The sequence below is a fragment of the Flavobacterium sp. 40-81 genome (genome assembly GCF_001898245.1).
GTDB lineage: Bacteria > Bacteroidota > Bacteroidia > Flavobacteriales > Flavobacteriaceae > Flavobacterium > Flavobacterium inviolabile.
In genome coordinates, this window is record NZ_MKTM01000010.1 from 57672 (window position 1) to 164007 (window position 106336).

At 40.7% G+C, this 106336-nt stretch carries 90 protein-coding genes and 2 tRNA genes (1 of these 92 running past the window's edge); 38 read left to right on the top strand and 54 right to left on the bottom strand.

All coding sequences use genetic code 11. The annotated features are described in order from the left end of the window. Together BGO42_RS03150 and BGO42_RS03155 are read right to left on the bottom strand one after the other, a co-directional pair. Positions 1 to 185 carry the 5' portion of a hypothetical protein gene (locus BGO42_RS03150; protein ID WP_273246011.1) on the bottom strand. It extends 259 nt beyond the left edge of the window, so only the first 185 of its 444 coding nucleotides appear in the window; it begins with the start codon at positions 183 to 185; its stop codon lies off the left edge, out of view. A gap of 5 nt (positions 186 to 190) precedes the next feature. Next, positions 191 to 1876 (bottom strand): T6SS effector amidase Tae4 family protein, encoded by a 1686-nt coding sequence (locus BGO42_RS03155; RefSeq protein WP_273246010.1) that lies wholly within the window; start codon positions 1874 to 1876, stop codon positions 191 to 193. A gap of 376 nt (positions 1877 to 2252) precedes the next feature. On the opposite strand from BGO42_RS03155, the gene BGO42_RS03160 reads away from it, so the two are divergent. Then, positions 2253 to 3620 carry a PQQ-dependent sugar dehydrogenase gene (locus BGO42_RS03160; protein ID WP_273246008.1) on the top strand — a complete coding sequence of 456 codons (1368 nt, stop codon included), beginning with the start codon at positions 2253 to 2255 and terminating at the stop codon, positions 3618 to 3620. A 3-nt stretch (positions 3621 to 3623) separates the two neighbouring features. Here BGO42_RS03160 and BGO42_RS03165 read toward each other — a convergent pair whose 3' ends face one another. The 3 genes from BGO42_RS03165 to BGO42_RS03175 form a co-directional block, all read right to left on the bottom strand. Continuing rightward, positions 3624 to 4658 (bottom strand): NADP(H)-dependent aldo-keto reductase, encoded by a 1035-nt coding sequence (locus BGO42_RS03165; RefSeq protein ID WP_177731209.1) that lies wholly within the window; start codon positions 4656 to 4658, stop codon positions 3624 to 3626. A gap of 98 nt (positions 4659 to 4756) precedes the next feature. After that, on the bottom strand, positions 4757 to 5722 hold the full coding sequence (locus BGO42_RS03170) for an OmpA/MotB family protein (protein ID WP_177731207.1): 966 nt from the start codon (positions 5720 to 5722) through the stop codon (positions 4757 to 4759). A 17-nt stretch (positions 5723 to 5739) separates the two neighbouring features. After that, positions 5740 to 6501, bottom strand: coding sequence for an exodeoxyribonuclease III (locus tag BGO42_RS03175; protein WP_177731206.1), 762 nt, complete (start codon positions 6499 to 6501; stop codon positions 5740 to 5742). Between the two features lie 193 nt (positions 6502 to 6694). Between BGO42_RS03175 and BGO42_RS03180 the strand changes: the two genes are divergently transcribed. Further along, complete coding sequence (locus tag BGO42_RS03180; protein ID WP_177731204.1) at positions 6695 to 8506, top strand: GNAT family N-acyltransferase; 1812 nt, start codon at positions 6695 to 6697, stop codon at positions 8504 to 8506. 51 nt (positions 8507 to 8557) lie between these two features. Here BGO42_RS03180 and BGO42_RS03185 read toward each other — a convergent pair whose 3' ends face one another. From BGO42_RS03185 to serS, 11 genes are all read right to left on the bottom strand, one after another. Then, the gene (locus BGO42_RS03185) at positions 8558 to 9022 is read right to left on the bottom strand and encodes a DUF2752 domain-containing protein (protein WP_273246004.1); all 465 of its coding nucleotides are present in this window, start codon (positions 9020 to 9022) and stop codon (positions 8558 to 8560) included. Then, positions 8997 to 9380: a DUF4234 domain-containing protein gene (locus BGO42_RS03190; protein WP_246297033.1), complete on the bottom strand. Its 384-nt coding sequence runs from the start codon at positions 9378 to 9380 to the stop codon at positions 8997 to 8999. Before BGO42_RS03190 ends, BGO42_RS03185 begins: the two co-directional genes overlap by 26 nt. A gap of 44 nt (positions 9381 to 9424) precedes the next feature. Further along, on the bottom strand, positions 9425 to 9823 hold the full coding sequence (locus BGO42_RS03195; protein WP_177731200.1) for a VOC family protein: 399 nt from the start codon (positions 9821 to 9823) through the stop codon (positions 9425 to 9427). Then, positions 9816 to 10214, bottom strand: a complete 399-nt coding sequence (locus tag BGO42_RS03200; protein WP_177731198.1) for a hypothetical protein — start codon at positions 10212 to 10214, stop codon at positions 9816 to 9818. Before BGO42_RS03200 ends, BGO42_RS03195 begins: the two co-directional genes overlap by 8 nt. Next, a complete protein-coding gene (locus BGO42_RS03205) occupies positions 10207 to 11163 on the bottom strand; it encodes a 2-hydroxyacid dehydrogenase (RefSeq protein WP_273246002.1) in 957 nt (318 codons plus the stop codon). The genes BGO42_RS03200 and BGO42_RS03205 overlap by 8 nt, the downstream gene beginning before the upstream one ends. After that, on the bottom strand, positions 11160 to 11939 hold the full coding sequence (gene proC, locus BGO42_RS03210) for a pyrroline-5-carboxylate reductase (protein ID WP_177731194.1): 780 nt from the start codon (positions 11937 to 11939) through the stop codon (positions 11160 to 11162). Before proC ends, BGO42_RS03205 begins: the two co-directional genes overlap by 4 nt. 18 nt (positions 11940 to 11957) lie before the next feature. Continuing rightward, a complete protein-coding gene (gene mgtE, locus BGO42_RS03215) occupies positions 11958 to 13310 on the bottom strand; it encodes a magnesium transporter (RefSeq protein ID WP_177731192.1) in 1353 nt (450 codons plus the stop codon). Continuing rightward, positions 13300 to 14079 (bottom strand): 16S rRNA (adenine(1518)-N(6)/adenine(1519)-N(6))-dimethyltransferase RsmA, encoded by a 780-nt coding sequence (rsmA, locus tag BGO42_RS03220; protein WP_177731190.1) that lies wholly within the window; start codon positions 14077 to 14079, stop codon positions 13300 to 13302. The genes mgtE and rsmA overlap by 11 nt, the downstream gene beginning before the upstream one ends. A gap of 41 nt (positions 14080 to 14120) precedes the next feature. Then, entirely contained in the window at positions 14121 to 14432 is a 312-nt protein-coding gene (locus tag BGO42_RS03225) for a DUF4286 family protein (protein WP_177731188.1), read from the bottom strand. A 53-nt stretch (positions 14433 to 14485) separates the two neighbouring features. Next, entirely contained in the window at positions 14486 to 16264 is a 1779-nt protein-coding gene (locus BGO42_RS03230) for a tetratricopeptide repeat protein (RefSeq protein WP_273246000.1), read from the bottom strand. Between the two features lie 80 nt (positions 16265 to 16344). Further along, positions 16345 to 17616 carry a serine--tRNA ligase gene (gene serS, locus BGO42_RS03235; protein ID WP_273245999.1) on the bottom strand — a complete coding sequence of 424 codons (1272 nt, stop codon included), beginning with the start codon at positions 17614 to 17616 and terminating at the stop codon, positions 16345 to 16347. 174 nt (positions 17617 to 17790) lie between these two features. Between serS and BGO42_RS03240 the strand changes: the two genes are divergently transcribed. The 4 genes from BGO42_RS03240 (at position 17791) to BGO42_RS03255 (ending at position 21400) form a co-directional block, all read left to right on the top strand. Next, positions 17791 to 19704 (top strand): M1 family metallopeptidase, encoded by a 1914-nt coding sequence (locus BGO42_RS03240; protein WP_273245998.1) that lies wholly within the window; start codon positions 17791 to 17793, stop codon positions 19702 to 19704. Positions 19705 to 19781: 77 nt separating this feature from the next. Beyond that, entirely contained in the window at positions 19782 to 21107 is a 1326-nt protein-coding gene (gene rseP / locus BGO42_RS03245) for an RIP metalloprotease RseP (RefSeq protein WP_273245997.1), read from the top strand. 71 nt (positions 21108 to 21178) lie between these two features. Continuing rightward, positions 21179 to 21252: transfer RNA gene (locus BGO42_RS03250), tRNA-Asn, on the top strand. A 74-nt stretch (positions 21253 to 21326) separates the two neighbouring features. Continuing rightward, a tRNA-Asn gene (locus BGO42_RS03255) sits at positions 21327 to 21400 on the top strand. 77 nt (positions 21401 to 21477) lie between these two features. Here BGO42_RS03255 and BGO42_RS03260 read toward each other — a convergent pair. Continuing rightward, entirely contained in the window at positions 21478 to 21813 is a 336-nt protein-coding gene (locus BGO42_RS03260) for a winged helix-turn-helix transcriptional regulator (RefSeq protein ID WP_177731177.1), read from the bottom strand. A 231-nt stretch (positions 21814 to 22044) separates the two neighbouring features. On the opposite strand from BGO42_RS03260, the gene BGO42_RS03265 reads away from it, so the two are divergent. From BGO42_RS03265 to BGO42_RS03305, 9 genes are all read left to right on the top strand, one after another. After that, positions 22045 to 28755, top strand: a complete 6711-nt coding sequence (locus tag BGO42_RS03265) for a T9SS type B sorting domain-containing protein (protein ID WP_273245995.1) — start codon at positions 22045 to 22047, stop codon at positions 28753 to 28755. A 138-nt stretch (positions 28756 to 28893) separates the two neighbouring features. After that, positions 28894 to 29091, top strand: coding sequence for a hypothetical protein (locus BGO42_RS03270; protein ID WP_177731173.1), 198 nt, complete (start codon positions 28894 to 28896; stop codon positions 29089 to 29091). 36 nt (positions 29092 to 29127) lie between these two features. Continuing rightward, the gene (gene trxA, locus BGO42_RS03275; protein ID WP_177731171.1) at positions 29128 to 29427 is read left to right on the top strand and encodes a thioredoxin; all 300 of its coding nucleotides are present in this window, start codon (positions 29128 to 29130) and stop codon (positions 29425 to 29427) included. Between the two features lie 21 nt (positions 29428 to 29448). Further along, positions 29449 to 29655, top strand: coding sequence for a YgaP family membrane protein (locus BGO42_RS03280; protein ID WP_177731169.1), 207 nt, complete (start codon positions 29449 to 29451; stop codon positions 29653 to 29655). Positions 29656 to 29780: 125 nt separating this feature from the next. Further along, positions 29781 to 31082, top strand: coding sequence for an NAD-dependent succinate-semialdehyde dehydrogenase (locus BGO42_RS03285; protein ID WP_273245994.1), 1302 nt, complete (start codon positions 29781 to 29783; stop codon positions 31080 to 31082). Between the two features lie 3 nt (positions 31083 to 31085). Then, positions 31086 to 31598 (top strand): nuclear transport factor 2 family protein, encoded by a 513-nt coding sequence (locus BGO42_RS03290; protein ID WP_177731165.1) that lies wholly within the window; start codon positions 31086 to 31088, stop codon positions 31596 to 31598. A 121-nt stretch (positions 31599 to 31719) separates the two neighbouring features. Beyond that, positions 31720 to 32880, top strand: a complete 1161-nt coding sequence (gene wrbA / locus BGO42_RS03295) for an NAD(P)H:quinone oxidoreductase (RefSeq protein WP_273245992.1) — start codon at positions 31720 to 31722, stop codon at positions 32878 to 32880. 133 nt (positions 32881 to 33013) lie between these two features. Continuing rightward, positions 33014 to 33448: a hypothetical protein gene (locus tag BGO42_RS03300; protein WP_177731161.1), complete on the top strand. Its 435-nt coding sequence runs from the start codon at positions 33014 to 33016 to the stop codon at positions 33446 to 33448. Between the two features lie 17 nt (positions 33449 to 33465). After that, positions 33466 to 34032 (top strand): globin family protein, encoded by a 567-nt coding sequence (locus BGO42_RS03305; RefSeq protein ID WP_177731159.1) that lies wholly within the window; start codon positions 33466 to 33468, stop codon positions 34030 to 34032. Positions 34033 to 34080: 48 nt separating this feature from the next. On the opposite strand, the gene BGO42_RS03310 is transcribed toward BGO42_RS03305, so the two are convergent. After that, on the bottom strand, positions 34081 to 35025 hold the full coding sequence (locus BGO42_RS03310) for an L-threonine 3-dehydrogenase (protein WP_177731157.1): 945 nt from the start codon (positions 35023 to 35025) through the stop codon (positions 34081 to 34083). 179 nt (positions 35026 to 35204) lie between these two features. Between BGO42_RS03310 and BGO42_RS03315 the strand changes: the two genes are divergently transcribed. The 3 genes from BGO42_RS03315 to BGO42_RS03325 all read left to right on the top strand — a co-directional run bounded on the left by BGO42_RS03315 (position 35205) and on the right by BGO42_RS03325 (position 39849). After that, the gene (locus BGO42_RS03315) at positions 35205 to 35792 is read left to right on the top strand and encodes a hypothetical protein (protein WP_177731156.1); all 588 of its coding nucleotides are present in this window, start codon (positions 35205 to 35207) and stop codon (positions 35790 to 35792) included. Positions 35793 to 35877: 85 nt separating this feature from the next. Beyond that, the gene (gene mfd, locus BGO42_RS03320; RefSeq protein ID WP_394353042.1) at positions 35878 to 39192 is read left to right on the top strand and encodes a transcription-repair coupling factor; all 3315 of its coding nucleotides are present in this window, start codon (positions 35878 to 35880) and stop codon (positions 39190 to 39192) included. 12 nt (positions 39193 to 39204) lie between these two features. Further along, entirely contained in the window at positions 39205 to 39849 is a 645-nt protein-coding gene (locus BGO42_RS03325; protein ID WP_273245989.1) for a DsbA family oxidoreductase, read from the top strand. A gap of 79 nt (positions 39850 to 39928) precedes the next feature. Here BGO42_RS03325 and BGO42_RS03330 read toward each other — a convergent pair whose 3' ends face one another. The 10 genes from BGO42_RS03330 to uvrC all read right to left on the bottom strand — a co-directional run bounded on the left by BGO42_RS03330 (position 39929) and on the right by uvrC (position 56184). Continuing rightward, positions 39929 to 42706, bottom strand: a complete 2778-nt coding sequence (locus BGO42_RS03330) for a TonB-dependent receptor (protein WP_177731150.1) — start codon at positions 42704 to 42706, stop codon at positions 39929 to 39931. Between the two features lie 199 nt (positions 42707 to 42905). Then, positions 42906 to 44516 carry a glucose-6-phosphate isomerase gene (gene pgi / locus BGO42_RS03335; RefSeq protein ID WP_177731148.1) on the bottom strand — a complete coding sequence of 537 codons (1611 nt, stop codon included), beginning with the start codon at positions 44514 to 44516 and terminating at the stop codon, positions 42906 to 42908. Beyond that, complete coding sequence (locus BGO42_RS03340; RefSeq protein WP_177731146.1) at positions 44517 to 45746, bottom strand: M23 family metallopeptidase; 1230 nt, start codon at positions 45744 to 45746, stop codon at positions 44517 to 44519. Positions 45747 to 45772: 26 nt separating this feature from the next. After that, on the bottom strand, positions 45773 to 46699 hold the full coding sequence (locus BGO42_RS03345) for a tryptophan 2,3-dioxygenase family protein (protein WP_177731144.1): 927 nt from the start codon (positions 46697 to 46699) through the stop codon (positions 45773 to 45775). Next, positions 46699 to 47475 carry a DUF3108 domain-containing protein gene (locus BGO42_RS03350; protein ID WP_177731142.1) on the bottom strand — a complete coding sequence of 259 codons (777 nt, stop codon included), beginning with the start codon at positions 47473 to 47475 and terminating at the stop codon, positions 46699 to 46701. The genes BGO42_RS03345 and BGO42_RS03350 overlap by 1 nt, the downstream gene beginning before the upstream one ends. A 296-nt stretch (positions 47476 to 47771) precedes the next feature. After that, the gene (gene hppD / locus BGO42_RS03355) at positions 47772 to 48932 is read right to left on the bottom strand and encodes a 4-hydroxyphenylpyruvate dioxygenase (protein ID WP_177731140.1); all 1161 of its coding nucleotides are present in this window, start codon (positions 48930 to 48932) and stop codon (positions 47772 to 47774) included. Between the two features lie 82 nt (positions 48933 to 49014). Beyond that, on the bottom strand, positions 49015 to 50175 hold the full coding sequence (locus BGO42_RS03360) for a homogentisate 1,2-dioxygenase (protein WP_177731137.1): 1161 nt from the start codon (positions 50173 to 50175) through the stop codon (positions 49015 to 49017). 249 nt (positions 50176 to 50424) lie between these two features. Then, positions 50425 to 52062, bottom strand: a complete 1638-nt coding sequence (locus tag BGO42_RS03365) for an amino acid permease (RefSeq protein ID WP_273245986.1) — start codon at positions 52060 to 52062, stop codon at positions 50425 to 50427. Positions 52063 to 52175: 113 nt separating this feature from the next. Further along, on the bottom strand, positions 52176 to 54377 hold the full coding sequence (locus tag BGO42_RS03370; RefSeq protein ID WP_177731133.1) for a patatin-like phospholipase family protein: 2202 nt from the start codon (positions 54375 to 54377) through the stop codon (positions 52176 to 52178). Between the two features lies 1 nt (position 54378). After that, entirely contained in the window at positions 54379 to 56184 is a 1806-nt protein-coding gene (gene uvrC, locus BGO42_RS03375; RefSeq protein ID WP_273245985.1) for an excinuclease ABC subunit UvrC, read from the bottom strand. Between the two features lie 126 nt (positions 56185 to 56310). On the opposite strand from uvrC, the gene BGO42_RS03380 reads away from it, so the two are divergent. Together BGO42_RS03380 and BGO42_RS03385 are read left to right on the top strand one after the other, a co-directional pair. Then, positions 56311 to 57285, top strand: a complete 975-nt coding sequence (locus BGO42_RS03380) for a succinylglutamate desuccinylase/aspartoacylase family protein (RefSeq protein ID WP_273245984.1) — start codon at positions 56311 to 56313, stop codon at positions 57283 to 57285. Next, positions 57278 to 57850, top strand: coding sequence for a 5-formyltetrahydrofolate cyclo-ligase (locus BGO42_RS03385; RefSeq protein WP_273245982.1), 573 nt, complete (start codon positions 57278 to 57280; stop codon positions 57848 to 57850). The genes BGO42_RS03380 and BGO42_RS03385 overlap by 8 nt, the downstream gene beginning before the upstream one ends. A gap of 37 nt (positions 57851 to 57887) precedes the next feature. Here BGO42_RS03385 and BGO42_RS03390 read toward each other — a convergent pair whose 3' ends face one another. From BGO42_RS03390 to porZ, 6 genes are all read right to left on the bottom strand, one after another. Continuing rightward, entirely contained in the window at positions 57888 to 59090 is a 1203-nt protein-coding gene (locus BGO42_RS03390) for an Lcl C-terminal domain-containing protein (protein ID WP_273245980.1), read from the bottom strand. Positions 59091 to 59163: 73 nt separating this feature from the next. Beyond that, positions 59164 to 59757: a lipoprotein signal peptidase gene (locus BGO42_RS03395; protein ID WP_177731125.1), complete on the bottom strand. Its 594-nt coding sequence runs from the start codon at positions 59755 to 59757 to the stop codon at positions 59164 to 59166. An 84-nt stretch (positions 59758 to 59841) separates the two neighbouring features. Continuing rightward, complete coding sequence (locus BGO42_RS03400; RefSeq protein ID WP_177731123.1) at positions 59842 to 60222, bottom strand: TraR/DksA family transcriptional regulator; 381 nt, start codon at positions 60220 to 60222, stop codon at positions 59842 to 59844. Positions 60223 to 60230: 8 nt separating this feature from the next. Next, entirely contained in the window at positions 60231 to 63635 is a 3405-nt protein-coding gene (gene ileS / locus BGO42_RS03405; protein ID WP_273245976.1) for an isoleucine--tRNA ligase, read from the bottom strand. 92 nt (positions 63636 to 63727) lie between these two features. Further along, complete coding sequence (gene recO / locus BGO42_RS03410; RefSeq protein WP_273245974.1) at positions 63728 to 64441, bottom strand: DNA repair protein RecO; 714 nt, start codon at positions 64439 to 64441, stop codon at positions 63728 to 63730. A gap of 45 nt (positions 64442 to 64486) precedes the next feature. Further along, positions 64487 to 66778, bottom strand: a complete 2292-nt coding sequence (porZ, locus tag BGO42_RS03415) for a type IX secretion system anionic LPS delivery protein PorZ (RefSeq protein ID WP_273245972.1) — start codon at positions 66776 to 66778, stop codon at positions 64487 to 64489. Between the two features lie 225 nt (positions 66779 to 67003). Between porZ and BGO42_RS03420 the strand changes: the two genes are divergently transcribed. Next, on the top strand, positions 67004 to 67795 hold the full coding sequence (locus tag BGO42_RS03420; protein ID WP_177731115.1) for a THC0290_0291 family protein: 792 nt from the start codon (positions 67004 to 67006) through the stop codon (positions 67793 to 67795). Positions 67796 to 67863: 68 nt separating this feature from the next. Here BGO42_RS03420 and BGO42_RS03425 read toward each other — a convergent pair whose 3' ends face one another. Continuing rightward, positions 67864 to 69009 (bottom strand): cystathionine gamma-synthase, encoded by a 1146-nt coding sequence (locus BGO42_RS03425; protein ID WP_273245971.1) that lies wholly within the window; start codon positions 69007 to 69009, stop codon positions 67864 to 67866. Positions 69010 to 69113: 104 nt separating this feature from the next. Here BGO42_RS03425 and BGO42_RS03430 point away from each other — a divergent pair, with 104 nt between their 5' ends. Next, complete coding sequence (locus BGO42_RS03430; RefSeq protein WP_246297032.1) at positions 69114 to 69863, top strand: DUF3298 and DUF4163 domain-containing protein; 750 nt, start codon at positions 69114 to 69116, stop codon at positions 69861 to 69863. On the opposite strand, the gene BGO42_RS03435 is transcribed toward BGO42_RS03430, so the two are convergent. Further along, positions 69856 to 70311: a DinB family protein gene (locus BGO42_RS03435; protein ID WP_273245970.1), complete on the bottom strand. Its 456-nt coding sequence runs from the start codon at positions 70309 to 70311 to the stop codon at positions 69856 to 69858. The genes BGO42_RS03430 and BGO42_RS03435 overlap by 8 nt on opposite strands. A gap of 139 nt (positions 70312 to 70450) precedes the next feature. On the opposite strand from BGO42_RS03435, the gene BGO42_RS03440 reads away from it, so the two are divergent. From BGO42_RS03440 to BGO42_RS03465, 6 genes are all read left to right on the top strand, one after another. Then, on the top strand, positions 70451 to 70801 hold the full coding sequence (locus BGO42_RS03440) for an arsenate reductase family protein (RefSeq protein ID WP_177731109.1): 351 nt from the start codon (positions 70451 to 70453) through the stop codon (positions 70799 to 70801). Continuing rightward, positions 70802 to 71728: a DMT family transporter gene (locus BGO42_RS03445; RefSeq protein WP_273245968.1), complete on the top strand. Its 927-nt coding sequence runs from the start codon at positions 70802 to 70804 to the stop codon at positions 71726 to 71728. Between the two features lie 54 nt (positions 71729 to 71782). Beyond that, positions 71783 to 72643, top strand: coding sequence for a YicC/YloC family endoribonuclease (locus BGO42_RS03450; RefSeq protein ID WP_177731105.1), 861 nt, complete (start codon positions 71783 to 71785; stop codon positions 72641 to 72643). Positions 72644 to 72669: 26 nt separating this feature from the next. After that, positions 72670 to 73242 carry a guanylate kinase gene (gmk, locus tag BGO42_RS03455; protein WP_273245966.1) on the top strand — a complete coding sequence of 191 codons (573 nt, stop codon included), beginning with the start codon at positions 72670 to 72672 and terminating at the stop codon, positions 73240 to 73242. A gap of 43 nt (positions 73243 to 73285) precedes the next feature. Next, positions 73286 to 73867, top strand: a complete 582-nt coding sequence (gene nadD, locus BGO42_RS03460; protein ID WP_177731101.1) for a nicotinate (nicotinamide) nucleotide adenylyltransferase — start codon at positions 73286 to 73288, stop codon at positions 73865 to 73867. 115 nt (positions 73868 to 73982) lie between these two features. Next, positions 73983 to 75143 (top strand): iron-containing alcohol dehydrogenase, encoded by a 1161-nt coding sequence (locus BGO42_RS03465; RefSeq protein ID WP_177731099.1) that lies wholly within the window; start codon positions 73983 to 73985, stop codon positions 75141 to 75143. Positions 75144 to 75239: 96 nt separating this feature from the next. Here the strand turns inward: BGO42_RS03465 and BGO42_RS03470 are convergent, their stop codons facing one another. After that, positions 75240 to 76121, bottom strand: coding sequence for a nicotinic acid mononucleotide adenyltransferase (locus BGO42_RS03470; protein WP_177731097.1), 882 nt, complete (start codon positions 76119 to 76121; stop codon positions 75240 to 75242). A gap of 159 nt (positions 76122 to 76280) precedes the next feature. On the opposite strand from BGO42_RS03470, the gene BGO42_RS03475 reads away from it, so the two are divergent. Then, positions 76281 to 77276: an NAD(P)H-dependent glycerol-3-phosphate dehydrogenase gene (locus BGO42_RS03475; protein WP_177731095.1), complete on the top strand. Its 996-nt coding sequence runs from the start codon at positions 76281 to 76283 to the stop codon at positions 77274 to 77276. Between the two features lie 222 nt (positions 77277 to 77498). Next, positions 77499 to 78476, top strand: coding sequence for a TerC/Alx family metal homeostasis membrane protein (locus tag BGO42_RS03480; protein ID WP_273245964.1), 978 nt, complete (start codon positions 77499 to 77501; stop codon positions 78474 to 78476). Positions 78477 to 78536: 60 nt separating this feature from the next. On the opposite strand, the gene BGO42_RS03485 is transcribed toward BGO42_RS03480, so the two are convergent. From BGO42_RS03485 to BGO42_RS03505, 5 genes are all read right to left on the bottom strand, one after another. After that, a complete protein-coding gene (locus BGO42_RS03485; protein WP_273245963.1) occupies positions 78537 to 81353 on the bottom strand; it encodes a GH92 family glycosyl hydrolase in 2817 nt (938 codons plus the stop codon). A 68-nt stretch (positions 81354 to 81421) separates the two neighbouring features. Then, positions 81422 to 81829 carry a hypothetical protein gene (locus BGO42_RS03490; protein WP_273245961.1) on the bottom strand — a complete coding sequence of 136 codons (408 nt, stop codon included), beginning with the start codon at positions 81827 to 81829 and terminating at the stop codon, positions 81422 to 81424. Positions 81830 to 81926: 97 nt separating this feature from the next. Further along, positions 81927 to 82946, bottom strand: a complete 1020-nt coding sequence (pheS, locus tag BGO42_RS03495; protein WP_177736166.1) for a phenylalanine--tRNA ligase subunit alpha — start codon at positions 82944 to 82946, stop codon at positions 81927 to 81929. Positions 82947 to 83058: 112 nt separating this feature from the next. Further along, positions 83059 to 83415 carry a hypothetical protein gene (locus BGO42_RS03500; RefSeq protein WP_177731080.1) on the bottom strand — a complete coding sequence of 119 codons (357 nt, stop codon included), beginning with the start codon at positions 83413 to 83415 and terminating at the stop codon, positions 83059 to 83061. 26 nt (positions 83416 to 83441) lie between these two features. After that, the gene (locus tag BGO42_RS03505) at positions 83442 to 84224 is read right to left on the bottom strand and encodes a hypothetical protein (protein ID WP_273245959.1); all 783 of its coding nucleotides are present in this window, start codon (positions 84222 to 84224) and stop codon (positions 83442 to 83444) included. Between the two features lie 55 nt (positions 84225 to 84279). Here BGO42_RS03505 and BGO42_RS03510 point away from each other — a divergent pair, with 55 nt between their 5' ends. Next, positions 84280 to 84819 (top strand): CvpA family protein, encoded by a 540-nt coding sequence (locus BGO42_RS03510; RefSeq protein WP_273245957.1) that lies wholly within the window; start codon positions 84280 to 84282, stop codon positions 84817 to 84819. Between the two features lies 1 nt (position 84820). On the opposite strand, the gene BGO42_RS03515 is transcribed toward BGO42_RS03510, so the two are convergent. The 8 genes from BGO42_RS03515 to BGO42_RS03550 all read right to left on the bottom strand — a co-directional run bounded on the left by BGO42_RS03515 (position 84821) and on the right by BGO42_RS03550 (position 93765). Further along, positions 84821 to 85564, bottom strand: a complete 744-nt coding sequence (locus tag BGO42_RS03515) for a tetratricopeptide repeat protein (RefSeq protein ID WP_273245955.1) — start codon at positions 85562 to 85564, stop codon at positions 84821 to 84823. Between the two features lie 5 nt (positions 85565 to 85569). After that, positions 85570 to 87327 (bottom strand): BatD family protein, encoded by a 1758-nt coding sequence (locus tag BGO42_RS03520; protein ID WP_273245953.1) that lies wholly within the window; start codon positions 87325 to 87327, stop codon positions 85570 to 85572. Positions 87328 to 87382: 55 nt separating this feature from the next. Then, a complete protein-coding gene (locus BGO42_RS03525) occupies positions 87383 to 88153 on the bottom strand; it encodes a tetratricopeptide repeat protein (RefSeq protein WP_273245951.1) in 771 nt (256 codons plus the stop codon). Beyond that, positions 88153 to 89187, bottom strand: coding sequence for a VWA domain-containing protein (locus tag BGO42_RS03530; protein ID WP_177731070.1), 1035 nt, complete (start codon positions 89185 to 89187; stop codon positions 88153 to 88155). The genes BGO42_RS03525 and BGO42_RS03530 overlap by 1 nt, the downstream gene beginning before the upstream one ends. Positions 89188 to 89189: 2 nt before the next feature. Then, on the bottom strand, positions 89190 to 90191 hold the full coding sequence (locus BGO42_RS03535) for a vWA domain-containing protein (protein ID WP_177731068.1): 1002 nt from the start codon (positions 90189 to 90191) through the stop codon (positions 89190 to 89192). After that, positions 90191 to 91816, bottom strand: coding sequence for a hypothetical protein (locus BGO42_RS03540; protein WP_273245949.1), 1626 nt, complete (start codon positions 91814 to 91816; stop codon positions 90191 to 90193). Before BGO42_RS03540 ends, BGO42_RS03535 begins: the two co-directional genes overlap by 1 nt. Before the next feature lie 2 nt (positions 91817 to 91818). Further along, a complete protein-coding gene (locus BGO42_RS03545; protein WP_177731065.1) occupies positions 91819 to 92685 on the bottom strand; it encodes a DUF58 domain-containing protein in 867 nt (288 codons plus the stop codon). 75 nt (positions 92686 to 92760) lie between these two features. Next, entirely contained in the window at positions 92761 to 93765 is a 1005-nt protein-coding gene (locus tag BGO42_RS03550; RefSeq protein WP_177731063.1) for an AAA family ATPase, read from the bottom strand. 167 nt (positions 93766 to 93932) lie between these two features. On the opposite strand from BGO42_RS03550, the gene BGO42_RS03555 reads away from it, so the two are divergent. Genes BGO42_RS03555 through BGO42_RS03570 form a run of 4 tightly spaced genes read left to right on the top strand, consistent with a single transcriptional unit; the run spans position 93933 to position 97196 of the window. Further along, complete coding sequence (locus tag BGO42_RS03555; RefSeq protein WP_177736163.1) at positions 93933 to 94688, top strand: SDR family NAD(P)-dependent oxidoreductase; 756 nt, start codon at positions 93933 to 93935, stop codon at positions 94686 to 94688. 24 nt (positions 94689 to 94712) lie between these two features. After that, entirely contained in the window at positions 94713 to 95882 is a 1170-nt protein-coding gene (locus BGO42_RS03560) for an ATP-binding protein (RefSeq protein ID WP_177731061.1), read from the top strand. Continuing rightward, positions 95875 to 96603 (top strand): metallophosphoesterase family protein, encoded by a 729-nt coding sequence (locus BGO42_RS03565; protein WP_177731059.1) that lies wholly within the window; start codon positions 95875 to 95877, stop codon positions 96601 to 96603. The genes BGO42_RS03560 and BGO42_RS03565 overlap by 8 nt, the downstream gene beginning before the upstream one ends. Before the next feature lie 44 nt (positions 96604 to 96647). Next, positions 96648 to 97196: a DUF3575 domain-containing protein gene (locus BGO42_RS03570; RefSeq protein ID WP_177731057.1), complete on the top strand. Its 549-nt coding sequence runs from the start codon at positions 96648 to 96650 to the stop codon at positions 97194 to 97196. Positions 97197 to 97265: 69 nt separating this feature from the next. Here the strand turns inward: BGO42_RS03570 and amaB are convergent, their stop codons facing one another. From amaB to BGO42_RS03585, 3 genes are all read right to left on the bottom strand, one after another. Beyond that, a complete protein-coding gene (amaB, locus tag BGO42_RS03575) occupies positions 97266 to 98813 on the bottom strand; it encodes an L-piperidine-6-carboxylate dehydrogenase (RefSeq protein ID WP_273245943.1) in 1548 nt (515 codons plus the stop codon). Positions 98814 to 98944: 131 nt separating this feature from the next. Next, positions 98945 to 99484 (bottom strand): 3-hydroxyanthranilate 3,4-dioxygenase, encoded by a 540-nt coding sequence (locus BGO42_RS03580; RefSeq protein WP_177731053.1) that lies wholly within the window; start codon positions 99482 to 99484, stop codon positions 98945 to 98947. 65 nt (positions 99485 to 99549) lie between these two features. Next, a complete protein-coding gene (locus BGO42_RS03585) occupies positions 99550 to 100656 on the bottom strand; it encodes an endonuclease/exonuclease/phosphatase family protein (protein WP_177731051.1) in 1107 nt (368 codons plus the stop codon). Between the two features lie 138 nt (positions 100657 to 100794). Here BGO42_RS03585 and BGO42_RS03590 point away from each other — a divergent pair, with 138 nt between their 5' ends. The 3 genes from BGO42_RS03590 to BGO42_RS03600 are packed head-to-tail and all read left to right on the top strand — an operon-like array spanning position 100795 to position 105612. After that, positions 100795 to 103584: a TonB-dependent receptor gene (locus tag BGO42_RS03590; protein ID WP_177731049.1), complete on the top strand. Its 2790-nt coding sequence runs from the start codon at positions 100795 to 100797 to the stop codon at positions 103582 to 103584. Between the two features lie 10 nt (positions 103585 to 103594). Further along, on the top strand, positions 103595 to 104230 hold the full coding sequence (locus BGO42_RS03595) for a choice-of-anchor J domain-containing protein (protein ID WP_177731047.1): 636 nt from the start codon (positions 103595 to 103597) through the stop codon (positions 104228 to 104230). Positions 104231 to 104235: 5 nt separating this feature from the next. Beyond that, entirely contained in the window at positions 104236 to 105612 is a 1377-nt protein-coding gene (locus BGO42_RS03600; RefSeq protein WP_273245939.1) for a DUF5689 domain-containing protein, read from the top strand. 243 nt (positions 105613 to 105855) lie between these two features. On the opposite strand, the gene BGO42_RS03605 is transcribed toward BGO42_RS03600, so the two are convergent. Continuing rightward, on the bottom strand, positions 105856 to 106336 hold a 481-nt coding region (locus BGO42_RS03605), incomplete at its 5' end, for an OmpA family protein (RefSeq protein ID WP_286748671.1).

A 106336-nucleotide genomic window follows, 5' to 3' on the forward strand; every position in this document is an offset into this window, starting at 1 on the left:
TCAAAATTCTCAATATCAACAACAAAAATATTTAAGAACCCTGAAAGACTTATTTCAGAACTAAAATAATATGTGGGGTATTTTATTTCATTCACCACTATAGTATCAATCTTTTCACAATTTTTTATTTGAGCATTAAAAATACCATACCATAAGAGGCATATAACAGTCATTATTTTTCTCATATTTTTCAATCTAAAATCCATATATCTATATATTCTAATATTGCAGGAGGGACATCGTGGAAATGACAACCAAATACACAACTACTGTTATATATTAAATCAGCATGCCCTGAAGCCCACACGTGGTTGGGATCATTTGTAACCATAGAATATATTCCTTTTATCCCAGCCGTTAATTGAGGGAAATTCTGTCCGTATACACCTCCTTGTGCTGCTGTAAAATTAACATGATTTGAATTTGAAGGAGCCATTCCAAAAGTTTTTCTCATCCATTTATTTAAAGCTTTAGCATTCAAAAAATAGTATTTTCCATCAGATCCAAGAACCGTTCCTGGTTTATTATTTGTAGTAACAATATTGGGGATTATAATTCCTGAATAATTTAATGCTCTGGACACCTTAAGGGCGCAAAATCCTCTAACTACAGCAGGATACTGATTATATAATTGCAGAACTTCTCCCCCTACTAATTGTGCCAATTGAATTCCCTCTATTCGTGGATAGGCATTATCAAAAGCATTAAAACTTGGCAACTGTTGCTGTTGAAAAGTAAGATTAGGATCTTCCCAAAACTCACTATCATAATCCCCATCCTTTCCTTCATTTGGTATTAAAAACCAATTCTCAAACTGTGTCCAAGTTACATCAGGATGCAGGTTAAAATACCCAACAGCCCAAGTCACAAACTCCGACACCTGAAAATCAACGGATCCTGTTTGGGTATTAAAATTATGCTGTAAATATTGAACTATCTTTTTCCCGTTTGTTGTATTCCACCATTGATTATCCGGAACCAGCTGGCTCACTCCCTGTTTAAAATTTTTTATAAATGATGTAAATGTCATCGGTACTACCGGAGTGGTAATAACGGGTGAACCATCTCCATAAGCAACACCACCTCCCCCTACATGGCCAACACTTCCTTCAGCTCCGGTATCATTACCGTTATTCGCTCCCGGCGGATCATAAACACCGGTGTCATAGCCGGTTCCCATCCAGCCGCCCCAACCGCCATCTGAAACGCCTCCATTACCGGAATTCCCATCACCGGTACTTGTTTGTCCGCCGCTATTGAGCTGGTCGATACAATCCTTATCGATTAATTCAATAAGCTCGCTATGGGTAACCTGCCCTTGTTCGTTCCAGGCCACCGGAACCGTTATCAATGTATGGCAGGGTTTTAATTTACCTTTCCCTAAAACAGCCATATCAAAATCCGGTAAGGCCCGGATTGTCATTTTATCATTCAGGCTGCCAACAGTCCCCAGCCGCAATACCTGCTCCCGGCTTAGTTTATATGTTGTAATATAAGCATGGTAAACACCGTCTTCTTCCCTGTTTAACACCAGATTTTCCACATATAAACCGGGTACCGTTCTTACAATCGGGAAAGTATACGAATGCTGGCTTCCATTTTCAATATACGTTACGTCTTCGGTGTCAAAGGAAAAATTATGGACCGGGTCGGTTACCGTTTTTCCAAAAAAAGCAGTTTTTTTTGCATTGAGCTGCTCCAGTTTATACAATAGGGCGGGATTATTTTTCAACGATTCAAAAGGTAGTTTTTTAATCGTAAGCGGATTTCCTTTCTTTTCAAAGGTTTCCTCAAAAGTATCTTTTTCACATCCGGAAAAGACACATACAAAACACAAGGAGAAGAGTACTCCTAATTCTTTCATTTTCTGTAACATGGCGTATATTCTAAAGTTCAATAAAGCAAATTGTAATGCTACAAACCTGCTTTAAAATTATTACTTGGAGGGCATCTATTCTGTAAACATAAATAAAACACTTTTAAAAAACAAGCTTAAAACATTAAAAAACAACACTATACAACTTTTTGTTTTAAAAAACACTTTAGCTTTACCCTATAACTATTTGTTTATTTTTTGCAATAACCTAAAAAAAACAACCCCATTGATATACCGATAAAGCTCCTGAAATCCGATGAACAGCCAACAATTACCGACCATAGCATTCTAATTACAACACTCAAAATTAAACAGTTGCACAGCTTCCTAATTATTTTTTACTAAATTTACTACAACCAACTTAACAACATAACCTATGAAAAAAGCATTACTTCCCCTTATGTTACTTGTCACGGGCATCTGTTTTTCCCAAACGGTCGCTCTGGAAAGTTTCGGAACCGGATTTTCAAGCCCTGTAGAAATCACCCATGCCGGTGACACCCGTCTCTTTGTCGTAGAAAGAGGCGGTGCCATTAAAATATTAAATGCTAACGGAACCGTTAACCCAACGCCTTTCCTTAATCTTTCCGGCATTATTAGTTCCGGCGGCGAACGCGGACTGTTAGGACTTGCCTTTCACCCGAATTACAGCACGAACGGGTTTTTCTATGTGAATTATACGAACACGGCTGGCAATACGGTTATTTCCCGTTATAGCGTGAACAGCGGCAATCCCGATGTTGCCAATGCTTCGAGTGCCAGCATACTGCTGACGATTACACAGCCGTATTCCAACCACAATGGCGGTTCTGTTAAATTTGGTCCGGACGGATACCTGTATATCGGTATGGGCGATGGCGGAAGCGGTGGTGACCCGGAAAACCGCGCACAGAACATCAATGAACTATTGGGAAAAATGCTTCGCATTGACGTTAACAACGGCACGCCTTATGGCATCCCGGCGAACAATCCTTATGTGGGTATTGCAGGTGCCGACGAGATCTGGGCAATCGGTGTCCGAAATCCATGGAAATTTTCGTTTAACAGAAGCAATGGCGATTTGTGGATTGCCGATGTAGGTCAGAATAATTTTGAAGAAATCAACAAAGTAAGTTCCACTCAGGCCGGATTAAATTACGGCTGGCGCTGTTATGAAGGCAACGCCGCTTATAATGCCACCGGTTGTGCGGCACAATCCACGATGACTTTCCCGTTAGCAGTAACCACACACTCTGCCGGAAACTGCTCGATAACGGGTGGCTATGTCTATACCGGAACCACGTATCCGAACTTCCAGAACAAGTATTTTTTCACAGATTACTGCGCATCCAAAATAGGAATGGTCGACAACTCCGGAAACATCACATACTCGGCCAATTTCAGCGGAAACAGCTTTGTGACTTTTGGTGAGGATAATAACGGCGAATTGTATGTGGGCTCCATTAACAACGGAACCATCTATAAAATCAAGGACAGTTCTTTAAGCACATCCGATTTCAGCAAAACGGCTTTTACCGTTTATCCTAATCCGGCCAGAGCCGAAATAAACATCAAATCATCCGGAAGCAATTTCCCAACGGAAGTAACGGTTTTTGACATGAACGGAAAACAGGTTGCTTTCCAGAAAACACAAAACCCGGAGCTAAACACAATTAAAACATCGCATCTGGCTACAGGTTTGTATCTTTTACACATTATGGATAATAACGGCAACACTGCCACCCATAAATTGGCTATAGAGTAATTTTTACGGCGCCGGATTTGGAATTAACTCCTGAATATAGTTAATCGCTTTGATCATTTCATCCGTAAGGGTAATGCTATGCGTTTTAATATTTTCATCCAGTTGTTCCAAATTCGTCGCTCCTATAATGGTTGCTGTCACAAATTGCTGCTGCTGTACAAAAGCCAGAGCCATTTCGGTTAACGTCAGCCCAAAGGAATGCGCAACTTCCTGGTATTTTCGTACCGCATTTGTGGATTGTGCACTGGAATAACGCGAGAATCGCGGGAATAACTTAATTCGTGCATTCGGATGTTCCCCGGTTAAAAACTTCCCGGTCAGCGTTCCGAATCCCAAAGGAGAATAGGCCAACAAACCTACTTTTTCGCGATAACAGGTTTCCGACAAGCCTACTTCGAACGTCCGGTTCAGTAAGGAATACGGATTTTGTATCGTTTTAATACGCGGTAAGCCATGCTGCTTGCTTTCTTCCAGAAAACGCATTACGCCCCACGGTGTTTCGTTAGACACTCCGATATGGCGGATCTTCCCTTCTTTGATCAAAGCATCAAATGTTTCCAGAACAGCCTTAAAATTATCTTCCCAGGCATCGTCCTGAATGGTAAAACCCCGTTGTCCGAACATATTCGATTTCCGTTCCGGCCAATGCAGCTGGTACAAATCGATATAATCCGTTCGCAGCTGGGTCAGGCTTTTCTCCAAAGCCTGCCGGATATTTGCAGGAGTAAAACTCAGATCATCTCTCAGGTATTCCATGCCGCGGTTTGGACCGGCAATTTTGGTTGCAATCACTACTTTATCGCGGTTTCCGTTTTTTTGCAGCCAGCTTCCGATATAACGTTCCGTTCTTCCGGTTGTTTCCTGGCGTGCGGCTACCGGATACATTTCGGCAGTATCCAGAAAATTGATTCCCTTATCCAGGGCAAAATCCAGTTGTTCATGAGCTTCCGCTTCGGTATTCTGTTCACCAAAAGTCATGGTTCCCAGACAGATGCTACTGACTTTCACATCGGTATGGGGTAATGTCGTATATTTCATTTTGTAAAATGTATCGAAAATTATGGGTTTCAAAAGTACGCAAAAATAAAGGTTCAGTATGTAAATGCTGAACCTCTCTTTTTTATGTTTAACAATGCTTAGTTAATATCATTCAGCATTTTAGAAATTTCATCCAGTTTTGGCGTCAGAATAATTTCAATTCTACGGTTTTTCGATTTTCCTTCTGCGGTATCATTCGTCGCTATCGGAGCATATTCCCCTCTACCGGCCGCGGTCAGGTTTTTCTTGTCGATCGCTTTGTTCTCCGCCAGGATGTTCACAATTGCCGTAGCTCTTTTTGTAGACAGATCCCAGTTGTTTTCGATTTGCCCAACAGCTCCTGCAAATTTATCATTATCCGTGTGGCCTTCAATCAGCACAGTAATTTCCGGGTTGTCACCCAATACCTTACCAACAGCTACAACTGCTTTTCTTCCTTCTGTTCCTACAGCCCAGCTTCCGGTTCCGAATAACAATTTATTCTCCATTGAAACGTAAACTTTTCCGTTTTTATGCTCCACTGTTAATCCTTTTCCTTCAAATGCATTTAAGGCTTTAGAAAGGGTTTCTTTCAGTTTTTTCATACTCGCCTCTTTTTCTGCAATCATGCTTTCCAGCTCGTTAACCCTGTCCGAACGGTCTTTTAAATCGTTCTTCAGTTTTTCCAGACGGTCTCTTTCCGCTGCCAAAGCTTTTTCTTTGGCTTCCAGCTGTGCTAAAAGTTCGCGGTTTTTGTTCATATTGCTCTGTAAAGCATCATCACTGTTTTTTTCCAATGCTTTATAAGAAGACTGTAATGTGTTCAGGCTGTTTTTGGATGCCGCATAGTCGGAAGCCAGTTTGTCACGCTCTGCTTTCAGCTTGTCCAATTGCCCCTGTAAATCTTTTGACAACAGGTCCAATTGATTTTTATCCTTGCTTAAAGCCGTATTTTCATCGGATAACTGACGGTTTTCTTTCTTTAAATCTGCAAATTTCGTTTCTAAATCCGTGTATATTTTTTTAGAAACACATGAAGTTGATAAGGCTAAAGCCAAAACTCCAATAGACATTTTTTTAATCATCTTTAGTGGTATTTTGATTATTCTATTTCTAATAAAACCGGGCAGTGGTCAGAATGTTTGGCTTCCGGTAAAATAACCGCGCGCTTCATTCTTTCTTTTAAAGGTTCGCTCACCAGGTTATAGTCAATTCTCCAGCCTTTGTTATTCGCTCTTGCATTTGCCCTGTAACTCCACCAGCTGTAATGATGCGGTTCTTTGTTAAAATGACGGAAACTGTCCACAAAGCCGCTTTTCATAAAAGCATCCAGCCATGCCCGTTCTGCCGGCAGGAATCCGGAAACTTTTGCATTTCGGATAGGATCATGAATATCAATTGCCTCGTGACAAATATTATAATCGCCGCAGATAATCAAATTCGGAACCTCTTTTTTCAGTTCGTTGATATAGTTCTGAAAATCGGCCATATACATAAATTTATGATCCAGACGGTCGATGTTTGTTCCCGATGGCAGGTACAGACTCATGACCGAAACATCATCAAAGTCTACCCTAAGGTTTCTGCCTTCTTTATCCATGTGCGGAATTCCGGTTCCGAAAACAACATTATTCGGCTTTATCTTCGATAAGACCGCGACACCGCTATAGCCTTTTTTCTCCGCTGGGAACCAATAATGATACGGATACCCGGCTAATTCTATATCCAATAACGGAATCTGTTCCTGTGTGGCTTTAATTTCCTGAAGGCAAATTACATCAGGATCAGCACTTTTCAGCCAATCTAAAAACCCTTTAGTGATTGCCGCACGGATTCCGTTGACATTATAAGAGATAATTTTCATCGTTACTGTTTCATTTTCTCCAAAAATAGGTAAAAACCAATAGAATTAAAACAAGAATTATGGAAATAGAACAAATCATTCACAATCAAATACCTAATTATATTCTTCATTAAAAAAAACGTAATAATAGACCAAAGCCTTTTTGCGTTAGATGAGATTTATTATCTTTGTTTTTCGCTCAAAACGAAATTAAATGGGTTTAGTTACCGCTAAAGAAGTTGCCAAGGCAATAAACACTGATAAATACGGGTTTTTAGGAACTTTTTCAGGCTGGTTACTGATGAAGGTATTGAAAATTTCTACTCTTAACAAGATTTATAACAGAAACAAACATCTTAGTGATGTAGAATTTCTCAATGCAATTCTGGACGAATTCCAGATAAAATTTGAAATTCCCGAAGAAGATCTTAAAAGATTACCAAAAGAAGGTGCTTATATTACGATTTCCAATCATCCTTTAGGTGGGATCGATGGTATATTGCTATTGAAATTAATGCTTGAAAAAGAACCGAATTTCAAAATTATTGCCAACTTTTTATTACACCGCATCGAACCGTTAAAGCCTTATGTTATGCCGGTTAATCCTTTTGAAAATCACAAGGATGCCAAATCCAGCGTAGTAGGCATTAAAGAAACACTCAGACATTTAAGTGACGGAAAACCATTGGGTATTTTCCCGGCCGGTGAAGTTTCTACCTATAAAGACGATGAGCTTGTTGTGGACAAACCCTGGGAAGAAGGCGCATTAAAGCTTATCAAAAAAGCGAATGTTCCGGTAGTGCCTATTTATTTCCACGCAAAAAACAGCCGTTTATTTTATTTGTTATCCAAAATCAGCCCTACACTGCGTACGGCTAAATTACCATCGGAATTACTGACACAGAAAAAAAGGGTGATAAAAGTCCGTATCGGGAAACCGATCTCTGTTAACGAGCAGTGCGAATATGAAAGCATTGAGGCTTATTCCGAATTCTTACGTCGTAAAACATACATGCTTGCCAATTCTTTTGAAGCGGAAAGTAAATTACTGTCCCCTCCAAGTTTAAAATTACAGCTTCCTAAAAGCAGTCCGAAGCAAATTGCCAATCCTGCCAATAACGAAAAGATCTTACAGGAAGTAACCGAATTGCGAAAAGGCGACTACCGTCTTTTACAAAGCAAGAACTACGAAGTTTTCTTAGTGACTGCCGATAAGATTCCGAATATCCTGCACGAAGTGGGCCGTTTGAGAGAAATTACTTTTAGAGAAGTAGGAGAAGGTACCAACGAGTCTTTAGACTTAGACCAATACGACAAATATTATCACCACATGTTTTTATGGGATGATGATGCAAAACGTATTGCCGGAGCTTACCGTATGGGATTGGGTTCCGAGATTTATAAAAAATTCGGTATTAACGGGTTTTACCTGCACGAACTGTTCCGCTTCGAACCGGAATTATACGATATGATGTCTAAATCTATCGAAATGGGACGTGCTTTTATCATTAAGGAGTACCAGCAAAAACCAATGCCTTTATTCCTGTTGTGGAAAGGAATTGTACACACTACTTTACGTCACCCGGAACACAAATTCCTGATTGGCGGCGTGAGTATCAGCAACCAGTTTTCCGATTTTTCCAAATCGCTGATGATTGAGTTTATGAAGTCGCATTATTACGACCCGTATATTGCCCAGTACATCCACCCTAAGAAAGAATACAAGGTTAAACTAAAAGACGCCGACAAAGATTTTGTTTTTAACGAAACGGAAGCCGATTTGAACAAATTTGACAAGATCATTGATGAGGTAGAACCGGGAAGCCTTCGCTTACCGGTACTGATCAAAAAATACATCAAACAGAATGCACGCGTAGTAGCCTTTAATGTAGATCCGCTGTTTAACAACGCTGTAGACGGCTTAATGTACATCCGAATTGCCGACTTACCGGAAAGCACCGTTAAACCGGTTATGGAAGAGTTTCAGGCTGAACTGGAAAGAAAACTCAATGAAAAAGGAGAATAAGAAATATAATAATGATAAAAAAAGCGCCCTGAGATGATCAGGGCGCTTTTTTTATCTCCATACAGACTGCCGGAGTATATCGTCGAAAGTATTATCGAAAATAAAATAATACAGTCGGATTAAATGATACACGACCAGTATAACTCCTAAAATATAGGCTATTTTACGGCTGTAAAAAATATCCCTGAAATAGCTTTTATCGGTTATCAGCTCTATTGTTAAAACAATTACCGTCAGGATACAGAATACAAACACTAACGGCCCGAATAAATGAAAATAAAGGCTTCTGTACAAATCTCCTTCATAAATATATACCAAGGACTTCGTAATCCCACATCCGGGACACGGAAAGCCTGTGAGCATTTTAAAAGGACAAAGCGATTGTGCCGTATCCAGATGATTGTGCTCGTTTTGAAACGTAAGCAAAAAAGGAATTATCAGGGTAATTAATGCCCCGATAATTCCATATACTTTGAGTTGTTTCTTTTTATTATTTGTAAAGCTTATTGATATCACCTTGTACAATCATTGCTGCCACCATTGGAAAAATAAAACCTAACACTAATAAAAGAACCGATTGGTCTTTGTTTGGCTCACCAATTTTCTCATATACTTTTGGTAAACCTTCTTTACCTGCTATGTAGTAATAATACAAGTTAACAGGCATACAACATCCGGAAAAAATAGCAACCGGCTGCGAAATGATTTGTTTCCCGGCTACAGCATTTAAAACTTCTGCAACTTTAATATTCCAGTAGATAAGGTATAACCCGCACGTTAGAAATCCGAAAACTAAAACCATGATCGGATCGACCTTAAATTCCGGGATTTGAGGATTATTCCAATCCTCTGACATTGAACTTTTTACTTCCATTTTTTGTTTTGATTAGATTGATTATGTAGCGAATATAGTACTTTTTATAGAAAAGCATCATCATTCGGCTCCCAAAGTTCAATTTTGTTTCCTTCCGGATCCATAATCCAGCCAAATTTCCCGTATTCGTACTCCTCCATCTCACCAACAATCGTAACTCCTTCTTCCCGCAACACCTCCAGCAAGGCCACCAGATTATCCACCCTGAAATTCATCATAAACTGTTTTTCACTGGGTTTGAAATAATTAGTATCTTTTGAAAACGGCGACCATTGCGTAGAACCGTCATTGCCATCTTTGTCTTTCCACTGAAACGAACAGCCATAAGCATCGACAGGAAGTCCCAAACGATCTTTATACCATTCCTTAATTGCATCCGGGTTTTCACTCTTAAAGAAAAAACCTCCTAATCCGGTAACTCTTTTAATTTCTTTTTTATCCATGGTTCTGATTTTTAAAAAACAAGGTCACTGCCAGCAACAGCAATATTCCTTCAATAGTAAATAAAAACATATGATCTATTTCTCCCGAAATATACGTACATCCCAATCCAAAGATACTCAATCCCAAACCCAGCAGCAACATTTGTACCCTGGCCCGGAACTGCCCTTCTTTTATGGGTTTTGCCAAAAAAAGCATCCACATCCCGCTTAGCAGCATCATTACAGACGAATAAAACCAGATCATCCGCATCCCGTTCGCAGCCGGCTCCTGTATTTCTCCTTTGGCAATATGTTCCATCACCGCTTTCATTCCTAAAAACGCATGCGGAAAGAAGCTCAGACAGGTAATGACTCCAACAAGAATCACTAAATAATAGGCTATCTTATTCATGTTTATAGTGTTTAACAATCTTATCAACGATCACCTGTGCCAGTTTTTCTTTACTTTCCACCGTCCATCCGGCAATATGCGGTGTTAACAATACATTTTCCGATTCCAGTAAATACTGAAAAGCATCCGGCGTTTGCCCATCGGTAAACAGGTTTTCGAAAGATAATTTTTCATATTCCAGTACGTCTAATCCGGCTCCCAGAATTTTACCCGTTTTCATGGCGGTAACCAAATCAGCAGTAACCACACTGTTTCCTCTTGCGGTATTGATAAACCAGAACGGTTTTGAAAAGGCATCGATAAAATCAGCATTAATCATCTTATCGGTTTCCGGCGTCCAGGGCGTATGCAGACTCAGCACATCGGCTCTTTTCTGCAATTCGAGCAATGAAACCTGGCGTGCATTTCCGTCGCCTACATTATCCAGGATATCATAACACAGTACTTCCACATCAAATCCCCGTAGCTTTTTGGCAAAGGATTTTCCCATATTTCCGTAACCAATGATCCCAACCGTTTTACCGTCCAGTTCGTGGCCGCGATTCGGTTCCCGGTTCCAGTGTCCGCTCCGCACTTCCCTGTCGGCTTTGTTAAGCTTGTTAAACAAGGACAGCAGCATGCCCAAAGCATGTTCCCCAACCGCATTGCGATTTCCTTCCGGTGCCGCTATTAAATGCACCCCTTTTGCTGTTGCATAGTCACAGTCGATGCTTTCCAGTCCTGCACCTACTCTTGCAATAAACTGCAGGTTTACAGCCTTATCCAGAAAGGCTTTGTCTATTTTAAAACGGCTTCGGATCACTATACCGTTATAATCCTGAATTTTGGCTTCCACCGCTTCTTTGGAGGATTTAAAATCTTCATGATTAACAAATCCTGCCGCTTCCAGCTGTGCCCATAATATAGGGTGGTTACTATCGATATGAAGTATTTTTACGTCCTGATTCATGTCCCTTTTATATTGTCTAATGATGTTTTTATTCCTTTAATCAGTGACGAACTGAATCCCTGATGTTCCATTTCATTGAGTCCGGCGATGGTACAGCCTTTTGGCGTTGTAACCCGGTCTATAAGCTGTTCCGGGTGCACTTTTTCCTGCAATGCCATTTCGGCAGCGCCTTTCACCGTTTGCGAGGCGATTGCCAATGCTGTCTGGGCATCAAAACCGATCTCAATTCCGGCCTGCATTGCTGCCCGGATATAGCGCAGTGCATACGCCGTTCCGCAGGCTCCCAGAACCGTTGCCGCATCCATCATTTTTTCTTCAATGACCTCTACGGAACCCAACTGGGCCAAAATGTTTAAAAAGGGCTGTACGGTATTGCAATCGTCTTCCCGCAGGGTCACACAGGTTGCCGAAGCACCAAACCGGATGGCAATATTCGGCATAATACGGATGGCAACCGAAGTCGCATCCAATTGCTCCTGCAGGCTTTCCATTGAAAGTCCGCTAACCGCTGAGGCAACAATTTTCTGTTTTAAATGGGGTCGTAAGGCTGTAATGATATTGGTTACCTGAAAGGGTTTTACGGCTAAAATGACCACATCGGCGTTAGTAACCGCATCGTTATTATCGGAGGATAACTGTATGCCGCTATCTTCCAAAAAACGAATTGTTTCCAAATTTCTCCTGGTAACCACTAAGGTGTTACCTTCGGTAAATTTAGCAATGCCCAAAGCGATGGAGGTACCTAAATTACCACCACCAATCACTACAATTTTCATAAGAACAGTTTTTTATGATTAAAAGCCCAATATCAGTTTGGCTATGGAAAAGTAAATCAGGATCCCGCAAATGTCATTACTGGTGGTAATAAATGGCCCGGTAGCCAAAGCGGGGTCAATACCATAACGGTTTAAGGTCATGGGGATAAAAGTACCCAAAACGGAAGCGGTAACAATTACCGAAAGTAAAGCTACGGTTACGGTGATACCCAGCATAGGGCTTACACCTAAAAGGAAATGGCTTCCGATTAATAAAATAATGGCTAATATAAATCCGTTTAGCAGGCTAAGGCTGACTTCTTTCAGTAACCGGTTCCACAAAGAACCGCTTAAGGTGTTGTTTGCCAAACCCTGAACAATAATTGCAGAGGATTGTACTCCAACGTTTCCTGCCATTGCAGCAATCAACGGTGTGAAGAAAAACAATTCCGGATGGTTTTCCATCGCGCCGTCAAAAAGGCCTAATACCTTAACGCTGATGAATCCTCCCAATAGTGCCAGAACCAGCCATGGCAAACGCGCACGGGTTAATTCAAGGATACTGTCATCTGCCTCAACATCCTGCGAGATACCGGCAGCCAACTGGTAATCCTTATCGGCTTCTTCTTTAATAACGTCAACGATATCGTCAATGGTAATACGTCCTACCAGGCGCCCCATTTCGTCTACAACCGGAATGGCTTCCAGGTCATATTTCTGCATGATACGCGCCACTTCAACATCTTTGGTATCTACTTTTACATAGTCTACTTTTTTGATGTATACCTCGCTGATTGGCGTTTTGGTAGAAGTAGTCAGCAAGTCTTTCAGGGACAAACGGCCTTTCAGGCGTTCTTCATCGTCCACTACATAAATGGAATGCACGCGGGAAACATTCTCTGCCTGTTGCCGCATTTCTTTAACACAGGTGAGCACATTCCAGTTTTCATTCACTTTTACCAGCTCTTTCCCCATTAGTCCACCGGCAGTATCTTCGTCATAACGCAATAAGTCTACAATGTCTTTTGCGTGTTCCACGTCTTCCAGCTCGGAGATTACCTCTTCTTTTTTAGACTGTGGCAATTCGGCGATAATGTCGGCAGCATCATCGGTATTTAACTCATCCAGCTCTTCCGCAATTTCTTTTGCAGAAAGGTTTCGAAGGATTTTTTCACGGACTTCTTCGTCTAGTTCAAGAAGAATTTCGGCCGTTTTTTCACTGTCAAGGATTTTAAAAAGATAGCTTGCCTCTGCATCATCGAGTTCCTCCATGATTTCGGCAATATCAGCATAGTGAACGTCCTGGAGCAGAATTTCGAGTTCCTGTCCTTTGTTTTCACTGATTAGTTGCTCAATCTGAGCAATAAAGTCTCTGCTGATTTTAAACTCCATCGGCGGCTATTTTTTGAGTGAGTTCTATAAATTGTTCTACCGAGATTTGCTCCGGGCGGAGGTCAAAGATACTATCTTCTCTTAAATTATCCGATAGCTGAAAAACTTTTAAGCTATTTCGCAGTGTTTTTCTGCGTTGGTTAAATGCGGTTTTCACCACATTAAAAAACATTTTCTCATCACACGGCAGTTTGTAGTTTTCTTTTCTACGCATGCGCATCACTCCCGACTTCACTTTTGGCGGCGGTGTAAAAACGTTTTCCGATACTGTAAACAGGTATTCCGTATCATAAAAAGCCTGTACCAGTACGGAAAGTATACCATAGGCTTTGGTGCCTTTTTTTTCACAGATACGCTCGGCTACTTCTTTTTGAAACATCCCGGAAAATTCCGGAATCTGATCTCTCAGTTCCAGTGCGCGGAATACGATTTGTGAAGAAATATTGTACGGGAAATTACCAATAATGGCAAAAGGTTCGTCGCCAAAGACTTCTTTAATATTATATTTTAAAAAGTCTTTGGAAATAATACGGTTGCTCAGCTGCAGGTAATGCGTTTGCAGGTATTCCACCGACTCGGTATCGATCTCGATCACATAGGTTTCTATGGGTTTCTCCAAAAGATACTTCGTGAGCACGCCCATTCCGGGACCAATTTCCAATACTTTTTTATAGCCTTCCAATACCAGCGAATCTGCAATTTTTTTTGCAATATTCTCATCATTCAGAAAGTGTTGTCCCAAATGTTTTTTTGCTCTTACCTTATCCATTTTTTGGTCTTTTAAAGATTCTACCGCTGTGCTGTTTGTTATTAATGATCACTGATGAGCTGTAATTCGGTTCTGAAAGCCAGCATTTTATCCCCAAACAAAGCAAATCCTTCCGCTCTTAAACGAGGCGCATCTTCATCATAGTATTTTTGCAGGGTTTCTTTGCTGTCTGTCGTGTACTGAATGGAATAGGTAACACCGCCCATTTCTTCTTCAATCAGCACTCTTACCATACGGGCCGAAGTAAATTTCCCCGTTGCCAGAACATCGGCAATGTGCTTTTCCTGCATCCATTTCATCCAGGCATCATGTACACTTTCGTGTATATTAATCGTTACGTTGTAAATTATCATTTTTTAGGAATCTTAATTGTTATTGTATTGGGAGTAACCGGAACGCTTTGCGTTTATAAATTATTATCTCCTCTTAATTTTCTGTAGTTGTTTCGGGCATCCACATAATAGATACTGTCCTGATGGCTGAAAATCACTTTTTCATAAAGTGCTTTGGCTTTTTCAACATCCGGCAAATATTTCCGGTATATCTCTGCCGAGAAAAACAAGGCTTCATCGACATAGACACCTTCTGCATGTTTTTCTATAATTTCCTGATAGGTTTTTAAGGCCCCGGTATAGTCTTTTTTCTGTTCCAGGATCTGCCCTATTTTCAGCAGGGTTTCGTCTTCGATACTTTTCCCTTTCTGTTCGCTCAAAAGGGACTGGAATCCGCTTAAGGCTTCATTGGTTTTGTTCTGGTACAACAGGAAATCCGCTTTTGCAAATTTCTTTAAGGCAACCTGTGTACTGTCCTGAACGGTATGATCGCTGATTAACAGGAATAGCTCCAGCGCATCGTTTGCAATGAGTTGTGACGACGATGCTTTAAGGACTTTAAATTGCTGCTGTGCCCAGTCGAAGTCGCCTTTAAAGTAACTGGCTTTTGCCATTTTAAAGCTGGCTTCGTGTCCTATTTCATCATTTTTCAGGTCGTCTTCTATTTGTGCATAATAAATGATCGCCTGATTGAATTTTTCATCCAGCAGCAAAACGTCTGCCAGTTCCATTTTTACTTCCGCTTTCTGGTAATTGTTTAACGGCAAGTCCAGCGATTGGGTGAGTGTTGTTTTTGCCGCTTCAAACTGTTTCAGGTTAAAGGCGTCAAAATGTGCTTTTAAGATTTGCAGGTGCAGCGAATATGGGGATACCCCGTATTGTTTGAGTAATCCGGACAGTTTTTCCTGAATTACCGGATAGTCTTTTACCGCTGCTTTATCGATATCCATCGAAATAAGCTGATAATGTGCTTCCATCTGCAATTCCATATCCTGGGTGTTTAGCAGTATAAAATCCAGGATTTCTTTTGCCGTATCGTTTTCGCCTTCCTGAACGGCCAGTCTTGCCAGGCTGATAATATTGAACAGGTTTTCCGGGTTGCGTTTAAAGATGGCTTTTTCCTGAATAAAGGCTTTTCCGTATTCTTTTTGCTGCACAAAAAACCAGCTTAAAAACTGGTTCCAGAAAATGTCCTGTGTTTTCTGGGTTCTGATCAACAGGGCTTTTCGCAGGTTGCCATTAAAGGTTTCCTGAGTGTCTTCCATCATAAAGCGCGCCAGCTGGTTTTGCACCAAAGCCAGATTGGGCTGGTTCCGGTAGGAATAGTCCAGTAATTTTTCAATCATCAGTTCCAGATTTCCCAGTTGTCCCTGCAATAAGGCAATCTGGTAATCAAAGTTCAGGTTCGGATTTCCCGCTACGCCTAGTTCGTAGGCTTTTAAGGCTTGTTCCAATAATACTTTTTGTTCAAAAGCGCTTGCAATACCGTAAACATTATTCGGGTTCTCTTTGACAACATCCAATGCTTTCTGATAGTTTTTATTGGCTTTATCCGTATCCTTCTGCAACTGGTAATTATACCCCAATTCGACATAAAGACTCGTTTGTCTGAATTTATCGATACGGAATTTAATCAGTTCTTCTGCTTTGGGATAGTCTTTCAGCTGCTGGTAGCAGGCAATCTGTTTCTGAAAGTAGAGGTAGTTATTGGGCTGTGTTTTCAACAGGCCTTCATAGATCACAATTGCTTTATCGAACTCTCCCCTGTCAAAATAGTTTTGCGCCAGCTGTTCATTTTGCGAGAAAACAAACATCGAGCTAAGCAAAACGATATAAAGAAGAAGGTTTTTCATTCCACAACTGTCATAAAAAAACAATGTACTAATGTAGCTTTTTTTAGCTGATTAGTACATTATTAAAGTATAAGATTTTATTAATTTATGATATCAAATCCGGTGTAAGGACGTAATACTTCAGGAATTACGATTCCTTCCGGTGTTTGATAATTTTCCAGGATTCCTGCCAATACACGCGGCAACGCCAATGAACTTCCGTTTAACGTGTGTGCCAGGTGGTTTTTACCGTCTTTATCTCTGAAACGCAGTTTCAGACGGTTTGCCTGAAAAGTCTCAAAGTTAGATACCGAGCTGATTTCCAGCCAACGGTCCTGTGCTGTTGAGAACACTTCAAAGTCATAGGTTAATGCCGAAGTGAATCCCATATCGCCTCCGCACAAACGCAGGATTCGGTATGGCAGTTTCAATTCCTGAAGCAATGTTTTCACATGCTCTACCATTCCTTCCAGGGCTTCGTATGATTTTTCAGGATGCTCGATTCTAACGATCTCCACTTTATCAAACTGGTGCAAACGGTTTAATCCGCGAACGTGCGCTCCGTATGAACCTGCTTCACGACGGAAACACGGTGTGTAACCCGTACATAAAACCGGCAGTTCATTTTCCTGCAAGATCACATCACGGAATAAATTGGTAACCGGAACTTCTGCCGTAGGGATTAAGTATAAATCGTCAATTCCCACGTGGTACATCTGCCCTTCTTTATCCGGCAGCTGCCCTGTTCCGTATCCTGATGCTTCGTTGATTAAATGCGGAACCTGGTATTCTTTATAACCGGCTTCGGTATTTTTATCTAAAAAGTAAGCGATCAATGCACGTTGCAAACGCGCTCCTTTTCCTTTATAAACCGGGAATCCGGCACCTGAAATTTTGGTTCCCAATTCGAAGTCGATAATGTCATATTTTTTCACCAATTCCCAGTGTGGCATAGCACCTTCATGCAATACCGGAATGGTTCCTTCTTCAAAAACGGTTTCGTTATCTTCCGGTGTTTTTCCTTCCGGAACAACATCGGCAGGAAGGTTTGGCAATTTATACAGTTCCTGCGTTAATTCATCAGAAACCGCATTTAACACATCTGTTAATTCCTTGCTTTTCTCTTTTAAGATGGTTGTTTTTTCTTTTAAGATTTCCGCTTTGGCTTTCTCACCGCTCTTCATTAACTCACCGATGTCTTTGGATAGCTTGTTCGATTCTGCCAAAGTGTTGTCTAATTCCACCTGAGTTGCGCGGCGCTTTTCATCTAAAGCCACCACTTCTTCAACCATTGCTTTTGCGTCTAAATTACGTTTCGCCAAAGCCTGGATTACTTTTTCTTGGTTTTCTCTAATAAATGCTATCTGTAACATACTATAATGATTTTAAGGTCAGCAAATTTAAGGAATTGTTTTTTATAAAAAAGAATGCAATTTAACAAAGCCTTTCTTCTTTCCCCGTCCCTGTTAATTATCAGCGCATTATTCGAAAAAAACGAGCCCCTATTTTAGATTATTCCTTAACTTTGGCAAATTTTACTAAAGTATATGAAAAAACACCTCTTAATTTTTGCATTATTAGCAACCACATTTTCTTTTGCCCAAACCGAAGAAGAAGTGTTCTCCAGCATGGTGGAAGCCGAAATGAAAGCCGCTTCCAACACGATGAGCTTTGCTGCCAATGCCAATACTCAAAACTATGACATTACCTATCATAAGCTGGAATTCACCGTTAATCCTGCCAATTATTTTATTTCGGGAGTAGTCACTACCGATTTTATTGCCAAGCAAAACATGAATACCATCACTTTTGATTTAACCAATGAATTAACAGTGAGCAGCGTTAAACAAGGAAATACAACCTTAACCTTTACACAAAATGCAAACGACGAACTGGTAATCACGTTACCGTCCACACTGGCTACCGGCGCTGCAAGTTCCGTAAAAATAACCTATTCCGGCGCACCATCCGGTGAGAATGCTGCTTTTACAACCAGTTCCCATTCCGGCACACCTATTTTATGGACCTTATCCGAACCTTACGGCGCCAAAGACTGGTGGCCCTGCAAGCAGGATCTTAACGACAAAGCCAACAGCATTGACGTGTATATCACCGCTCCTTCCCAATATGTGAGCGTATCAAACGGACTACAGGTTTCCAGCACAACCAATACCGGCGGAACCAAAACAACGCATTTTCACCACAGCTACCCTATTCCGGCCTACCTGATTGCCATTGCGGTAACCAATTATCAGATATACAATCAGCTTGGCGGTATTGCACCAAACACTTTCCCGATTGTAAATTACATTTATCCGGAAAGCGCTACTGCTGTTCAGGCTAATTTAGCACCAACACCAACGATCATCAACCTATACGAAACCCTTATCGGGCCTTATCCTTTCCGAAATGAAAAGTACGGACACGCACAGTTCGGATGGGGCGGCGGAATGGAACACACGACCGTTTCTTTTATGGGCGGTTTCAGCCGCAGCCTGATTGCACACGAAATGGCACACCAATGGTTTGGCGACAAAATCACCTGTGGTACCTGGAAAGACGTCTGGTTGAATGAAGGTTTAACCGAATATATGGCCGGACTGGTTGTGGAAAATCTGGACAGTACCGCAGATTTCATCACCTGGAAAGACAATAAGATCAGCAGTATCACGGCTCAGCCTGACGGTAATTTATACCTGACAGACGATCAGTTAAGCAACGTCAACCGTATTTTCAGCAGCCGGCTTACATACAACAAAGGCTCCATGGTAACCAACATGCTGCGCTTCAAATTAGGCGATACCGTCTTTTTCCAGGCGTTACGCAATTATTTAAATGACCCGGCACTGGCTTACGGTTATGCGGTAACCTCTCAGTTACAGGCACATCTTGAAACAGCTTCCGGAATGAATCTTACCGAGTTCTTTAACGACTGGGTTTACAACCAGGGTTATCCTTCCTATACTATTACGGCTCAGAACTGGGGTGCCGGCCAGGTAAAAATCAAAGTGACACAAACACAATCGCATGCTTCCGTGAGCTTTTTTGAAATGCCGCTTCCGATCCGCCTGAAAAACGGAACACAAACACACGATGTAGTCGTAAACAACACTACTAACGGGCAGGAGTTTATTGTTCCGGTTCCGTTTAGTGTTACCGCTCTTGAATTTGATCCTGAGAAAAACATCATCTCCAAGAATAACACGGCTACTTTAGGAAACGCCTCATTCGATATAGCCCAGACAATCGCGGTGTACCCCAATCCGTCCAGCGATCGGATCACGATACAGCTGCCAACCGATATTCAGCTGGAAAACGTAGCGATTTACAATACTTTAGGACAGCTGATTAGCACCGAAAAAAGCAGCGATATTAACGTTAGCCAACTGGCTAAAGGCATCCATATCCTAAAAATCAGTACTTCCGAAGGTGTCTTTCATAAAAATTTTATAAAAAAATAGGCAATCTGTAATAACATGATAAAAAGTAAGGTGAAAACCTTACTTTTGTCGTTTATAATAAAAAAAGTTTTTCAAAAATGATACAATTAGGGCAAATCCTTTTCATATTATCCGTATTGGTTATTCTTCATGAATTCGGTCATTATATTACTGCTAAGATGTTCAAAGTGAGAGTAGAGAAATTCTACCTTTTCATGGATGCCGGATTCTCTTTATTAAAAAAGAAAATCGGAGAAACAGAATGGGGAATCGGATGGCTGCCTATTGGCGGATATGTAAAACTTTCCGGAATGGTAGACGAAAGTATGGATATGGATCAGATGAAACAGGAGCCTCAGCCCTGGGAATTCCGTTCTAAACCGGCCTGGCAGCGTTTAATCATTATGCTGGGTGGTATTATTGTAAACATTCTTCTGGCCTGGTTTATCTACACAATGGTGTATGTTACTTACGGGCAGAAATATATTGCTACAGAAGTTATTCAGAAAAATGGACTAGCTTTTGGCGAGACCGGAATCAATGTAGGTTTTAAAAACGGCGACAAAATCCTTGCTGTTGACGGAAAATACCAGGATCGTTTTAACCGTATGACTTTAGACATCTTATTGGGTGATAAAATCGAAGTGGAAAGAAACGGAGAAAAGAAAACCATCGTCCTGACCGATCCGCAAAAAGCAGAGATCATCGGTAAAGAAGGCCGTGATTTTATCCAGCCGCGTCTTTCCAGCGTTGTAGTTGATACTATTGCACCAAAATCGGAAGCTTTTAAAGCAGGATTCAAAAAAGGGGACCACCTGGTTGCCATTGACAATAAAGATTTCCGATTCTTTGATGAATTAAAAGAAAGCCTGAGCGCTCACAAAAACGATTCGGTTACCATTACCGTTATCCGCAACAACGAAAAGGTTACACTAAAGACTTTGGTTGACAAAGACGGCAAAATAGGCTTTATCCCGGCTTTTAAAGACAAACTGGACTATGAGGTTATCAATAAACTAACGTTGTTTCAGGCAATCCCGGAAGCTGTAAAAGAGTCCTACGAGCTTTTGGTTTACAATGTAAAACAGTTCAAATTGATTTTACGTCCGAAAACGGAAGCCTACAAGCATGTAAAAAGCCCGGTTGGAATTGCAAGAGCTTTACCGGATCAATGGAACTGGGAGTTTATCTGGAACTTTACCGCACTATTTTCTATCGGTTTGGCGTTTATGAATTTGTTGCCAATCCCGGGATTAGATGGCGGACATGCCCTGTTTACCATTGCTGAAATGATTACCGGTAAAAAATTAAGTGAAAAATCGATGGGGTATGTACAAACCTTCGGAATGATTATCTTATTGAGCTTAATGGCTTTAACTTTCGGCAAAGATATTTACCAGTTAATTGCCGATAAATTTTTCTAATTTTTTGCATTTTTTATTTGCGAGATTAAAATTTCGACTTATATTTGCACCGCAATAAAGGTAACACACCTTCCTCCTTAGCTCAGTTGGTTAGAGCATCTGACTGTTAATCAGAGGGTCCTTGGTTCGAGCCCAAGAGGGGGAGCAAAATAAAAGCCAGTTCAACGCTGGCTTTTTATATCTAACAATAAGTTCTTTTTTTGACAAAAAAACACAGTTTCCTCCTTAGCTCAGTTGGTTAGAGCATCTGACTGTTAATCAGAGGGTCCTTGGTTCGAGCCCAAGAGGGGGAGCTAAAATAAAAATCCTGGTAGCAATACCGGGATTTTTTCGTTTACAACATTTCCGTTTCTATAAAGAAAATTCCAAACTACAGCGTTACCGCAATCTGCTCTAATTGCCTGAAGACCGGTATTAACGATTTTCCTTTTTCCGTCAGGGAATACGCTATATGCAATGGCTTCTGCCGAACCACAACTTTATCCAGCAAACCAGCCGCAACCAATTCTTTTAAGGCAATTGCCAGCGATTGCTTATTCGTTCCTTCTATCTGGCGTAACAGCTTATTGAACCGCAAATCGGATGCGATTGCCAATTGAAATATTTCAGGTTTCCATTTACCGGAAAGCAATTTTAAAAGTTCCTGTGCCGGACAAATTTCCACTATATCCACTGCCTTTTCGGTAATCGTATTTTTCTGGCTCATTGCATTCATATTAAACGGAAATTTATAAAAAATAAATCAATTATCCGGTTTGAATTTCACAACCAGACCACTTTCAACAATTATCCCCACAAAACAACATCGGCCACCCTCACCTTCACTCAAAAAAGTTATATTTCTAATACACTTGTTTAAAATCCAACACTTCCCCGGTACATTTCTTTACATTTGCAACACCTTTAGCCCTATACATTATTTTAAGCCACTCCAAAAATGAAAATCAGAACAATTACCTTCCTTTTTATTTTTATCAGCTTTATTTCCAAAAGCCTATACGGTCAGGTCCCGGAGTTGATTATATCCGATCATAACAATACCACTGGCACGATAACCATTGATTGTGATTACAACTTTATTCCGCCCAAAAAAGTCAGGCTGACAGCAACCTTTCCCGATTTAAAAAGCACCACAGAATATACCGTTGAAAGCGTTCCGTTCAACCAAACCGGCAGTTTTGCCGACGGAACGCCTATCGTATTTAGCGGAGACGACACCTGGAGCAGCGCCATCCCAATGGGTTTTACCTTTTGTTTCTACAACAACAACTATAATTCGGTTACCGTAGGCGATAACGGCATCGTCCGTTTCGGGTACGACAGCAGCGTTCCCGAAGGTGCTTTTTCATCGATAATCAATACTACTCCCAACCCATCATTGGTCAGAAATGCCATTTTTGGAGGGTTTCAGGACATGCTCAACATTCCGGCAGGATTTGGCTGTGCTGCAGGAGAAAACTGCGGCACGGTTACCTACCTGACCACCGGAACAGCCCCTTTCAGAAAATTTATCGTAAATTTTAATGCCGTTAACCATTTTAACTGTTATGGCACGAATACCCGGAAATCCACATTTCAGATCATCCTGAACGAAACAACCAATATCGTTGAGGTGAATGTAAAAGACAAACCTTTGACCTGTACCGGAAATATCAGTGCCAACGGAAACGGAAATTCACTGATAGGTCTTAACAATTCCAATGGCACAAAAGGAATCGCACCGCCGCAAAGAAACACCGGTACCTGGGCCGCCCAAAATGAATCCTATCAATTTCTGCCCAGTGGTGCCAGCAGTACCACCTTGTCCTGGTACAATGCTGCCGGCAGCTACCTCGGAAATGCCAACCCAATAGAAATAATACCGCCCAACTATTCTACTTTTTACAATGCAAAAGTGCTGTACAACACCTGCTCGCCCGTTACTATAGAAAATACCATCGTGATTAACTACGACCTGGATTATCCCGTTGCACCGGACATTTCTGCAAATTTTTGCGATACCGCCAATCCTTTCCCCGATGAAATCGTAGACATTGCCGGTTTACTGCCTGCGGAAGCCGGAATTATCAAAACAATACACAATACCCAGGCGGAAGCCGATGCCAACGCAAATGCTTTGTCCGGTATGGACACCTTTCACATGACCACCACTACCCGCACCTTTTATTACAGGGTAACCAAAGGAAGCTGTTATGCCACCGGCAAGATTACCGTGAAATTATTTCAGACACCTCAAATAGCCGATCAGGAAATCCGCATCTGCGACACCAATAATGACGGCTCCGAACCGGTTTCTTTACCCGGTTTAACAAGCCAGATCGCCGGCTATCTGCCCGGCATGACAGTTTCCTACTACCATAATCTGCCCAATGCCAATGCCGGGATCAATCCTGTGACCAGTATAACCGTAAACAATCCTCCCGGCTTTTATGACGTGTACATCAGAGTCGTGAACGCCAGTAATCCCAGCTGTTTTACAGTACGTAAAATCACCTTGAGAATAATGCCGAAACTGGAATTGGCTCCGATTACCCCATTCTGTATTAACGATCCGAATTTTGATTTACACGAATTATTCGACTTAACTTCAATTCCGGTAACCATAATAACCGGTCCTGCAAATACAAATGCGCTGACAATCCAGTATTATACCTCGCTGTATAATGCACAGAACGGCATCAGTCCGATTGCCAATCCGAACAATTATCTGGTAAGCATTCCGTCACCGCATACGGAAACAACCCTTTATATGACGATCAATGCATCCGGTTATTGCAGCACGATAGTACCGGCAACGATCCGCTTTTGCGAAGCCATGGGTGGCGGTGGAGGCGGTGGCGGTGGTGGAACTGGCGGCGGAGGCGACTTTGGTGCCTGTCTGGAAACAGGCGAACCCATTCCTTCCTACGACCTGAATGTAGTTTACAACAGTACGATGAGCGCGATCGTACCGCTTCCTATTCCGTTAGGCTTTTATACCACTTTAAACGGTGCCCAGACCGAAGATCCTGCAACAGCATTAACCAACACCCAGATCAGCAGCTTTTTCCCGGTTGTCCCGCTTTCCGCAGTATGGGTACGCTATGTCGACATTAACGGGGTTGTCGGCATTATAAAGCTGGTCATTCCGGTTAAGTTTATCAAACATGTCAACCAGGATTACACCATTTGTGACCTCTTAAACGACGGACACGAAACGGTTAACCTGCTGCCTTATATCACCCAGATACAACTGGAAAATCCCGGGGAAACCGTTAGCTGTTTTGCAAACATAACCGACTATAACGCCGGCACCAACCCGATTACCAGTATCACGGTTTCTTCCCCCAATACGATTGTATACGTAAAAGTAAAGTCCTATAATTGCAGCTCTAATTATGACCTGAATTTTATCCTGACACCTTTTAACATCGGAACTCCCGTTAACCGGCAGGTTTGCGATATCGGGGCAGACGGTACCGAACTTTACGACCTGACAACGATGATTCCGGGACTTACCTCCGGATTTAACAGCCCGTTAGTGAGCTTCCACACCACCTCAGCCGGTGCTTTCAACCAGACCAACCTCATCAATTCCCCGGCAAACTATCCGATAAACCCAATGACCGTTGTATGGGTAAGAATTGAAGAAGATCCGGCAACGGCTCCGAATGAATGCCCGACCATACAGCAGGTAAATTTCGGTTTCTTTAATTCCGTGGCTACCAACCCGATTGGTGTGGTTGAAATTTGCGATACGGACAATGACGGACAGGTTCTTTTTGACAACCTGAATCAGGTTGTTGCTTCCGTTATTATCGAAAACCCTTTGGAACCGATTATCAAAAAACTATACACCAGCCTGACCGCTGCTCAAAACAACGATCCGGTTTACGAAATTTTACCCGACTGGGATACCTTTGTTTACGACACTTCTATTTTAGGTGTTACCGGTAGTATTTACCTCTATTTAAAGAACACGGTTACCGGCTGCGAAAGAATCGTCCCGATCAACGTTGCCATACTGTCGTTCCCGCTAACGGTCAATTCTGTGGTCACAACCTGTGATTTCGAAAACGACAACAGCGAAACCATTGCCGACATGGCTGTTTTTAACCCTCAGATCACTTCCAATTACCTGCTCTACACCTATCAGTATTTCGAGAACATGATCGATGCCCTGGCAGGAACACCCGAAATTCCGGCTGATTTCACCATTCAGCATAACGATACCGTTTATGTAAAAATAACCAATGGCACAAACGCTGCCTGTGCCCGCATAGTACCCGTTGCCATTCAATTAATCCCTGCTCCGGCGGTAACCCCGGTAACGGCTGTTATCTGTGATAACCTCGGAGACGGAAGCGAGGCCGTTAACCTTAACAGCTACCAGGACCAGCTTATCAGTAATCCTGCAAATACTTCTTTTACATTTTACAATTTATATAGCGATGCCTTACAGGAACTGAATCCCATTCCAAATTTGAGTACGACAAACTTTACCGTTTCCTCATTCGACGCAAACAATTTTTCCCCTCCTGTATTTGTGAGAGTCACCAATACCATTACCCATTGTTTTGCCATCACAACGATTGTTTTTCAAAGAAGGGATCTAATAACTGCCAATGACACTATTCAGTCGGCCTGTGATATTTCGGTCACAAACGAGCTTAGCGGTATTTTTAATTTACCCGCTTCCATACCAGATATGATTACCAATCCTTCCGGCTATACCATTAGCTTTCACAACACTCCTGCCAATGCCGCTACAGGTGCAAATCCTATTGCAACCCCAGATATATATCCGGTAACTGCCAGCCAGACCTCTTTTGTATATGTCCGGTTCGAAGACCTTGCCACCGGCTGCTACACGGTTAAAACGCTGGAACTTCAGATTTACAACCTGCCAAAATTCGTGAACAGCACCTACGATGTCTGTGATGATAATTTAGATGGTTTGTACACCATTGATTTAACACTGCTTAATGCCACTGTAGTCGAAAATCCGATGCCTTACAGCTTCCAGTATTTTTTAAATGCGGCCGATGCTGCCAGCAATAGCAATGCCATTACGAATATTACCAACTATACTATTGATCCGAATGATTTCCCTGAAATCATTTATGTAAAAGGTACCAACAGCAATAATTGCAGTAAAACAAAAACGGTTACGCTGGAACACAAACCGGAAGTACCATTGTTAACAGATACCGTAATCCTTACAGAATGTGATACGGATAACAACGGTATAGAAACCTTTGATTTAACAACAGCTGAAGGGCTTATCACTGCCCAGCCGGGAATTCAATTCCAGTATTTTTCTGCTATTGCCGATTTGCAGTCGAATACCAACCCGATTGCCAATCCCGGCGCCTACCCTAATCCGCTACCCAATTCGAATCCGGTCTATGTAAGGCTGTCTGCGCCAAACACCCATTGCGACAATTGGGCAACCATAACCTTAAATCCGTTTTACGAAGAATATTCTTTACCCAATCCGATAACACTTTGCGATAACAATGCCGACGGAACAGAACAGGTTGACTTAACCCAGACCATCTACGACCTGCTTCCTGCCTATGATCCAGCGGCTTTAGCACTCGAGTTCTATCTGTCTTCTTCGGATGCCAATGCCGGCACAAACAGCATAACCGATCCGCAGCATTATATATTTTCAAATTTTGCGACACCGCTTTTCGTAAAAATCAGGAATATTGCAACCGGATGCAGCCTTGTAAAAGAACTTCATTTTATCAATCCGCCAGCCATTATACTGACTCCTCAAACAATAAGCCGCTGTGATTTCGACAGGAATGGCACGGAAGTCATCAACATATCAGACTATTACAACCTGCTGCACAGCAATCCGTCCAGCTACACCATCAGCTGTTATGCTACCGAGGCTGGCGCCAATGCCGCGTTAATTGCCGATCAGCTATCCGCAACTGCATACCTGCTAACGCAACCGCAGCAAACAATATGGGTTCGCTTTGAAGACAGCCACGGTTGTTTTTCCGTAACGTCCTTAACGGCACACATTATCCCGCTTCCCAATCCGAACATTCATCCCGTTCCGCTGGAGTCCTGCGACGATAATAATCCCGGGGATCTGAAAGAAGTTTTTGATCTGACTACAAATGCCGCTTATGTTTTAAACGGCAGTACCGACCTGATCACCTATCACCTCACCGAAAGTGACGCCAATAACGGTTCCAACAGCATCGCCAATCCAACAAGCCATGAAACGGCCACCGCAAGTGTCTGGATCAGGGTTACGACAAATCCGGTGAGTACGCTTACCGATTGTGCTGTTATTATCGAGCAAAAGCTCATTGTACATCCTTTGCCGGCAGCCGGCAGCATCAGCGATTATTACAGCTGTATCAATACCAATGACGGAAAAGCCACTTTTACCTTACATACAAAAGATGAAGCCGCTTTAGCCGGACAAAACCCAAATACGTTTACCGTGAACTATCACCTTGCGGAAAGTGATGCGGCACTGGCAGTAAATCCGCTGCCTGCAATTTTTATAAGCACGAGCCGGTTACTTTGGGTAAGCATTCAAAACAACCTGACCGGCTGTATCAGCACCACGACATTACAACTGATTGCCGAAACCAGTCCAACGGCTACAAAACCGCCCGTTCATGCTACAACCGTATGCGATGCCGATGGCACTAACAATGGTCACACCGTTTTTGATTTAACCGCATTAGATCCGGTGATCTTAGGTCCGTATCAGGCTAACAATCCGGATTATTCGATTCATTATTACTCCGGTTTGGCAAACCTCAATGCCAATATCCCGATTAGCAATCCGGCTGCTTTTGAAAACGAATCCAATCCGCAGATAATATATGTAAGGGTCGTTCATGAAAATACGGTCGGGAAATGTGCTGCCGAAACAAGCTTTAATATAAAAGTCAACCGCCTGCCCGAACCGGTGCCAAACGATGGTTTTGTGTGCTACAATCCGGTTACCGGAGCCGTTCTGAGCAGCCATATTATCCATTCAGGATTGAGTGCCACAACCCATACTTTTGAGTGGTACAACGGAACCGTACTGATACCGGGCCAAACCGGCACCGCGCTGGAAGCAACACAACCCGGTCATTATTTTGTAGTGGCCACACATACCGCAACAGGATGCGAATCGGTTCCGGCAGAAGCCGTAGTCGGACATTCGGAACCGGCTATCGCGACCGCACGGGTAGAATATTCTTTTAATGACATTATCAACATCATCATCCACGCTACGGGTGCCGGAAATTACAGCTATCAGCTAAACGAGGAACCGATACAGGCTTCGCCGGTTTTTGAGAATGTAGCTGCCGGAACACATACCCTACTCGTTCATGACAATAACGGCTGTAATCCTACCCGAATAGAAGTGGTAGTCCTCGATTATGACAAATTTTTCACCCCGAACGGCGACGGCTATAATGACACCTGGCATATCGCCGGAATTAAAGGGCAGCCAAACGCTAAAGTGTACATCTTTGACCGCTATGGAAAATTCCTGAAACAGCTCTTTCCGGGAGGAAAAGGATGGGACGGGACTTATAATGGCGCACCGCTTCCTTCAACCGATTATTGGTTTTCAGTAAAATACATTGAAAATGGGGAAGAGAAGGAATTCCGCTCCCATTTTGCCATGAAAAGATAGGTCCGGATGCCCGGATCAGCTATAAAAATTAGCCGAAATAACCTTGTTTTATTTCGGCTAACTTCATTTATGTAACAAAAGTTACATCTTATCTCCGTTTTTTTTTCGTAAATTTATAAGTCAAAAGGAACATTTATCATGAAAAACACATTCCAGAACTGGCATTTTATGCGGTTCTTCCGTCTTGCCATTGCCTTGTTTTTAGGCTATACTGCTTATGACAGCAACCATTGGATATTCGGGTTGTTTGCGCTTTTCTTTCTGTTCCAGGCATTATTTAATTTCGGATGCCAGTCGCAATATTGCACCCTTCCATACAAAAGGAGAAAACAATAACGTTAACACGCAATGCTTAATTAAAAAAGATGATTTATGAGCACTTTTTCTGAAATAACCAATAGGAAAGAACCTGTTTTAATTGACTTTTTTGCAACCTGGTGCCAGCCTTGTACCGCATTAGCTCCGGTGTTAAAAGAAGCAAAAGCTGTATTGGGCGATACCGCTCATATCCTCAAGATCGATATTGACAAAAATCAGGACCTCGCTGCAAAATACCAGATAAAAAGCGTCCCGACCATGCTGCTCTTCAAAGAAGGCAGGCAGCTTTGGCGGCATTCCGGAATAATCACAAAAGATGCGCTTATTTCCGTTATCAATTCTCATAAAAGTTAAGCCCCCTAAACCTTTATAACCATGAAAAAAAATATCGGTAACATCGACAAAATCATCCGTATCACCGTTGCCATTATCCTGTCCTTACTGGTTTCCACAGAAATCGTAACCGGAACTTTTGGCTATATACTGTTAGCCATCGGGCTGTTTTTACTGCTTACGGGTGTAATTAATTTTTGTCCCATTTATTCCTTTTTCAAAACCAACACCCGGAAACTGAAGTCTTAAACCGCAGCAATATCTTTTGGAAATGCTTTCTAAAACAGGAAATGTTAAAACACACCTGCTATTTTTAACACCACATTCTTTTCAAAATAAGTATCTTTACTAATAGACCATAATTAAAGATACGGATGACTTCTGAAATCACTTCTGAAAAAATAAATACTGCAGCACAGGCATTCTCACACTGGAAAACGGTAAACATAACCGAACGCATAGCCTGTATCCGGCAACTGAAAACAACCCTTTTGGACAACAAGCGTCAATATGCCGAAATGATCACGGCAGAAATGGGCAAACCCATTACGCAGGCGGTTGCCGAAGTAGAAAAATGCGGGGTACTATGTGATTACTATATAGAAAATGCAGCTGCTTTTTTGCAGGACAGGATTATAAAAACAGAAGCCGCAGAAAGTTATGCAACCTATGAGCCCTTAGGCGTGCTACTTGGCGTAATGCCCTGGAACTTTCCTTTCTGGCAGGTTTTCCGGTTTGCCGTTCCGTCCATAATTGCCGGAAACACGATTGTTTTAAAACACGCCAGCAACGTTCCGGAAACGGCACAGCTGCTCGAAACACTTTTCACCAAAAGCAACTTCCCGGTTGGCATCTATCAGAACCTGCCTATTTCCAGCAAGGAAGTTGCCGCAGTTATTGCCAACCCGCATGTTAAAGCGGTTTCCTTAACCGGAAGTGAAAACGCCGGAATTTCCGTTGCCACGGAAGCGGCGAAACACCTGAAAAAATCATTACTGGAATTAGGCGGAAGCAACGCTTTTATTGTTTGTGAAGATGCCGATCTGGACAAAGCGGTTAGTATTGCGGTAAATGCCCGCATGCAAAATGCCGGACAAAGCTGTATTGCCGGAAAACGTTTCCTGATCCAAAAAAACATCTACGAATCCTTTTTAGAAAAATATATCCTTGCTGTGAGCCAGCTAAAAATGGGCGACCCGATGGATCCCGCAACACAGGTAGGTCCGATGGCCAGAGCCGATTTAGCACAGGAAGTGGAAGAACAGCTTAACCGATCCATTGCCATGGGGGCCAAAGTAGTCTTGGGCGGTCATCGCAATGATGCCTATTTTGAACCGACCATAGTGACCAACATCACAGCAGAGATGCCGGTTTTTAACGAAGAAGTATTCGGACCTGTCGCGACCATAATCACTTTCGATACGATTGAAGACGCTATAAAAATCAGCAACAACTCCCAGTTCGGGCTGGGCGTCTCCGTTTTCACACAGAACATCCCTTTTATCAAAACCAAAATACCCGCTTTTGAAGAAGGTGCCGTATTCCTTAACGAGATGATAAAATCCGACCCGCGGTTACCGTTTGGCGGTGTCAAAAAATCCGGTTACGGAAGGGAACTTTCCGAAGAGGGAATACGGGAATTTGTAAACATCAAAACAGTACTTATAAATAATTAAACCATGCAAAAAGTAATAACAATACTGGCGGCTACCGCTCTTTTCACCTCCTGCATGAAACCCAGCGAGGAAACCGTTAACGAAGAAAAACAGGAAATCGGCACCACACTCGACGATTGGCACAAAGCGGCGGCAGAAGCCAACTATGACGATTATTTCAATGAATTAACGGACGATGCCATATTTATCGGTACCGATGCTACCGAGAACTGGGACAAAACCGCTTTTCAGAAATTTGCCAAACCGTTTTTTGAAAGAGGAAAAGCCTGGAATTTTACGCCATTGGAACGCCATATTTATTTTAACGAAGACCTTTCGTTAGCCTGGTTTGATGAGCTGCTGGACACGCAAATGAAGATATGCAGGGGCTCCGGTGTTATGGTTAAAACCGAAGGGCAATGGAAAATCAAACACTATGTACTGTCCATGACCGTACCTAATGACAACATTACCGAAGTGGTAAAGGCTAAAAGTGCTCTTGAAGACAAACTGGTCAATCAATTAAGAAAACAATAACTATTTTCCTTTTTTTTAAATTTAATTTTGCATCCTCAAACCAGAGCATGCAAACAGCGTTACACCGGATAATGGTATCCGGCATCCGGTCTTGTTTTTGGTGCTCTTTTATTTATCTATCATGAAGAACATCTTTTTTATCTGTATGGCTTTCACAATGGTTTTAAACCCGATAAAAATGAATGCACAAACTAAAGAAACAAACATCCTGGTTTTAATTCATTCCCAGAACGGAGGAACCTACAAACTGGCACAAACCATAGCCGAAGGGGCCAAATCCTTTCCGGATACAAAGGTGACGATAAAAAGAGTTCCTTCAATTGATGAAAAAGCGAAACTAAGTCCGGAAGTAGCCAGATTAGCGGTTGCTACCATTGACGAACTTCCGGCTTATGACGGAATCGCATTCGGAAGTCCGGTGCATTTTGCTAATGTAAGTGCCGATATGAGCTACTTTTTCAGCAAAAGCATCCCGATATGGACCGACAGAAGTCTGGAAGGCAAACCGGCAACGGTATTCATGTCTGCCGGATCCGGATCGGGCAGGGAAGCCGCCATTCAGTCTTTCTGGAACATCCTCTCGATGCACGGCATGGTAATTATCCCAACCGGATTAATGGCTTCCGATAAAACAGACAAAACCGTTCCGCAGGGAAATACTCCTTTCGGTGCGTCATCCTTAAGCGGTGCAAACGGAACCCGTCCTTCGGCAAGCGAACTGGCTTTGGCTAAAGAACAGGGACAGGCCTTAGCCAAAACAGCAAGCGCCTTAAAAGTTTTTACTTCCGTTAAAAAACAGCCTGCCACTTCCGGCAATACCGCTCCGGATGTGAACAAAACCCTGAGAGAAAACAAAATCAGCATACCCGAAGCACCTAAACCGGTAGGCAATTATGTGCCTTATGTAATTTCCGATCATAAAGTTTACATTAATCAGGTGGCACTGAAAGACGGGAAAATCGTAAATCCCGGAAAAATTGGCATGACGGTAACCGAAGAACAGGCTAAAGAAGCCACATACCAAACAATGCTGAATGTTATTGCCGTGCTTAAAGATGCCTGCGGCGGTGATTTGAACAGGGTAAAACAATGTGTGCAATTAACCGGTTTTTTCAATACCACTCCCGAATATACACAGCATGCTGCCATCATGAATGCCGCTTCCGATCTTACAGCAACGGTTTTCGGAGAAAAAGGCAAACATGCCCGGGCAACCATTGGCGCAGCCTCTTTGCCTGTAAATTCAGCTGTTGAAATCCAGGCAATATTTGAAATAGAATAGCTCAGAAAAACATCCCGATACAACCAACCGGACACCGATAAAAGTGTCCGTTTTTTTTTATTTCATTTTTTTTAAAACCATAGTCCTTTTTTTCCCGTACATAAACCTAACAAACTTATAAACGAACTGCGCTATGAAAATCAACAAAAAAGTTAAATGGATAGCAGGCGGCTTATTCGGGATTATTGCACTGCTTTTTATCACACTGGTAGTCCACATCCTGATGGTTACTCCAAAAAGCTATGACAATATGAGTTTACAGTTAAGCCGTATTGATTTTAAAGAACCCATTGATTCGGCAAAAGCCAAAGTTATCAATGCCCAGCTGCGAAGTATTGACGGTGTTGAAAACACCTATTTCAACATTAAGGACGGCATACTGGTATATACCCACAACCTGAATAAAGTTGATTCTCAGAAAGCTTTTGATGCCCTTCTGGAAAAAGGAAATTATAAAGCAGAACGCTTTGTTGTTACGGATCAAATGAAAAATTCCGGCTGCCCTGTTATGGACCGCAATTCTTTCTCTTATCGTTTTTCACACGGAATACAAAAACTTTTTAATTAACTATAAAATAAATTATTATGAAAATCTATTCAAAACTAACATTAGCAGGGCTTCTTCTGGTTGGCCTATCGGCTTTCTATGCCTGTAGCAACGATAATGATGATACGCCTACACCCGTTACACCACCAACGCTTTATCAAAAATTAGGAGGGACAACCATGGTTGCCGATCCGAGAAACTCCGGGCAAATGATCGAACAGGGCCGTTTGGGATTGCGCTCTGTAGTGGACAGTACTATTTTTGTAATTGCTGCCGATCCGCAATTACAGCCTTATTTTGCCACATTACTTTCGGAAGTTGGTTCCGGAAATACAACCAATCTGGCGATACTGAGTAAAAATCTAACCGATTTCTTTTGCGTGGGCACAGGTGCCAAAAATTTCTCTTATACCGGTTTAAACATGACAGACGCACACAATCCGGCAACAAACCCGAGAATGGCAATGAAGGCTAACAATGCCGACATGGACAAGTTTATTGGCGATGTTGTGATTGGTGCACAAAAGAACAGCGTTCCCAACGACCTTATTGGTGAGGTTGGGGTCGTTTTAGAGTCACTACGACCGCAGGTAGTGCAACAGTAAGTTTGTTTTAAATGAAAAACGCTACCGGAATAAGGTAGCGTTTTTTTATTATTTTTTAGCAAGGTTTTCCAGCATTACGGCTGTCATTTTTTCCAGGTCAAAGTCGTGTTGCCAACCCCAGTCTTTTCTGGCGTAACTATCGTCAATACTTGCCGGCCAGCTGTCTGCAATTGCCTGACGGAAATCAGGATTGTAATCAATTGTAAATTCCGGGATGTGTTTTTGTATCGAAGCGGCAATTTCTTTTGGTGTAAAGCTCATCGCCGAAAGGTTGTAGGAAGAACGCACTTTCACGTCTGCTGCCGGAGCCTGCATGATGCTGATCGTTGCTTTTATTGCATCGTCCATATACATCATTGGCAAAGCGGTTTCTTCCGAAAGGAAACAGGTATAGCTTTTATTTTCCAGGGCTTTGTAGTAAATATCCACCGCATAATCTGTAGTGCCTCCACCGGGTGGTGTGGTCCACGAAATCAAGCCCGGATAACGGATGCTTCTCACATCCACCCCATATTTCTGGTGGTAATATTCACACCATCTTTCTCCCGTTTGTTTTGAAATTCCATAAACGGTAGACGGTTCCATAACTGTATACTGCGGTGTATCAATTCTTGGCGTAGTCGGCCCGAAAACCGCAATACTGGATGGCCAGAATACTTTTTTAATTTTTTCAGCTTTCGCCAGATTTAAAACATGAAACAACGAATTCATATTCAGGTCCCATGCAAAAGCAGGATTTTTTTCGGCTGTAGCCGAAAGCAATGCTGCCATTAAATACACTTCGTCTACTTTATATTTTTCAACAACTTCTTCAATCTGATTAAAGTCCATTGCGTTTACCACTTCGAAAGGTCCTGTAGCGACAAAATCCTGTGTCCCTTTTCTGATATCGGAAGCAATTACATTATCATTTCCGTATATCTGGCGCAATTTCACGGTAAGTTCAGACCCGATCTGACCACAAGCACCAATAATTAAAATTGTTGTATTCATATTTATTTGCGTAGCTATATTTTTGACAAAGATAGCGCATTCAAGGAAATCTACAGGCTACTTTCCGACCCTATTATTTCACCGGACAATTAATTTTAGTTAACAAATTCCCATAAAAAAAGAAGTTTTGGATAACATTTGTAAATTTGTTGTTTAATACAAACGTTTTAAGTAAACAAATGAAATATATAGTAGCGGTTTTAGCGGGTTTTTCTCTTTTTCTTTTTTCATGCAACAACAAGGATGAACGTGAGATCGAATATCAAAAATCGTTACAGCAAAGGGACTCCGTTTTTGCCATTATCAATTCCAACTGGAAATTCGACATTCCGGCCGTAAGTCCGAAAGTACAAAGCAAAATCCAGAATTGGGAAGAATGGCGCCAGTTCAAACAGGAACTGGCTCAGAAACCGAAAAGCACCCTGAATGCCTTTAAGCTAAAGACGATCACCCTGGTTAAAAAATCGGATTCGCTAACCAATAATATCCCGGTGATTTTCAATACGCCTGCGGTAAAAAGCCGTCTGTCGACTTTGAACACCAAAGTTAAATCGCTGGAAACCTTTATTTCCCTGGATTATATCCCGACTAAAAAAGTGATTTCGTTAATTCATGAAGTTTCGGAAGAAGTAATGTCCGTACAAACCCAAATGGATGAAATTCTTTATAAAATGGAAATTCCTAAAGAAATTGGAGAAACGGAAATGTTACAGGCGCTTGACACCGTGCGCCGTGCCAGAGCAAATTTTTCAGAGCCTAAAAAATAAACTGCTGGGATTTATTTCCCATCAACTTTAAACCATCTATTTTTTGAAACCCGATATAGTAAACATATACGAAAAGTCTTCAAAAGTGAGTCTTTTGGCAGACCAGCTGCAAAAAAGAGAAAACAAACTGCATCTGAAAGGATTGGTTGGTTCTTCCCTGTCTTTTGTCGTACAATCCCTTTTTTCAAAAAGCGACCTGCCTTTTCTGCTTCTTTTTCAGGATAAAGAAGAAGCGGCTTACTATTTAAATGATCTGGAAAACCTGATAAACGACCAGGACGTTTTGTTCTATCCCGGTTCGTATCGCCGTCCGTACCAGATTGAAGAAACCGACAATGCGAATGTTCTCCTTCGTGCCGAAGTGCTGAACCGCATCAATTCCCGTAAAAAGCCTTCCATAATTGTGTCCTATCCGGATGCGATTTTTGAAAAGGTGGTTACGCGGAAGGAACTGGACAAAAACACGCTGAAAGTGGCTACCGGCGATAATATCTCGATTGATTTTATCAACGAGGTGCTTTTCGAATACAATTTTAAAAGAGTTGATTTTGTGGCCGAACCCGGAGAATTTTCGGTTCGGGGTGGTATTATTGACGTGTTCTCTTTTTCCAACGACAATCCGTATCGTATGGAGTTCTTTGGAAACGAAGTGGACAGTATCCGTACGTTCGACGTAGAAACACAGCTTTCTATTGAAAAGCAGAAAAAGATCACGATCATTCCGAATGTGGAAAACAAATTCCTGAAGGAAAACCGCGAAAGCTTTTTAGACTATATCAATCCGCAAACCGTTATTTTTATCCAGAATACCGATTTGCTGCTGAGCAAACTGGACAAGTTGTTTGACAAGGCCAATGAGGCTTTCGAAAAGCTATCGAAAGAGATCCAGCATGCCACTCCGGAAACCATGTTTTTAAACCAGACTTCTTTCGTTAAGAAGGCTTTGGATTTTACCATAGTGGAGTTTGCTTCAAAACCCATTTTCAGAACGCAGAAAACGGTGGAATTCCACACCCAGCCGCAGCCTTCGTTTAACAAGCAGTTCGATTTGCTTTTAAACAACCTGAACGACAATCATTTTAACGGTTACAAGAATTATCTTTTCTGTTCCAATGAAGGCCAGGCAAAACGTTTCCACGATATTTTCGAGACCCTTGATGAGGCGAATCACGAAAACATCCGGAAGCAGTATAAAACCATCGTGGCTCCGTTATACCAGGGTTTTATAGACGAAGAAAACCAGATTGCCTGTTATACCGATCATCAGATTTTTGAGCGTTACCATAAATTCAATCTTAAAAACGGTTATTCAAAAAAACAGAATATCACGTTAAAAGAGCTTACCACACTATCGGTAGGCGATTATGTAACGCATATTGACCACGGCATCGGGAAATTCGGCGGTTTGCAGAAAATCCAGGTGGAAGGCAAAACACAGGAAGCGATAAAACTGGTTTATGCCGATAACGACATCGTGTATGTGAGTATTCACTCGCTGCATAAAATTTCCAAATACAACGGAAAAGACGGTGCGCCGCCCAAAATATACAAATTAGGTTCTTCTGCATGGAAGACTTTAAAACAGAAAACGAAGGCACGTGTTAAACATATCGCCTTTAACCTGATACAATTATACGCCAAACGCCGACTGGATAAAGGTTTTGCCTTTGCGCCCGACAGTTACCTGCAGGCGGAACTGGAAAGTTCTTTTATTTATGAAGACACGCCGGACCAGTCTAAAGCCACACAGGAAGTGAAAGCCGATATGGAAAACGACAGACCGATGGACCGTCTGGTTTGCGGTGATGTTGGTTTCGGAAAAACGGAAGTCGCGATTCGTGCCGCATTTAAAGCGGTAGACAACGGCAAACAGGTTGCCATCCTGGTACCCACCACAATTCTGGCTTTCCAGCATTACAAAACTTTCCGCGACCGGTTAAAAGACATGCCGGTTAACGTGAGCTATGTGAATCGTTTCCGTACTGCCAAGCAAAAAACGGAGATTCTTAAAAATCTGGAAAGCGGTAAACTCGATATCATCATCGGAACCCACCAACTGGTTAATAAAAATGTTGTTTTTAAAGATCTGGGCTTGCTGATTATTGATGAGGAGCAAAAGTTTGGGGTAGCCGTTAAGGACAAATTAAAAACGATTGCCCAGAATGTCGATACGTTGACGTTAACCGCGACGCCTATCCCGAGAACCTTACAGTTTTCCTTAATGGCGGCAAGGGATTTATCGGTTATTACGACACCTCCGCCCAACCGTTACCCTATAGAAACCAATGTTGTTGGTTTTAATGAAGAAATAATACGCGATGCTGTTTCCTATGAAATTGAACGCGGCGGACAGGTTTATTTTATCAACAACCGTATTGAGAATATCAAGGAGGTTGCCGGAATGATCCAGCGTCTGGTTCCCGGAGCCAAAGTTGGCGTAGGACACGGTCAGATGGACGGTAAAAAACTGGAAGAGCTGATGCTTGCCTTTATGGATGGCGAGTTTGACGTCCTGGTTGCTACAACCATCATTGAAAGCGGACTGGATGTGCCGAATGCGAATACTATTTTCATTAACAATGCCAATAATTTCGGATTGTCGGATTTACACCAGATGCGCGGACGCGTTGGACGAAGCAATAAAAAAGCGTTCTGTTACTTTATCTGCCCGCCTTATTCTGCCATGACGGAGGAAGCCCGGAAGCGTATCCAGGCACTGGAACAGTTCAGCGAACTGGGGAGCGGTTTCAATATTGCGATGAAAGACCTTGAAATCCGAGGTGCCGGCGATTTACTGGGTGGTGAGCAAAGCGGTTTTATCAATGAGATCGGTTTTGATACCTATCAGAAAATTATGAATGAAGCCATCGAGGAATTAAAAGAAAACGAATTTAAGGATCTGTATCCGGAAGAGAATGATATCGAAACCAAAGACTATGTAAAAGATATCCAGATTGATACCGATTTCGAGCTTTTATTCCCGGATGAATATATCAACAATATTTCGGAGCGTCTGAACCTGTATAACGAACTGAGTGTTATTAAAACGGAGGAAGACCTGAAAGTATATGAACAAAAGTTAATTGACCGTTTCGGGCCATTGCCGAAACAGGCTGTTGCCTTACTGAACAGCATCCGCATTAAATGGATCGCTACAAAAATGGGTATTGAGAAGCTCATCTTAAAGCAAGGCAAGATGGTGGGTTATTTTGTTGCCGACCAGCAATCGGATTTCTACCAGTCGGCACGTTTTCACAATGTACTGCGATTTGTACAGCAGCAGGGCAATTTGTGCAAAATGAAAGAAAAGGAAACGAAAAACGGTTTGCGACTGTTATTGACTTTTGAAAATGTAAAATCCATTAAACGCGCCCTGGAGTTAATGGAAATGATGAATTAAAAAAGGAAATTTATGAAAATAGAAATATGGAGTGACATTCGCTGTCCCTTTTGTTATATCGGAAAAACAAAATTTGAAAAGGCACTGGCTCAGTTTGAGCACAAAGACAAGGTAACGGTAATCTGGAGGGCTTTTCAGCTGGATCCGGAAGCGGTTACCGATACTACTATTTCTGCTGCCGAAAGTATGGCAAACAGAAAAGGAATCAGCGTGGAAGAATCCGAAAGGATGCATGATCATGCAACGGCCATTGCCAAAGATGCCGGACTGGATTTTCATTTTGAAAAAGCCATTCCTGCCAACAGTTTCCGCGCACATCAGCTTTCTGCTTTCGCCAAAACGAAAGGGGTTCAGAATGAGGTTGAAGGCGCGCTATTCAGCGCTTACTTTACAGAAGGAAAAAATATCGATGCCATTCCGGAGCTGATTGCTATCGGAACACGTTTTGGACTGCCGGCTTCCGATATCCAGAATGTTTATGATAACGGCTTATTTGCCGAGGAAGTAAAAGCCGATCAGGAGCAGGCATACGAATACGGCATCAATTCGGTTCCCTATTTCGTTTTAAACAACAAATATGCCGTTAAGGGCGCTCAGCCTGCCGAGCATTTTTTAGAGACCTTACAGGGCGTTTTTGAGGAAGAAAACCAATTTTAAGCGTTTCGTACTTTTTATAAAATCAAAAACCTCCCGATCTTGCGACCGGGAGGTTTTTTTCATTATGAACGATTGCGAATTAAAAGTCGTAACGAATAGATACGTTCCATGTTCTTCCGAATCCGAAGAATACCTGGTTCGCATCTGCTACACCCTGATAGGTTCTTCCGGCAGCCTGATATGTAGGCGCACCTGCAGCAGAACTCACATTATCCGTAGCATGGATATTTGTTCTTGATTCAGCGATGTATATTTTATCAAATAAATTATCCACATTTACTCTGAAGTTAACCGAGTTTGCTTTGTCTTTGCCTACTAACATTTTATAAGACAATCCCGTGTCTACCAATCCGAAAGATGGCAATTCCAAAGATCCTTTATTGTTTTCCTTAGAGAAAGCCGTAGGATCGATAGCAGCATATAATTTATCTACATATCTGTAGTTTGCATCCACTTTTAAGCGTTCTACCACTTCATAAGAAGCACCTAAGCTCGCTGTGATTTGTGCAGCATCACCCACTTTTACTTTATCCAGATATACGATTCCGTCTGCTCCTACCTGGTTATTGCTAACATCGTAGTTTTTACTGGCACTGTTTCCTTTATAGAACCAGTCTCCGTAAGAGAACATACCGTTCACTTTTAATTTATCGGTAGCTTTAACCGTGAAATCCAATTCAGCACCCATGTGAACTTCTGTAAGTCCTGTGAAATCATAATATCCGCCAGGGTTACTTGTACTGAAATCTGTTGATCTCAGGTTTCTGTCTTTCCAGGTTGTATGGTACACGTTTACGTTTGCATTGAAGATTGAAGAACGGAAACCGTAACCTGCTTCAAAACCTGTAATTTTCTCGTTTGTTAAAAGCGGGTTTACAAGACTCGCATTACCCGGATAAACCGCGTTAAAGAATGGTTGTTTTGAGTAATAACCTGCGTTTACAAACACATTGTGCTGCTCGTTAATGTTATAGTTGGCACCTGCTTTAACGTTTCCTCCCAATATGTTTTCATACGGTGTTGACGATAACGGATCTGATGACAGATATTTGAAGTAATCTACTCTCTTAAAGCCCTGGTTTGAAATCGCTCCCTGAACAAAAGCAGAGAAGTTTTCCACATTATACTCCACCTGAGCAAAAGCACCGTACCAGTTTACATCGCCATCATTGTTGAAGTTAATTGCCTGCTGGTAGCTGGTATCCGAAAAAGGATTTCCGTTTGGTCTTGTATTGTATACTGTTGTGAATAATTTCTGCGGATTGTTGATATCTGAAGTTCTGTTATTGAATACATCACCTCCTAATAAGTCATTCAATACCTGGTAGTGCATTCCTTTGTACATTCTTAAATCAACCCCAAAATCCATTGACCATTTCTCGTCGAATTTTGTATTTAATTTAATGATACTTCCGTACCAGTTGTGAGAGTTAACAGAGGATATTTTAGAAATACCGTTTGAGGTATTGGTTGCTCCCGGTGTACTGGAATCATTCTGGTATTGTCCGTTAATCATGGTTCTGGTATAAGGCATACCATTAATATAAACGGTCTGTCCGGAATTGTATGCATAAATATTATCAACATTGATTGATCCGTCTGCATTTCTCAATTCGCTTACATTGTATCGGAATTTATTAATACCTCCAGTTACTGTAGATCCTCCTCCACGTCCCCATGAACCGTAGAATACCGAGGATAATTTCATATTATCAGAGATTTTCCAATCCCAGTTAATAGACGCTACCGGTTTGTGATAGTAGTTGGTTCTGAATGAATATTCTTTCCCGTTCAGATAACCCCAGTCACCATTGTAACGAATGTTAGGATCACCGTCTTTGCTATATTTCTGGTACTCTGCAATTGTTGGTGCATTACTACGTTGATCGTGCCATTGCGGTGCACCTGTAAAAGTGAACTGAATATCGTGTTTGTCGTTTATTTCATAGCCTAAACCAATGAAATAATTGTATCCTTCATATTTGGTTGCATCTACATAACCGTCACCGCTTGTTCTGCTGAATAGCACTGCTGCAGAAAGACCGTTTTTCATTTTTCCGGTAGAATAGGTTGCCAGTAATTTCAGATTATTATTGTTTCCTACCATTGACGACACTGAACCACCTTCTTTTAAGTCGGATGTTTTTGTCAATACGTTGATCGTTCCTCCCACAGAAGAAATCGCCAGTTTAGAAGATCCTAAACCTCTTTGTACCTGCATAGCAGACGTTACATCGGAAAGTCCTGCCCAGTTTGACCAGTAAACAGAACTGTTTTCCATGTCGTTAACCGGCATACCATTTACCATAACGGCAATATTACGCTGGTCGAAACCACGAATATTGATTTTTGAGTCACCAAAACCACCACCTTGTTTTGAAGTATAAACCGATGGTGTACTGTTTAAGATTTCCGGAAATTCTTTATTTCCTAATTTTTCCTGAATTTCAGCTGCCTTAATTGTAGAAACGGCAACCGGTGTTTTTCTGTCTTTTGCGATATCGGCAACACCCGCTTTAACAACGATATCTTCTAAAGTATTGGAGTCCGATTGTACTACGATATTTCCAAGATTTACTGTTTTGCCGGCTTCCGCTTTAAAAGCAACCGTTTTTGTTGCATATCCTATAAAAGAAATAACGATTTCTCCGGTTGTTGCTGTAGTGCTTAGCGTAAATTTCCCGTCGAAATCAGAAGTAGTTCCTTCAGTAGTTCCTTTGATAAGAACGCTGGCTCCCGGTAAAGTGCCTTTTAGTTCTCCATCAATGATAGTACCTGTAATTTTTGTTTGTGAAAAAGAAACTGTTGACACTAACGTTATTAGCGCAAGCAGTAGCCAATTTTTCAGAGTTCTCATGTTGCAGTTGTGTTTTTAAATTTTCCGCAAAGTTCAAAGTTTTATTGATTCCTAAAGTTATATTAATGTTAATAAACGTTAATACTTTGAAGTATTATCAATTATTCACTCGCCAAAAGAGAATAATTCATTTTTTAACTTTAATTTAACCTTAAAAATAAAGACTATTGATTTTTTTACTCCAAAAAATAGTAAAACCCTATTTCAAATAATGCTTTAAGAGAAATTTTGTAGACGAATCATGACTATCTATTTTATTTTCAGTCACTTCCTTCAGTATTGTAGTGGCTAATGACTTCCCGTATTCAACGCCAAACTGGTCGTAACTGAATATATTCCAGATCACGCCCTGAACAAATATTTTATGTTCATACATCGCTATCAGACTTCCTAAAGATTCGGGAGTCAGTGCATTAATTAACAGTGTATTCGTAGGTCTGTTACCGTCAAATGCTTTGAAAGGCACCAGAAATTCCGGAACATTACTTTCCTTTTTCACCGTTTCTTCCGTTTTACCGTTAAGAAGTGCTTCCGTTTGTGCAAAAAAGTTGGACATCAATTTGTCATGATGGTCTTTATTGCCGTGCAGCGAGTTTACAAAACCGATAAAATCAGCAGGAATCAGTTTTGTTCCCTGATGAATTAACTGAAAAAAAGCATGCTGGGAGTTACTGCCCGGTTCGCCCCAGACAACTGTTCCGGTTTGATAGTTCACCGGATAGCCTTCTCTGTTAATCTGTTTTCCGTTGCTTTCCATAAATGCCTGCTGCAGATACGGCACCAGTTTTTGCAGGTAATGGGAATACGGTATAATCGCTTCCGTTTCTGCTTCAAAAAAGTTATTGTACCAGATACTCAGCAATCCTAAAACAACCGGAATATTGCGATCGAAAGCCGCCGTTTTGAAATGCAGATCCATTTCATTGGCACCTTTTAATAGTTTTTCAAAATTTGGATACCCTACAGCAAGACTAATCGATAAGCCAACGGCGCTCCACAGCGAGAATCGGCCGCCTACCCAGTCCCACATCGGAAAGACATTCTCAGCCGCAATTCCAAATCCGGCTACCTTGTCAAGATTTGACGAAACCGCTACAAAGTGGCTTGCAATAGCTTCCGGCTGGCCATAATTTAAAAACCATTCTTTTATGGTTTCGGCATTGGTAAGCGTTTCCTGCGTAGAGAATGTTTTGGAAACAATCACAAATAGTGTGGTTTCCGGATTCAGGTTTTTTATTTTTTCGGCAACATGATCGCCATCAATATTCGAAACAAAGTGTAACGTAAGGTGATTTTTATAGAATTTTAAAGCTTCTACAACCATGTCCGGCCCTAAGTCGGAACCGCCAATGCCAATATTGACAATATCGGTAAAAGCCTTACCGGTAAATCCTTTCTTTTCACCGTTAATAATCTGCTCCGAGAAAAGCTGAATCTTGTTTTTTACCGCATGAATTTCCGGTATAATATTTTGCCCGTCAACAAGTATTTCTTTTTCGGCAGACCGCAAAGCCGTATGCAATACTGCTCTGTTTTCTGTAAAGTTGATCTTATCTCCTGAAAAATATTTAGCGATGGCATTTTTCAGCCCGGCTTCTTCCGCCAGGGCTGTTAAAAGGTCAAGCGTTTTTTTTTCAATCCTGTTTTTAGAATAATCCAATAGAAAATCGTTCCATAGAATATGGAATTTCTCCGTTCTTTGGGCATCGTTCGCAAAAAGTTCCTGCATTTTCACAAATTGCATGTCCTGAAAATGCTCGCGCAATTTTTGCCATGCAACTGTTCCGGTCGGATTCGTATTTTCTAACATTTATTCTCCAAACTTAGCTATTGAAACGCTGTCTAATTCTTTTTTAAGTGGCTTGATATATTCCATATACCGCGCTTTGTATTTTGAGCTCATAGGCTCGGAATTGGGTAGTTTCTGACGTAACGGATCTACCTGTATCCCGTTTTTCCAGAAACGGTAGCACACGTGCGGGCCGGTTGCCAGTCCGGTACTTCCTACTCTTCCAATCACATCTCCCTGCTGTACCCGTTGTCCCTGTCGTACTAAAATTTTCGACATGTGTAAATATTGTGTGGCAAAGGTTCCGTTGTGTTTTACTTTCACAAAGTTACCGTTTCCTGCCGTATATCCTGTTCGTTCCACCACTCCGGAAGCGGTTGTCATGATTGGTGTTCCGGTAGGTGCTGCATAATCCGTTCCGTTATGGGCTTTCCATTTTAACTGCACCGGATGAAAACGGCTTTTGGTAAAACGTGAGGTAATATTCACGAATTTCAAAGGCGCTTTCAAAAACATATTTTTCAGCACTTTTCCTTCTTCATCAAAATAGTCCACCCGCTTTGAATTCGGGTCCTGCTTAAACGGAAAGGCATATACTTTTTTTCCTTTGTATTCAAAATAGGAAGCATCAATGCTTTCTACTCCGGCATAAATGGTATCGCTGATGTATTTTTCGTTAATGGTTACTGCAAATTTATCGCCTTTCTGAATTTTAAAGAAGTCAATAGACCAGGCATAAATACGGGATAACTGCGGTGCCAGTGAAGCGTCCACTCCAGCTCTTTTCAAGGTTTCGGACACCGATCCGTCTATTGCCGCAGCAATCGTTCTTCGCTTTATCGTAACCGGACGTTGTTTTTTGTGCACAGCAATAGAATCCCGCAGATCCACCACATAATAGGTCATTCTATCCGGCTGATAGATAAAAACCTTTAAATCATGCGGAGCCGTTTTGTTTTGCAGTAGCGTATATGGCTTCCCAATTCTAATATCGCGAACATTAAAGCTGTCTTTTACTTTTTCTGTAATTTCATGAATCTTAGCGGCGTCAAAGTTTTGGGCACCCAAAATCTTTCCGAAACTGTCTCCTGATTTTATCGTATCGTTTACGACTTTAAAATCATTAAGAGTAAAACCGTATTCTACCAGGATTTTCTCTTTTTTTACTTTTGTTTCTTTAACTTGCTTTTCCTCTTTTTTATTACAGGCGAATAATGTTGTTAATAATAATATGATGGCAATATACTTCAATTCTTGTAGGTTTTGTGGTTATTCTTTTATTCTCCCCATTTTTCCAATTCTATATCCGACCAAAGTTCCGGGAAGAATATCCTTCTTTGATATTTTGGCAACATATATTTTTTCCAATCACTTCCTCCGGTAGCTTCCTGCGTTCCCGGCACACTCTCAATATATTTAACAGCGGCATTATAGTGACCCATTACCCAGGTAATGTTTACGGTTTTGTCATAATGGCGCATTGCCTGTATCAGTTCTTCGTTTTGCTGGTCTTTTTCCGGCAGCTGTTTGAATTTTTTCCAAAGGTTAATGGTGTTGAATTCCTCCATATGTTCTAGGAAACTCTTTTTGTATTTCTTTTCAAACTCTTTGATCAGATAGGACTTTTCACCTGTTTTATAGTCTTTTCCGGCAGCCTGCCAGTACAAATGCTCAAAAGCATGCTCGTATGGTGTGTTTCGGTCTATTGTTGCTCTGAAACGGTGATCGATAAGGTTTATCAGATCTGTTGAAGCAAATTCTATCAAACGGTATTGTGCACTCTGAAAACCGCTGGCCGGCGTCAGGGTGTTTCTGAATTTTAAATATTGTTCAACTGCCATACCTTCTTTCATGATATCGAAAGAAGTGGTTAACATATCAAAATAACGGCTAATGCGCATCAGTTTGTCTGTAAACAGCGAAGTAGTAAGCTTTTCGCAGTGGGATACCTGGTTGATTTCCCATAGGATCATTTTGAAAAGCAATTCGTTTACCTGGTGGTACATGATAAAAACCATCTCATCAGGCAGCGTGGTTCTTTGAACCTGCAGACTCAAAAGCGGGTCTGTTTGTATATAATCCCAATACGTTATCGGCTTAGACCAAAGCATCCCTTCCAAATGGGTTTCGGTCTTTTGGTTTATAGCCTGATATTTCGCATCTATTTCATCAATTTTATTTTGAATCTCCGGGGTAATTTTCATTATTGGTTAACTTTAATTTTGAAAGAATTTTTAAGTCCTTTGAATCCATCCAAATCCGCTTTCAGTGAACCCACTGCCAAGCTCGCCTTCACTCTGATCGGCAAACGATTGTCATCGTCTGATATCCAAACTGTTAAACTCTCCTGCTCTTTAAAAACGCGTCCAGCTTGAACATAAGGTCGGAATACCATCGTGGAAATGGTCCCAAATTTAGTTTTTATATCTTCTCTACCGATAAATTTTAGCTTAAATTTAAATGTTTCATCATCAAAAAACATGTCGATCACGATGGCTTCGCCTTCTTTCAACTTGTCTATTTTGGGATGATTTCTCAAATAATAGAATGAAGATACAATATCTTGCACGTTTTCCGGCACTGAAAATGTTTTTTCAGTGTTCTTTTCATAATCTTTAACAAAAACTGTTTTTTTTGTTTGATTAAAAAAGCCTTCCTGGTTTTTCTTATAGCCGCCTTCGTCTATTTTCCGAATAAACTGGTACGGTCTCCCGGTTTCTTTGTCTATATAACTTTGATAATCGTCTTCAACCTTGAAGAAGAATTTTGTCATTCCTGTAGTGTAGCCATTTCCCAGAATATGGAAAACTTTTTTATTATTTCTTACTGCTTCCTGAACTTCCATGGTGGCATAACCTGCATTTACGATCCCGTAATGAATCCTAAACTTAAACCATTCACCGGCGGCGTAAGCACTGTCTTTTTGAGCAAAAGTAACTGCCGTTATCAGGAGGAAAAATAATATTACCGTTTTTTTCATGAGGCTCATTTTTTAACATTCGAAATAACAAGTTACAATTTCTGTTCCAAAAATAAGAAACAAAAAAACTCAGCCAAAAGAATGACTGAGTTTTTATGCTATTAACCAACCAAAAAACTATAAATTATGAAAATTTATTTCACAAATCTGAGGATTATGACGCCTCATTTTTGCGAGTGCAAAGGTATACAGTTTTTGTTGATTTACAAATCAATTTTTAACTTTAACACAATATTAGCAAAAAACAGCCTTTTTGAAGCATTGTTTTTGAAATATTCTCAGTTAAAAGTCCTTTTTTACAAAGTTCCTCTTAATTCCTGCTCTCTTTCGATAGATTCGAACAATGCTTTGAAGTTACCGGCACCGAATCCTCTGGCTCCCATTCGCTGAATTATTTCATAAAACAGCGTTGGTCTGTCTTCAACAGGCTTCGTAAAGATCTGCAATAAATATCCTTCTTCATCCGCGTCAACCATGATGGCTAACTTCTCCAGTTCTGCAATATCTTCTTTCATCATTTCCATGTGTTCGCCCAATCTTGCCGGAATAGCATCATAATATGATTTTGGCGGAGCCGATAAAAATTCAACACCTCTTGCTTTCAATTGGGAAACTGTCGAAATGATATCGTCAGTAGCAATGGCGATGTGCTGTACACCCGGTCCGTTATAAAAATCCAAATATTCTTCAATCTGTGAACGTTTTTTACCTTCAGCCGGTTCGTTGATCGGGAATTTAATACGTCCGTTACCGTTAGACATCACTTTACTCATCAAAGCGGAGTATTCTGTATGGATCTGTTTGTCATCAAAAGAAAGGAAGTTTACGAATCCCATCACATCTTCATACCATTTTACCCAGGTATTCATTTCATTCCATCCCACATTTCCTACCATGTGATCGATGTATTTCAATCCAACCGACTCCGGATTGTAGTCTGATTCCCAGGCTCTGTAACCCGGCAAGAATACACCGTTGTAGTTTTTACGTTCCACAAAAATGTGAACCGTTTCACCATAAGTATAGATTCCGGAACGAACTACTTCACCAAACTCATCTTTTTCAACTGTTGGCTCCATAAACGGACGCGCACCGCGTTTTGTAGTTTCTTCGAACGATTTTGTTGCATCCTCAACCCAAAGTGCCACAATTTTCACTCCGTCACCGTGTTTAACGATATGGTCGTTAATTGGCGAATCGGCATTTAAAGGCGTTGTCAGCACCAATCTGATTTTGTCCTGTTTCAAAACATAAGAAGCCCGGTCTCTAACACCGGTTTCCAATCCTGCATAAGCCAATGACTGGTATCCGAATGCTGTTTTGTAATAGTGTGCTGCCTGTTTTGCGTTCCCTACATAGAATTCTACATAATCCGTTCCTAAAAGCGGCAGAAAATCCTGAGCGCCCTCAAATATTTTTTCTAATCCGTATTCTACTGATTTTACTTCTTTACTCATTGTAATAATATTTTAAGCGGCTATTCCTTAATTAATTAACGAATAGCTCAAATGTTTGTTGTTTGTTTTTTATTTCTAAGAATTAGTGCTCTAACCAAGATTGGTAGTACTTATCGTCTGCAATTTTCATTGCTTCTTCGGTAACCATTAACGGTTTGAAGGTATCGACCATTACGGCCAATTCCTGCGTTTCGGTTTTACCGATGCTTCTTTCAACAGCTCCGGGGTGCGGTCCATGCGGGATTCCTGCCGGGTGTAATGAAATATGCCCTGCCTCAATATCGTTTCGGCTCATAAAGTCACCATCCACATAATACAGTACTTCATCACTGTCAATGTTACTGTGATTATAAGGAGCCGGTATTGCATCCGGGTGATAATCATATAATCGGGGTACAAAAGAGCAAACCACGAAAGCATCCGTTTCAAAAGTCTGGTGTACCGGTGGCGGCTGGTGAATTCTTCCTGTAATCGGTTCGAAATCATGAATAGACAAAGCATACGGATAGTTGAATCCGTCATATCCCACTACATCAAAAGGATGCGTAGCATATACCATTTCAAAAATCTCGTCTTTCTTTTTTACTTTGATTACAAAGTCGCCTTTTTCATTATACGTTTCCAGTTCTTCCGGACGACGGATGTCTCTTTCACAAAAAGGAGAATGTTCTAAAAGCTGGCCAAACCAGTTGCGGTATCTTTTTGGAGTATAGATAGGTCTTCTTGACTCTACAATGAACAAACGGTTATCGTCTGTATCGAAATCGATTTTATAAATCATCCCTCGCGGAACAATCAGGTAATCACCATATTTAAAATCAAGATTCCCCAGCATCGTTCTTAATTTCCCGGTACCTCTGTGGATAAAAATCATTTCATCCGCATCTGTATTCTTATAGAAATAATCACGAGTCGATTCTTTTGGAGCAGCAAGTATAATAGTACAGTCACTATTCGTTAAAACGGCCTTTCTGCTTTCCAGATAATCATTTTCAGGCTGAACCTGAAATCCTCTCAGCCGGTATGACTGGATGTTGTTATCTTTTGCAATCTTAGGAGCAACATTGTATTGCTTGCGGATTTCTTTTACTTGTGTCGGACGATGTTCGTGATACATATTGGTTGACATACCGTCAAATCCAACAGTTCCAAAAAGCTGCTCGTAGTATAAGTCTCCGTTTGGTTTACGGAAAATCGTATGTCTTTTTGGTGGAATTTGTCCTAATTTATGATAAAATGGCATATTTTTTTAATTTAAAAAATTTAAACTATAGCATCCTGATTTTCGCTCAGCGCTGTTGAAATATTTTAGCATAAACCAATACTCTCATTCCGGATTTCTCTTAATGAGGTATTTTAACAGTCCTAATAAGCCTTCCCAATGTAAACTCATAATCATACAAATATCGGAATTAATCACAATCCCTTAAAATAAAAATTCCCAAAAAAAGCATTACTGACATTTTTTTGGGAATTTTAAACTAAAACGTTCTTATTTGTTCTTTTTATAACTCAATGCATATATCACAGCATGTATTGCTGAGAATACCAAGGAGAAGTAAAAAAGGAAGGTGTCATCAATTTCAGGGTTCGAGTGGTGAACAAAAGCCACAATTACCAAAGCGATAACCATCCCTATTCCGGACAGGCTTACTACTTTGTAGCTGCTCTTATCAAACGTTCCCTTGTTTAAAATACTGTTTTTCATTCCGTAGAAAAGATAAAGGTCAAAACCAATCATCATCCATACAATCAAACGAATCCAGGTATCCAATGGTAAGAATACCATCATGAACAAGCATACAAAAATTCCCAATATCGGCACTAACGGCACTAATGGTGTTTTAAATGCTCTTGGTGCATCCGGCATTTTTTTACGCATTACCAATACACCCAGACAAACCAGGATAAAGGCAAATAAGGTACCGATACTCGTCATTTCCCCAACAACTCTAGCCGGTACGAATGCTGCAAACAAACTCACGATTAACATGAATAACAGGTTGTTTTTTGCAGGTGTTCTGTATTTCGGATGTACTTCCGAAAACACTTTTGGCATTAATCCGTCTTTACTCATCGAGAAGAAAACACGGCTTTGCCCCATTAACATTACTAAAATTACCGAAGCATATCCGGCAAGAATAGCTAAAATAATCGCTTTGTTCAACCATGGGAAAGCCGGGGTAATCATTCCGGAAGCATCTGCTGTTCCCATGTGGTCAATGGCAATTGCTACCGGAGCAATACCGTCCGCACCTGCAAAAGCGGAATAATTTACCACTCCTGTCATTACGTGAGCAAACAAAATATACAATACGGTACAAATCGTTAAGGATAATAAAATCCCGATTGGCATATCTCTTTTTGGGTTTTTAGCTTCCTGTGCGGCTGTTGAAACAGCATCAAAACCAATATAGGCAAAGAATACAATTGCTGCTGCACGGATAATTCCTGTAAAACCAAATTCACCGAATGTTCCTGTGTTAGTCGGAATATATGGCGTATAGTTTTCCGGACGGATATACTGCCATCCTAATGCGATAAACACTAAAACAACACTCACTTTTAGTAAAACAATGATTCCGTTAACCAAAGCAGACTCTTTTGTCCCTCTCATTAAAACCAAAGACATTACCATTACGATTAAAACCGCCGGGATATTGATGATTCCGCCTTCAAAAGGGGAATGTGTTAACGACTCACTGAGGTGAATGCCATAACCGTCGAGAAACTTAATGAGGTAACGCGACCAGCTAATGGAAACGGTGGCTGCTCCAACGGCATATTCCAACACTAAATCCCATCCGATAATCCAGGCGATAAACTCACCCATAGTCGCAAAGGAATACGTATAGGCACTACCGGCAACCGGAATCATCGATGAAAATTCAGCATAACACAATCCTGCAAAAAGACAGCCTATAGCGGCTACCACAAAGGAAATTGTAATGGCCGGACCGGCATTTGTAGCGGCTGCCAATCCTGTAATAGAGAAAAGTCCTGCTCCGATAATAGCCCCAACTCCTAATGCAGTTAATCCGGGGGCTGTTAATGTTTTCTTTAATCCCTTCTCAGACTCGGATGCTTCTTCAAGCAATTGTCCTAAAGGTTTTCGTTTCCAAATTGACATATTATAAGTTTTTTGGTTTTTTTAGTTTTCAAAAATAGAATTTTTTAAAAACATTCACATATAAAATACCATTTAATATAAAAAATGTCGCTTTTTAAACGTTTCCTGCAATTTTAGAACCAAAATCCTACACTAAACCAAGTGTAATTTTCTTTCGTTTCCGGTGACCAGCTGTGTTTTATCTCAATCGGGCCAATTAAGGTTTCAAATCCGTATCCCAAAGCATATCCGGAGTACTGTGCCTTTAAAAACCAGTCAGTTGTACGAAAAATCCTTGTTCCCACATTAGCATAGTTGGCCGTAAAGTTAATATGGTGCTTTTTATAGAACTCATAATCGAGCGTACCGCTTCCTTTTATATAGCTATCCCCGGCAATACTCAGGAAGTCGTAGCCTAAAAAATGCCTGAAATTATTGATGGTCGTATATCCGTAACCCCCCAGAACAAAGTCAAAATACGGAACGGAACGGTTACCGATGGTAAATCCGGCTTCCGATTGCAATTTCAGCGAAAGCTTTTTAAAGAATGTCTTCACGATTCCGGCATCGGCTTTGGCAATTGAAAACTGGCTCAAATGGTCTTCGCCTTTATCCGAGTATAAAATCGTTCTGAAATCGCCAAAGAAATACCATCCTCTTTTCGGAAAGTACTTCTGATCGAAGGAGTCGTATTTTAAATTTCCAAAAGCGGAAAAATAGTTATCACTTGTTAAAATCGGCGAATTATTTTCCAGCGTGGACGATCTGATCTTTAAATGTTTGTGTTCCAGTCCGGCGCCGATCAGGAACTTCTGCGCAAAAACGGTCTGGAAATACATCTGATTGGTAAAATCCGAAAAATCAACATTAATCGATTTCAATCCCAGATCCCGAAGCAGCTGACCGTCGCTAAAATCGGTGGCCACATTTTTATTGAACCTGTAGTATCTTGAGTTCACTCCGAAACTCCAGTAAAAACCGTTGTCTATGTAGTAATTCAGATTATACCTGAAATTATCCCCTAAAATAACATCCAGGGCAATAACATCATTTTTAAGTATGAATTTTTTCTGGGTCGCATTCAGCAATAAGGCACTTTTAAACAGTTCATCATAGTGCAGACCGAATTTCAGATAGCGGTTTATCGGATTTTCTTTAAGCGTCAGGATCAGGTTGTCTCCTTTTTCGGCTTCATCAAAAGAATAGGAAATTGTACTAAAGTTTTGTGTAGCATTCAGGGTATTAATGCCTTTGTCTAATGCGGCATAGGTTATTTTTGAATTGGGATGAAAGCGCAGCTTCCCTAAAACATAGGCTCGGGTATAGCCTTCCAGTCCTTTTACATGTATATCGGCAACTTTTAAGGTATCTGTTAATCGTCTTGGTTCAAAAAGCCTTGACTTACTGGCGATGGCGCCCAATTTAACCAGATCTTCATAAACGGTAAAAGCCGCTTCTTCACCTTTTTTGATAATCTCACCTCCCTGATCGAAAGAAATCACAGAATACCCGTGAATATTAGGCTTGATATAAATATCGGTAGCCTTTTTTTTGGCTTCCATTTTTTCAATCATCGAAAAATTGGTGATCTGCAAAAGCACTCCGGTGGCACCGCCTATTGTTGTCCTGTCTTTTAGACCATCCTGAACGTCAACTCCGATGATCACATCGGCGCCCATTTTTTTCAGTTCTTCAACGGGGTAATTATCCACAACACCACCGTCTACGAGTATTCTTCCGTCTATTTCCACAGGAGAATATAACGACGGAAAAGCACCGCTTGCCAGAATAGCCTGCGGCAATACACCTTTTCGCAACACAATTTTTTCTCCGGTTTCAATATCGGTGGCGATACAGACAAACGGTATCGGCAGTTCGTTAAAATCGCGGATATGGCGCACATGGTTCGTTAACCGCGTTAAGAGGTTATAGTTATACAATCCTTTTGAAAGGGCTGTTGGTACGCCTACTTTGAAATTATTAAAAGGTAAGGCTAAAGCATACACTTCATCGTTTCGTTTTTCAAAAAAACTCTTTGAGGAACGGGGAATATAATCCTGTAACAGCGCGTCGGAATCGACTTCGCGAAAAATGGAATCCAATTGCCGGGCGGAATATCCGGAAGCATACAGACCGCCGATGATGGCACCCATACTGGTTCCGCCGATATAGTCAACCTGAACACCGGCTTCTTCCAACACTTTCAACACACCAATATGTGCCAGGCCTTTTGCTCCGCCACCACTCAAAACAACCCCTACTTTAGGTCTTTTTTCCTGTGAGAACACCGATTGTACTAAACAAAAGCTTAAAAATAGCAGTAATATATTTTTCATGTTACTTAGTAGCATTGGTTGCTTTGTAAAATTCGGTAATTTTTTTGGCTTTTGAAAGCCCCACAACGTCAGAAATTTCTTTTTCCGTTGCCAAAGTCAATCTTTTAACAGATTTAAAATGTTTTAGTAACGCAATCATCGTTTTCTCGCCAATTCCGGGAATGGTTTCCACCGAAGTCTGCAGCGCACTCTTGCTTCTTTTATCCCTGTGAAAAGTGATTCCGAAACGATGCGCCTCATTTCTAAGATGTTGTATCGTTTTTAGTGTTTCCGACTTTTTATCCAGATACAAAGGCACCGAATCACCCGGATAATAAATCTCTTCCAGTCTTTTGGCTATGCCGATAATTGCAATTTTACCTCTCAGACCCAAATCATCCAGGCTTTTTAGCGCCGACGACAGCTGTCCTTTACCGCCATCAATGATGATTAGCTGCGGCAACGGTTCGTTTTCGTCCAAAAGGCGCTTATACCGCCTGTATACCACCTCTTCCATTGAAGCAAAGTCATTGGGTCCTTCCACTGTTTTGATATTGAAGTGGCGGTAATCTTTTTTACTTGGTTTTCCGTCTTTAAACACCACACAGGCGGCAACGGGATTCGTTCCCTGGATATTGGAGTTATCAAAACATTCTATATGCCGTGGTTCCACCGGCAAACGCAGGTCTTTCTGCATCTGCGCCATAATCCTGTTGGTATGGCGGTCCGGATCTACAATTTTAATTTGTTTCAGCTGATCCAGACGATAGTATTTCGCGTTGCGTTCCGACAGGTCCAGAATCTGTTTTTTATCGCCCAGTTTCGGTACCGTTACCCGGATGGCCTCACCCATATCTATTTCAAAAGGCACTATTATTTCCTTTGAATTGAGGTGAAAACGCTCGCGAAGTTCCACAACAGCGAGTTCCAGCAGTTCCTGGTCGGTTTCTTCCAGTTTCTTTTTCAGCTCCATCGTGTGTGAACGGACAATCGCCCCGTGCGAAATCTGAAGAAAGTTAATATAGGCCATACTTTCATCGGAAACGATGGAGAAGACATCGATATTGGATATTTTCGGATTTAAGATTGTCGATCTGGACTGGTAATTTTCCAGCACTTCGATTTTCTCTTTTATTTTTTGGGCTTCTTCAAACCGCATGTCCATTGCCAGTTCGGTCATGTGTTTTTTAAAGTCTTTTAAGCTTTCTTTAAAGTTCCCTTTGAGAATTTCGCGAATGGCATTGACATGTTTCTGATAATTTTCCAGCGTTTCATATCCTTCACAGGGTCCTTTACAGTTACCGATATGGTATTCCAGGCAGACTTTAAATTTTCCGCTGTCGATATTGGCTTTACTCAGGTCGTAATTACAGGTTCGCAGCGGGTATAATTCCTTGATTAGCTCCAGAAGCGTATGTACCGTTTTAAAACTGGTATAGGGCCCGAAATATTCCGAGCCGTCCTTTACCATGTTACGGGTTGGAAATATTCTCGAAAAAGGTTCTTTCTTGATACAGATCCAGGGATAGGTTTTATCGTCTTTTAGCAGGACGTTATACCGCGGCTGTAATTTTTTAATCAGGTTGTTTTCCAATAAAAGCGCGTCGGTTTCCGTAGGCACAACGATGTGCTTGATCGATACAATTTTTTTAACCAGCACATTGGTTTTTGCCGTATCGTGGATTTTATTAAAATAAGAGGAAACCCTTTTCTTTAAGTTTTTAGCCTTCCCGACATATAATATTTTTCCGTCTTTATCATAATATTGATATACCCCGGGACTATCGGGTAATGTTTGTATTTGAAGTTCTAAAGAAGGAATACTCATTGATGCGGTTCTGTTTTATCGGAATTTAATTCAAAATTACGAATAACATTTCTGAAAAGCGAAAAACAACCCACAACTTAGCGCCGGTACGCTATAATTGTATATTTTTATCTTTTGATTACAATTATGAATTACCAGCATAAGGATATTACCATCCTAAAAGAGACTGTTTTACCGGGTGAAAGCAAGACCATCAATATGGAAATTGCCAAGCTTCACACGATGACAAAATTAAAAATCCCGATTATCGTTGAACGTTCCAAAGTTCCCGGCCCAACCGTTTTATTCACAGCCGGCCTTCATGGCGATGAAATTAACGGAACAGAAATTGTCCGGCAGTTGATTATACAGAAAATCAACAAACCGAAAAGCGGCACGGTTATCTGTATTCCGATTATCAATGTTTTCGGATTTGTGAACAAAACCCGGGAGTTTCCGGACGGACGGGATTTGAACCGCGTATTTCCCGGAAGTAAAATGGGTTCGCTTGCCAGCCGTTTTGCCTATTACCTGCTAAAGGAGATTATCCCGCATGTGGATTATGCTATTGATTTTCATGCCGGCGGCGCCAGTCGTTTTAATGCCGCACAGATCCGGATCATTCCGGATAACAAGGAGTTAAAAGACCTGGCCGATGTGTTTCATGCTCCTTTCACGCTGTATTCCAAAAACATCAGTGGTTCTTTCCGCAATTCCTGTCATAAATTAGGGGTCAAGATGTTACTGTTTGAAGGCGGAAAGTCAAATGATTTTAATGACGAAATTACTTTACAGGGCGTTGAAGGTGCCAAAAGGATTTTACATCATTTTGACATGCTCAACGGACGAAAGAAAACGCATATACCCGAAGACAAGAGCATTTACATTAATAAATCCAGCTGGATCCGCGCCAAATATTCCGGAATGTTTCACGGTCATACCAAAGTGGGCCGTTATGTGGAACGCGGTGATTTACTGGCAACCATTTCCGATCCGTACGGCAAGATCGAGCACAGGCTCAAAGCGCCCAATTCGGGCTATATCATCAATGTAAACGATGCTCCCATAGTGTACCAGGGAGATGCCATTTATCATATTTCAACTTCCCTCAGCAATGAATAAAAAAGCGCTTCGAAAAAAATATAAGGAATTACGCCGGCAGCTTTCGCCGGATGAAGTGGAAGAGCAAAGCCTGGCTATTGCCAACAGGCTGCTGCAACTGGACATCTGGAATAAAACTTATTATCATTTATTCCTGCCGATAACCGAGCACAAAGAAGTTGACACCGAATTTATCCTGCAGATACTGGCCGGAAAAGACAAAGACATCATTATTTCGAAATCGGATTTTGAAACCCGTAAAATGACGCATTTCCTGCTAACCGACAATACCCGGATCAGGAAAAACGAGTACAATATTCCGGAACCGGTTGACGGGATCGAAGTGCCTTCTTCCAAAATAGATGTGGTTTTTGTACCGCTTTTGGCATTTGACACAAACGGGCACCGCGTAGGCTACGGAAAGGGCTTTTACGACACTTTCCTAGCCGAATGCAGGACAGACATCATCAAAGTAGGGCTTTCCTTTTTTGAAGCCGAAGCAATCATTCCTGACACCATTCCGCAGGATGTGCAACTGGATTATATCGTTACGCCTCATCAGACATACTCAATAAAAAAAGGGTGATTAAAGATCACCCTTTTTTATATTATCTGCAAACCCGTTAATACCTGCGGATTGCTCTTACTTTTTTTCCGTAGCTTTTATATTCCCACTCATTTATACTGGAATATTGCGTGTCATACGATTGCGCCTGATCCATGTTTTTTTCCGTAGACGACCAATATTCCCTTGGTGAAGCCGTTGGAATCGTATATGCCCCGACAGAACTTAAATAAAAGATTTTTAATTCTTCAATAGATGGTAAAAACCAATCATTAAGTCCGTTTACCGAATAGGCATCACAAACCTTTGCTGCCGTACCGTTATTAGTACATACCGACAGGATTCTTAGCGTATTCTCTAATCCGGAACCCACAATTGCCTGTGTCTGGCCTATTATTGATCCATAACATCCCCAGGTCATAACATTGGAACCATTATAAGTCAGATCATTCGGAGCTGCCTCCAGGTAACGCCATCCATTAGTTGTTTCTCCTTTATCATAAAACACATAACCTCCTGAAGCACCTATCTGACCTGCCGTTTTAAAACTTACTTCATTTCCATAGAACACTTCCCCATTATAATCTTTGCCATAACTTCTCACATAGTACACCGTATTCATGATCAATCCCTGTACTACTCTCGAATAATCACCCAAAGCATTAGGATCTGTCACCATACCCGTCATATTTACACTTGTCCCGTTTGTCAAACTTGGATTTGGCGAAGTACTGTAACAAAAACCTTTTTCGGCCACATTACCATAATGCGAATCATTCGAAATGACATTCCCGTTAAAAGAGGCTCTGTTAGTATATATTTCTTTTACTGCTGTTGTCGCCAACGAATATTTGAGTGGTGTAGTCATTGTAAGATTATTTCCGTAAACTATTCCGTTTCCGGTAACAGCATAGGCTCTCACATTATAGACACGCCCGCCAAGATCCAGTATATCCGTATATGGCGTAATTTTAAAGAAATTTCCGGTTCCGGATCCATCAGCTGCAATGTAGTTTGTTAAATCCTTGGTTGGATTAGTATTATACCCCCAACAGAATCCTCTTTCGTGGTAGCCATCACCTAATGACTGCACTGTAGCATTAAACTGAATATTCCCGCTGGGAAATGTAGTTGCCAATGTAACCAGAACAGGCGGTACAGCAGGCGTTGGCTCAGGATTTCCCGGGTTTCCTACAGAAGAATCGGAACTACACCCAATAAAGATTAAGAGAAATAATGAAAATAGTACTATTTTTTTCACAATAATTCATTTTAAAATTAAGGTGCCAAAAATAAAAAATCCCTCTAATAAAACATAAAATTCTTACTTTTTTCTATTTTCCGAAAGCTTTTTTATTAAATACGATCAGAATCCCTACTCCCACCGATATTGCCATATCGGCTACATTAAAAATAGCATTGAAGAATGTGAAATGCTTACCGCCCCACAATGGCAGCCATTTGGGCAGGTTACCTTCCCAGATAGGGAAATACAGCATGTCTACTACTTTTCCGTGAAACCACGTTCCGTAAGGGTTGGAAGCAAATAATGATGCCGGTTCATGGAAGCTGTCGTTAAAGATAACGCCGTAAAAAACAGAGTCAATAATATTCCCGAAAGCTCCGGCTAATATTAAAGCCACCGCTACAATCAGGTAATTCGAACTGTTCTTTTTCACGGAATCATACAACCAGTATCCGATACCGCAAACTGCTACAATTCTAAAAAGTGTCAGAAATAATTTCCCATAAGTTCCCGGAATTTCAGCTCCCCAGGCCATACCTTCATTTTCAATAAAATGAATTCTAAACCATTCAAAAACATAAACCTCATCATTCAATACAAAGTTTGTTTTGATATAGATTTTAGACAGCTGATCAATGATCAAAACCAATATGACTAATAAATAGGATTTTCTTAAGGACATTTTTTATAATTTGAGCACAAAAATAAGAGAATTATTGATATAAAAAACGCTCCATACGGAGCGTTTTAAAAGATTTTGAAAAGATTAACGTTGTAAATTCTTCGCTTCAATACTCATTGTAGCATGCGGAACTAATTTCAATCTTTCCTTGTTTATTAATTTTCCGGTTACCTTACAGATACCATACGTTTTATTTTCAATACGGATTAACGCATTTTTCAAATCTCTGATAAATTTTTCCTGACGGATAGCCAGTTGTGAATTCGCTTCTTTAGACATGGTTTCGCTACCTTCTTCAAATGCTTTAAAGGTTGGTGACGTATCGTCTGTACCATTATTAAGGTCATTCATGTAGGCGCTTTTAATCAAATCCAAATCCGCTTTTGCTTTTTCCATCTTTTTCAAGATTAATTCTTTGAACTCAGCTAAATCAGCGTCGGAATATCTTATTTTTTCATCCACCATAATTTCTTTTATTTTGAAATTAATACTCTTGTTTTAATGTCATCAAACTCAATTTCTATACCATTGTTGATGTTTTCTTCAAAAATTAAGGCTTCGGTTAACGTTTCTGACTTTATATAGGACTCATTGCTCAAGATTGCATTTTCTAATTGCACATTTTTTTGCAGATGAACTTTAATTTTATCCGTTACTTCAAATCCCGAATCTTTTCTGATATTCTGGATACGGTTAACTAACTCTCTGGCGATTCCCTCTTTCCTTAACTCATCAGATATGGTAATATCTAATGCCACTGTAATCCCTCCGGAATTTGCTACCAACCAACCCTCAATATCCTGTGAAGAAATCTCTACATCTTCAGTTGTTAAATTAACACTTTTTTCTGAGATAACAAGCGCCAGGCTGCCTTCTTTCTCCAATTGACTGATCTGCTCCTGAGTGAATTTTTGTATCTCACTGGAAATCAATCCCATATCTTTACCAAAGCGCGGTCCTAAAACTTTAAAATTAGGCTTGATTTGTTTCACCAATACCCCTGAAGCATCGTCTAAAAGCTCAATCTCCTTAACGTTTACTTCCGCTTTAATCAGGTCGGAAACCGCCTCAATTTCAGAACGTTGTTCTTCGTCAAGTACCGGAATCATTACCTTTTGCAATGGCTGACGCACTTTGATCATCTCCTTTTTACGCAGGGATAAAACCAGTGAAGAAATCGTTTGGGCTTTCTGCATTTTGCTCTCTAACGATTTATTAACAAAGTTTTCAACGTATTGCGGAAACTCGGCCAAATGTACACTATCATATTGTTCCGACTGTGTTGCCTGCGTTAAGTCTCTGTAAAGTTTATCCATAAAGAAAGGAGCAATTGGCGCACCCAGCTTCGAAACGGTTAACAAACAGCTGTATAAGGTTTGGTAGGCCGCGATTTTATCCTGGGCATATTCTCCTTTCCAGAAACGTCTTCTGCACAAACGCACATACCAGTTACTCAGATTTTCCTGAACGAAATCGGATATTGCCCGCGCCGCTTTTGTAGGCTCATAGTCTGCATAAAACTCATCCACATTCTTTACCAATGTATTCAGTTCCGACAGGATCCAACGGTCAATTTCCGGTCTTTCTTCCAGCGGCACTTCCGCTTCCTGGTATTGGAAACCGTCAATGTTCGCATACAAAGAGAAGAAAGAATAGGTATTATACAGGGTTCCGAAGAATTTACGTCGCACTTCTGCCACCCCTTCAATATCAAATTTCAGGTTGTCCCAAGGATTCGCATTCGAGATCATGTACCAACGCGTAGCATCCGGACCATATTCTTTTAAGGTTTCAAACGGGTCAACGGCATTTCCTAAACGTTTGGACATTTTCTGTCCGTTTTTATCCAATACCAGTCCGTTAGAAACTACGTTTTTATAGGCTACTTTATCAAATACCAGCGTAGCGATGGCATGCAAGGTATAAAACCATCCTCTGGTCTGGTCTACTCCCTCAGCAATAAAATCTGCCGGGAAAGCAATATTGTTATCCACCAGTTCTTTGTTTTCAAACGGGTAATGCCATTGTGCATACGGCATCGAACCACTATCGAACCATACGTCGATAAGATCGCTTTCCCGTTGCATCGGTTTTCCGTTTGGCGAAACCAGCGTGATCGTATCCACGATATTTTTATGAAGGTCTACCAAATCGTAGTTCTCTTCACTCATATTACCGATTTCAAATCCTTTAAACGGGTTTTCCGTTTGCAATCCTGCAGCTATTGCTTTTTCAATTTCCGCATATAATTCTGCTACCGAACCGATTATCAGCTCTTCCGATTTGTCTTCCGTTCTCCAGATAGGCAACGGAATTCCCCAATATCGGGAACGGGATAAGTTCCAGTCGTTTGCATTTTTCAACCAGTTTCCAAAACGTCCTTCTCCGGTTGCTTTCGGCTTCCAGTTGATCGTTTCGTTAAGGTCAAACATTCTATCCTTGATTTCGGTTACCTTGATAAACCAGGAATCCAACGGATAGTATAAAATAGGTTTGTCCGTTCTCCAGCAATGCGGGTAACTATGGACATATTTTTCTACCTTAAAAGCTTTATTCGCTTCTTTCAGCATGATGGCAATCTCTACATCAACGGAACGTTCCGGAGCTTCACCATCGTTATAATATTCATTCTTTACATATTTACCGCCCATCTCGGCTCCCATCTGTTTGATAAATTTACCTTGTAAATCTACCAGTGGAACCGGGTTTCCGGCATCATCCAATACTAACATCGGCGGCACTTCCGGCACTGCTTCTTTTGCTACTTTAGCATCATCCGCACCAAATGTAGGCGCCGTATGTACAATACCGGTACCATCTTCTGTGGTTACAAAATCACCCGGGATCACGCGGAAAGCGTTTTCCGGATGTTGATACGGTAATGTATAGGCTAACAATTGTTCGTACTGCGTTCCTACTAAATCTGCTCCTTTTGCTTCTGCCAGTACTGCATACGGGATCTTTTTATCTTCCTGTTTGTAGTTTTCAAAATCGGCATCACTTTCTGCCAGGAAATATTTCCCTGCAAACTGTTTTGCCAACAGCGGTTTTGCCAGAATGACATTTACCGGCTCGAACGTATACTGGTTGAAGGTTTTTACTAAAACATAATCGATTTTAGGTCCTACCGTTAAAGCGGTATTGGACGGTAACGTCCATGGCGTAGTTGTCCATGCCAGGAAATGGATCGTTCCGAAACCTTTTAAAAAATCCGGTAACGTTTCTTCTTTTGCTTTAAACTGCGCTACTATTGTTGTATCGGTAATATCCCGGTAACTTCCCGGCTGGTTAACCTCATGGGAACTCAGTCCGGTACCTGCTTTTGGCGAGTACGGCTGGATGGTATAGCCTTTGTACATCAGCTCTTTATCATAGATCTGCTTTAACAGCCACCAAACGCTTTCCATATATTTGGATTTGTAGGTAACATACGGATCTTCCATATCTACCCAGTAGCCCATTTTTTCGGTCAGGTCATTCCACACGTCTGTATAACGCATAACGGTTCTTTTACACGCTTCGTTATATTCTGCAATGGTAATCCTGGTACCGATATCTTCTTTCGTGATTCCCAGTTCTTTTTCCGTTCCTAACTCTACCGGAAGTCCGTGAGTATCCCAGCCTGCTTTACGCTTTACCTGGAATCCTTTTTGAGTTTTATAACGACAAAAAATATCCTTAATGGAACGTGCCATCACGTGGTGAATACCCGGCAATCCGTTTGCTGAAGGTGGTCCTTCAAAAAACACGAATGGCTGGTTTCCTTCACGCGAAGTGATACTCTTTTCAAAGATGTTTTGCTCTTTCCAAAAATCAAGCACCTCAGATGCTACTGTTGGCAAATCAAGTCCTTTGTATTCAGTAAATTTCGTACTCATTTTGTCGTTTTTTCTAATCAATTCGCGAAAGTACGGATTTTTGAATAATTCTTAGTTAAGACAATTAGAAAATAGCAGTTTGCAAAGCCTTTTTAGGAAAAAACTTCTTTGAGCACATCCAGTGACCGGGGTTTTTTAAAACCGTCAAAATGAAAAGTATAATAATCGAGTAGTATTCTAAGTAGTATTTGCCTTTCCATTCCGTTAAACACCTTTTGATCGCTGTCGAATTTCAGGTCTTTGAGCTTTTTGAAAAGCCGGGTTTCGTGTTCGGAAAGACAGCTTATTCCGTGAAAGGGCACAAACATGCCTTCGGTCATTTCAAAAAAAGGCAGCCCGTCATCCGAAGTATCCGGATAAAAGCCTAAAAATTTAGTCATTTCCAGCAACAGCATCAGGTGGAAGTTAGCAACCTCATCGTGATTGTCCAGCCATAGCAAGGCTGTTTCCAGAAAGGAAAAAAGGTTTCCGTTTCTTTCTTCTTCCTTGATGGTATTGTGCAGCATCTCGGAAAGAAACATGACAATTGTACTTTTTACAATATCAATATTAATGGAAGCATACGGCGTTGAAAGTTTGATTTCCTTAAAACGCTCCAACGTTCCTTTATTCTTATGACTCGCTTCTATTTCCAATAGTGTCAGCGGCTGAAAATAGGCTATTTTCTGATTGCTCTTTTTACCGGAAAAGGCACTTTGCACAAAATAGGATTTCAGTCCGTCCGATTCCGTAAAGCATTTTACGATCAGGCTTTTTTCCTGATATTTAAGGGCACTAAGAACGATTGCTTTTGTTTTAACAAGCATCTTTTACTGTATTGGAATGATGGCAATTATTCGGGAATATAGCCATTAACGGATAATCATTACTTTTTTCACTTTTGTTTCGGCACCGTCATCAGAAGCAATAAAAATCATGTAAACACCGGAGGCTACTTTATATTTTCCGAATGCCGTAGTATCCCACATCACCGTTCCTCCCTGCGAAGTGGTTTCAAAAACCAGGTTTCCTTCAATATCGGTGATTTTCACATTGGCTTTATCAATCAATCCGCTGATGTTTACTTCACCGCTAAATCCGGGACGTACCGGGTTTGGAAACACATATACATTGTTCAGGTCATCATTGGCCTTTGTTGCCGTTCCTTTAAAAGAAACCAGCCCTTTATCGGTGGCAAAAAATACTTCTCCGGTGACGCCGTCAATTTCAATATCGTTGATATTGTTACTTGGCAACGGTGAGTTTTCTTTTGTAAACTTGTGCAGTACACTTTGTCCGTTTGGAGAAACCTGAAAAACACCGGCATCTGCAATCGCTATCCATTTATTATTGGACCCGTCCACAGCAATATCCGTGATACTCTGCTGATAGAAAAGCTCCTGAGCCAGATTGTCTTCCAGAATGATAATCGCATTTGTTGTTAGTGTTGTTTCACTTAAAAACCGATCGACACTCGGCAATATTCTCAACCCTTTATAGGTACCGATCCACAGTTGGTTCTTCGTATCGATTGCCACTGCTCTCACATCATTATCCGGAAGATTTCCCTCATCGGCACCTGTTTTGATCAGTATAAATTTGTTCCCGTAGTTTTCATTAAAGGCAATCACCCCATTATATAAAGACGGGATCCATTTGGTATTGTTCTTATCCACAACAATAGTGCTGTAACTATCGTCTTTGGGCGCTACCGTTACGTTGCTCAAATCGTAAGAAGCCCATTGGTTATCGGTCTTTAAAACTTTTAAGCCTTTATTGACCCTGCTGTTTGTCATCCACAGGTTTCCTTTTTTATCAAAAGCCGGTCCGTTTACCCTTACATCATTAACCGGCGGCGGTAACAATGATTCCAGTCCGTTTGTTCCGGTATTCAAATTGGTATAAAGAGCGGACAAACTGTTGCCTTCTATCTTTAAAAGTCCGGAATAAAAAGAACTTACAAAAACCTGGTTCTCGTTATTCGGGTTAACCGCAATACGGCTCAGTGATTTTGCCTCTGCCAGGTTTTCATAGGGAATTAGCGACCAGCCGACATTGTCCACAAACTTACTGATCCCGTAAGAATCCAACGGATACGGATTATAGGTTCTGGTATAATCACCATACACTGCCCATAAAGCACTCGGCGCTTTTTTCAGTGAAAAGATCCTGTTTTTAAAAGGTCCGTTCGGGGTGTTATTCTCAAAGCTCATCGGGTTCAATACCGTTGTACTGAACATCCCCCTGTCTTTTGTCCCGATAAAAATATTGTTCCCGGCAGCAACAGCACAGGTAAAGGTCGTTACGACATCCGGAATCTGGGTAATATGCGCCTGCAAGACCATTACATTATCAAAAACATAAACATGATTTGCCGAAGTATACACCAGTTTATCATTGGCAGCCTTAAAATCGACAGCCTGTTGTCCGGTGGTATAAACTTCCTGGATCGCCGCATTGGTATAACTGTAAATACGGTTATTGGTATTCGCCAGGAATAATTTATTGTTTAAGGTCACCGCTCCCAGCCAGCTTCCGGAATCAAATTCCTGCCATTGTGCAAAATCCACTAAATTGGGATTCCCCACACTTGCTCTACGGATACCGTTATTCCGGGTTACGGCATAGATGAAACCGTTAAATATAGTGGTCTGCAAAACTTCTACTTCCTGTCCGGCCGGACCAATAAAATAGGTGTCGCCAAACTCTGAAGTGGCAAGATTGTACACACATACTCCGAAATCGCAGGAAATATAAAGCTTTCCGTCACTTTCATACAGGTGGTTTATTTTTTTCTTATTGGGTGCTATTGAAGGCTTGTTCACAATATCCACAACATTAAAAATGCTGCCGTCCGCTTCATTGACAATCAGCAGCAAGCCGTTATTATTCCCGACAAATGTTTTATTCTTCGTGACACTAAAATGCAAAGCCGTTATCGTTTCGGCTTTAAGTCCGTTAATTGATGTGGTGGTCTTCAGTTCATTTGTAATCAGGCTTTTCGAGAAAACCGCATTTTCAGAAGACGTAAAAACCCGTATTGGAGTTGCTGCAATATCAGTTACTTCCGCATACGAAAAAAAACCTCTCCACAATTGATTTTGCTGAGCGAATGAACTAACAGTGGTAATCAGTATTAAAAAAATATAAAGTGTTTTTTTCATTAACGGAATATTGATTTACAAATATAGACTAAAACGCAATTATTTTCTCTTTTGTATAATTCTTATCACAAAGATTCACTATCTTTAAAAAGAAGGATCGTTTTGTTAATCTCAAAGCAACATTTTGGTTTTATCCATTATATTTTCAACATATTATCATTTTTTTATTACGGTGAAATATGTTTTTATATATTTGTCAAGAAAAGTTATTATTTTTTAGTGAAAATGCCTAGAAAAATTGTAAACCTCCTATTAGCTCTGGCTTTAGGAACCAGTTATTCCGTAAAAGCTCAGTTCGGTTTTTCTCATGAAATTGGGGTTATCGCCGGTCCTGTGGCTTTCCAGTCTGATTATGGAGAAAGAAGCGATTTTAAAACCGATGCCGGTAATACCGGTTTTGGAGTTGGTATTGTGCATTATCTCAACTTTTCATACCGCGCCGAGTGTAATTGTTATACTCCTGAAACATATTTCAACGATCACTTCAAACTTCGTACAGAGTTATCATACAGCAAAACAAAATTAAAACATTTCGGGCAATGGGTACAGGACAGCAAACAGTCTGTTATGGCCAATCAGCTTAGAGGGATGCGAGGTTCGACTGCTGTAACCGACGTTGGAATGCAGCTGGAATATTTCCCTTTGAGTATTCGTGATTTCTCCGTTACTCCGGGTGCATGGGCTCCGTTTGTGAGTCTGGGTGCACATTTCAGCTTTTACGATACCGAAGCGTATTCTACTTTAGGGCCAAACCTGGGTACCAATCCTAATGTAACACCTACAAAATATATGGGCGCTGTGAAAAATGACGGCGGTAATGCATGGTCAATCGTTTCCAGTGTCGGAACACGTTATAAACTAACGGAATTATCGGATTTAATGATTGATTTACGTTTCCAATATTATTTCTCCAACTGGGTTGACGGTTTAAATCCTGATCCGAACATCTACACAGAAAACAAAGCAAACGACTGGTTAGTCTGGTTAAACGTAGGTTATATCTACTACCTGAATTAACAGTACACGATAACAATAAAAAAAACCGGGAGATTCCCGGTTTTTTTGTGCTTGTATTTTAATGGCGCTTATGCTAAAGCCTGTTTTAAGTCTTCGATAAGATCATCGATATCCTCTACCCCAACGCTCAAACGTACCAGGTCATCCGAAATACCAATTTCCTTACGTTTGTCTTCCGGTATCGAAGCATGCGTCATTAAGGCCGGATGGTTCGCTAACGATTCTACTCCGCCTAATGATTCCGCCAAAGTGAATACTGATACTTTTTCAAGGAAGTCAATCGCATCTTCTTTCTTGCCGGACTTGAACGTAAATGTTACCATTCCGCCAAAACCGCCAATCATTTGTTTTTTAGCAATTTCATGAAAAGGATGTGATTCCAGTCCAGGGTAATACACTTTTTCAACCTTAGGATGGTTCACTAAAAATTCCGCTACTTTAGCACCGTTTTCACAATGTCTTTGTACTCTTAAATGCAGGGTTTTAATTCCTCTTAGTACCAGGAACGAATCCTGTGGTCCTAATGTGGCTCCGGTTGCAAATTGCTGAAAATGCAATTGGTCACCCAATGCTTTATCTTTCACAATCAACGCTCCGGCAATCACATCGGAGTGTCCTCCTAAATATTTTGTAGCCGAGTGCATTACAATATCCGCTCCCAGATCCAATGGTTTTTGAAGATAAGGTGTTGCAAACGTATTATCGACTGCAAAAATGATTTTATGTTTTTGCGTAATGGTTGCAATAGCTGCAATATCGGCCAGTTTCATCAAAGGATTCGTTGGTGTTTCCACCCAAACCAATTTGGTATTGGCATTAATCAACGATTCGAATTTTTCCAGATCATTCATATCCACAAAATGGAAAACAATTCCGGAATCTTTATAGATACGGGTAAACATTCTGTATGTTCCACCGTATAAATCGTCCATAGCAATTACCTCATCACCTGCTTTTAACGATCTCAAAACGCAATCGGTAGCCGCAAGACCTGAAGAAAAAGCCAAACCGCGTGTTCCGTTTTCAATACTGGCTAAGGCATTTTCCAAAGCTGTTCTTGTAGGATTCGCCGCACGGCTGTATTCGTACTCATTCAAAGGCACACCAGGACTTGTCTGTACATACGTAGAGGTCTGATATACAGGCGGCATTACAGCCCCTGTACTGGAATCATGGTGCTGACCACCATGTATAGCTTTTGTATTAAATTTCATAAATCTGTTCTTTATTTACCAAATAAACTAAGCAAATTTACCCTTTATTTTCTGTTGACAATATAGAAAATTGTACCTTTATGAATTATTAACACATTTTTACCATGAAACATATCGCTTATTTTCTTCTAATCGGACTTTTAACAGTCAGCTGCCAGAAAAAAGAAATACAATTCGAGAATATCGTATATGAAAAACAGAGTAAAACACCTTGTGATTCCTCCTGTACTCAGGTAAAAATCAATGTTCCTATAGCCGAAAACAGTCCTGTAGTTGAGGACAGCATCAACAATGCCGTATTCAATACGGTACGGGAGATCATCTATTTTGGCGAAAAACCATACAATGCTTCCAACTACACCCAGCTGATGGATTTATTCATCAAATCGTATACGGATGTGACCACCCAATTCCCGGATGACCACATGCCGGTATGGGAAGCCAGTATTGACGGACAAATAGCCTATCATTCGGACAAGGTTATCAACATCACTTTAAAACATTACACCTTTACCGGCGGTGCCCACGGATATAGCGGTTTACGCTCCATTCTTGTTCATGCCGAAACCGGAAAGACCATTACAGAAAAAGACTTTTTAAAAGATAAAAAAGGACTAACCGCTTTTGCAGAGAAAAAGTTCCGCGAGAAATTCAAAATACCGGCAAACAAACCTATTAACGAAGGCGGACTGATGTTTGAAGACGAGGTTTTTCAATTGCCGCAAACGTATGTTTTCTCCGATAAAGGCCTGATCCTTTACTACAACACTTACGAAATCGCTCCTTATGTTGACGGTCCGCGGGAACTGCTCTTATCCTATGATGCGCTGGAGCCTTATCTGATCCTTAAATAAACTTGCGGATGCTCATGATAATGCCTGTATGAATACCTTCATGGTAATTATTGAATTCAATCGCTTCTGCAGCGTTTTTAATCACAAAACCTGACATCGTTTTAAATTCGGTATACTCCTGAAACAGCCCGGTATTATAATCCTTTTCGGTGGTATCGATAGTGGTGTGCAGCAGTTTTTTAACGGCTTCCACTTCTGCCGCAGTAACATCTGCCTCCGGTTTTGTACCGCGTTTGTATTTTTCCACCATTTCATCCGATACCTGCATCTGCAATCCGGATAATTTATATACCAGCATTTGCTGTACCACCACAATATGGGCAATATTCCAGATCAGGTTATTACTAAATCCGGCCGGTACTTTATTGAGTTGTTCCAGAGAATGGCTTTCCAAAACAGCTAAAAGTTTATCCCTGCTGTTTCTTGAAATATCAAAACTTGTTTTCATACTTTTCTTTTCCGCTAATGTAGTCAAAAGATAAATTCAAAAAAGAGCCGGTTTCTCCAGAAACTAAAAATGAATCCGATTCGCTTATATTCGTTAAGTTTCTTACTATTTTTGCAGCAACATTTTTTTGACAATTATCATGAGAAAAATATACCATTTAAAAACCTGCGATACCTGCAAACGCATTTTAAAATCCCTTCCAAATCTGGACACTTTCGAATTACAGGACATTAAAGAAGCTCCTGTGACGGTAAAACAACTGGAAGAAATCCATGCCATTACCGGTAATTATGAAGTGCTTTTCAGCAAAAGAGCCAAACTGTATAAAGAAATGGGTTTAAAAGATGAAGTCCTGACAGAAGCCGATTACAAACGGTATATTTTAGAGCATTATACTTTTTTAAGCCGTCCGGTTATTCTTATTGACGGAAAAGCTTTTGTGGGAAACAGCCCTAAAGTGGTTGCCGCAGCTATTGCATTCCTGGGCTAAATGAGCAAACGTACTTATGCCTTGATGGCTGCCTGGACGGTAGCGATCATTTATGGGGTGACCTTTACGATTGCTAAGGATGTCATGCCTGCTTATGTGGATGCTTTCGGTTTTATTTTTATGCGCGTAGGCGGTTCAACCTTATTGTTCTGGCTGGCTTCGATAGGAATTAACCGGCTCAACCCTGCCAAAAAGCAAAAAATCGACAAAAAGGATTTCTTCCGGATTATTGCTGCCGCCTTTTTTGGCGTGGCGTTTAACATGCTTACTTTTTTTAAGGGATTAAGCTATACTTCTCCCATTATGGGTGCCGTTTTAATGGTCACCACACCCATGATCGTTCTGGTTTTGTCGGCTATTATTATGCGGGAACGCATGCAGCGGCAAAAAGTAGCCGGTATTTTCCTGGGACTTGCCGGAACGGTACTTTTGATTCTTTACGGAAAGTCGATGATTAACGCCCCAAATGCGGCCCTCGGCAACTTTTTAGTCTTTGTAAATGCCGTTTCTTATGGTTTTTACCTTATCCTGGTTAAAAAATTAATGGACAAATACAGTCCGTACACCTTTGTAAAATGGATTTATCTTTTTGGTTTTATAATGGTAATTCCTTTCGGATGGCAGGAATTTCAGCAAATCGAATGGCACAGTATGCCGCTTAGCGTCTATTGGAAAATCGGTTTTGTGATTGTGGTTTCCACCTTCCTGACGTATTTACTCAACTTACTATCCATGAAAGAGTTAAAACCCACAACCGTTGCGGTTTTCATTTACCTGCAGCCTTTTTTCGCTTCCATTTTTGCAATAAGCCTGGGCAAAGACGAGCTGAGCTGGGTAAAAACAGGCTCCTCCCTTTTAATTTTTTTAGGCGTTTATCTGGTTACGCAGAAAAAGGAGAAACAAACTGACAAAAAAGGGATTACTTAACTTTTTTAACATACTGAACTCTTTTTAGTACATTTGTAGCTATTACATTTTTATATGATACAATCGATGACTGGTTTCGGCAAGGCTTCTTTGCAATTGCCAACCAAAAAAATTACTATAGAAATTAAGTCTTTAAACAGTAAAGGGCTCGACCTTAACGTTCGTATGCCTTCTGTTTTTCGCGAAATGGAATTGGGACTTCGCAATCAGATTGCACAACAGCTGGAACGCGGAAAAGTTGATTTCTCCCTATACATTGAAGTTACCGGAGAAGAAACGTCAACAAAAGTTAACGCCCCGATTGTAAAAGCGTATATGAATCAGATGCGCGATATCCTTCCGGATGCCGACATTACCGAATTGATGAAAATGGCGGTTCGGATGCCGGATGCCTTAAAAACAGAACGGGATGAAATTGACGAAAACGAATGGAAACACATCCAGAATGTGGTAACAGAAGCATTGGTTAACATCAATAATTTCCGAAAAGATGAAGGCGCTTCACTGGAAAAAGAATTCCGTTTGAGAATTGCCAACATCCGCAGTTTTATGGAACAGGCACTGGTTTTAGATCCGGAAAGAATCCAGGCAATCAAAGAACGTTTGCAGCATGCTATTTCGGAATTGCAGGTCAATGTTGACGAAAACCGATTTGAACAGGAGCTTATATATTATCTTGAAAAATTAGACGTCACGGAAGAAAAAGTCCGCCTGACCAACCATCTGGATTATTTCCTGGAAACCCTTTCCGGACAGGAAGCAAACGGTAGAAAACTGGGATTCATCACTCAGGAAATGGGACGTGAAATCAACACTATGGGTTCCAAATCGAATCATGCCGGAATGCAGAAACTGGTCGTTCAGATGAAAGACGAATTAGAAAAAATTAAAGAACAGGTTTTAAATGTTTTATAACAGCTAAAACTTCACAATACAACAGCATGAATACAGGAGGAAAACTAATTGTTTTTTCAGCACCGTCCGGTTCCGGAAAAACAACAATTGTAAGACACTTATTGGGCAAAGAAGATCTGAACCTTGAATTTTCAATTTCGGCTACTTCCCGCGCCCCAAGAGGTGAAGAAATAAACGGAACCGATTATTATTTCATTTCGCTGGAAAGCTTCAAACAACACATTAAAGCCGAAGATTTTTTAGAGTGGGAAGAAGTTTACCGCGATAATTTTTACGGTACTTTAAAAACCGAAGTGGAACGCATCTGGGCCAAAGGCAAAAATGTTATTTTCGACATTGACGTTGCCGGCGGATTGCGTATCAAGAAAAAATTTCCAGACGAAACCTTAGCGGTTTTTGTGAAACCTCCGAGTATTGACGAATTAAAGATCCGTTTGAAAAAACGTTCTACCGAAAGTGAAGACAAGATCAACATGCGTATCGCCAAGGCATCTGTTGAGCTGGCTACAGCGCCGCAGTTTGACAAAATCATAAAAAACTATGATCTGGACACTGCCAAACAGGAAGCATACGAACTGGTTAGAGATTTTGTAAAATAGTTTCCCTTTATTATCGGAATACATTCATAAAATAACGCTGCAAATGAAAATAGGGCTTTATTTCGGAACGTTCAACCCCATCCATATCGGCCACCTGATTATTGCCAATCACATGGCAGAAAATACCGATATGGATCAGATCTGGATGATTGTAACACCACACAATCCCCACAAAAAGAAAAACACCTTACTGGACGATCACCATCGGCTGCAAATGGTCTTTTTAGCAACATCCGAATATCCCAAAATAAAGCCTTCCGACATTGAGTTTAAGCTCTCTCAGCCCAATTATACGGTTAATACGCTGGCACATTTGCAGGAAAAATATCCGCAGCACGAATTTTCACTGATTATGGGTGAAGACAATCTGAATTCGCTGCACAAATGGAAAAACTATGAAGTGATCCTGAACAATCACAACATTTATGTCTATCCGAGAATTTCGTCCGAAATTGTTTCCGGCGAGTTCATCAATCACCCGAAAATCCACAGAGTCGGTGCTCCGGTCATTGAGCTTTCCTCTACCTTTATCCGGGAGAACATCAAAAAAGGAAAAAACATTACCCCCATGCTGCCCGGCAAGGTTTGGGAGTATATCGACCACAATCTTTTCTATAAAAAATAACCTTTACACGCTGACAATCAGCGTTATTTTTTTATTTTCTATTAACATAGTTTTAAAAGTGATTGGAATAATCTTCCCTAAATTTGAACTGTAAATAATTCAAATCAAAATCGCTATGTTAAATTTTGAACTATATAATCCTACCAATTTAGTCTTTGGAAAAGGACAAACCGAAAAATTAGCCCAGCTGGTTCCGCAAAACAGTAAAATATTACTGGCTTACGGTGGTGGCAGCATTTTCAAAAACGGTGTTTACGATCAGGTAAAAACGGCTTTAAGCGGTTTTGAAATCGTAGAATTCGGAGGTATTGAACCGAATCCCCGTTATGAAACATTAATGAAAGCTGTTGCGGTTATTAAAGAGCAGAAGCTGGATTTTATCCTGGCTGTTGGCGGCGGATCTGTGATTGACGGTGTTAAATTCATTTCGGCAGCCGTTAACTTCGAAGGCAATCCTATGGAAATTCTTCACAAAAGACTTTTAATCAAGGAAAACGCCATGCCGTTTGGAACGGTATTGACCTTACCGGCAACAGGAAGCGAAATGAATTCCGGAGCCGTTATCACGATCAATGAAACACAGGAAAAACTGTCGTTTGGCGGTTCGGCACTGTTTCCGAAATTTTCCATCTGTGATCCTACCGTTATTGCTTCTTTACCGAAAAGACAATTGCAGAACGGAGTGATTGATGCCTATACCCACGTGATGGAGCAATACCTTACCTATCCTCATGATGCGCTTTTACAGGACCGCATTGCCGAAGGTATCCTGCAGACTTTAATTGAAATTGGTCCGGGTGTGGTGGACAATCCGACAGATTACAAACTGGCTTCCAATTTTATGTGGAGCTGTACGATGGCTTTAAACGGTCTGATCCAGAAAGGTGTTCCAACCGACTGGGCCACACACATGATCGGACATGAGTTAACCGCTTTATACGAAATTGACCATGCCAGAACACTGGCCATCATTGGCCCGAATCTGTACCGTGCCTTATTTGAAACCAAAAAAGAAAAATTAGCACAGTACGGCGAACGCATCTGGAATGTTACCGGTACTACCGTTGAAGAAAAAGCCTTACAGGCAATTGAAAAAACAGTTCAGTTTTTCCATATAATGGGTATGGAAACCAAGATTTCCAATTATACCCCGGATTATAAAAAAACAGCCGATTTTATTGTGGAACGTTTTGACCAGAGAGGCTGGAAAGCCATGGGAGAACGCCAGAACATCACTTTAGATAAAGTCCGCGAAATTGTGGAAATGAGCTACTAAAGCTTTTTTATAACACGACTTAAAAACGAAAGGCGCTCCTGAATTATATTCAGAGCGCCTTTCTTCACCAAAAACAAAAAATAGTAACTATTTTAATTAACTTAACTTGAGGTCCTGCTGCTTCACTCTCTTCATCCCGCCTTCTTTCAGGTATTGAATAAATCCTCTTCCCTGAAATTCATAAGTAGTACCGGATGCCTGGTGAAACAATCGAATCCTGCTGTCATTAATAACGGTCAATCTAAAGCCTTCATTGCCCCAGAAATCATAATCTAATGTTAAAATTTTCTGATACGGGTTACCGGGCACTTGCTGAATCCCGTAAAGCCCTGTAAAATCCCAATAGATATTATTAACCGGAGTACCGGGAGCATCCTGTGAAGAACGGAAATTATTCCCGCCGGATAAAAACTGTACGAAGTTTTCGTGGTCAAAATCGTTCAGCGCCCCTACGTTACTGGTATATACTTTTTCCCAGGCTTTATATTCCTGCAGGAAATAGGTAATATTATCATAAAACAAACGGTTGTAATCAAAGCTGTTGCGCTGATAGCCTACCAGATAATAGGATGTATTCAGGTTGCGGTTGTACAGCCGGATTTCATTGGCACTCAAACGGGTAACCTCTAAGTTATACTGTCCGTAAACGTTGTGAAAGAAACGCACTTCACCCGGATAAAAATCATAATATCCTACATTGATACCAAAGCCGTTTCCGGTGGAACCGATCCCCACAAGGTTATTGTTTGCAAACAGGGTTCCGTTTACCAGCGAAAGGGTAAACGCTCTTGATAAAAAAGGAATATCACCGGGGCCTGTTGTTCTTTCATAATCCACATACCACAATTCATATCGCTGCATTAACTGCGGTAAAGTCGCACCGTCATCTACATAATCATCACCATATTCTGCCACTGTACAAGATGAAAATGTGAGCGGTATCATTAGCAGGGCTAAGAGTAATTTTATCGTTTTCATAAGTCTCCTTTTTTAATTTAAGTAACGATATCCAATTTGCGTGCCACTTTTTTGGTTTTGATTTTTTTAGCTTTCTCTTTCCGTTCTGATTTCTTTACAATCGATACTTTGTTGTTCCTATGTTTTTAAGTACATTTGGATTCACAAACAAAAATGATAATGAGTGACAATCCGAAATTTGCAGTAATAGGCGGGGGAAGTTGGGCTACGGCCATTGCAAAGATGTTGTGCGTAAATCTTTCAGAAATAGCCTGGTACATGAGAAGTACCTATGCTATTGAACATATCAAACAAAACAGACACAATCCGAATTATTTGAGTTCCGTTGAATTCGATACCAATAAACTAATCTTAACAGACGATATTAACGAGGCGGTTGCCTATGCCGATTATGTGATTTTTGCCATTCCATCGGCTTTTTTGAGCGGTGAACTGGAAAAACTAACGGTTAGCCTGCAGGATAAAGTTATTTTTTCGGCCATTAAAGGTATCGTACCGGAAACGAGTTTAATCGTTGGCGAACACTTTCACAGTGTGTACGATATTCCTTATGATAATATTGGCGTTATTACCGGCCCCTGCCATGCAGAAGAAGTGGCATTGGAGCGTCTTTCCTATTTAACGATTGCCTGCGGAGATACCAAAACGGCAAAAGTAATGGCTAAAAACCTGAACAGCCATTATATCAAAACTAAAATTTCTGATGATATTGTCGGTACGGAATATGCCGCAATGCTTAAAAATATCTATTCTATCGCTGCCGGTATTGCACATGGTCTGGGCTATGGCGATAATTTCCAGGCGTTACTGATGAGCAATGCTATCCGCGAGATGAAGAAATTCATCAAGAAGGTTCACAAAATGAAGCGCAACATCAACGATTCTGCTTATCTGGGTGACTTGCTGGTTACCGGTTATTCCGTTTTCTCGCGTAACAGAATGTTTGGGAACATGATCGGGAAAGGCTATACTGTAAAATCTGCCCAGATGGAAATGAGTATGGTAGCCGAAGGCTATTATGCCACTAAAAGCGCGTATAAGCTGAATGAGGAATATAAGGCCAAAACCCCAATAATAGATGCGGTTTACGACATTTTATATGAAGGAAAAGAGCCTAAAAAAGTATTTAAAAAGCTAACGGAAAAATTAGATTAATTTTTTTCATTTTTCACGTTTCCGGAGATTTTACCGTTTCCGGACCCCAAAAAAGAATTTAAAACACTGGATTACAATGTATTAAATTCTTTTTTTTGTGCTGTACTTTTTTGACAGCCTCATCAAAAAAGCACTATAAAATACTGATTACAAGATATTTACACTCTTTTCCCTTGGAGAAAAAAAGAAGTTTTATTTTCGCACAAAATTAAAGACAACATTATGGACCACTTAATTAACCATCCGGGAATTCTTACCGCCTTTTCGATTATTATCCTTGTAATGCTCTTACTTGACCTGGGCGTTTTTAACAAAAACAGCCATGTGGTTTCTAACAGAGAAGCTTTAGCATGGTCCATCGTATGGATTTCACTCGCGATGGGATTCAGCGGGGTCATTTATTACTATATGGGATTGGAGCAGTTTACCCAGTTCCAGTCGGCATACTGGATTGAAAAAGCGCTTTCGGTGGACAACCTCTTTGTGTTCATACTCGTTTTCGGATTTTTTAATGTTCCCAAAGAACTGCATCACAAAGTACTGTTTTGGGGGATTATAGGGGCATTGGTTTTCCGTGCTATCTTTATCTTCACCGGTGTGGAGCTGATCAACATGACGTATTTACCGGAAATGATCCTTTTCGGACATGCGGCAAAAATTAATGTTATCCTGACCGTTTTTGGTATTTTCCTTATTTATGCGGGAATCAAATCCTGGTTTGCAGAAGACAGTGACGACGGTGATAAAGATTTTACCAAAAGTCCGGGTGCAAGACTGATACACCGCTTTTTTAAAGTAAGCGAAAACTATGACGGCGATAAATTCTTTACCGTTAAAAACGGTATTAAAATGGCAACGCCTTTACTGGTTGTTGTGGCTGTTATTGAGTTTACCGACCTGATTTTTGCCGTGGACAGTATTCCGGCTATTTTTGCCATTGCGCCAAACGATCCGTTTATCCTTTACACTTCGAACATATTCGCTATTTTAGGCCTTAGAGCGCTTTATTTTCTTTTAGCCAACTTCATGTATATGTTTAGCCGTTTGAAGTACGGATTAGCGATTATATTGAGTTTTATCGGTATCAAGATGCTTATCGCTCCGGTCTTTCACATATCGTCACCGGTATCCCTGCTCATTGTGGGCAGTATTTTGATTCTTTCGGTAATTGCATCGCTCTTATTCCCGGTCAAAGAATAACCGCCTATAAAAAAAGCAAGTCTTAAACGGACTTGCTTTTTTCTTTTACCCTAAGGCTGATTATTGTATTTGTATTTCATCAATAAAAATATAGGCATCCCCTCCGGCTCCCTGGTGCCATTCCGGCAGTTTCCCATAATTGTAGGCGATGATTTTCACATAGCGGGCTTTTGCCTGTTTTGTGTTCGCTTTAAAAGGAATGATCGTATTGTCGGTTACTTTTGGATTTAACGTATTTTCAACCGTTGCCGCCAGTTTAAAGTTTACATTATCGTCCGATAAATAGAATTCCACTTTAACAGGCATTACAATCCAGGCGCGGCTGTCCTGCAGAAAACGGGCGGTTATTGCAGAAACCGGTCTTTGTTTTTTCAAATCGATAACCGCTTCAAAATCCTGTCCCTGATATCCCTGCCAGTCGCCTTTTCGCCAGTTTTCAGTTCCTAAAATCCCATCGATCAGTCCTTCCGGTCCGCCGGCATGGTATTGCGGATTGTATTTTGATGTAAGGGCTATTGTCCAATTGTTGTCTTTTTTAAAATAGGAAGCGGTCACTACATTGCTTTTTTGTCCTTTAATTTCTGCATAGGCTTTGATCACCGCCGATTTTTCAATGACAAACGGCTTTGTGTAAACACTAAAGCCTGTACCCGGCTTAGAACTGTCGGAATAATATATTTTAGTATCTTTACTGCCTGCGGTTATGGCAATCGTGAGTTTGTCTTTAAAGGCCTTACCTTCTGCCTCAATTGCCGGAACCGGAACAATTTTATCTTTCGGATTTAAGTTCAGCACCACAATTTCCTTGTTTAGTCCTATGTTTTTTAATGTTTCCGCCGGAGTATCCTTCGTAATTGTTTTGGACGTTCCGTCTTCAAAATTAATTTTGATTTTGTCAAAATACGGCCTGGTCGTACTCCACAAAGGCATTCCCGGTGTTACCGCATAAATTCCCATACTGCTCAGCACATACCACGCACTCATTTGTCCGCAGTCTTCATTCCCGATCAGTCCGTCCGGTGTGTTCTTATAAAATTCATCCAGGATGTAGTGTACTTTTTGCTGTGTCTTTTCCGGTTTGCCAATGTAGTTATACAGATAGGCCATGTGGTGACTCGGCTCGTTTCCGTGTGCATACTGCCCGATAAGCCCTGTAATATCGGCCTGTTCTCTTCCGGTAGTTGCTGACGGAGCGGTAAACATTTCATCGAGTTTGGCTTCAAATTTTTCTTTTCCGCCATAAGCTTCAATCATACCGCTGATGTCCTGAGGCACAAAAAAGGAGTACTGCCAGCTATTGCCTTCGGTAAAATTGTTATTCACTTCCCTCGGGTCAAACGGTTTGTCCCAGCCGCCATTTTTCTTCGGACGCATAAATCCTGTCTGGCTGTCAAAAATATTTTTCCAGTTTTGGGAACGTTTCATAAAATACCGGTAGTCATCCGGTTTGTTCAGCTGCATGGCCATTTGGGCAATACACCAGTCGTCATAGGCATATTCCAGTGTTTTGGAAACGCTTTCGTGTTCGTCATCTATACTGATAAATCCGTTTTTCTTGTAGGCATCCAGTCCTGAATGGTCGAGCATCGCGCTGTGTTTTGCCGCTTCAAAGGCTTTGTTGTAATCAAACCCGCTTATTCCTTTTGCCATCGCATCGGCAATTACCGAAACGGAATGGTATCCGATCATACAGTCGGTTTCATTGGAAGCAAGTTCCCAAACCGGCAGTCGTCCGCCCTGTTCATATTGTTTCAGGAACGTATTGATATAATCGGAGGTTCTTTTTTTATCGATCAGGGTATACAACGGATGCGCTCCGCGGAAGGTATCCCAAAGGGAGAAAACGGTATAATAGTCGAAGCCGTCGGCTTTATGGATTTTATTGTCACGGCCGCGGTACATGCCGTCCACGTCCATCGCAATGTTGGGCTGCATCATCGTGTGGTACAATGCCGTATAAAAAATGGTTTGTTTTTCCTTGTCGGAAGTACTTATTTCAATCCGGGACAGTTCTTTATTCCAGAGCTGTTCTGCCTGTTTTTTTACTTTCCCGAAATCCCAGTCCGGAATTTCTGCCGTCATGTTTTTGGCAGCACCTTCGTAGCTTGTGGGCGAAAGCGCCACTTTTACCAATATTTTCTCTCCTTTTTTAACGTCTTTACTAAAGCTGATCGCCAGTTGGCTTCCGGCGAAAAAGGTATCGGTAATTTTTGCCGGAGCAAAGGCATTGTTGCGGACTTTGGTAATCTGCATCGGCTGGCTGAATTCAATACGCGCAAAAACATATTGGTCTGTCGCCCAGGCTTCGCTTCTTCGCAAAACCTCAACCGTATGGCTGTTGATGATCCGGACATCACCCATCAGCAGTTTGTCGCGGTGGTTCAGGTCCAGAATAATATTGGCTTTACCGGCCTGATTGAAGGTGTATTCATGGAAACCGACTCTAGTTGCAGCAGTCAGGCTCACATTGATGTTGTGTTTGTCTAATTTTACGGCATAAAAACCGGCAGTTGCTTTTTCGTTTTTATGTGAAAATGCCGACGCATAATCTTTGTTTTCCAAAGCCGGTTCGTCCATCGTAGGCATTAGCATGATATCGCCAAAATCGGACACTCCGGTACCGTTAAGGTGGGTATGCGAAAAGCCGTAGATCACCGGATCGGAATAATGGTAACCGCCGCAGCCGTCCCAGCTTCCGTCAATCCGGGTATCGGGCGATAGCTGCACCATTCCGAACGGAACAGTTGCTCCGGGAAAGGAATGTCCGTGCCCGCCGGTTCCTATAAACGGATTCACATACTGTGCGTAATCGTTTTTCTGAGAAAAAGTGGTAAGCGTTTGTAGTAAAAAGAGGAAAAGTAAAGCGTGCTTTTTCATTATAATGGTGCTGTAAAATTTCTATAAAGTTGTGAAATTTTCCTGAACAGACCAATTATAAAAACAATTTACTTCCCTAAAATCCCTTGTTTTGTCAACACCGGCAATTCCGTTAAAGCACTTTTATCGATGGTATTGGCTCTAAAAACGTAGTTTTTATCGTAAAGTGTACCTCCGATAAAGAAGGTAAGCATAAATTCATTGTTGAGCTGCAAAACATTGTTTTCCAGCAATTCTATTTTTACAGCCGAGTTGGGCAATACTTCCTTAAAAGCATGGCGAAACGTTCCTGTTTTTCGTTCTTCCCCATCGATCAGCCCGTATGCTTTGGAAACAACTATTGCCATTTCTAAAGTTGCCTCACCGTCATTGATTAAATAGGCATACCAGGAATTTTCCATAAAGTCGTCATTCCACTCCTGAATAGCGGCTACATAAACGTTTTCTACTTTTGGGATTGTGATGTCTTTTTTCATTGCAAGGATACTATAAAAGGCTTCTGAGCGTCAGAAGAACGTGAATAAAAAATAAAACGAACAGCCCGCAATACAGGCTGTTCGTCATTATGGTGTTTTAAATACTGGATTTAAACTGCTCCAAGAATCGTACGTCATTTTCATAGAACATACGAATATCTCCGATTTGGTATAACAACATGGCAATACGTTCTATTCCCATACCGAAAGCAAATCCGTTATATTTATCGGCATCGATGCCGCAATTTTTCAATACGTTAGGGTCTACCATTCCGCAGCCCATGATTTCCAGCCATCCGGTTCCTTTTGTAATACGGTAATCGGTTTCCGTTTTCAGTCCCCAGTAAATATCCACCTCAGCACTTGGCTCGGTAAACGGGAAATACGACGGACGCAAACGGATCTTCGATTTTCCGAACATCTCTTTTGTGAAATACAGCAAGGTTTGCTTTAAATCGGCAAAAGATACATTCTGGTCAATATACAATCCTTCCACCTGGTGAAAAATACAGTGGGAACGGGAGGAAACCGCTTCGTTACGGAAAACTCTTCCCGGTGAAATCGTACGGATCGGCGGTTTGTTTTCTTCCATATAACGTACCTGAACAGATGAGGTGTGCGTACGCAGCAAAATATCAGGGTTTGTCTGGATAAAGAAGGTATCCTGCATGTCTCTTGCCGGATGGTATTCCGGAAGGTTCAATGCGGTAAAGTTATGCCAGTCGTCTTCAATTTCCGGTCCTTCGGAAACATTGAATCCGATATTGGAGAAAATATCAACGATTTGATTTTTTACAATTGAAATAGGGTGACGCGATCCGATAACCAAAGGTTCTCCCGGACGTGATAAATCCCCATACATTCCTTTTGCTTCTTCTTTACTTTCCAAAGCGTCCTGAATGGATTTTACTTTATCCTCTGCAGTAGTCTTTAATAAGTTGATCACCTGTCCAAATTCTTTTTTCTGGTCGTTTGGCACGTTTTTGAATTCCGCAAATAAATCTTTAAGAAGTCCTTTGCTTCCTAAAAATTTGATTCGAAATGTTTCGAGGGTTTCTTTATTATCTGTAGTAAAAGCCTGCGCTTCGCCTATGTATTCTTTTATCTTATCAATCATCGGTCTTTCAATAAAGGGCAAATTTACGGATTTTGAAATCAGATTCCACAGCTTTTCGCATATAAATTTCTTTTCAAAAGGTCCGTTCTGTATGTTTTTGCCGCTGTGATTTTTAATCTATCAATTCCTTTTCAAGGAAATAATTTACAATCGCTTCTTTCATCAGTACCGATTGTTCTCCGGCTTTTAAAGGCGGCAATTGTTCTTTTACATTATAATGCGGCCATCCGTCTTCGTCAAAAAAAGCAAATTCATAATAGCCGTATGGTTCCAGCAAACGACAAATAGCGATATGCATCAGGTTTAGCTTTTCGTCTTTTTTGAATTTTCTTTTCAGCTGTCCGAGTTCCTGTACTCCGATTAAATAGATGATGGCATCCAAATCCAGTATTTCGCCATCGGCAAAACGGTTTGAAAGTATGTTGACCAGCGTTTCCCAACGCTCTTTTAGTTGTTCGTCTCTTGACATATTTTGATTATTAGCAATCGTTTATACTAGTTGTATACTATTGTCGTTTTGGCAATCAATGCATTATTGCTACTGTTGATTTTTTTAATCTCAACAGGATAATTATTGGCGTTATATTGTATTTCATAGGTTGTTGTACCATAAGGTTCCGTACTTTCTGCATTGCTGTATCTTTCCTGTGTAAGTATATTATTGGCATCAAACACATTAAAAGATTCAAAATCCAGTAAATATTTCAGATACGGATTTTGTCCTTTAAACGGATTATTCCTGTTATCGTGAAAATATTTACTCTTTAGCGTCGATGTGGAATATTGCGAAGTACTCAACACCTGCGTCACATTTCCATTTTGATCAAAACGATATTCTTCTCCTGCATTTTCCGTCCAGGTATTGCCATATAAAGTGGATTCTTTTTTTGCTTTCAGGATCCCATTTTCATAAAAATATTCGGTTTTTGTGTTTCCGGAACCAGTAATAACTGTTTTTAAGTTATCGCCATCATAGCTTACATTCTGAGTAGCTACTAAAGTATTGTTCTGATATACATTAAATTGCGTGATCTTATTATTAGCGTATACGAATTTTGTTACAACATTGGCTGTCGGATCGGTTAAACTTACCAGTTTATTGCCTTCATAAGCAAAATTGCCAATTTTTGTACTGGTTGAAGATCCGTAATAAACTACTTCTGAAATGCTTTTTATTTTCATTCCTGCTCCAGAACCATCTGTATTTGTCCCCTCGTTATCACTGGAACATCCAATAATATTAATCAGTAAAAGCGCAAAAAGTATTTTTTTCATCATTTTATAGTTATTTTTTTATTTTTTTGCAAAAGTAACAAATTCAAGCCCGCATAACATGTCTTTCTTTGATATCATTTTAGCTGCCATTTTAGTATACGGTTTTATCCAGGGTTTCCGCCAGGGTCTTTTTGTAGCTCTAGCTTCATTTGTTTCCCTAATTATCGGTATTATTCTGGCTATAAAATGTTCCCATCTGGTACGCTCCGTTATTGAGAATCATGTTTCGTGGAATCCCGGATATATCGAAGTGATTGCTTTCGGGCTCACTTTTATCCTGGTTGTTGTCGGTATTATTTTACTGGCAAAGCTCTTTACCGGAATTGCCAGTTTTGCCCAGATGGGCTGGTTAAACACTATTGCCGGTGGTGTTTTTGGTACGCTGAAAATGGCACTGATCCTGAGTATTCTTCTAAATCTTTTCCAGAAGGTCAATATTGACCATTATTTCCTTTCTCAGGAAACCATGGATAAATCTTTATTTTACAATCCGATACAGGAAACTTCAAAGCTTATTTTTCCAAGTGTAAAAGAATGGTATGACGATTTTAAGACCATGGATACTCCGGAAGAACCGGTTTCTTCAGCGCCGCAATAATTTATTTCAGTTCTTTAATCGCGTCTTTTTCGATCCAGCCTTCGGTATCATCGGTCAGCTGAATTTTTCTCCAATTGTCCAGTGATTCGATCACAAAAACTTTGGTTCCTTCGTGTAGTACAAAAGCATCGGAAGCCGTCGTTTTCGGTTCGCTTTTCACCGGAGCTACTTCTGCAAAAACAATGGCAGGTCTTTCGTTTTTATAATGATCTCTTTCTGCTATTGCAGCAGCAATACTGATAAACATGCCCAGCAGCACAACAAACATCCCGAAGAAAAAGATTCTTTTCACTACGGTGATACGGGCAAAATAATAGCCTATAAAAAACAGCAGGAACAATACGGATGCCCCAACAGCAAGCCATGCCCAGTTTTCATAATGAAACACATCCAACAAGTCGTCTATCATTTTAGAAAAGCCCACTTTAGGAACGACTTTAATTTCATCAATCGTCATTTTCTGGGCAAACTTCAAATTGGTCTGAACGTCTGTATCGTCAGGATTTAACAGCAGCGCTTTTTCATAGTTGTAAATCGCCGGTGCTACCTGATGCATTTTATAATAGGAATTTGCCAGATTAAAATACAGTTCTGCCGATTGTTTACCGGATTTCAGCACCTGCTCATACTGTGCAACCGCCTCTTCGTATTTTTCTTTTTTATAACTATCATTTCCTTTTTCAAAAGCAGACTGTCCCCAAAATACCTGAGTTACCAACAGTAGTATATATAATAACTTTTTCATGGCGATTAATTATTGATTTGTTTTTCCAATCCGGAAATTACGGTTACTGCTTTGTCATAATCCTGCTGCATGGTTCCTACAGATGCCGGGGTATAACGGGCAAATTCGCAGCTGTCCATCAAGGCGATAAAGTTTTGAACGGTATCCGGTGCTGCTTTTTTAGAGAGCAGTAATTCCCGGATGTTTTCTTTACTCATTTCGGAGGTTTCAATGTGCAGTTTGGCTTTCAGGAAGTTGTGTAAGGCTTTTTCCATTGCCACATAAAAGGCTTCCTTGCTGCCCAGTTGTTTGTTTGCTTCCGACAGGAATTTCTTAGCCAGTTTGTTTGACTGACGGATTTTATTACCGGCTACATCACCATCTATCGCTTCTTTTTTCTTCTTCGCCAGAACGATTACCGGGATGATTAAAAACGGCGCCAGCAAAAGCGAATAGAAAAACCCGGAGCCTAAAAAGTCTTTTTGGGCAACAGCCGTAAGGTTGGTTTTCAGTTTAATAAACTGGAACTGGTCGTTTGCCACCACATTTTGTTTGCCTTCTGCCGAAGCAACCTGAGGATCACCCGATGTTGGCATTGGTCCGTCCAGCACATTTACCATAATTTCTTTTGACGTAATGGTTTTATAGGCATTGGCACTCCAATCAAAATAGGAGAATACCATTGGTTTGATCTGGTAATTTCCTTTGTATTGCGGTATAATCGTATAGGTGTCGGTAATTTCACCCTGCATACCGGAAAGCGGCGTGTTTACTTTTTCCTTGTGTTCCGGATCATACATTTCCAGCGCACTTGGCACTACCGGTTTGGGCAGGTTAAAGAGTTTCAGGTTTCCTTTTCCGGAAACACTTACTACCAAATCCAGCGATTCCCCGGATTTTAAGGTTGTTTTCGATGGGGTTACTTTAAAGTCAAAGTCACCAACAGCTCCGGAGAAATCAACCGGTTTTCCGGCTTCGGGCAAGGATCGCACACTAATGGATTTTGCTCCGGCAGAAACGGTTTTATTCCCGCTGGCATATTCCATTCGTCCGAAGAAATCACGGCGTCCTGTAGGCAAATCAACTTCGATGTCCAGAGAAAGCGGTTCTATTTCCAGTTTTCCGGCTTTTTGCGGATACAGCACTGTTTTGCGCAATACCACATAGCGGTAATCTTCTCCGTTGTATTTTCCGTTTTCGACAACCAGTTTTTTAATATCGATGTTCTGGCTCCAGAAATCATTGTATTTCGGACTTGCCATTTCTCTCCAGTTCCGCACGCTGGCTGTATTGCTCACATAGAGCTTGTACACAACCGTAATCGGTTCGTTTATGTACGGATTGGTTTTGGATATTTCTGCCACTAAATGGATTCCCTCACCCATTTTTTGCTGTGGGTTGTATGGATTTACTTCTTCCTGAACGGCATTGGTGATCGTTACCTTAATGGGTGCCGTTTTGTAAATTTTACCTTCAATTTCAATGGAGGCCTGTTTGATAACCAGCGTTCCTTTTTTTAGTGGCATCAAAAAATACGAAAAGGATTTGTTGAAGGATTTTTTTCCGTTCATCCAGGAGTAGCTCACTGCCTGATTCGGGCCGCCCACTACTCTGAAGCCTTCAAAAGCAGGCGGACTAAAATTATCACCATCTTCATTCATCGTAAAATCAACCCGTAAACGTTCGTTGATTCCCAAAGAAGTTTTGCTCACACTGGCGTCAAATTGTACCTGAGCGAGTAATCCCTGAAAACTTAATAATAGTAGAAAAATATATTTCTTCATTTTTTTATAATCCCAATGTTTTTCTGTGTGTCAATCCCTTAATTTCTATAATCCCTTACCAGTCTTTTTCATTTTTAACCGGACTGCCTTTTACTTCTCTGGCTTTTACCTTGTCCTGTATTTTCTTCTCTTCATTGTTTACCGCATCCAGCAGGTTTTCCATTCTTTGTCTGGAAGCACCGCCCGACTGTGGCGGGGCATTTTGTTTATCTTTATCGCCTTTCCCGTCTTTGTTGTCTTTATTTTTAGGATCGCCTTTATCGTCTTTTTTATCCTGACCTTTGTCTTTGTTCTGATCTTTCTTATCGTCTCCTTTTCCTTTGTTGTCCTTATCCTGCTGATCCTTGTTTTTGTCTTTATCTTTATTCTTGTCTTTGTTTTTATCGTTTTTCTTCGGCGGATTCTCTTTCAGTTTTTTCTTTGCCAAAGCATAATTGTAGCGCGTTTCTTCATCAAACGGGTTGTTTCGCAACGCATTTTTATAGGCTTCCACAGCCGCTTCATAGTTTTTTTCCAGCATGAATACATTTCCGATATTGTGAAATGCTTTGTGTTTCTGTCTTTTGCCTTTTGCCGTTTCAATTGCTTTCATATAGGCAAATTTGGCTTCACCAGGCTGGTTTTGTCTGTAAATCGCGTTTCCTAAATTGTAAGAAGCCGTTGCTCTTGCCGGTACTTTTGAATGAGAAATACGGTAATCTGCTTCCGCTTCGGAATAACTTTTCTCTTCAAAGGCTTCATTCCCTCTTGGCAGGTTCCGGTCTTTAATCTGGCCCAGTACTGCAAAAGAGAATAGTAAAAAATAATAGCTAAACAACTTCTTCATTATTCTTTTTCATTAAATAAATTCAACTTCTTAACCCAGGCGGTTTTTCTTTCCAGGAAGAACACATCCAGTAGTAACAATACAAAAGCAATGCCTAAAAACCATTGGTATTGCGATTGGAAATCGGCCATTTGCTGGCTTTCAAAATCTGTTTTTTCCAGATTGTCCAGTCCGTTTTTAACAAACTCGATCACTTCTTTCGTATTTCCTCCAAACACATAGCCGCCATTGGCATTTTTAGCGATGGTTTTTAAGGTTTCCGGATAAAGCTTGGTTACAACTGTTTCTCCTTTTGAATCTTTTTTAAATCCTTCAATAGTCCCGTTTCTTCTCAATGGAATCGGCCCTCCTTTTTCGGTACCTACTCCTATTGTCAGTATCTTAATTCTTTTTTCTTTGGCTTCTTCTACCGCTTCTTCAAATCCTTCACCATGATCTTCACCATCCGAGATCAGTACAATCAGTTTGCTGGTTTGCGGGTCATCAAAATAAGAGGTTGCCAGTTTAATTGCTTCAGACAAAGCGGTTCCCTGCGAAGAAACCATATCGGTATTCATGCTTTGCAGGTACATTTTGGCAACGCTGTAGTCTGTTGTTATCGGCAGTACCGGATAGGCACTTCCTGCATAACCTACAATCCCGATTCTGTCCGACCCCAGCTGATTGATGATCTGGGAAACGATCTGCTTACTTTTTTCAAGCCGGTTAGGTGCAATATCTTCCGCCAGCATACTTTTAGAGATGTCCACTGCAAAAACAATATCCACTCCCTGACGTTTTACGGTTTCCATTTTGGTTCCGATTTTCGGGTTGACCAAAGCGAGTATAATTCCGGCTAAAGCCAATAATACCACCACCAGTTTTAAAACCGGTTTGAATATCGATTTTTCCGGACTCAGTTTTTTAATTAGTTCCAGGTCGCCAAACTGCTTTTGTTTTTTTCGTTTCCAATACAGATTGATCAGAAAGAGCAAAACCAATATGGGTAATATTGCCAGCAGATAAAAATATTTCGGTTCTTCAAATTCCCACATAACTAGATAAAGCTTCTAAAAACAGTTTTTCTCAATAAGATCTCCAAAACCAGAAGTCCCAGTGCGAAGAATACAAACGGTCTGTATTTTTCGTCGTAGTTGAAGTATTTCATTTCTTCAATTTCGGTTTTTTCCAATTTATTGATTTCATTATAAATATTCTCCAGGCTTTTATTGCTGGTTGCTCTGAAATATTTCCCGTTTGTTGTCGCGGCAATTTCTTTCATCAGCTTTTCGTCAATTTCCACCTGCATCATCCGGAAAAGGAATTGCCCGTTTGGTGCAATTGCATACGGGAATTCGGCCATGCCGTTTGTCCCGATTCCGATAGTATAAACTCTGATTCCGTATTCTTTTGCAATTTCAGAAGCCATTCTCGGATCAATAAATCCGGCATTGTTCACACCGTCTGTCAGCAAGATCACCACTTTACTTTTGGCTTTACTGTCTTTTAAACGGTTTACCGCCGTGGCCAGTCCGACACCGATTCCGGTACCGTCCTGTAAAACGTTATCATACTTAACGCCTTTCAACGCTTCTAAAACCACTGCTTTATCGCTCGTTACCGGTGTTTTGGTATAACTTTCGGCAGCATAAACCACCAGTCCGATTCTGTCGTTTGGTCTTTCTTCAACAAATTCCGAAGCCACCCGTTTTAACGCTTCCATACGGTTGGGCTTTAAATCTTTGGCCAGCATACTTCCGGAAACGTCAATCGCCATAACGATATCAATACCTCTTGAGGTTCTTGTTTTATTGGTCACGTCTGTCGACTGCGGTCTTGCCAATGCTACGATCATCGCGCTTAATGCCAGCATTCTTAAAACAAACAATACCGGTTTTAGCTTTGGCAAAACCGAGGGTGCCGCTTTAAATCCTTTTACAGAACTTATCTTTAATGTTGCGGTCTGCTTATTTCTTTTCCAGAAATACCAGGCTATTGCTATTGGCAATGCCAAAAACAGCCAAAAAAATTCGGGATGTAAAAACGTAACATTCTTCATTATTCGCCTAGTTTTCTGAGTTCAATAGAGTTAATTATCCTTTCGGCTATTTCTTTTGCTTTTTCATCTTCGTCGCGATATACCAGAACGATTTCCTGTACTCCGAATTTCTGGGAGAAAACAATCATCTGGTAAGCCATTCGCTGGTCTTCATTTTTTACCGGGTTAAAAATCGTCATCGATCCGTAACCTCTCTTGCCGGTAAAGCCATCTTTAATTTCAAAATCATCGGTTTTAACGATAATTCCTTTGGCTCCTACCGTTTTTTCAAACCGCGCCAGGTTCTCGTTCAGGATGACATCATTATTAGCCGCAACAGAGTCTTTAAATGCCGTTGTATTAATTACAATATTGAAATTGTCGATCAGGCTTCCGTAGATAAACTTCTGCGACGATCTGACATTCGGCGGCAGGTTGTTCTGAATTTTTTCTTCCTGAAAACGTTTCAGCACTTTTGGTGTTTCAAGAATAATGGACGGTTCTCCATATTCACTTTTTACCCATTCGCCATTTAGCAGGTCTTTTGTACTGTGCCCTATAAATTTATCTTTTATAAAATCCAGTCCGTCTGTAGACAGGTAGTACATAAATGTTCCGATAAACAGGACAACGCTGGTTGCAACGGCTATCAGGATACGTCTTACTTTCTGATTTTTAATCAGTTTTTCTCTTTTCAGTCTTTCTTCTTCTATGGATTGCTCCACTTCTTTCGGAATGGACTTTTCTATTGTGAATATAATTTTTTCGATGTTCTTTCTGTCGTCTGCAATTTCAAAATCCAGTGGTTTTGATTTCGCAAACTTCACTAAATCGGCATTTTTCAGGATTCTTTCAAAGGTTTCGAAAGTATCTTTTTTAATCCCCATTTTCTTTTTAATCACAGCGGCTTTCAGTGCTGTCAATAATTCGGCCGTTGTACTTTCCATTGCCGGAACCTGAATGGTTTCTTCAATATAGGTACGGGTAATATCGGTCATTTCGGAGTAATAGTCTTTTACTTCTCCTTTTTGCCAAAGTTCTTTTTTCTCCAGATTTTGCAACAGGCTGGTTGCTTTTTCTATCGGAGAAGCATAGATAATTTCTTCTTTTTTATCCCTGTTCTGGTATCGTTTAAGCAGCCAGTTTACCAGAAAGCCAATGCCGATAATCAGCAGCAGTATCAGGCTGTATTTCCAAACGTTACTAATGGGTTTATCTACGGTAACGATGGTTTTGATGTCATACATTTGTTGTTTGGTCGTATCTACCACAACATTTGTGACCGTTACCGGAGGCAGTGAATCGGTAATGAACTGGCGCCCGTTGATGATTACCGGTAATTGCGGTATGGCATATTTTCCGGAATCAAACTGGGTTAGTCCGTATCTTTTAATCAGTTCGTACCGGGCATCTTTTTTAATGGTATCAACCGGATATGATTCCAGCACTTCAAATAATCCAAAGGTTTTACTATCCGGAAAAAAGACGTGTGCACTACTGTCGACAGTGGTTTTTAACGTCAGTTTAAACTGTGATCCTATTTTAATTTTGGTAGAATCAACGGTTACCTGTACCGGTTTTTGCTGACCAAAAACAACCGCTCCGAAAAGTAAAAACAGTACTATGTAAAATTTGTTTTTTGTCATTTTTAGGTTCTTGCTTTAAAATAACCCAGTAATTTGGTTACATACGATTCGTCTACACGGGTATTGACCGTTCCTGATCCACAACGGGAGAATGTTTCTTTAAAATATTTCACATTGTCCTGATAGTGTTTTTCATATTCCATCCGAACCGATTTTGCGTTTGTGTTCACTAATAGTGTTTCGCCCGTTTCGGCATCTTCCATGTGTACCATTCCGATGTTAGGCATTTTTTCTTCGCGAATATCATAGACCCGGATTCCGGTAACATCGTGTTTTTTACCGGCTATTCTGAGGGTCTGTTCATAATCGGAAGTCATAAAATCGGAAATAACAAAAACGATGGCTTTCTTTTTCATGACCCCGGAAAGGAATTTCAGCGCCTGGGAAAAGTCGGTTTTCCTGCTTTTGGGTGTGAATTCAATGAGTTCACGGATAATGCGCAGCACGTGTGATTTTCCTTTTTTAGGCGGAATAAACAATTCGATCTGGTCCGAGAATAAAATCAGTCCGATTTTATCGTTGTTCTGGGTTGCCGAAAAAGCCAGGGTTGCCGCTATTTCGGTAACCACATCGCTTTTGAGCTGGTTTTTGGTTCCGAAGCTTTCCGAGCCGCTTATATCCACCATCAGCATCATGGTCAGTTCGCGTTCTTCTTCAAAAACTTTGATATACGGTTCGTTGTAACGTGCCGTAACATTCCAGTCGATCGCACGGACATCATCACCAAACTGGTATTGACGCACTTCCGAAAAAGTCATTCCTCTTCCTTTAAAAGACGTGTGATATTCTCCCGAAAAGATGTGATCGCTCAATCTTCGGGTTTTAATTTCTATTTTTCGTACTTTTTTTAAGAGTTCTTTGGTATCCATTCTGATTGTTGCTTATAGAATAATGATCCGGAATTTGATTGGGTTCAATCAAGTCTGAAGTCAGAAATCTATATACTAAGGCACTTCTACTTCGTTAACAATTTTATTGATGATCTCTACAGAAGTGATGTTTTCCGCTTCGGCTTCGTAGGTAATCCCGATTCTGTGACGCAATACATCGTGTACTACAGCCCGTACATCTTCCGGAATTACATAACCGCGGCGTTTGATAAAAGCATAACATTTTGCAGCAGTTGCCAGGTTGATACTTCCACGCGGAGAAGCGCCAAAGCTGATCAACGGTTTCAGGTCTGCTAATTTATATTTCTCCGGATAACGGGTTGCAAAGATGATATCCAGAATGTATTTTTCAATTTTTTCATCCATATAAACTTCACGAACGGCTTCCTGAGCGCGTTTGATCTGTTCTACGGATACTACTGCGTTTACTTTTTCGTAAGATCCTTTCAGGTTTTGACGGATTACCAGACGCTCGTCTTCCATTTTTGGATAGTCGATCACGGTTTTCAGCATAAAACGGTCTACCTGTGCTTCCGGTAACGGATAGGTTCCTTCCTGCTCTACCGGGTTTTGGGTTGCCATTACTAAAAACGGTTTGTCCAGTTTGAAAGTCTCGTCGCCAATGGTTACCTGTTTTTCCTGCATCGCTTCCAGTAAAGCCGATTGTACTTTCGCCGGAGCACGGTTAATCTCATCTGCCAGTACGAAGTTGGCAAAAATAGGTCCTTTTTTTATCGAGAAATCATTTTGTTTGATATTGTAAATCATGGTTCCCACAACATCGGCAGGTAATAAATCCGGTGTAAACTGAATTCTGCTGAAAGAACCCTGAACCGCCTGCGACAGGGTATTAATGGCCAGCGTTTTTGCTAAACCGGGAACCCCTTCCAATAAAATATGTCCTTGTCCTAAAAGTCCGATCAATAATCTTTCAACCATGTGTTTCTGACCTACAATCACCTTGTTCATCTCCATTGTCAGTAGGTCAATAAAAGCACTTTCTCTCTCTATTTTTTCATTAATTGCTCTAATGTCTAAAGTAGTTGTGGTGTCTTCCATTTGTGTATTTTTTTGAGCCGTGAAATTAATAAGTTATTTTAACACTGCAAATTGAAAATTTATTTAGTGTTTTGTTGTTAATAATTGGTTAAAAGTCTTGGTAACACTTTCATTTTAAGCCTGAATTATGATTTTGTTTTTATATTTTTAAGAACTGAAATTTAATTATCATGAAAACTGCCTTAATTACCGGCGCCACAAGTGGTATCGGGAAAGCTACAGCCGAGCTTTTAGCACAGCATAATTACCGTTTAATTCTTTGCGGGCGAAGAAAAGAAATTCTTGACGATTTAAAAAGAGATTTAGCAAAACATACACAAATTGCCACTTTAAACTTCGATGTAATCAACAGGGAAGACGTTTTTAAAGCGATTGCTTCTTTACCGGAAGCCTTTTCAACGATTGACATTTTAATCAACAATGCCGGAAATGCCCACGGACTGGATCCGATTCAAAACGGCAATACCGACGATTGGGATGCGATGCTGGACATTAACGTTAAAGGGCTTTTGTATGTTTCCAAAGCCATAATACCACAAATGATCGCCCGAAAATCAGGGCATATTATCAATATTGGCTCTACTGCTGCCAAAGAGGTTTATCCTAACGGCAATGTTTACTGTGCCAGCAAACATGCGGTTGATGCACTCACTCAGGGTATGCGGATGGATTTGAATGCCTACGGAATCCGTGTGGGCGGTATTCATCCCGGCATGGTACACACCGCTTTTTCGGAAGTCCGTTTTAAAGGTGATGCCGAACGTGCCGCGAATGTTTATAAAGGTTTCCAGCCTTTATTAGCCGAAGATATTGCCGACATCATTCACTTTGTGGTTTCAAGGCCCTATCATGTGAATATTGCCGATCTGATCGTGATGCCTACCGCTCAGGCTTCGGCTACCATTGTAAACAAAAATTTATAATCCTTTTATAGCGATTCTGAACCGATGATTAACAAACGACTGCTTGTAAAAAACCTTTTGGCTCACAATGATGAGAGCAGTTTTTATGATAAAAAACGGCAACTGAATCTGCATACCAAAGAAGGCAAAGCAAAGTTTTTAAAACATATCTGTGCTTTGTCCAATTCAAACCCGACCAACAATTCATATATTGTTGTGGGTGTGGAAGACCAGGATAATGAAATTGTGGGCGATGATTTTTTTGACGACAGCAGGATCCAGAACCTGGTTAATGCTTTTTTGAATAATCCGCCCCGGATCCAGTATGAAAATGTTCCGTTTCCGAATCTGCCTAAAGATAAGGTTATCGGACTGGTGACGATAAAACCGGCACATAAGGTTTCTTCTTTTAAGAAGGGAATTTATACGATTCCTGCCAAAACGATCTTCGTAAGGCGCGGCAGCAATTCCATTCCCGTTGAAGAGCAGGATTATGTCCCGACCGATATGGAATTTAATTATTCCAATACCGAAACGGTCATCAGCATCGAGAACAATTCCCGGAACAGCATTGAACACACGCTGGAAGGGGTGATCGATTTTATGAATAACCGTCATAAAGACATGACGCCCAAATATAAAGTTTTCAAAGAGCTGTTTGTGGTTTGCTGGGCCGGCAACAAAAAGAAGGTGCGCGACAAAACATTTTTTTCCAGGGTTGATATTGAGCTGATCAACGAACAGGTCAAACTGTTTTATTCTGCTTTGGACGAAGTTACGGTGGAATATTCCGACGATAGTTTTACCATTACCGAATACCTTCCTTTGGGGTTAAATGACAAAACCAGCTACTATCCGCTTGAACGGATGTGCATTAGTTTTTATGACAACGGTTATTACAAAATGGATACGCAGATGCTTTTTGAACCGCCGGAATTTAACCGGAAAATGTTGTATCACATTTATAATTCCAATTTGTCATTAATCAGTAAATTGCAAAAAGGTTTACATTTGTCCGACAGGGAAAACAAAGATCTGGAAAACCTGCCTTCTACCTTGATGATCTGTTATTTAAACGGATTTGAAGAGGCAAAACAAAAATTGATTGACGCAAAACTTCTTTTAAAAGCACACGAGAACCCAACGGTATACATCTCGTTCAAGGAAGCGATGCGCATTTTAAGAAAAATGAAATACGGAATGAGTAATGAGTAGAACATTAGTTATTGGAGATATACACGGCGGACTAAGAGCTTTGCATCAGGTTCTTGAAAAAGCAAAAGTCAGTCCGGACGATAAATTGATTTTTTTAGGGGATTATGTCGATGGCTGGAGCGATTCTCCGAAGGTTATTGACTTTCTGATTGAACTGGAACAATCCCACCAGTGTTTTTTTATCCGGGGAAATCATGAAGAAATGGTTTTCCGCTGGTTATCCGCAGGGGATGACAATGCCGAATGGCGTTTTCATGGCGGACAGTCGACAGTGGATGCTTACCGGGATCTGGACATTCATACCAAAGACCGCCACATTGCGTTCCTGGACCGCCTGAATGATTTTTATATAGACGAACAGAACCGTTTGTTTATCCATGCCGGCTTTACCAATCAGAAAGGGGTGCACTATGAGTTCTTCCGCGGAATGTTCTGCTGGGACAGAACGCTTTGGGAAACAGCCCTGTCGCTGAATCCAGCGCTTTCGCCGGAAGATCAGTTTTATCCCAAACGGCTCACATTGTACACGGAAATATTCATTGGCCACACGCCGGTAACCCGAATCGGGTCGACCGTGCCGGTCAACAAAGCCAACCTGTGGAATGTAGATACCGGAGCGGCGTTTAAAGGCCGTTTAACCATTATGGATGTCGATTCCAAAGATTTCTGGCAGAGCGACCCGTTAAACGAGCTTTATATCGATGAAAGAGGCCGGAATTAGTTTATAATTTTCAAATGCATACTTTTGCAAAAAAAATTTTTAATATGAAAAAACATATCTTTCTTTTTAGCTTATTATTATGCAGCTTGTTTGTAAAGGCACAAACTAAAAACGAAGTTAAAGTGAATATCCTTAACACGATAGTACTGGCATCAGTAGAATTGGGTTATGAGCATTTCATTGATAAAGATCAGTCCATTGGCGTTGAATTTCTGATAAATGATCGTTTTTCATACACTACAGAAAAGAAAAACGGTGCTAAAGAATTTAAAACCAATAGTATTTTAGCTTCTTATAATTTTTATTTCGGTTCTGACGGACAAAGTAATTCCGGTTATTATGTTTCTCCGTTTTTAAAATACCGTTTCGGTGATTTTAATGAAAAAGAAACCGTTAATGATGTTGAGATCACCAAAACAACAGATATGAACAGTTTTATCGTTGGTTTGGGTACCGGTTATAAATGGGCATGGAATGACAAATTTGCCATTGCTCCTTATGTTAATATTGCACGAAACTTCAGCGAGGAAGTAAACGACCGTTTTAGTGCTGTTGAAGTGAATGCCGGTGTTAGCATCGGTTACCGTTTCTAAAACGTAAAAAAACATATAAAAAAACCCGATTCCTGCGAATCGGGTTTTTTATTTGGATATAACCAACTACTATAAATCAAATTTGATTCCCTGCGCTAATGGTAACGCATTTCCATAGTTGATGGTATTGGTTTGTCTTCTCATGTAAGCTTTCCATGCATCAGAACCTGATTCACGTCCGCCTCCTGTTTCTTTCTCACCACCAAAAGCACCACCGATTTCAGCTCCTGAAGTTCCGATGTTTACGTTTGCAATTCCACAGTCAGAACCGGCATGTGAAAGGAATAATTCCATTTCTCTCATGCTGTTCGTGAAGATAGATGATGATAATCCCTGAGGCACTCCGTTTTGCATTGCGATTGCTTCTTCGATAGTGCTGTATTTCATTACGTAAAGGATTGGTGCAAAAGTTTCTTCCTGAACGATATGGAATTCGTTTTTAGCTTCAATGATACATGGTTTCACATAACATCCGCTTTCGTATCCTTCTCCTTCTAAAACACCACCTTCAACAAGGATTTTTCCACCTTCCTGTTTGGCTTTTTCGATTGCGTTTAAGTAATCGTTTACAGCACCTTTATCGATAAGCGGCCCTACGTGGTTGTTAGCATCCAACGGGTTACCGATTTTCAATTGTCCGTAAGCGTTTTGCAATACACTGATCGTTTTGTCGTAAACACTTTCGTGAACGATTAAACGTCTTGTTGAAGTACAACGTTGTCCGGCTGTTCCAACCGCTCCGAATACCGCTCCAACCAATACCATACTGATATCAGCATGTTCTGAAACGATGATCGCGTTGTTTCCTCCCAATTCCAGGATGGTATTTCCGAAACGTTCTGCAACCGTTTTCGATACGTGACGTCCGATTCTTGTAGAACCTGTGAACGATACTAAAGGAATGCGTTTGTCATTGTTGATTAAATCACCAGACTCGTTTCCAACAACCAGACAGCTTACACCTTCCGGAACGTTGTTGTTTTTAAGTACTGTCGTGATGATGTTCTGACAAGCTACTGCACACAAAGGTGTTTTTGAACTTGGTTTCCAGATACAAACGTCTCCACAAACCCAAGCCAGCATGGAGTTCCAGCTCCAAACAGCAACCGGGAAGTTAAATGCCGAAATGATCCCAACAGTTCCAAACGGATGCCATTGCTCATACATTCTGTGCATTGGTCTTTCGGAGTGCATTGTTAATCCGTATAACTGACGGGACAATCCTACTGCAAAGTCACAGATGTCGATCATTTCCTGAACTTCTCCCAAACCTTCCTGAAGGCTTTTTCCCATTTCGTAAGAAACAAGTTTCCCAAGAGGTTCTTTATATTTTCTTAGTTCTTCTCCCATTTGACGAACAATCTCACCTCTTTTTGGTGCCGGGATCAGTCTCCAAACTTTGAATGCTTCTTCAGCAGCTTTCATTGCTGTTTCGTAGTCTTCTTTTGTTGAAGATTTCACTTTTCCGATTAACTCTCCGGTAGCCGGAGAATACGATTCGATGATTTTTCCGTTTGAAAACCAGTTCGAACCTGTAGATGTTCCTTCGTTTATTTCTTTAAGCCCTAATTGTTGCAGTGCTTCCTGAATACCGAATTGGTCAATTACTGTTGCCATTATTCTAAGTTATTTTCTTGTGTTTTTATTTTTCACAAAGTTACTGTTTTTTGTTTAAGGTTTTTAATCATTAACTTTTTAGCATGTTATGATTTCTTTACCCAAACAGCAATGATGCCCGTATTGTGTGGTTATTTTTTTGCGGTAAATCTTGGATCTGATTCCATTACGGTGCCGCAGCTCGAGCAGGTTCTCAAATCTTCCGAATTATAGAAGTGCTGAAAATGCGGCAGGAAATCTTTTTCGATGTCGTGCAGTTCAAAATAAACTTCATATAGTTTATGGTTGCAGTTGTCACAATGCCAAAGCAGTCCGTCTGTAAATCCGCGTCCGGCTCTTTTGCGTTCTATAACCAGTCCGATGGATCCTTCACTGCGAACCGGCGAATGCGGCATACGTGCAGGATGCAAATACATGTCACCGGCTTTCAATGCCATTTCTTTGCGTTCGCCCTCTTCCTGAATGACAATTTTTATATCGCCTTCCAGCTGATAAAAAAGTTCTTCCGTTTCATTGTAATGATAATCTTTTCGGGCATTAGGCCCGGCAACGATCATCACAATAAAATCATCTGCATCTACATAAATATTTTTATTACCCACCGGCGGTTTTAACAAATGCCGGTTTTCATCAATCCACTGGTTGAGATTAAAAGGTTTCTGAACAGCCATAATAAATGTTTTTACTAAAGTACAAAAAATGAAAAAGGCAGGTAAAAAAAACCTGCCTTTTACTATTACTTCACTTCTTTGATTAAGTAGATGTATACCGGAAAGTGATCACTAAAGCCCGGTTCTCCGTTTGAATTTCTTAAAGGATAACCCTGGTACTGACCCGTTTTCTGGATAAGATACGGTTTGTTAAAAATACCGGCTTTCCAAAAACGCAATGAAGAGTAATCTTTACGGATTAACGGTTCGCTAACGATGATCTGGTCAAAGATATCCCAGGCATCACGATAAGCCAGTGTTCCCAATCCGTCTTTGGACATTTGTTCCATAGGGTTGAACATGCCAAACTCTTTTACATCTTCTTTTTTACCTTTTGCGCCTAAAGCCACTTTAATACTCTTATTATAAGGTCCGTCATTTAAATCTCCCATAGTGATTACTTTCGCATTCGGGTTGATTTTGTATAACGAGTCAATAATTTTTTTGTTCAGCGCTCCTGCCGCTTCACGGAACGGGCTGCTTTTTTTCTCACCTCCTGAACGTGACGGCCAGTGGTTTACAATAACACTGATTTCTTCACCATCCAATAATCCGGTTACCAATAACTGATCACGGGTATAAACTCTTTTGGTTTTAGCATCTACATTTACGTTGTCGTCTGCCTTGTCATCGCCGTCACTTTTTGTTTTTTTGTTCAGGCCTTCTTCATTTTCATAAATGTATAACGGTATGTTTTTATAGCTTGTTGGCTGGAAGTGTTTTTTCTGATACAGGAATCCCACATCAATACCCCTTTTGTCCGGGGAATCAAAATGAATAACGCCATATCCTTTTTCCAACATTCTTGGCTGTTTCACCAAATCTTCCAGTACGCCTCTGTTTTCTACTTCGGCACAACCGATAATTACAGGGGCATTCGGGTTTTCGCCTGTTCCGATTTCAGGAAGAACACGGCTCAGATTATCTAATTTTTTTTGGTATTTCTGTCTTGTCCAGCTTTGGGCTCCTTTTGGCAACCATTCCTCATCATTATTCGGCCCTTTTATAGTATCGAAAAGGTTTTCGAGGTTATAAAAAGCAATTGTGTGCACTTTGAATTTTTTGTTCTGTGCGGTAACTCCGTTAGCTGTAAAACATAAAAGTAACAGAGCAATGAAATTTCTAATTTTCATGTATGGAATATTAAATTAACATCAAGTTTGATACAAACTCTGGGTCAAAAGTAAATAATATTCTTAAAAAATGTACATTTGCAGGCTGTTAAGTTTTTATTAAGACTTCGCAAACAAAAAATTAACTTAATTTTATTTATGAAAAAACTTGTATTTAGTATTTTATTTGTACTGCAAGTAGTTTTTGTTTGGGCTCAACAAAACCCGTCACTAAGGGGAAAAGTTGTTGATTCGAAATCGCAAAAACCACTACGAAATGTTGTTGCTACTATTCAAAGTACCAACCAATCTGTTATCACCAACGCAGAAGGTGTATTCCAGTTTCCAGTTCTTGCAGAAGGACAACAAACACTATCGGTAACAAGTACGGGGTACACTCCTCAAACTTTTGCTATTGAAATTGTTAAAGGCCAGACCGTTGACATGGGTATGGTTGTATTAGAAGAAGACATTACTTCTGAGCAACAATTGAGTTTAATCACTATTACAGAAAATGATTTGGGTGATGACAACAGTGGATCTGAAAGTACTTCAGGTTTATTACAGGCATCACGTGACGTTTACCAACAGGCTGCGGCTTTCAACTGGGGACTTGCACGTTTCAGAATCAGAGGTTTAGACAATGAGTACGGTACTACAATGATTAATGGTATCGTTATGAATAAACTATATGACGGAAGACCACAATGGAGTAACTGGGGTGGATTAAACGATGCAACAAGAAATCAAGAATTCACGATGGGTTCAGGCCCTTCTGACTATACTTTCGGAGGGATCTTAGGAACTCAGGAAATCAATACCAGAGCTTCTTTCTACCGTCCGGGAACAAGAATCTCTTTCTCAGGAACAAACACAAACTACTCTTGGAGAACCATGGGTACTTATGCTTCCGGTTTAACAAAAGACGGATGGGCATTTGTGGTTTCCGGTTCAAGAAGATGGGCTAAAGAAGGTTTCTTCGAAGGAACTGACTATGCTGCAAACTCATTATTTGTTAGTGTTGAGAAAAAATTCAACGAAAAACACAGTTTGAACTTTACCTCTATATATGCACAAAACAGCAGAGGAAAAAACTCTCCTAACACTCAGGAAGTTACAGATTTAATGGGTTATAAATATAACTCATACTGGGGATGGCAAAATGGAAAAAGAAGAAATTCCAGAGATAAAAATGTTGATGAGCCAATGATGATGTTAAGCCACTATTGGAAAATTAACTCCAAAAACACTTTAAACACTAACGTAGCTTACCAATCGGGTTCTATCGGTAATACCAGATTAGAATATCCGGGTGGAAATAATCCAGATCCAACGTATTACAGAAATTTACCTAGTTATTATTTAAATTACCACACTTCAGCAGGTCAATGGTTACCAAACAGAACTGAAGCAGCTGCTGCAAGAGAAAACTTCCTGAACAACAGCCAGATCAACTGGAACGATATGTATACTGCTAACCAGAATACATCCGACGGAAGAAGTGCTTACGCGCTTTCTGAGCAACGTACAGATGACAAACAGTTTACAGCAAACTCTATTTTAACTTCAGAATTATCAGAAAACATCAGCCTTAACGCTGCCGTTAATTTCAAAAAATTAACGTCTCATAATTTTGCTACTGTTGTAGATTTATTAGGTGGTGATTACCTTTTAAATGTGGATAAATTCTACCCTGGTTCAAGAGGTCAGTTTGACTTGAACAACCCGGATGCTCACATTACTGAAGGTGGTATCTTTGGTTACAACTATAACTTATTAGCGAATGTTGTTGACGGATTTACACAATTCAAATTCAACTACAAAAAAGCTGATTTCTACTTAGCACAATCGTTCTCCCGTTCTGAATACCAAAGAGAAGGTTTATTCAAAAACGGTAACTACTCGACTAACTCTTTCGGAAGAAGTGAGAAAGTAACTTTTGAAAACTTCGGTTTCAAAGGAGGTTTAACATACCGTGTAACAGGTGCACATTCCCTGAACTTTAACGGAGCTTATATGACTAAAGCGCCTAACTTAAGAAATACTTTTGCCAATGCCCGTAACAACAACAACATTACTCCTGATTTAGAGAGTGAAAGAGTTTTCAGTGCTGATGCAAGTTATATCTTAAGAACACCAAAATTAAAAGCACGTTTAACCGGTTTTATGTCTAAAATTCAAAACGTAACAGAATTATCATTTTACTATGCTGAGAACATTTCTGATGCAGAAGGAGATGAGGATTCTTTCGTAAGTGAAATCGTAACCGGATTAACGAAAAAGAACATCGGAGCGGAGTTAGGTATCGAGTACCAGATCACGCCTACAATTAAAGCAACAGCTTCTGCTTCTTACGGTCAATATACGTATGATAACAATCCTAACGTAAAAATTAACGACGATGCACAGGCTTCTGTTTCAAACACTTTCCCTGTTACTAACTTCGGAAAAGCATATCTTAAAAATTACAGACAACCGGGTATGCCACAACAAGCTTACTCTTTCGGTTTAGAATATAGAGATCCTCATTTCTGGTGGATTGGTGCTAACGTAAACTACTTAGCAGACAACTACATGGATGTATCTAATGTTTTAAGAACAGACAACTTTACAATTGATCCTTCTACTGGTTTATCTTATGTTGGTGCTAACGAAGAAACGGTTAGAAAAGCGTTACAACAGGAAAAATTCAATGATTTCACATTGGTTAACTTAACAGGTGGAAAATCATGGAGAATCAGCAAAAAGAACAGAAACACTTTAGGTTTCTTTGCTAGTGTTAACAACCTTTTTGATGTTACCTACATCACTGGTGGTTTCGAGCAATCAAGAAAAGCTACTTACCCAGACCAACAACAAGATATGGCAAGCGGTATCCGTTCTTTCGGTTCTAAATATTTCTACGGTTACGGAAGAACTTATTTCTTAAACGTATATCTTAATTTCTAAAAAATAGTATATGAAAAATATAAAAATCAAACAATTATTGTTTTTAACTATTCTTTTAGGGGTTTTCACAAGTTGTGTAAAAGATGACGAGTTTGACATCCCTACTTTAAAAGAGGTTTTATTCTACGAAAGCTTTGAAAGCACTACTCCGGGTAGTGGTTCTGTTGAAAATGCAATCGCTCTTCCAGGTTGGGGAAATTTTGCTGTTCACGGATCAAGAAAATGGCACAGCAGAGCTTTCAGCGGTAACAAATATGCTGAATTCTCTTCTTTCTATTCAAATGCGGCAACAGACCCGAATGATGAAATCTGGTTAGTTACTCCGGCTATTGACTTATCAAGTTCTCCGGCTGCTTTTTTAGCCTTTGAAACAAAAATAAGATTCTGGCAAGGTGCTGCATTAACTGTTTTAGTATCCAAAGATTTTGACGGTACTCAGGCAGGTATCGCTACTGCTACATGGACAGAGTTGAACCCGACTTTACCAGGTAGTACTCAGGCGGATGTATTCCTTTCAAGTGGTCCTGTGGACTTAAGCTCTTATGTTGGTAACTCTAATGTTAGAGTTGCTTTCAAATATGTTGGAAGCCGAAATGGAATTACAACTACCGTTCAACTTGACAATGTGAAAATTTACGAAAACTAATACGTATGAAAAATTTTAATATAAAAAGCATTTTTATTATCCCTGTTCTTTTCGCAGTTGCTACAAGCTGCGTGAACGGTGATCATTATTCTGCTCCGGATTTATCGGGAGATTGCTCTAATCTTACAGCAACAAAACCCGTTACAGCTGTTACTTCAAATGCTACAGCAGCCTACAAAAAATATGAAGATGCCGATATTATCGAAGCTTATGTAACATCAAGTGACGAAGGTGGTAACTTCTACAAATCAATTTCATTGGTTTCTACAGACGGAACTGTTGGATTCAGTATGCCAATTGATGCCTACAATCTTTACAACAGATACGAACCGGGAAGAAAAGTTTTTGTTAACATGAAAGACCGTTATTATGCAACGGAATTCAATTCTACAATCATTGGTTCTTTATTTAACAATGATACTCCTGATAATCCAAGTGATGATAAAGTAGGTAGAATTTCTGCTAATGACTATAAAAACATCCTGAAAGCTTCTTGTACTAAAGTTGACGAGGATCAGATTGTAAAACACCTTACGATTAATGAGGCAAAAAGCAATCAGTACCTTAACATGCTGATCGAGTTGGATGGTGTTCAGTTTTCGGATGCTTCAAACGGGAAAATGTATTATGATGCCAGCTTAAACAGCTTAGGTGGTGCTACTAACCACAACATCACTGATATCAACGGAAATTCTTTGATCCTTAGAGTAAGTTCATTTGCTACTTTTGCTGCAGATGTAACTCCTAGAGGAAGTGGAAAAATCAGAGGTGTTATGACAAAATATAACAACGATTTCCAGTTCATGATCAGAACAATCAATGATGTTAAAATCGAGAATCCAAGATTACAGGCTTTCTTTAGCCAGGATTTCGAAAGCATCACAGCTACTGGTGCTAACCAGTTCATCAACTTACCGGGATGGTCAAACGTTTCTTTAAACAATGGTGCTAAAAAATGGGAAGCCCGTATTTTCAGCAGTAACAAATACGCACAACTTTCTGCTTTTGGTTCCGGAGAAACAAACATGAATACCTGGTTAATCACACCGGCAATCAACATGGACAACACCACTAATGAGCTTTTACTTTTTGGTTCTAAAATTGGTTTTGCAAATGGTGTAGCGGTTACTGTATTAATTTCGACCAACTATGATGGTTCAGGAACTGCTGCTGCGGTTAACGCGGCAACATGGACGCCATTGAATCCAACTATGGCTCCACAAACGCAGTCTTATCCAACAGACTTCGTTAGTTCAGGACCGGTAGACATTTCGTCATATAACGGAAACGTTCATATCGCCTTCCGCTATGTTGGTTCATCAACCGGTATTAATTCAACATACCAGATTGACAACATTAAAGTTTACGGTGCTCAGCAATAAGCAGGCATCTTAATGATACCAAAAAGGGGCATTGTATAATGCCCCTTTTTTTATTGCCATAACGCAACGGTCAGTACAAAACTAACCGGGCAGGCCTTCAAAGCCTGCGCTTTATTTTAAGCGTTTTTACGGCTGCTTTTTTAAAAGATCACGGATTTATCCACCTTTACCAGAAAACAGCTTTAATCCAATAAAAAGGGCAGTCAGATGACCACCCTTTTCTTATTTGATGAAGAAAGAATCTTATTTCTTAACAATTAAGAATTCGGATCTTCTGTTTTTCGCATATTCTTCTTCGGTGCAATTCTCGCCACAGTTCACTTTCGGCTCGCTTTCACCATATCCTTTACCGGATATTTTGTCTTTCGCGATTCCTTTAGAGATGATGTACTGAACGGTTGATTTTGCTCTTCTGTCGGACAGGTTCATGTTGTACTGGTCACTACCTCTGCTATCGGTATGGGATTTCACCATGATCACCATAGCCGGGTTGTTTTTCATTACCTGAACTAGTTTGTCTAACTCAAACGCCCCCTGTTGGGTGATGTTGCTCTTGTCGTATTCAAAGTAAATATCATTCAGGATGATCTCGGTTTCGGTTACAATCACGTCGATCGGCTGTAAGTCGGCATTGATATTAACAATACCGCCTCTTGTTTTACTCACCGGGAAGTTATTGCTCTCATAACCGTCTTTGGCTACCTGAAGGGTGTAGGCTTTGTCA

Excerpts from the sequence above, each read along its gene's own strand:
- BGO42_RS03260 (WP_177731177.1), bottom strand. The coding sequence starts at position 21,813 with ATGAGCCAGAAAAATACGATTACCGAAAAGGCAGTGGATATAGTGGAA.
- BGO42_RS03400 (WP_177731123.1), bottom strand. The coding sequence starts at position 60,222 with ATGGTGGATGAAAAAATAAGATATTCCGACGCTGATTTAGCTGAGTTC.
- BGO42_RS03445 (WP_273245968.1), top strand. The coding sequence starts at position 70,802 with ATGAGCAAACGTACTTATGCCTTGATGGCTGCCTGGACGGTAGCGATC.
- BGO42_RS03240 (WP_273245998.1), top strand. The coding sequence starts at position 17,791 with ATGAAAAAACACCTCTTAATTTTTGCATTATTAGCAACCACATTTTCT.
- BGO42_RS03590 (WP_177731049.1), top strand. The coding sequence starts at position 100,795 with ATGAAAAAACTTGTATTTAGTATTTTATTTGTACTGCAAGTAGTTTTT.
- BGO42_RS03330 (WP_177731150.1), bottom strand. The coding sequence starts at position 42,706 with ATGAGAACTCTGAAAAATTGGCTACTGCTTGCGCTAATAACGTTAGTG.
- BGO42_RS03560 (WP_177731061.1), top strand. The coding sequence starts at position 94,713 with ATGATTAACAAACGACTGCTTGTAAAAAACCTTTTGGCTCACAATGAT.
- BGO42_RS03595 (WP_177731047.1), top strand. The coding sequence starts at position 103,595 with ATGAAAAATATAAAAATCAAACAATTATTGTTTTTAACTATTCTTTTA.
- BGO42_RS03160 (WP_273246008.1), top strand. The coding sequence starts at position 2,253 with ATGAAAAAAGCATTACTTCCCCTTATGTTACTTGTCACGGGCATCTGT.
- BGO42_RS03470 (WP_177731097.1), bottom strand. The coding sequence starts at position 76,121 with ATGAAAACGATAAAATTACTCTTAGCCCTGCTAATGATACCGCTCACA.
- nadD (WP_177731101.1), top strand. The coding sequence starts at position 73,286 with ATGAAAATAGGGCTTTATTTCGGAACGTTCAACCCCATCCATATCGGC.
- BGO42_RS03505 (WP_273245959.1), bottom strand. The coding sequence starts at position 84,224 with ATGATGAAAAAAATACTTTTTGCGCTTTTACTGATTAATATTATTGGA.
- BGO42_RS03380 (WP_273245984.1), top strand. The coding sequence starts at position 56,311 with ATGAATTACCAGCATAAGGATATTACCATCCTAAAAGAGACTGTTTTA.
- BGO42_RS03420 (WP_177731115.1), top strand. The coding sequence starts at position 67,004 with ATGCCTAGAAAAATTGTAAACCTCCTATTAGCTCTGGCTTTAGGAACC.
- trxA (WP_177731171.1), top strand. The coding sequence starts at position 29,128 with ATGAGCACTTTTTCTGAAATAACCAATAGGAAAGAACCTGTTTTAATT.
- BGO42_RS03230 (WP_273246000.1), bottom strand. The coding sequence starts at position 16,264 with ATGAAAAACCTTCTTCTTTATATCGTTTTGCTTAGCTCGATGTTTGTT.
- BGO42_RS03385 (WP_273245982.1), top strand. The coding sequence starts at position 57,278 with ATGAATAAAAAAGCGCTTCGAAAAAAATATAAGGAATTACGCCGGCAG.
- BGO42_RS03310 (WP_177731157.1), bottom strand. The coding sequence starts at position 35,025 with ATGAATACAACAATTTTAATTATTGGTGCTTGTGGTCAGATCGGGTCT.
- BGO42_RS03465 (WP_177731099.1), top strand. The coding sequence starts at position 73,983 with ATGTTAAATTTTGAACTATATAATCCTACCAATTTAGTCTTTGGAAAA.
- BGO42_RS03290 (WP_177731165.1), top strand. The coding sequence starts at position 31,086 with ATGCAAAAAGTAATAACAATACTGGCGGCTACCGCTCTTTTCACCTCC.
- gmk (WP_273245966.1), top strand. The coding sequence starts at position 72,670 with ATGAATACAGGAGGAAAACTAATTGTTTTTTCAGCACCGTCCGGTTCC.
- BGO42_RS03485 (WP_273245963.1), bottom strand. The coding sequence starts at position 81,353 with ATGAAAAAGCACGCTTTACTTTTCCTCTTTTTACTACAAACGCTTACC.
- BGO42_RS03200 (WP_177731198.1), bottom strand. The coding sequence starts at position 10,214 with ATGAATAAGATAGCCTATTATTTAGTGATTCTTGTTGGAGTCATTACC.
- BGO42_RS03450 (WP_177731105.1), top strand. The coding sequence starts at position 71,783 with ATGATACAATCGATGACTGGTTTCGGCAAGGCTTCTTTGCAATTGCCA.
- BGO42_RS03480 (WP_273245964.1), top strand. The coding sequence starts at position 77,499 with ATGGACCACTTAATTAACCATCCGGGAATTCTTACCGCCTTTTCGATT.
- BGO42_RS03325 (WP_273245989.1), top strand. The coding sequence starts at position 39,205 with ATGAAAATAGAAATATGGAGTGACATTCGCTGTCCCTTTTGTTATATC.
- BGO42_RS03350 (WP_177731142.1), bottom strand. The coding sequence starts at position 47,475 with ATGAAAAAAACGGTAATATTATTTTTCCTCCTGATAACGGCAGTTACT.
- porZ (WP_273245972.1), bottom strand. The coding sequence starts at position 66,778 with ATGAAAAAAACACTTTATATTTTTTTAATACTGATTACCACTGTTAGT.
- BGO42_RS03395 (WP_177731125.1), bottom strand. The coding sequence starts at position 59,757 with ATGTCCTTAAGAAAATCCTATTTATTAGTCATATTGGTTTTGATCATT.
- hppD (WP_177731140.1), bottom strand. The coding sequence starts at position 48,932 with ATGAGTAAAGAAGTAAAATCAGTAGAATACGGATTAGAAAAAATATTT.
- rsmA (WP_177731190.1), bottom strand. The coding sequence starts at position 14,079 with ATGGATAAGGTAAGAGCAAAAAAACATTTGGGACAACACTTTCTGAAT.
- BGO42_RS03440 (WP_177731109.1), top strand. The coding sequence starts at position 70,451 with ATGAGAAAAATATACCATTTAAAAACCTGCGATACCTGCAAACGCATT.
- BGO42_RS03525 (WP_273245951.1), bottom strand. The coding sequence starts at position 88,153 with ATGAAGAAGTTGTTTAGCTATTATTTTTTACTATTCTCTTTTGCAGTA.
- wrbA (WP_273245992.1), top strand. The coding sequence starts at position 31,720 with ATGAAGAACATCTTTTTTATCTGTATGGCTTTCACAATGGTTTTAAAC.
- BGO42_RS03345 (WP_177731144.1), bottom strand. The coding sequence starts at position 46,699 with ATGAAAATTACCCCGGAGATTCAAAATAAAATTGATGAAATAGATGCG.
- BGO42_RS03300 (WP_177731161.1), top strand. The coding sequence starts at position 33,014 with ATGAAAATCAACAAAAAAGTTAAATGGATAGCAGGCGGCTTATTCGGG.
- BGO42_RS03205 (WP_273246002.1), bottom strand. The coding sequence starts at position 11,163 with ATGAATCAGGACGTAAAAATACTTCATATCGATAGTAACCACCCTATA.
- ileS (WP_273245976.1), bottom strand. The coding sequence starts at position 63,635 with ATGAGTACGAAATTTACTGAATACAAAGGACTTGATTTGCCAACAGTA.
- proC (WP_177731194.1), bottom strand. The coding sequence starts at position 11,939 with ATGAAAATTGTAGTGATTGGTGGTGGTAATTTAGGTACCTCCATCGCT.
- BGO42_RS03225 (WP_177731188.1), bottom strand. The coding sequence starts at position 14,432 with ATGATAATTTACAACGTAACGATTAATATACACGAAAGTGTACATGAT.
- BGO42_RS03175 (WP_177731206.1), bottom strand. The coding sequence starts at position 6,501 with ATGAAAATTATCTCTTATAATGTCAACGGAATCCGTGCGGCAATCACT.
- pgi (WP_177731148.1), bottom strand. The coding sequence starts at position 44,516 with ATGTTAGAAAATACGAATCCGACCGGAACAGTTGCATGGCAAAAATTG.
- BGO42_RS03155 (WP_273246010.1), bottom strand. The coding sequence starts at position 1,876 with ATGTTACAGAAAATGAAAGAATTAGGAGTACTCTTCTCCTTGTGTTTT.
- BGO42_RS03540 (WP_273245949.1), bottom strand. The coding sequence starts at position 91,816 with ATGACAAAAAACAAATTTTACATAGTACTGTTTTTACTTTTCGGAGCG.
- BGO42_RS03425 (WP_273245971.1), bottom strand. The coding sequence starts at position 69,009 with ATGAAATTTAATACAAAAGCTATACATGGTGGTCAGCACCATGATTCC.
- pheS (WP_177736166.1), bottom strand. The coding sequence starts at position 82,946 with ATGATTGATAAGATAAAAGAATACATAGGCGAAGCGCAGGCTTTTACT.
- mgtE (WP_177731192.1), bottom strand. The coding sequence starts at position 13,310 with ATGGAGTTTAAAATCAGCAGAGACTTTATTGCTCAGATTGAGCAACTA.
- BGO42_RS03195 (WP_177731200.1), bottom strand. The coding sequence starts at position 9,823 with ATGGATAAAAAAGAAATTAAAAGAGTTACCGGATTAGGAGGTTTTTTC.
- BGO42_RS03515 (WP_273245955.1), bottom strand. The coding sequence starts at position 85,564 with ATGAAAAAGTTATTATATATACTACTGTTGGTAACTCAGGTATTTTGG.
- BGO42_RS03530 (WP_177731070.1), bottom strand. The coding sequence starts at position 89,187 with ATGTGGGAATTTGAAGAACCGAAATATTTTTATCTGCTGGCAATATTA.
- BGO42_RS03360 (WP_177731137.1), bottom strand. The coding sequence starts at position 50,175 with ATGCCATTTTATCATAAATTAGGACAAATTCCACCAAAAAGACATACG.
- BGO42_RS03510 (WP_273245957.1), top strand. The coding sequence starts at position 84,280 with ATGTCTTTCTTTGATATCATTTTAGCTGCCATTTTAGTATACGGTTTT.
- BGO42_RS03535 (WP_177731068.1), bottom strand. The coding sequence starts at position 90,191 with ATGAAGAATGTTACGTTTTTACATCCCGAATTTTTTTGGCTGTTTTTG.
- amaB (WP_273245943.1), bottom strand. The coding sequence starts at position 98,813 with ATGGCAACAGTAATTGACCAATTCGGTATTCAGGAAGCACTGCAACAA.
- recO (WP_273245974.1), bottom strand. The coding sequence starts at position 64,441 with ATGCTTGTTAAAACAAAAGCAATCGTTCTTAGTGCCCTTAAATATCAG.
- BGO42_RS03280 (WP_177731169.1), top strand. The coding sequence starts at position 29,449 with ATGAAAAAAAATATCGGTAACATCGACAAAATCATCCGTATCACCGTT.
- BGO42_RS03520 (WP_273245953.1), bottom strand. The coding sequence starts at position 87,327 with ATGAAGAAATATATTTTTCTACTATTATTAAGTTTTCAGGGATTACTC.
- BGO42_RS03545 (WP_177731065.1), bottom strand. The coding sequence starts at position 92,685 with ATGGATACCAAAGAACTCTTAAAAAAAGTACGAAAAATAGAAATTAAA.
- BGO42_RS03265 (WP_273245995.1), top strand. The coding sequence starts at position 22,045 with ATGAAAATCAGAACAATTACCTTCCTTTTTATTTTTATCAGCTTTATT.
- BGO42_RS03435 (WP_273245970.1), bottom strand. The coding sequence starts at position 70,311 with ATGAAAACAAGTTTTGATATTTCAAGAAACAGCAGGGATAAACTTTTA.
- BGO42_RS03550 (WP_177731063.1), bottom strand. The coding sequence starts at position 93,765 with ATGGAAGACACCACAACTACTTTAGACATTAGAGCAATTAATGAAAAA.
- BGO42_RS03565 (WP_177731059.1), top strand. The coding sequence starts at position 95,875 with ATGAGTAGAACATTAGTTATTGGAGATATACACGGCGGACTAAGAGCT.
- BGO42_RS03570 (WP_177731057.1), top strand. The coding sequence starts at position 96,648 with ATGAAAAAACATATCTTTCTTTTTAGCTTATTATTATGCAGCTTGTTT.
- BGO42_RS03315 (WP_177731156.1), top strand. The coding sequence starts at position 35,205 with ATGAAATATATAGTAGCGGTTTTAGCGGGTTTTTCTCTTTTTCTTTTT.
- BGO42_RS03600 (WP_273245939.1), top strand. The coding sequence starts at position 104,236 with ATGAAAAATTTTAATATAAAAAGCATTTTTATTATCCCTGTTCTTTTC.
- BGO42_RS03305 (WP_177731159.1), top strand. The coding sequence starts at position 33,466 with ATGAAAATCTATTCAAAACTAACATTAGCAGGGCTTCTTCTGGTTGGC.
- BGO42_RS03580 (WP_177731053.1), bottom strand. The coding sequence starts at position 99,484 with ATGGCTGTTCAGAAACCTTTTAATCTCAACCAGTGGATTGATGAAAAC.
- BGO42_RS03500 (WP_177731080.1), bottom strand. The coding sequence starts at position 83,415 with ATGTCAAGAGACGAACAACTAAAAGAGCGTTGGGAAACGCTGGTCAAC.
- BGO42_RS03475 (WP_177731095.1), top strand. The coding sequence starts at position 76,281 with ATGAGTGACAATCCGAAATTTGCAGTAATAGGCGGGGGAAGTTGGGCT.
- BGO42_RS03370 (WP_177731133.1), bottom strand. The coding sequence starts at position 54,377 with ATGAAAAATATATTACTGCTATTTTTAAGCTTTTGTTTAGTACAATCG.
- BGO42_RS03285 (WP_273245994.1), top strand. The coding sequence starts at position 29,781 with ATGACTTCTGAAATCACTTCTGAAAAAATAAATACTGCAGCACAGGCA.
- BGO42_RS03430 (WP_246297032.1), top strand. The coding sequence starts at position 69,114 with ATGAAACATATCGCTTATTTTCTTCTAATCGGACTTTTAACAGTCAGC.
- BGO42_RS03270 (WP_177731173.1), top strand. The coding sequence starts at position 28,894 with ATGAAAAACACATTCCAGAACTGGCATTTTATGCGGTTCTTCCGTCTT.
- BGO42_RS03180 (WP_177731204.1), top strand. The coding sequence starts at position 6,695 with ATGGGTTTAGTTACCGCTAAAGAAGTTGCCAAGGCAATAAACACTGAT.
- BGO42_RS03490 (WP_273245961.1), bottom strand. The coding sequence starts at position 81,829 with ATGAAAAAAGACATCACAATCCCAAAAGTAGAAAACGTTTATGTAGCC.
- BGO42_RS03170 (WP_177731207.1), bottom strand. The coding sequence starts at position 5,722 with ATGATTAAAAAAATGTCTATTGGAGTTTTGGCTTTAGCCTTATCAACT.
- BGO42_RS03585 (WP_177731051.1), bottom strand. The coding sequence starts at position 100,656 with ATGAAAATTAGAAATTTCATTGCTCTGTTACTTTTATGTTTTACAGCT.
- rseP (WP_273245997.1), top strand. The coding sequence starts at position 19,782 with ATGATACAATTAGGGCAAATCCTTTTCATATTATCCGTATTGGTTATT.
- BGO42_RS03165 (WP_177731209.1), bottom strand. The coding sequence starts at position 4,658 with ATGAAATATACGACATTACCCCATACCGATGTGAAAGTCAGTAGCATC.
- uvrC (WP_273245985.1), bottom strand. The coding sequence starts at position 56,184 with ATGAGTATTCCTTCTTTAGAACTTCAAATACAAACATTACCCGATAGT.
- serS (WP_273245999.1), bottom strand. The coding sequence starts at position 17,616 with ATGTTACAGATAGCATTTATTAGAGAAAACCAAGAAAAAGTAATCCAG.
- BGO42_RS03190 (WP_246297033.1), bottom strand. The coding sequence starts at position 9,380 with ATGGAAGTAAAAAGTTCAATGTCAGAGGATTGGAATAATCCTCAAATC.
- BGO42_RS03365 (WP_273245986.1), bottom strand. The coding sequence starts at position 52,062 with ATGTCAATTTGGAAACGAAAACCTTTAGGACAATTGCTTGAAGAAGCA.